This is a genomic window from Sulfitobacter aestuarii, from assembly GCF_042685005.1.
Taxonomy (GTDB): Bacteria; Pseudomonadota; Alphaproteobacteria; order Rhodobacterales; family Rhodobacteraceae; genus Sulfitobacter; species Sulfitobacter aestuarii.
Genome location: NZ_JBHUMP010000013.1, coordinates 1 through 109104, shown reverse-complemented (window position 1 = coordinate 109104; position 109104 = coordinate 1). Strand labels below are relative to the sequence as shown.

At 59.8% G+C, this 109104-nt stretch carries 115 protein-coding genes, 4 pseudogenes and 1 other annotated feature; of the genes and pseudogenes, 59 read left to right on the top strand and 60 right to left on the bottom strand.

Annotated elements, in window-relative coordinates; translation table 11 throughout:
• A partial coding sequence (locus ACFSUD_RS14575) for a recombinase family protein (protein ID WP_386375233.1) occupies nucleotides 1–780 on the bottom strand: 780 nt, incomplete at its 3' end.
• A 228-nt stretch (nucleotides 781–1008) separates the two neighbouring features.
• Between ACFSUD_RS14575 and ACFSUD_RS14570 the strand changes: the two are divergent.
• The 5 genes and pseudogenes from ACFSUD_RS14570 to ACFSUD_RS14550 all read left to right on the top strand — a co-directional run.
• A pseudogene (locus tag ACFSUD_RS14570) lies at nucleotides 1009–2008 on the top strand (hypothetical protein).
• A gap of 197 nt (nucleotides 2009–2205) precedes the next feature.
• Nucleotides 2206–2814 carry a L,D-transpeptidase gene (locus tag ACFSUD_RS14565; RefSeq protein ID WP_235602562.1) on the top strand — a complete coding sequence of 203 codons (609 nt, stop codon included), beginning with the start codon at nucleotides 2206–2208 and terminating at the stop codon, nucleotides 2812–2814.
• 83 nt (nucleotides 2815–2897) lie between these two features.
• Nucleotides 2898–3476, top strand: a complete 579-nt coding sequence (locus ACFSUD_RS14560; protein ID WP_037941826.1) for a L,D-transpeptidase — start codon at nucleotides 2898–2900, stop codon at nucleotides 3474–3476.
• 12 nt (nucleotides 3477–3488) lie between these two features.
• Complete coding sequence (locus ACFSUD_RS14555) at nucleotides 3489–4223, top strand: DsbA family protein (RefSeq protein WP_235183692.1); 735 nt, start codon at nucleotides 3489–3491, stop codon at nucleotides 4221–4223.
• A 442-nt stretch (nucleotides 4224–4665) separates the two neighbouring features.
• Nucleotides 4666–4944, top strand: a pseudogene (locus ACFSUD_RS14550) (hypothetical protein); the annotation flags it as partial.
• A gap of 337 nt (nucleotides 4945–5281) precedes the next feature.
• Here the strand turns inward: ACFSUD_RS14550 and ACFSUD_RS14545 are convergent.
• Entirely contained in the window at nucleotides 5282–6463 is a 1182-nt protein-coding gene (locus ACFSUD_RS14545) for a ZIP family metal transporter (protein WP_037941822.1), read from the bottom strand.
• Entirely contained in the window at nucleotides 6460–7668 is a 1209-nt protein-coding gene (locus tag ACFSUD_RS14540) for a multicopper oxidase domain-containing protein (protein WP_235183691.1), read from the bottom strand. The genes ACFSUD_RS14545 and ACFSUD_RS14540 overlap by 4 nt, the downstream gene beginning before the upstream one ends.
• A 116-nt stretch (nucleotides 7669–7784) precedes the next feature.
• Here ACFSUD_RS14540 and mntR point away from each other — a divergent pair, with 116 nt between their 5' ends.
• Nucleotides 7785–8237 carry a manganese-binding transcriptional regulator MntR gene (gene mntR, locus ACFSUD_RS14535; RefSeq protein WP_037941817.1) on the top strand — a complete coding sequence of 151 codons (453 nt, stop codon included), beginning with the start codon at nucleotides 7785–7787 and terminating at the stop codon, nucleotides 8235–8237.
• A 122-nt stretch (nucleotides 8238–8359) separates the two neighbouring features.
• On the opposite strand, the pseudogene ACFSUD_RS14530 reads toward mntR, so the two are convergent.
• Nucleotides 8360–8730: pseudogene (locus ACFSUD_RS14530) on the bottom strand (IS5/IS1182 family transposase); the annotation flags it as partial.
• Nucleotides 8731–8978: 248 nt separating this feature from the next.
• On the opposite strand from ACFSUD_RS14530, the gene ACFSUD_RS14525 reads away from it, so the two are divergent.
• Nucleotides 8979–9644 (top strand): L,D-transpeptidase, encoded by a 666-nt coding sequence (locus ACFSUD_RS14525; RefSeq protein WP_037941815.1) that lies wholly within the window; start codon nucleotides 8979–8981, stop codon nucleotides 9642–9644.
• Nucleotides 9645–9669: 25 nt separating this feature from the next.
• Here ACFSUD_RS14525 and ACFSUD_RS14520 read toward each other — a convergent pair whose 3' ends face one another.
• Nucleotides 9670–9954 carry a hypothetical protein gene (locus ACFSUD_RS14520; RefSeq protein ID WP_037941814.1) on the bottom strand — a complete coding sequence of 95 codons (285 nt, stop codon included), beginning with the start codon at nucleotides 9952–9954 and terminating at the stop codon, nucleotides 9670–9672.
• Between the two features lie 182 nt (nucleotides 9955–10136).
• Between ACFSUD_RS14520 and ACFSUD_RS14515 the strand changes: the two genes are divergently transcribed.
• The 3 genes from ACFSUD_RS14515 (at nucleotide 10137) to ACFSUD_RS14505 (ending at nucleotide 13507) form a co-directional block, all read left to right on the top strand.
• Entirely contained in the window at nucleotides 10137–12491 is a 2355-nt protein-coding gene (locus ACFSUD_RS14515) for a heavy metal translocating P-type ATPase (RefSeq protein ID WP_037941813.1), read from the top strand.
• 34 nt (nucleotides 12492–12525) lie between these two features.
• Nucleotides 12526–12813 carry a TFIIB-type zinc ribbon-containing protein gene (locus tag ACFSUD_RS14510; protein WP_037941812.1) on the top strand — a complete coding sequence of 96 codons (288 nt, stop codon included), beginning with the start codon at nucleotides 12526–12528 and terminating at the stop codon, nucleotides 12811–12813.
• A 181-nt stretch (nucleotides 12814–12994) separates the two neighbouring features.
• Complete coding sequence (locus tag ACFSUD_RS14505; protein WP_035367119.1) at nucleotides 12995–13507, top strand: L,D-transpeptidase family protein; 513 nt, start codon at nucleotides 12995–12997, stop codon at nucleotides 13505–13507.
• 219 nt (nucleotides 13508–13726) lie between these two features.
• On the opposite strand, the gene ACFSUD_RS14500 is transcribed toward ACFSUD_RS14505, so the two are convergent.
• The 13 genes from ACFSUD_RS14500 to ACFSUD_RS14440 are packed head-to-tail and all read right to left on the bottom strand — an operon-like array spanning nucleotide 13727 to nucleotide 24330.
• A complete protein-coding gene (locus ACFSUD_RS14500) occupies nucleotides 13727–14728 on the bottom strand; it encodes a cytochrome c oxidase assembly protein (RefSeq protein ID WP_037941772.1) in 1002 nt (333 codons plus the stop codon).
• A complete protein-coding gene (locus ACFSUD_RS14495) occupies nucleotides 14725–16662 on the bottom strand; it encodes a penicillin acylase family protein (RefSeq protein WP_386375232.1) in 1938 nt (645 codons plus the stop codon). Before ACFSUD_RS14495 ends, ACFSUD_RS14500 begins: the two co-directional genes overlap by 4 nt.
• Before the next feature lie 24 nt (nucleotides 16663–16686).
• Nucleotides 16687–16854, bottom strand: a complete 168-nt coding sequence (locus ACFSUD_RS14490; protein WP_037941770.1) for a hypothetical protein — start codon at nucleotides 16852–16854, stop codon at nucleotides 16687–16689.
• Complete coding sequence (lnt, locus tag ACFSUD_RS14485; RefSeq protein WP_037941768.1) at nucleotides 16845–18458, bottom strand: apolipoprotein N-acyltransferase; 1614 nt, start codon at nucleotides 18456–18458, stop codon at nucleotides 16845–16847. Before lnt ends, ACFSUD_RS14490 begins: the two co-directional genes overlap by 10 nt.
• On the bottom strand, nucleotides 18425–18883 hold the full coding sequence (gene lspA / locus ACFSUD_RS14480; RefSeq protein WP_037941767.1) for a signal peptidase II: 459 nt from the start codon (nucleotides 18881–18883) through the stop codon (nucleotides 18425–18427). The genes lnt and lspA overlap by 34 nt, the downstream gene beginning before the upstream one ends.
• Nucleotides 18884–18911: 28 nt before the next feature.
• Entirely contained in the window at nucleotides 18912–19694 is a 783-nt protein-coding gene (locus ACFSUD_RS14475) for a ZIP family metal transporter (protein ID WP_037941766.1), read from the bottom strand.
• 12 nt (nucleotides 19695–19706) lie between these two features.
• A complete protein-coding gene (locus tag ACFSUD_RS14470; RefSeq protein ID WP_037941765.1) occupies nucleotides 19707–20162 on the bottom strand; it encodes a DUF411 domain-containing protein in 456 nt (151 codons plus the stop codon).
• Nucleotides 20163–20165: 3 nt separating this feature from the next.
• Nucleotides 20166–21539 (bottom strand): M23 family metallopeptidase, encoded by a 1374-nt coding sequence (locus ACFSUD_RS14465; RefSeq protein WP_037941759.1) that lies wholly within the window; start codon nucleotides 21537–21539, stop codon nucleotides 20166–20168.
• A complete protein-coding gene (locus ACFSUD_RS14460) occupies nucleotides 21536–22153 on the bottom strand; it encodes an SCO family protein (protein ID WP_037941758.1) in 618 nt (205 codons plus the stop codon). The genes ACFSUD_RS14465 and ACFSUD_RS14460 overlap by 4 nt, the downstream gene beginning before the upstream one ends.
• A complete protein-coding gene (locus ACFSUD_RS14455) occupies nucleotides 22153–22620 on the bottom strand; it encodes a copper chaperone PCu(A)C (RefSeq protein ID WP_037941757.1) in 468 nt (155 codons plus the stop codon). Before ACFSUD_RS14455 ends, ACFSUD_RS14460 begins: the two co-directional genes overlap by 1 nt.
• Nucleotides 22621–22643: 23 nt before the next feature.
• Nucleotides 22644–23303 (bottom strand): DsbA family protein, encoded by a 660-nt coding sequence (locus tag ACFSUD_RS14450; RefSeq protein WP_037941756.1) that lies wholly within the window; start codon nucleotides 23301–23303, stop codon nucleotides 22644–22646.
• Nucleotides 23300–23722 carry a disulfide bond formation protein B gene (locus tag ACFSUD_RS14445; protein WP_037941754.1) on the bottom strand — a complete coding sequence of 141 codons (423 nt, stop codon included), beginning with the start codon at nucleotides 23720–23722 and terminating at the stop codon, nucleotides 23300–23302. The genes ACFSUD_RS14450 and ACFSUD_RS14445 overlap by 4 nt, the downstream gene beginning before the upstream one ends.
• Nucleotides 23723–23727: 5 nt before the next feature.
• A complete protein-coding gene (locus tag ACFSUD_RS14440) occupies nucleotides 23728–24330 on the bottom strand; it encodes an SCO family protein (protein WP_317938997.1) in 603 nt (200 codons plus the stop codon).
• Between the two features lie 171 nt (nucleotides 24331–24501).
• On the opposite strand from ACFSUD_RS14440, the gene ACFSUD_RS14435 reads away from it, so the two are divergent.
• From ACFSUD_RS14435 to ACFSUD_RS14355, 17 genes are all read left to right on the top strand, one after another.
• Complete coding sequence (locus tag ACFSUD_RS14435) at nucleotides 24502–24930, top strand: MerR family transcriptional regulator (RefSeq protein WP_037941862.1); 429 nt, start codon at nucleotides 24502–24504, stop codon at nucleotides 24928–24930.
• 103 nt (nucleotides 24931–25033) lie between these two features.
• Nucleotides 25034–25612 (top strand): cation transporter, encoded by a 579-nt coding sequence (locus tag ACFSUD_RS14430; RefSeq protein WP_037941752.1) that lies wholly within the window; start codon nucleotides 25034–25036, stop codon nucleotides 25610–25612.
• A 95-nt stretch (nucleotides 25613–25707) separates the two neighbouring features.
• Nucleotides 25708–26463, top strand: a complete 756-nt coding sequence (locus ACFSUD_RS14425; RefSeq protein ID WP_037941861.1) for a transglutaminase-like domain-containing protein — start codon at nucleotides 25708–25710, stop codon at nucleotides 26461–26463.
• Nucleotides 26453–27418 (top strand): cation diffusion facilitator family transporter, encoded by a 966-nt coding sequence (locus tag ACFSUD_RS14420; protein ID WP_037941750.1) that lies wholly within the window; start codon nucleotides 26453–26455, stop codon nucleotides 27416–27418. The genes ACFSUD_RS14425 and ACFSUD_RS14420 overlap by 11 nt, the downstream gene beginning before the upstream one ends.
• Nucleotides 27390–27752, top strand: a complete 363-nt coding sequence (locus ACFSUD_RS14415; RefSeq protein WP_037941747.1) for a SpoIIAA family protein — start codon at nucleotides 27390–27392, stop codon at nucleotides 27750–27752. The genes ACFSUD_RS14420 and ACFSUD_RS14415 overlap by 29 nt, the downstream gene beginning before the upstream one ends.
• Nucleotides 27753–27973: 221 nt before the next feature.
• Nucleotides 27974–28327: a hypothetical protein gene (locus ACFSUD_RS14410; protein ID WP_037941746.1), complete on the top strand. Its 354-nt coding sequence runs from the start codon at nucleotides 27974–27976 to the stop codon at nucleotides 28325–28327.
• 177 nt (nucleotides 28328–28504) lie between these two features.
• Nucleotides 28505–29857, top strand: coding sequence for a multicopper oxidase family protein (locus tag ACFSUD_RS14405; RefSeq protein WP_348110622.1), 1353 nt, complete (start codon nucleotides 28505–28507; stop codon nucleotides 29855–29857).
• 25 nt (nucleotides 29858–29882) lie between these two features.
• Nucleotides 29883–30350 (top strand): DUF411 domain-containing protein, encoded by a 468-nt coding sequence (locus ACFSUD_RS14400; protein WP_221227928.1) that lies wholly within the window; start codon nucleotides 29883–29885, stop codon nucleotides 30348–30350.
• Between the two features lie 66 nt (nucleotides 30351–30416).
• Entirely contained in the window at nucleotides 30417–30551 is a 135-nt protein-coding gene (locus ACFSUD_RS14395) for a hypothetical protein (protein WP_268874242.1), read from the top strand.
• 202 nt (nucleotides 30552–30753) lie between these two features.
• Nucleotides 30754–31131, top strand: coding sequence for a c-type cytochrome (locus tag ACFSUD_RS14390; RefSeq protein WP_240558221.1), 378 nt, complete (start codon nucleotides 30754–30756; stop codon nucleotides 31129–31131).
• The gene (locus ACFSUD_RS14385) at nucleotides 31128–31724 is read left to right on the top strand and encodes a DsbE family thiol:disulfide interchange protein (protein WP_037941739.1); all 597 of its coding nucleotides are present in this window, start codon (nucleotides 31128–31130) and stop codon (nucleotides 31722–31724) included. The genes ACFSUD_RS14390 and ACFSUD_RS14385 overlap by 4 nt, the downstream gene beginning before the upstream one ends.
• Nucleotides 31721–32233, top strand: a complete 513-nt coding sequence (locus tag ACFSUD_RS14380) for a TlpA family protein disulfide reductase (RefSeq protein ID WP_037941738.1) — start codon at nucleotides 31721–31723, stop codon at nucleotides 32231–32233. Before ACFSUD_RS14385 ends, ACFSUD_RS14380 begins: the two co-directional genes overlap by 4 nt.
• Before the next feature lie 82 nt (nucleotides 32234–32315).
• Nucleotides 32316–32597, top strand: a complete 282-nt coding sequence (locus ACFSUD_RS14375) for a hypothetical protein (RefSeq protein WP_037941737.1) — start codon at nucleotides 32316–32318, stop codon at nucleotides 32595–32597.
• Nucleotides 32598–32641: 44 nt separating this feature from the next.
• Nucleotides 32642–32887, top strand: a complete 246-nt coding sequence (locus tag ACFSUD_RS14370) for a hypothetical protein (RefSeq protein ID WP_235183689.1) — start codon at nucleotides 32642–32644, stop codon at nucleotides 32885–32887.
• An 87-nt stretch (nucleotides 32888–32974) separates the two neighbouring features.
• Nucleotides 32975–33670 (top strand): SCO family protein, encoded by a 696-nt coding sequence (locus ACFSUD_RS14365; RefSeq protein WP_235183688.1) that lies wholly within the window; start codon nucleotides 32975–32977, stop codon nucleotides 33668–33670.
• Nucleotides 33667–34158 carry a hypothetical protein gene (locus ACFSUD_RS14360; RefSeq protein ID WP_051843822.1) on the top strand — a complete coding sequence of 164 codons (492 nt, stop codon included), beginning with the start codon at nucleotides 33667–33669 and terminating at the stop codon, nucleotides 34156–34158. Before ACFSUD_RS14365 ends, ACFSUD_RS14360 begins: the two co-directional genes overlap by 4 nt.
• Complete coding sequence (locus ACFSUD_RS14355; RefSeq protein WP_037941734.1) at nucleotides 34155–34895, top strand: cytochrome c biogenesis CcdA family protein; 741 nt, start codon at nucleotides 34155–34157, stop codon at nucleotides 34893–34895. The genes ACFSUD_RS14360 and ACFSUD_RS14355 overlap by 4 nt, the downstream gene beginning before the upstream one ends.
• Nucleotides 34896–34998: 103 nt before the next feature.
• Here the strand turns inward: ACFSUD_RS14355 and ACFSUD_RS14350 are convergent, their stop codons facing one another.
• From ACFSUD_RS14350 to ACFSUD_RS14335, 4 genes are all read right to left on the bottom strand, one after another.
• Nucleotides 34999–35763 carry a MauE/DoxX family redox-associated membrane protein gene (locus tag ACFSUD_RS14350; protein WP_184583059.1) on the bottom strand — a complete coding sequence of 255 codons (765 nt, stop codon included), beginning with the start codon at nucleotides 35761–35763 and terminating at the stop codon, nucleotides 34999–35001.
• A 22-nt stretch (nucleotides 35764–35785) separates the two neighbouring features.
• Nucleotides 35786–36658 (bottom strand): DUF305 domain-containing protein, encoded by an 873-nt coding sequence (locus ACFSUD_RS14345; RefSeq protein ID WP_037941732.1) that lies wholly within the window; start codon nucleotides 36656–36658, stop codon nucleotides 35786–35788.
• Between the two features lie 132 nt (nucleotides 36659–36790).
• Complete coding sequence (gene cueR / locus ACFSUD_RS14340) at nucleotides 36791–37210, bottom strand: Cu(I)-responsive transcriptional regulator (RefSeq protein WP_037941731.1); 420 nt, start codon at nucleotides 37208–37210, stop codon at nucleotides 36791–36793.
• Between the two features lie 18 nt (nucleotides 37211–37228).
• A complete protein-coding gene (locus ACFSUD_RS14335; RefSeq protein WP_037941730.1) occupies nucleotides 37229–39736 on the bottom strand; it encodes a heavy metal translocating P-type ATPase in 2508 nt (835 codons plus the stop codon).
• Nucleotides 39737–39876: 140 nt separating this feature from the next.
• Between ACFSUD_RS14335 and ACFSUD_RS14330 the strand changes: the two genes are divergently transcribed.
• The 9 genes from ACFSUD_RS14330 to ACFSUD_RS14290 all read left to right on the top strand — a co-directional run bounded on the left by ACFSUD_RS14330 (nucleotide 39877) and on the right by ACFSUD_RS14290 (nucleotide 48312).
• On the top strand, nucleotides 39877–40077 hold the full coding sequence (locus tag ACFSUD_RS14330) for a heavy-metal-associated domain-containing protein (protein ID WP_037941729.1): 201 nt from the start codon (nucleotides 39877–39879) through the stop codon (nucleotides 40075–40077).
• Nucleotides 40078–40275: 198 nt separating this feature from the next.
• Entirely contained in the window at nucleotides 40276–40698 is a 423-nt protein-coding gene (locus ACFSUD_RS14325; RefSeq protein ID WP_081858737.1) for a hypothetical protein, read from the top strand.
• A 294-nt stretch (nucleotides 40699–40992) separates the two neighbouring features.
• Nucleotides 40993–42459, top strand: a complete 1467-nt coding sequence (locus ACFSUD_RS14320; RefSeq protein WP_037941726.1) for a TolC family protein — start codon at nucleotides 40993–40995, stop codon at nucleotides 42457–42459.
• Nucleotides 42460–42470: 11 nt separating this feature from the next.
• Nucleotides 42471–43829 carry a multicopper oxidase family protein gene (locus tag ACFSUD_RS14315; protein WP_132998290.1) on the top strand — a complete coding sequence of 453 codons (1359 nt, stop codon included), beginning with the start codon at nucleotides 42471–42473 and terminating at the stop codon, nucleotides 43827–43829.
• A 46-nt stretch (nucleotides 43830–43875) separates the two neighbouring features.
• Complete coding sequence (locus ACFSUD_RS14310) at nucleotides 43876–44592, top strand: copper-binding protein (RefSeq protein ID WP_037941725.1); 717 nt, start codon at nucleotides 43876–43878, stop codon at nucleotides 44590–44592.
• Between the two features lie 86 nt (nucleotides 44593–44678).
• The gene (locus ACFSUD_RS14305) at nucleotides 44679–45209 is read left to right on the top strand and encodes a cupredoxin domain-containing protein (RefSeq protein ID WP_221227930.1); all 531 of its coding nucleotides are present in this window, start codon (nucleotides 44679–44681) and stop codon (nucleotides 45207–45209) included.
• A gap of 8 nt (nucleotides 45210–45217) precedes the next feature.
• Nucleotides 45218–46531, top strand: a complete 1314-nt coding sequence (locus ACFSUD_RS14300) for an ABC transporter transmembrane domain-containing protein (protein ID WP_037941722.1) — start codon at nucleotides 45218–45220, stop codon at nucleotides 46529–46531.
• Nucleotides 46518–46976: a c-type cytochrome gene (locus tag ACFSUD_RS14295; protein ID WP_235183686.1), complete on the top strand. Its 459-nt coding sequence runs from the start codon at nucleotides 46518–46520 to the stop codon at nucleotides 46974–46976. Before ACFSUD_RS14300 ends, ACFSUD_RS14295 begins: the two co-directional genes overlap by 14 nt.
• A 28-nt stretch (nucleotides 46977–47004) precedes the next feature.
• Nucleotides 47005–48312: a sialidase family protein gene (locus tag ACFSUD_RS14290; RefSeq protein WP_235183685.1), complete on the top strand. Its 1308-nt coding sequence runs from the start codon at nucleotides 47005–47007 to the stop codon at nucleotides 48310–48312.
• A gap of 49 nt (nucleotides 48313–48361) precedes the next feature.
• Here ACFSUD_RS14290 and ACFSUD_RS14285 read toward each other — a convergent pair whose 3' ends face one another.
• From ACFSUD_RS14285 to ACFSUD_RS14265, 5 genes are all read right to left on the bottom strand, one after another.
• A complete protein-coding gene (locus ACFSUD_RS14285) occupies nucleotides 48362–51511 on the bottom strand; it encodes an efflux RND transporter permease subunit (protein ID WP_386375231.1) in 3150 nt (1049 codons plus the stop codon).
• On the bottom strand, nucleotides 51508–52944 hold the full coding sequence (locus ACFSUD_RS14280) for an efflux RND transporter periplasmic adaptor subunit (protein ID WP_037941717.1): 1437 nt from the start codon (nucleotides 52942–52944) through the stop codon (nucleotides 51508–51510). The genes ACFSUD_RS14285 and ACFSUD_RS14280 overlap by 4 nt, the downstream gene beginning before the upstream one ends.
• On the bottom strand, nucleotides 52941–53339 hold the full coding sequence (locus tag ACFSUD_RS14275) for a FixH family protein (RefSeq protein WP_037941715.1): 399 nt from the start codon (nucleotides 53337–53339) through the stop codon (nucleotides 52941–52943). Before ACFSUD_RS14275 ends, ACFSUD_RS14280 begins: the two co-directional genes overlap by 4 nt.
• A gap of 109 nt (nucleotides 53340–53448) precedes the next feature.
• Complete coding sequence (locus ACFSUD_RS14270) at nucleotides 53449–53859, bottom strand: hypothetical protein (protein WP_132998294.1); 411 nt, start codon at nucleotides 53857–53859, stop codon at nucleotides 53449–53451.
• Between the two features lie 12 nt (nucleotides 53860–53871).
• A complete protein-coding gene (locus ACFSUD_RS14265) occupies nucleotides 53872–56130 on the bottom strand; it encodes a heavy metal translocating P-type ATPase (RefSeq protein WP_240790907.1) in 2259 nt (752 codons plus the stop codon).
• A gap of 271 nt (nucleotides 56131–56401) precedes the next feature.
• On the opposite strand from ACFSUD_RS14265, the gene ACFSUD_RS14260 reads away from it, so the two are divergent.
• The gene (locus ACFSUD_RS14260; protein WP_235183684.1) at nucleotides 56402–57148 is read left to right on the top strand and encodes a hypothetical protein; all 747 of its coding nucleotides are present in this window, start codon (nucleotides 56402–56404) and stop codon (nucleotides 57146–57148) included.
• 119 nt (nucleotides 57149–57267) lie between these two features.
• On the opposite strand, the gene ACFSUD_RS14255 is transcribed toward ACFSUD_RS14260, so the two are convergent.
• The 3 genes from ACFSUD_RS14255 to ACFSUD_RS14245 form a co-directional block, all read right to left on the bottom strand.
• On the bottom strand, nucleotides 57268–57495 hold the full coding sequence (locus ACFSUD_RS14255; RefSeq protein ID WP_009503808.1) for a hypothetical protein: 228 nt from the start codon (nucleotides 57493–57495) through the stop codon (nucleotides 57268–57270).
• Between the two features lie 167 nt (nucleotides 57496–57662).
• On the bottom strand, nucleotides 57663–57920 hold the full coding sequence (locus tag ACFSUD_RS14250) for a helix-turn-helix domain-containing protein (protein WP_037941711.1): 258 nt from the start codon (nucleotides 57918–57920) through the stop codon (nucleotides 57663–57665).
• Between the two features lie 124 nt (nucleotides 57921–58044).
• Nucleotides 58045–58296, bottom strand: a complete 252-nt coding sequence (locus tag ACFSUD_RS14245; RefSeq protein WP_114865742.1) for a hypothetical protein — start codon at nucleotides 58294–58296, stop codon at nucleotides 58045–58047.
• Nucleotides 58297–58506: 210 nt separating this feature from the next.
• Between ACFSUD_RS14245 and ACFSUD_RS14240 the strand changes: the two genes are divergently transcribed.
• The 15 genes from ACFSUD_RS14240 to ACFSUD_RS14170 all read left to right on the top strand — a co-directional run bounded on the left by ACFSUD_RS14240 (nucleotide 58507) and on the right by ACFSUD_RS14170 (nucleotide 70091).
• Nucleotides 58507–58875 carry a hypothetical protein gene (locus tag ACFSUD_RS14240; RefSeq protein ID WP_386375230.1) on the top strand — a complete coding sequence of 123 codons (369 nt, stop codon included), beginning with the start codon at nucleotides 58507–58509 and terminating at the stop codon, nucleotides 58873–58875.
• Nucleotides 58876–58918: 43 nt separating this feature from the next.
• On the top strand, nucleotides 58919–59533 hold the full coding sequence (locus ACFSUD_RS14235; protein ID WP_037941841.1) for a lytic transglycosylase domain-containing protein: 615 nt from the start codon (nucleotides 58919–58921) through the stop codon (nucleotides 59531–59533).
• A 107-nt stretch (nucleotides 59534–59640) separates the two neighbouring features.
• Complete coding sequence (locus tag ACFSUD_RS14230; RefSeq protein ID WP_037941840.1) at nucleotides 59641–59925, top strand: TrbC/VirB2 family protein; 285 nt, start codon at nucleotides 59641–59643, stop codon at nucleotides 59923–59925.
• The gene (locus ACFSUD_RS14225) at nucleotides 59918–60196 is read left to right on the top strand and encodes a type IV secretion system protein VirB3 (RefSeq protein ID WP_008327373.1); all 279 of its coding nucleotides are present in this window, start codon (nucleotides 59918–59920) and stop codon (nucleotides 60194–60196) included. The genes ACFSUD_RS14230 and ACFSUD_RS14225 overlap by 8 nt, the downstream gene beginning before the upstream one ends.
• Nucleotides 60186–62549, top strand: a complete 2364-nt coding sequence (locus ACFSUD_RS14220; RefSeq protein WP_037941707.1) for a VirB4 family type IV secretion/conjugal transfer ATPase — start codon at nucleotides 60186–60188, stop codon at nucleotides 62547–62549. The genes ACFSUD_RS14225 and ACFSUD_RS14220 overlap by 11 nt, the downstream gene beginning before the upstream one ends.
• Nucleotides 62546–62713: a hypothetical protein gene (locus ACFSUD_RS14215; RefSeq protein ID WP_162840128.1), complete on the top strand. Its 168-nt coding sequence runs from the start codon at nucleotides 62546–62548 to the stop codon at nucleotides 62711–62713. The genes ACFSUD_RS14220 and ACFSUD_RS14215 overlap by 4 nt, the downstream gene beginning before the upstream one ends.
• Nucleotides 62703–63857: a lytic transglycosylase domain-containing protein gene (locus ACFSUD_RS14210; protein WP_184583065.1), complete on the top strand. Its 1155-nt coding sequence runs from the start codon at nucleotides 62703–62705 to the stop codon at nucleotides 63855–63857. The genes ACFSUD_RS14215 and ACFSUD_RS14210 overlap by 11 nt, the downstream gene beginning before the upstream one ends.
• Nucleotides 63857–64666, top strand: a complete 810-nt coding sequence (locus ACFSUD_RS14205) for a type IV secretion system protein (protein WP_037941838.1) — start codon at nucleotides 63857–63859, stop codon at nucleotides 64664–64666. Before ACFSUD_RS14210 ends, ACFSUD_RS14205 begins: the two co-directional genes overlap by 1 nt.
• A gap of 17 nt (nucleotides 64667–64683) precedes the next feature.
• Nucleotides 64684–65337: a virB8 family protein gene (locus ACFSUD_RS14200; RefSeq protein ID WP_243252210.1), complete on the top strand. Its 654-nt coding sequence runs from the start codon at nucleotides 64684–64686 to the stop codon at nucleotides 65335–65337.
• Nucleotide 65338: 1 nt separating this feature from the next.
• Complete coding sequence (locus ACFSUD_RS14195) at nucleotides 65339–66034, top strand: TrbG/VirB9 family P-type conjugative transfer protein (protein ID WP_132998441.1); 696 nt, start codon at nucleotides 65339–65341, stop codon at nucleotides 66032–66034.
• Nucleotides 66031–67410 carry a TrbI/VirB10 family protein gene (locus tag ACFSUD_RS14190; RefSeq protein WP_243252209.1) on the top strand — a complete coding sequence of 460 codons (1380 nt, stop codon included), beginning with the start codon at nucleotides 66031–66033 and terminating at the stop codon, nucleotides 67408–67410. Before ACFSUD_RS14195 ends, ACFSUD_RS14190 begins: the two co-directional genes overlap by 4 nt.
• Before the next feature lie 4 nt (nucleotides 67411–67414).
• Complete coding sequence (locus ACFSUD_RS14185) at nucleotides 67415–68401, top strand: ATPase, T2SS/T4P/T4SS family (protein WP_243252208.1); 987 nt, start codon at nucleotides 67415–67417, stop codon at nucleotides 68399–68401.
• Nucleotides 68398–68592, top strand: a complete 195-nt coding sequence (locus ACFSUD_RS14180; RefSeq protein ID WP_243252198.1) for a DUF4177 domain-containing protein — start codon at nucleotides 68398–68400, stop codon at nucleotides 68590–68592. The genes ACFSUD_RS14185 and ACFSUD_RS14180 overlap by 4 nt, the downstream gene beginning before the upstream one ends.
• Nucleotides 68589–69002, top strand: a complete 414-nt coding sequence (locus ACFSUD_RS14175) for a hypothetical protein (RefSeq protein WP_132998428.1) — start codon at nucleotides 68589–68591, stop codon at nucleotides 69000–69002. The genes ACFSUD_RS14180 and ACFSUD_RS14175 overlap by 4 nt, the downstream gene beginning before the upstream one ends.
• Nucleotides 69003–69014: 12 nt before the next feature.
• On the top strand, nucleotides 69015–70091 hold the full coding sequence (locus ACFSUD_RS14170) for a type IV secretion system protein (RefSeq protein ID WP_243252196.1): 1077 nt from the start codon (nucleotides 69015–69017) through the stop codon (nucleotides 70089–70091).
• 218 nt (nucleotides 70092–70309) lie between these two features.
• Here ACFSUD_RS14170 and ACFSUD_RS14165 read toward each other — a convergent pair whose 3' ends face one another.
• The 10 genes from ACFSUD_RS14165 to ACFSUD_RS14120 all read right to left on the bottom strand — a co-directional run bounded on the left by ACFSUD_RS14165 (nucleotide 70310) and on the right by ACFSUD_RS14120 (nucleotide 84469).
• The gene (locus ACFSUD_RS14165; protein ID WP_243252195.1) at nucleotides 70310–72955 is read right to left on the bottom strand and encodes a TrlF family AAA-like ATPase; all 2646 of its coding nucleotides are present in this window, start codon (nucleotides 72953–72955) and stop codon (nucleotides 70310–70312) included.
• A 777-nt stretch (nucleotides 72956–73732) separates the two neighbouring features.
• Nucleotides 73733–74815: a type II toxin-antitoxin system antitoxin DNA ADP-ribosyl glycohydrolase DarG gene (gene darG / locus ACFSUD_RS14160; protein ID WP_132998414.1), complete on the bottom strand. Its 1083-nt coding sequence runs from the start codon at nucleotides 74813–74815 to the stop codon at nucleotides 73733–73735.
• Nucleotides 74815–75444, bottom strand: a complete 630-nt coding sequence (gene darT, locus ACFSUD_RS14155; RefSeq protein ID WP_206054332.1) for a type II toxin-antitoxin system toxin DNA ADP-ribosyl transferase DarT — start codon at nucleotides 75442–75444, stop codon at nucleotides 74815–74817. Before darT ends, darG begins: the two co-directional genes overlap by 1 nt.
• Nucleotides 75445–75718: 274 nt before the next feature.
• Nucleotides 75719–77698, bottom strand: a complete 1980-nt coding sequence (locus tag ACFSUD_RS14150; protein WP_132998418.1) for a type IV secretory system conjugative DNA transfer family protein — start codon at nucleotides 77696–77698, stop codon at nucleotides 75719–75721.
• Between the two features lie 8 nt (nucleotides 77699–77706).
• Complete coding sequence (locus ACFSUD_RS14145) at nucleotides 77707–80040, bottom strand: relaxase/mobilization nuclease domain-containing protein (protein ID WP_132998416.1); 2334 nt, start codon at nucleotides 80038–80040, stop codon at nucleotides 77707–77709.
• A complete protein-coding gene (locus ACFSUD_RS14140) occupies nucleotides 80027–80620 on the bottom strand; it encodes a helix-turn-helix domain-containing protein (RefSeq protein ID WP_322343534.1) in 594 nt (197 codons plus the stop codon). Before ACFSUD_RS14140 ends, ACFSUD_RS14145 begins: the two co-directional genes overlap by 14 nt.
• A gap of 562 nt (nucleotides 80621–81182) precedes the next feature.
• Complete coding sequence (locus ACFSUD_RS14135; RefSeq protein WP_007120662.1) at nucleotides 81183–81389, bottom strand: hypothetical protein; 207 nt, start codon at nucleotides 81387–81389, stop codon at nucleotides 81183–81185.
• A gap of 536 nt (nucleotides 81390–81925) precedes the next feature.
• Complete coding sequence (locus ACFSUD_RS14130; RefSeq protein ID WP_322343533.1) at nucleotides 81926–82855, bottom strand: DUF2493 domain-containing protein; 930 nt, start codon at nucleotides 82853–82855, stop codon at nucleotides 81926–81928.
• A 726-nt stretch (nucleotides 82856–83581) separates the two neighbouring features.
• Complete coding sequence (locus ACFSUD_RS14125) at nucleotides 83582–84151, bottom strand: ImmA/IrrE family metallo-endopeptidase (protein WP_322343532.1); 570 nt, start codon at nucleotides 84149–84151, stop codon at nucleotides 83582–83584.
• Nucleotides 84152–84469: a helix-turn-helix domain-containing protein gene (locus tag ACFSUD_RS14120; protein ID WP_322343531.1), complete on the bottom strand. Its 318-nt coding sequence runs from the start codon at nucleotides 84467–84469 to the stop codon at nucleotides 84152–84154.
• Between the two features lie 161 nt (nucleotides 84470–84630).
• On the opposite strand from ACFSUD_RS14120, the gene ACFSUD_RS14115 reads away from it, so the two are divergent.
• The 5 genes from ACFSUD_RS14115 (at nucleotide 84631) to ACFSUD_RS14090 (ending at nucleotide 88166) form a co-directional block, all read left to right on the top strand.
• Nucleotides 84631–84852 carry a DUF2188 domain-containing protein gene (locus ACFSUD_RS14115; RefSeq protein ID WP_322343530.1) on the top strand — a complete coding sequence of 74 codons (222 nt, stop codon included), beginning with the start codon at nucleotides 84631–84633 and terminating at the stop codon, nucleotides 84850–84852.
• A 9-nt stretch (nucleotides 84853–84861) separates the two neighbouring features.
• A complete protein-coding gene (locus ACFSUD_RS14110; protein ID WP_322343529.1) occupies nucleotides 84862–85122 on the top strand; it encodes a multiubiquitin domain-containing protein in 261 nt (86 codons plus the stop codon).
• Complete coding sequence (locus tag ACFSUD_RS14105) at nucleotides 85097–86287, top strand: ThiF family adenylyltransferase (protein ID WP_322343528.1); 1191 nt, start codon at nucleotides 85097–85099, stop codon at nucleotides 86285–86287. The genes ACFSUD_RS14110 and ACFSUD_RS14105 overlap by 26 nt, the downstream gene beginning before the upstream one ends.
• 28 nt (nucleotides 86288–86315) lie before the next feature.
• Entirely contained in the window at nucleotides 86316–86684 is a 369-nt protein-coding gene (locus ACFSUD_RS14100; RefSeq protein ID WP_322343535.1) for a DUF6527 family protein, read from the top strand.
• A 253-nt stretch (nucleotides 86685–86937) separates the two neighbouring features.
• Nucleotides 86938–88166, top strand: a protein-coding gene (locus ACFSUD_RS14090; protein ID WP_152540655.1) for an IS3 family transposase whose coding sequence is annotated in 2 segments (ribosomal slippage) — nucleotides 86938–87232 and nucleotides 87232–88166 — 1230 coding nt in all. Because the reading frame shifts where the segments join, the coding sequence is not laid out codon by codon here.
• Nucleotides 87225–87341: a sequence feature (AL1L pseudoknot), on the top strand. (Overlaps the previous gene by 117 nt.)
• Nucleotides 88167–88591: 425 nt before the next feature.
• Here ACFSUD_RS14090 and ACFSUD_RS14085 read toward each other — a convergent pair.
• The 16 genes from ACFSUD_RS14085 to ACFSUD_RS14010 all read right to left on the bottom strand — a co-directional run bounded on the left by ACFSUD_RS14085 (nucleotide 88592) and on the right by ACFSUD_RS14010 (nucleotide 102183).
• A complete protein-coding gene (locus ACFSUD_RS14085; RefSeq protein WP_184583019.1) occupies nucleotides 88592–89320 on the bottom strand; it encodes a DUF736 family protein in 729 nt (242 codons plus the stop codon).
• Between the two features lie 124 nt (nucleotides 89321–89444).
• Nucleotides 89445–89747, bottom strand: coding sequence for a hypothetical protein (locus ACFSUD_RS14080; protein ID WP_184583021.1), 303 nt, complete (start codon nucleotides 89745–89747; stop codon nucleotides 89445–89447).
• A 100-nt stretch (nucleotides 89748–89847) separates the two neighbouring features.
• Complete coding sequence (locus ACFSUD_RS14075; RefSeq protein ID WP_184583023.1) at nucleotides 89848–90309, bottom strand: DUF6915 family protein; 462 nt, start codon at nucleotides 90307–90309, stop codon at nucleotides 89848–89850.
• A gap of 1 nt (nucleotide 90310) precedes the next feature.
• Nucleotides 90311–90697, bottom strand: coding sequence for a DUF6878 family protein (locus ACFSUD_RS14070; protein WP_184583025.1), 387 nt, complete (start codon nucleotides 90695–90697; stop codon nucleotides 90311–90313).
• Nucleotides 90698–90818: 121 nt separating this feature from the next.
• Nucleotides 90819–95081 carry a strawberry notch-like NTP hydrolase domain-containing protein gene (locus tag ACFSUD_RS14065; protein ID WP_184583027.1) on the bottom strand — a complete coding sequence of 1421 codons (4263 nt, stop codon included), beginning with the start codon at nucleotides 95079–95081 and terminating at the stop codon, nucleotides 90819–90821.
• A 103-nt stretch (nucleotides 95082–95184) separates the two neighbouring features.
• Nucleotides 95185–95337, bottom strand: coding sequence for an antitoxin PaaA2 family protein (locus ACFSUD_RS14060; protein ID WP_184583029.1), 153 nt, complete (start codon nucleotides 95335–95337; stop codon nucleotides 95185–95187).
• Nucleotides 95327–95491: a hypothetical protein gene (locus ACFSUD_RS14055; RefSeq protein WP_170850626.1), complete on the bottom strand. Its 165-nt coding sequence runs from the start codon at nucleotides 95489–95491 to the stop codon at nucleotides 95327–95329. The genes ACFSUD_RS14060 and ACFSUD_RS14055 overlap by 11 nt, the downstream gene beginning before the upstream one ends.
• Nucleotides 95492–95585: 94 nt before the next feature.
• Nucleotides 95586–96104, bottom strand: a complete 519-nt coding sequence (locus ACFSUD_RS14050; protein ID WP_184583032.1) for a type II toxin-antitoxin system YhaV family toxin — start codon at nucleotides 96102–96104, stop codon at nucleotides 95586–95588.
• Entirely contained in the window at nucleotides 96101–96427 is a 327-nt protein-coding gene (locus ACFSUD_RS14045; RefSeq protein ID WP_005668772.1) for a type II toxin-antitoxin system PrlF family antitoxin, read from the bottom strand. Before ACFSUD_RS14045 ends, ACFSUD_RS14050 begins: the two co-directional genes overlap by 4 nt.
• 124 nt (nucleotides 96428–96551) lie before the next feature.
• The gene (locus tag ACFSUD_RS14040; RefSeq protein WP_184583034.1) at nucleotides 96552–97205 is read right to left on the bottom strand and encodes a DUF6927 domain-containing protein; all 654 of its coding nucleotides are present in this window, start codon (nucleotides 97203–97205) and stop codon (nucleotides 96552–96554) included.
• Nucleotides 97205–97798 (bottom strand): regulator, encoded by a 594-nt coding sequence (locus ACFSUD_RS14035; RefSeq protein ID WP_184583036.1) that lies wholly within the window; start codon nucleotides 97796–97798, stop codon nucleotides 97205–97207. The genes ACFSUD_RS14040 and ACFSUD_RS14035 overlap by 1 nt, the downstream gene beginning before the upstream one ends.
• Nucleotides 97799–97870: 72 nt before the next feature.
• The gene (locus ACFSUD_RS14030) at nucleotides 97871–99853 is read right to left on the bottom strand and encodes a ParB N-terminal domain-containing protein (protein ID WP_184583038.1); all 1983 of its coding nucleotides are present in this window, start codon (nucleotides 99851–99853) and stop codon (nucleotides 97871–97873) included.
• Nucleotides 99854–100008: 155 nt separating this feature from the next.
• On the bottom strand, nucleotides 100009–100398 hold the full coding sequence (locus ACFSUD_RS14025; RefSeq protein WP_184583040.1) for a DUF3768 domain-containing protein: 390 nt from the start codon (nucleotides 100396–100398) through the stop codon (nucleotides 100009–100011).
• Between the two features lie 87 nt (nucleotides 100399–100485).
• Complete coding sequence (locus ACFSUD_RS14020; protein ID WP_184583041.1) at nucleotides 100486–100695, bottom strand: DUF6330 family protein; 210 nt, start codon at nucleotides 100693–100695, stop codon at nucleotides 100486–100488.
• A gap of 23 nt (nucleotides 100696–100718) precedes the next feature.
• The gene (locus ACFSUD_RS14015; RefSeq protein WP_163852018.1) at nucleotides 100719–101657 is read right to left on the bottom strand and encodes an ArdC family protein; all 939 of its coding nucleotides are present in this window, start codon (nucleotides 101655–101657) and stop codon (nucleotides 100719–100721) included.
• Nucleotides 101658–101697: 40 nt separating this feature from the next.
• Entirely contained in the window at nucleotides 101698–102183 is a 486-nt protein-coding gene (locus ACFSUD_RS14010) for a hypothetical protein (protein ID WP_449343065.1), read from the bottom strand.
• Nucleotides 102184–102582: 399 nt separating this feature from the next.
• Between ACFSUD_RS14010 and ACFSUD_RS14005 the strand changes: the two genes are divergently transcribed.
• Both ACFSUD_RS14005 and ACFSUD_RS14000 read left to right on the top strand, forming a co-directional pair.
• Nucleotides 102583–103682 (top strand): IS3 family transposase gene (locus tag ACFSUD_RS14005; RefSeq protein ID WP_184583045.1). Its coding sequence is split into 2 segments (ribosomal slippage): nucleotides 102583–102835 and nucleotides 102835–103682, totalling 1101 coding nucleotides; the frame shifts between segments, so codons are not numbered across the junction.
• Nucleotides 103683–103749: 67 nt separating this feature from the next.
• The gene (locus tag ACFSUD_RS14000) at nucleotides 103750–104883 is read left to right on the top strand and encodes a Fic family protein (protein ID WP_184583047.1); all 1134 of its coding nucleotides are present in this window, start codon (nucleotides 103750–103752) and stop codon (nucleotides 104881–104883) included.
• 212 nt (nucleotides 104884–105095) lie between these two features.
• On the opposite strand, the gene repC is transcribed toward ACFSUD_RS14000, so the two are convergent.
• The 4 genes and pseudogenes from repC to ACFSUD_RS13980 all read right to left on the bottom strand — a co-directional run.
• Nucleotides 105096–106151 carry a plasmid replication protein RepC gene (repC, locus tag ACFSUD_RS13995; RefSeq protein ID WP_184583049.1) on the bottom strand — a complete coding sequence of 352 codons (1056 nt, stop codon included), beginning with the start codon at nucleotides 106149–106151 and terminating at the stop codon, nucleotides 105096–105098.
• A gap of 238 nt (nucleotides 106152–106389) precedes the next feature.
• Nucleotides 106390–107358, bottom strand: a complete 969-nt coding sequence (gene repB / locus ACFSUD_RS13990) for a plasmid partitioning protein RepB (RefSeq protein WP_322343526.1) — start codon at nucleotides 107356–107358, stop codon at nucleotides 106390–106392.
• The gene (gene repA, locus ACFSUD_RS13985) at nucleotides 107358–108557 is read right to left on the bottom strand and encodes a plasmid partitioning protein RepA (protein WP_009807965.1); all 1200 of its coding nucleotides are present in this window, start codon (nucleotides 108555–108557) and stop codon (nucleotides 107358–107360) included. The genes repB and repA overlap by 1 nt, the downstream gene beginning before the upstream one ends.
• 341 nt (nucleotides 108558–108898) lie before the next feature.
• Nucleotides 108899–109104: pseudogene (locus ACFSUD_RS13980) on the bottom strand (recombinase family protein); the annotation flags it as partial.

The window sequence follows — 109104 nt, the reverse complement described above, 5'->3', positions numbered from 1 at the left end:
CCGGGTGCAGATCGCCTGAAGCGTGATGTCGGGGTCCGCGCCCTTGATGCCGGCGACGATGGCGGGCAGACGGTCGTCGGTTTCGCGGCGCCCGGCGCGGGCTAGCACCTCGGCCGGCAGGAAGCCGTCGCCGACATAGGCCTTCACAGCGCGCAAGAGACGGCTTTGGGTCCAGCGACGCGCCTCGGGCAAGGGGCCGTTGATGATGCGCACCACGTCTTCCCAGGCCAAGTCGGGTCGCAACCGGCGCACATGGGGAACCCAATCTTGTGCCGTCTCGTTCAGATGCTCCATGTAGCCGTCTTGTCGCGCCAGCCGTACTTTGCGAAGAGCAGCAGGGTCTTTGGCCCGCAGTCCAGGGTTCCCGCCGACCCGGCCCTTGGTACGGGCGCTCGCCAGCCCCGCCTTGGTACGTTCCCGGATCAGCGCCCGCTCGAACTCGGCCGCGGCGCCCAGAACCTGCAGCGTGAACTTGCCTTGCGGGGATCCGGTGTCGATCGGGTCCTGAATGGAACGAAAGAACGCCCCCTTGGCCTCCAACCGTTCGATCACCTCGAGAAGGTGCGACAGAGACCGTGCGAGCCGGTCGATCCGTACGACAACCAGCGTGTCGCCCTTGCTAATGCGCTCCAGCAAGCGGGCAAGCACCGGCCGGGCACGATTGCCGCCTGAGGCGTGCTCTTCGAAGATCTCGACGCATCCCGCAGTTTGCAGGGCCTCAGACTGGGGCAGGGGGGTCTGATCCTCTGTGGATACGCGCGCATAGCCTATCAGGGGCATGAAAATCGGCCGTTTGCAATTTCATATACCGTTACTAAACGACCATTTGTAAACGAATGCAATCAAGCGTTCTCTCGTCGGGCTGGGCCACAATCCCTTGGTTTCCTTGCGCTGTGCGCGAACTGAGAGGTTCCGCCGGCAGTCGAGTGCGCGTACTATATAAAGGGCGCAGGCAGCTGCCAAAAAAAACGCTTGGGTAATGTGCAAGAAATCAGTCTTTTTGTGCACATGAAGACGCAAGCCTCTACTTTTACCGATGATTACGACGAACCCCTTATCACCATCCAGGAGGATGAAGAGGCTCACGAAGACGATCTCTGGTTTCTGCGTAGGTTACTTGAAGAAGAACCGGATGATTTGCCTCCAGGGCCACGGGCGGAACCGCCCGACACTGCTGTCGTCGAAGTCTGGGCAAAAGCAGAAGGCGTTCACGCTGCGCGACTGGCAAGAGTGGCTGGACGCTTGGGAGCTCTGGATGACTGGCTGCTGCGTGGCCCGGAAGGCTGGCGGCATCGCCTCGCTCTTATTGAGGCAGCGGACCTCAGCTGGTTCGCAGGGGATCGGGTGAGTTCTGATCGTCTGGCGCTCTGGATATCGATGCGGCTGTCAGGTGCACAGGATGACCTAAATGCACTGGCAAGAGTTGCATGGGCTGTTCGGCGCCTAACAGGCGGTCCTGGGCCGAAAGCTGACTTGGCCGCCTTCCTGGACCGTCGCGATCCCGAGAACACTGGAGACAGCGCTGAGCGTTTCGAGGATCGCGCGGGTGGGTGGCTGGACCTCATGGCAGCCGCAAAGGGTCTCCACCCGATCACACGGGCGTGCATGGGGTATAACCTGTGGAGCTTGGCGGGCCTCGGACGCCACGGCGACCAGATCGAAGCTACCGTCACCGCGTCCAGGGTCGCGACCAGCGATGGAAGCGGTGCCATCTTCGCGCCGCTCGCTATGGCTGGGGCCGGGGGGGTGCGCGTTTCGGGCTTGCCACCCGAACGTTTGGCCCGCTGGTTGGATGGGATGAGCAGCGCAATTATCTGGCCGCACACCGGTTGCCTTGTGAAAGGTTTTCACGGAATGGCCCTTGGTCTCCGCCCCGATGGCTGAGGCCATGACCGGAGCCAGCCGCGCCGCCGTTCAGCGCAATCTCGCCTGGATGGAGGCAAGCGGTTTGATCCGCGAGGTGGCGGGGCACGGGAGATGTCGCATGTGGAAAGCTGACTTAGTATAGGTCATTTGTCGAGGCTGACACAGGCTTGACCTGCCACGCTTTAGCGCCGCCCCAGATGATCGTTTAAGCCACTTTCCGTTCGAATGCTACAGGGCTTTTCCAGCCCAAAGCGTTCGTTCGCTGTTCGTCTCACGTTTTTGTGACAATTGATCGCTTGAAGCTCCAGTGGGTGAAGGTTGTAAACAGACGAAAGAGGCATGACCGAAGGGTTGATCATGAAGCTAATTAAAGACTCATCTTTCTCACGTCGCGGAGCGCTGCTCGGTGCGGCCGCAAGTGGGGTGTTCCTAGGAGCAGGCGTTGCAACCGCGCAAACCACAGCACCACTTGGTACACCACCAGTGCGCCGCAATATTTCATCCTTCAGCACCTCAAACTGGCGGGATCACTTCGAAAATCTAAACCACGGTGCAATCCTGTGCGACATTGATTCCCGAGCGGTGCAATATTGGTCAGAGGATGAAAGTGTTTATAAGCTGTATCCGTCGAGCGTTCCGGAATCCGAAGAACTGACAAAACGCGGATACACTAGCGTTATCAAGAAAGTGGAAGGACCAAGCTGGCGCCCAACTCCTTCGATGAAGATCCGCAACCCGGATTGGCCAGACTATTTTCCACCCGGTCCTGACAACCCCTTGGGCACACACGCCCTCTACCTTTCATGGCAATATTACCGCGTCCACGGAACGGGGGACACGCGGAAAATTGGCCGCCAATCGTCGAACGGATGCATCGGCCTTTACAACGAACATATCAAAGAACTGTTCGCTTTGGCTGAGGTAGGAACACAAGTGAAATTATTTTGATCGCGCACTTAGCATGACTTGTTAAAGTCTTTTCTCGTGTACTGGCGTTCATTCAACGTTCACCTTTCGAAAGCCACAGCTTCATGAATCGAAGAAAATTCCTCCTTGCCGCCGGGGCTGCTGGCGCTTTGACCAGTCAGCCAGTTTCAGCCCATGTAGTGCTGCCAAAGTATGATTTACCGCCGGAGTATTTACCCCAAGTAGTGAGCATTCCAGAGGGCTCCGCTCCATACGAAATCCATGTTGTTCCAAGCCAGTTTGCCCTGTTCTGGACCCAACCCGATAATACTGCAATTCGCTACACCGTCGGGATCGGTCGTCCGGGTCTTTATGAGGCAGGTGAATTCTATGTGGGGGCAAAGAAAGAATGGCCCAGCTGGACACCGACCCCGGGCATGTTGCGTCGTGAACCGAAGAAATATGGACCGTTTCGGAATGGAATGCCTGGCGGTCTGAGCAACCCTCTAGGCGCGCGGGCCCTCTACCTCTTTCAACCGGGACGCGGGGATACCTTTTTGCGTGTGCATGGCACTAATGACCCAAGCACTATTGGCCGTGCCGTTTCAAACGGATGCGCCAGATTGGTGAACGATCAGATTGTCCAGTTTTATGATATGGTTCCGCTGGACACGCGTGTGATCCTGTACCCCGCAACTTTCTAGGAAGAATTTAAGATGTCACTAGCGCGACGCGACCTGTCAAAAATTATACTTGCAACAGTCTTCGCAGCATTTTCTTTCACTACTGTGGCCGCGCAAGAACTCAATGAGGCAGATATTAAGCGTCTGGCGCTTGAAGCGATCTTGGAAAAACCCGAAATTCTGATCGAAGCGCTTTCAATCCTACAAGAACGTGAAAATGCAGCACTTGTTGAAGCGCAGTCTACAGCTTTAACTGAATTGCGCGACGACTTCGAACAGAACGCTCCTATCTTCGGAAATCTGGATGGTAGCGTCACGCTAGTCGAATTTTTTGACTATAACTGTGGATATTGCCGCCGCGCAGCACCTGAAGTCAAAGCCGTGCTGGAGACAAGCAAGGATGTCCGCATTGTTTATCGTGAATTCCCGATCCTAGGGCCCGGTTCCGAAATTGCAGCGCGCGCGTCACTTGCCGCGAGAAACCAAGGTAAATATCAGCAGTTTCACGAGGCAATGATGGCATTGAACGGACAAGCCTTTGAAGCAAGCGTTATGGAAGTTGCAGGCGATGTGGGGCTCGATCTCGAAGTTTTGAAAACAGATATGCAATCAGACCTAGTGAACGATCACATTGCTGCCTCTCTGCGTCTGGCAGAAGCTTTGCGTATAACTGGAACGCCGACGTTCGTATTGGGTGATGAAATAATCCCCGGTGTGATCGAGCGCGGCACCCTTCTTGAAAAGATTGCAGCCCTCGTCCCCGAGTGAAACGGACGACGATTGTGAAATCGGACCTTAAATTCCTTGACCTTCCACCTGCTGGACCCTCTATCTCTGTAGTTGTCCGGAGCAAGAGGTCTCAATATCGAAAGCGAAAAGTCATTCACGTCCGGCATTCAAAAGATGAATTGTTCATCTTGTATTGGCCATGTGGAAAAGGCTTTGAGCTCGGTATTGGGTTTCTCTGAGACGCACGTAAATCTGGTGTCACGTAGCCCTTACTTGTGAGATGAGAAATTCAACGAGATCAACGGCTGTCCTTTGCCCCTACTAAATATGAGATTTTGCTTTTAGCTCCGATATTCTTGCCCTTAATCTAAAGATAGAGTTCACAGACTTGTGCGGCAGATATCGATGGAAAATGATGGCGTCGACTCCGTTGCCGATAGTGATGAAGAGGTGCGCTGGCGATTGACGTCGCAACGCCGATATGGAAATAGCATGCCTGACCGCGATGCGGCAACTCGACGACATCCAGGCATGGTCAGCGCGGGCGGAAACCATGATGGCCCCGCTTTCTGGCAAGACACCACCAGCATTGCGCGCGGTGCTGACCGAATGGCCCGTCGTCTCCGCTCCAATAGCCGAGACCCTGACCGGTGCCAGCCGCGGCACCGTCCAGCGCAACCTTGCTTGGATGGAAGCACAAGGTCTAATCTGCGAGGTGACCGGAACGGAGTGTTTCCGCATGTGGCGGGCCATGCCATGAAACACATCTAAAGAAGCACTCGTTTTGGTGTGTAGCATCTGTTGCTGGTTTAACGGAGGCCCAGAATTGTGACAGAACAAAAATATGAGACAGTACATTTCGACGTGCGGCTCAGCAATAGTGGTCAGATGGGTTTGCAGTGTTTTCACCTATCTGTGATATCCAGGTGGATCCTCTAGTCCCTCTAGCCTCAAATTCTTCATTTTGAAATCACGAAAGAATAAGTCTCTTGGGCGCACAAACTGAGGCACGAAAATAGCGATCTCCCCGTGGACAGACGGGGTCAGTTTATCGAGCTGGGCGACCGCCCCATGAGGCCGAAACAGCCGATCACCGCTCAGATTTTGATCAATGCTGCCGTCGCGTACATGAATGCGATGCCGCCCAGAAACCCGACCAGTACGACTGGTGACATCAGCGCTGCCTGCCTGTCGGCGTTTTGACGGACAAGGTAGGCGCTGACCTCGACCATGACTTGCAGGATCGCACCCGCTCCGACGGCGAGTGCCAGTGCCGACCATTGCGGCGCATAGGCAAGGCTGCCCGCCCACATTCCGAGGATGGCCGGGCCACCGGCGAGCAGGGTCAGGGCGGCAAACGTCCAAAGGTTCGGCCGGGCACGAAGCATCGGGGCGGCGATGCCGATGCCCTCGGTGACATTGTGTAAGGCAAAGCCTAGGACGAGGAAAGTTCCAAGCCCCGCCGATCCGGCGGCGAATGCGCCGCCGATTGCCAGCCCTTCGCCGAAGTTGTGAAGCCCGATCCCAAGGGCGATGTAGAACGCAAGCGCGATGCCTTCCGGATTGCCGCGCCATCGCCCGATAGCCATCAATAGAAGAAAGCTTGCAAGCGCCGACAGCCAGACCATGGCAGAACCTTGGAATATCGCGGCCGCTTCTGCCGATAGCTCCAGTGCCTCGGATATGGTGTCGATCAGCAGGAAGGCCAGCAACCCGACCGTCAGCGCCAGCAGAAAGTTCATTCCCCTTCGCCCGACGCCCTTCATGGCCGGATAGAACATCAGGCCAAGCGCTACCGGCAAAAGGCCGACGATCGCCCCGATCACCGCCTGGAGCCGAAGTTGCCCCCAGGTGGGACTTGGCGTCGAGACGGCGACCCCGATCTCATGCCCGAAGGTCGCGCCCGTGTTGGTCAGCAGGTTGACGTGATGGGCCTCGCCGAGAACCCACGGATAGGGAATTCGCAACCAGACCGCTTCGCCCCGGGCAATCGGCCCCGCGGGCTCCTGCGTGAAGGTCCAGTAGGCGTCGTCCACTGCGACTTGCGCGACCACCATTGCTTCCGATCCGCCGGCGCGCACCCTGAGCGAAATCCCCGACCCGTCAAGGATCGTCCGTTCGACGGTCAGCGCCTCAACCGGGGGCGCGCCGTTATTGAAGCCGCGAAGGGGATCGAGCGACGCAATCCAGACAAAGGCGCCCAGCATGGCAGCCAGTGGCGCTAGCACCAGAAGCAGGCGGGTCTTCGGCGGGCGGCTGTGTTGGGTCTGATCGGTCATGCTCCGGCCTCCCGCACGTCGAAAAAGCCCATCCAGCCAAGTTCGGTGAACTCGGCCTGGTGGGCATGGAACATGTACAACCCATCCTCGTGATCGGCGAAGCTGAACTCGAGGATGCCGCGCTGCGCCTGACACTGCATAATCACATCGACCGTGCGCAGGGTCGGCGTGAGCTGGGTGCCGGTGTCGTAATAGTCGAAGAAATTCCCATGCAGGTGGAACGAGTTGATCGGATCGAACTCGGTCGCATTCATGAGGTAGATACGTACCGGGCGCGACTTGTCGATCCGGATCGGCGCGTTCATGTAAGCTTGGCCGACCGTGTTTACCGCATAGACCTCGTTCTCACCATCGAAATTGGTGTCAAAGCCGTTCATCACCATCGCCAGTTCCTGCCATTCGGCGTTTTCCGGGCTGCCCAGCACACGCGACGCCGCAACGGCCGCAAATTCGGGGTGGCGCGCCGGATCTGGATCGACCACGAACAGGCCGTACATGCCCTTGTGCATGTGCCGTTTCAGCGGCAGCGCGTGGCAATGATAGAGATGACAGCCGAAGGGCTTGGCATCGAACTCATAGACGAACTCCTCGCCCGGATCGATCAGCCCGGCGCCTTGAACGCCGTCCATTCGCGCCGAGTGAATGCCGTGAAAATGCATGGAATGCGGGTGTGACCCGAGGTTGCGAAAGACGATCCTCAGTCGTTCGCCCTCCTTCGCTCGCAGGGCGGGGCCTGGCACGCGGCCGTTGAACGTCCAGGCGGGAAAGAAAACGCCGGGAGCGATCTCGATCTCCACGTCGATGGCGTCCACCTCGAACGTTCGCAACGTGCGCCCATCCGGCAGGACTTCGGTGCGACCGATCTCCCAGTCGGTCAGCATGGCCGTCGGGTCGAACCCGTTCCGGGCGTGGTCGACCTGGCCGACCATCGTCATGTTGCCATGCGCCATGCCACTGTCATGGGCCGAATACGGATCGACCGCCCCGCCGGGCATAGCATGCCCCGCCATCGGGTCGGGCGTTGCCTGGGATTGCGCGCGGCTCGCGGCCACGGCCGCTCCGCCGGCAGCCACCAGACCGCCGACCAACAACGCGCGTCGCGACGCCGATACTGGCTCCGTGACCATCGCAGGTGGCGCTGTGGGCCGAGATGTCTCCACGGCGGACGACACATCGCGCCCTCGCTTGCTGGTATCGACAGGCATGGACGTTGTCCCCTCAGATGACACGCAGGCCAAAGTCCCGGCGCAAAAAGTTAGCTTCGGCTAATAATCATCGCTTAGGCTTTACGAGTCAATCCCGATCGTGCGAGGGTGACGGCATGACGGATGATGAGAACCTTGATCCAACCGAGGCAGAGGCACGTGCGGTCGAATCCCGCGCCGAGGCCTTCATCGGTGTGCGCGAAGCGCGGCGCAGCGAAGTGGCGGAAGATTATGTCGAACTGATCGCCGAACTCATCCACGAGAACGGCGAGGCCCGGCCGGTCGATATCGCGACACGGATGGGCGTGACTGCGCCGACGGTCGCAAAAACACTTGGCCGTCTGGCGCGGGACGGCTTGATCACCCGTGCGAAGTATCGCTCGGTATTTCTGACCGAGGAAGGCCGGGCGCTCGCCAAGGAATGCAGGCACCGCCACGAGATCGTCTTGCGGTTTCTCCTGAGCCTCGGGCTCGACCCCGAGACGGCTGAACGCGATGCCGAAGGCATCGAGCACCATGTCAGCGAACGGACGCTTGCGCTGTTCGCGGCGTTTTCCCAGCGGTCATAGTCGGGTGGTTGCCGTTGAAGTAAGCGGGTTGACCTTAGACTTTAACTTACCAATCGAGGGGTCCTCGATGCAATGTTCTACAAATAGGCTGATAGGCGGTGTTAACCATTCTCCGGACGGACTTATTCCAAAGCTTCTGTGACGGGGATGCCAAGGGCGGTGTAGCTGTTGACGACTGCTAAGCGGAACTGAAGCTTCGCACCATGGCGGCCAAAGTCCGACGCGATGAGCGGCTGACCAAGCAGTTTCACACATTGCATCTTCGTCTCGGCGCGGCTTCGGCGGGGATAACCGCTCCATTGTCGCCAGAGCGCACAGCCCAGAGACTGCGATGCCCGTATGGCCTAATTACGAGCCGCCGCTACAGCTATGATCTCCATCCAAGCTTTGCGTTCTTACGGGGCGAAATAACGGAATGAGAGCCGGAGATGGCATCGTAGTATTTGCGAGTGGCGTAAGTTCCGTGTGCCGTGACGCTCCCGATCTCATGGTCGCGATATCGAAGCCGCTGTGCCTAAATTTCCAGACAATCTGCGATTTCACGAAGTGTCGCTGCGCAACTTCGGACCAGGTATCGTGCGAGCAGTTTTCTCCTCCCAAGCAAACTGGAAACTGCCAGGATCGCATGTTTGCTCACGAAAATTTGCCCTTGAACCTCTAGCCACTAGAAGTCCTATCTATTCAATGAGAACACATACCGTTCTTGCCATCAATCGCCGGCGGGAACCGAAAGGGTACAAAATGCTGACAAGACGACACTTCATTCAGACAACAACGGCGCTTTTTTCGGTGACCGGTCCCGGTATGGCTTTTGCCGACACTTGGCCCACCGAGGCTCAGAAGGCTGAATGGGACGCACAGGTGACGCCTCAGGATTATGTTGCCGAGACTTCCAACCCATGGGGATTGCACCCGCGGTTCCTACCGCAACGTGTGGTCGCGAAGGCCGGTCTCGTGCCGGGAGATATCCATGTCGACGCGGTCGCACGATATCTCTACCACATTGAAGAGGGTGGAACCGCGATGCGCTACGGCGTGGCGATCGCGCGGGGGAACCTCTACGAGCCGGGTGTCTATACAATCAAGCGCAAGGTCAGGTGGCCGCACTGGCAACCGACACAGAGCATGATCAATCGCGACCCCGAACTTTATGCTGACATTGCCGATGGCATGGAACCGGGACCGGAAAACGCGCTTGGATCAAGGGCGCTGTATCTTTACGTCGGGGATCGCGATACCCTTCTGCGCATCCATGGCACTCCGAGCCCACGGAGTATCGGTGGCCGCGCAAGTTCGGGCTGCGTACGGATGGTTATGGCCCATATCAATGACCTTTACCCGAACGTCGAGACCGGCTCTACGGCCTATCTTTACTCGGCGGAGGACAGCGTGACTGCCCGCAGCTAAGCCAAGCAGCGGTCGGCAAACGTAATTAAGTTTCGCGAGGGGTGCAGATACGATTGCCGTTCGCCGTGCGCAGCGGCAGCAAGGTTGTTTCTACGGGGCCGCTGTGTTCGTACCAGTAGCACCCGTCTTCCGGTACCAAGCGCGCAGTTGCAACATCCTGATCCGGAGCAGCCATTGCAATCACGGCTTCGGGAACGTTGCCCCCCCGTTTTGCCGCGTCGCCCGGTCCAGTCGGCTGGACTGCGCACCCGGCCGTGAGCGACAGCGCCACTGCGACCATCATTTTTTGCTTCAGAATCAAAACCCGCATCAAGCTTCCTTTCATGTCTGTTTTTCTTTGCAGCGGCTGTTCATGCCTCAAGGCGTGATGGAGCCGGTCACCGCATCCTCTAGCAATAAATCAAACTGAAATACCACCGTATTTTGCTCTTGAAGCTCTAGCTACTGTAGGGGCTATTTCATGGTAAAGCACCCGAATCCAGAGGTCCATTCATGCCGTCCGACACCCATCGTCACGACCACGATCACGCCGAAGATGCCCAGACAAGCGGCGGCAGCTGCTGCGGGAGCGCCAGAACGTGCGGCGACACCGTTCCGGCGACCCCCGCGCCAGCGGGCGGGCGCAGTTTTCAGGTGTCCGGCCTCGATTGCGCCGAGGAGGTAGCAATCCTGAACAAGGTGGTCGGCCCGAAGATCGGCGGGGCCGAACATCTTGCGTTCGACGTGATCAATGGACGGATGACTATTCTCGACAGCGCCAAGAGTGTATCGGACGGCGAAATTGCAGAACTGGTCGCAAGCACCGGCATGACCGCCAAGCCTTGGGATGCCGAAAACGCGTCGGTCGACCAGGCGGCCCATCTTGCACGCCAGCGGCTGTTTACGTCGCTCAGTGGCGGCTTCTGGGCCGCGGGATTTCTGTGGCACATCATCGAGACCGGCATGGGGGGGGCACTCGGCCTCTTCGCAGGGCACGGCGAAGCGCCGATGCCACTGGTCGAGGCAGGGTTATTCGCGGTTGCGATCCTGTTCGGTGTTTGGCTCGTGGCGCCCAAGGCATGGTCGTCCGCACGGCGGCTGTCGCCCGACATGAACCTGCTCATGGTCGTCGCAGTCGCGGGTGCAATTGGCCTCGGCGAATTTTTCGAGGCGGCGACGGTCGCGTTCTTCTTCTCGCTCTCGCTTTTCCTCGAAAGCTGGAGCGTCGGGCGTGCGAGGAATGCGGTTTCAGCTCTGCTGGACCTGGCGCCGCCGACGGCAAGAATTCTTTATGATGACGGTTCGGAAGCGGACGTACCGGCTTCCGCGGTTGCTATCAACGCACGTTTCGTCGTGCGCGGCGGAGACCGCATCCCATTGGATGGTGAGGTTGTCGATGGGGCAGGGGCCGTCGATCAGGCGCCAATCACCGGAGAGAGTGCGCTGGTCCCAAAGGAACGGGGCGACGAAGTCTATGCCGGTACGATCAACGGCGAAGGCACACTTACGGTGCGCGCCACGAAGGCCGCCTCGGACACCGTGTTGGCCAAGATTATCCGCATGGTCGGCGACGCCCATGCCCGCCGCGCGCCGGTGGAGCAGTGGGTGGCGAAATTCGCCCGCATCTATACGCCTATCGTCATGGCTCTCGCCATTGCAATTGCCCTGCTGCCGCCGCTCATTTTCGGTGGGGCCTGGGATTATTGGTTCTACAATGCACTCGTGCTGCTGGTGATCGCCTGCCCGTGTGCTCTGGTCATCTCGACACCGGTCTCCATCGTCGCCGCACTCACCGCCTCAGCGCGGGCCGGAGTGCTGATCAAGGGCGGTGCATATATCGAGGCACCGGGTAAGACCACTGCACTGGCCATGGACAAGACCGGCACGATCACCATGGGCGAGCCCGAGGTGGCGGCGGTGCATCCGCTGGGCAAAGCATCGGCGCAAGATCTGATGGCCCTCGCCGCTGGGCTGGAGGCACGTTCCTCGCATCCCTTGGCGCGCGCCATTCTCGCGCGGGCAGAAGCCGACGGCATCAAGGTATTCGCCGCGGAAGATACCCGAACCGTTCCGGGCAGGGGACTTGAAGGACGCACAGACGGCCGGTCGATCTGGCTGGGGTCGGACCGGTTTGCCGAGGAGAAGGGTTTCGGCGACGCCATTCCGAAGGATTTGCGCGACCGCATCGAAGGGGCTGGCAGCACCCTTGTTGCCGTGGGCGACGACACCGGCGTCACCGGCATCCTGGAATTGCGCGACCGTATCCGCCCCGATGCCAAGGGCATCGTGGCACAGCTCCACGCGCAGGGCGTGAAGACCATCGTCATGCTGACGGGCGACAACGAGCGGACAGCGCGCGCTGTTGCAGCCGAGGTCGGCATCGACGAGGTCCGTGCCGAGCTTCTGCCCGAAGACAAGGTGACAGCTATCGAAGAACTGGTCGAAACGCATGACATGGTGGCCATGATCGGCGACGGGGTCAACGACGCCCCGGCCATGGCGCGCGCGCATTACGCCATCGCAATGGGTGCCGTTGGTTCGGACGCGGCAATCGAGACGGCGGATATTGCCCTGATGACAGACGACCTCGGGAAGGTGCCTTGGCTGATCGGTCATTCGCGCCGGACAATGTCGATTATCCATCAGAACATCGGCATTTCCTTGGCGACCAAGGGCGTTTTCGTTGTCGCTACCGCGTTCGGACTGGCATCGATGTGGGGCGCTATTGCAGCCGACGTAGGAGTGTCATTGCTGGTGGTGGCCAACGCCCTGCGCCTGCTTAACAGCCAAGAGGCCAAGGCGCCGCCGTCCGGCGGTGAACAGGTTGGCGAAGGCTTGGCCAAAGGGGCGCTGGCACATGGTCATTGAACTGGGAGAACGCGGAAAGGAGCCGAGACGGGACATGAGCGTGAAGGGCAGGATGATGTGTCCGGTTTGCGAGGTGCCCTTGAGTATGACAGAACGCCAGGGGATCGAGATCGACTTTTGTCCCGATTGCCGGGGTGTCTGGCTCGACCGAGGCGAACTGGACAAGATCATCGAGCGTTCGGCACCTGATGTGGCGCCTCAGCGGGTGCCTGAGCCGCGCGGCTACAACGATGATCGCGGCTACCGGCGCGGAAAACACGGCGGCGGCGACGGCAAGCACGGCTATCGCCGCAAATCCTGGCTTCACGAGTTGTTCGATTAAGGCCTGCCGTGGCTCCCTGCCGGTCGCCCTCAAGGCGCTGCGGTAGGCCCGCAAGGCATTCAGCGGTGAGCAGGTTGGTCCAGCGATGGCAAAGGCCGCGCTTGCCCACGGACATTGATCACGCAGCATTTGCAAGGTAATGTAGTGTCCATATCAGCCCTCACGAAAGAGGCATCGAGCAGTGAAAACCATCCGATTTCCCCGCCGCGCCGTCCTGCTGGGCGGGTTGGCAGCGTTTTTGTCTGGCTGTGCCAGCAAGTTCCGCAGCTATGGCGGACCCGAGGTGACCCGTGTTCGGCTTTACAAGGGGCAGCGTTTGCTTGTTCTGGACGGAGCCGATCGCGTATTGCAAACCTATCCGGTCGGGCTGGGTTTCGCTCCTGAGGGTCACAAGCAATTCGAGGGAGACGGCCGGACCCCTGAGGGCGCTTACGTAGTCGATAAGCGCAACCCCGACAGTACGTATCATCTTTCGGTTGGCATCTCCTATCCGAATGAGGCCGACATCGCCTTTGCTGAAGCGCAGGGCCTTTCCCCCGGCGGCGACATCTTCATCCATGGTGGTCCACGCCCCGGCATCGACCCAACGGACGTCCGCGACTGGACAGCTGGCTGCATCGCGGTCACAGATCGGCAGATCGAGGACATCTATGCAATGGTGAAAGACGGAACACCGATCGACATCTACGCCTGATGGGAGGAGATGATCTTCCGTCAGATCAGGCAAATCGTCGGTACAGGGCCACGTTGATCGCTTCGATGGCGATCACGGCCAAAGTGACGCTCGCCGCCGTGGGGCAGCGCAAGCACCCGGTACGCGTAAGGACACTACAATATGTGTCCAGCCATGGCAGTGGCGCAACAGGCGGGCCCTAGCGGAGAAGAATACGTCTGGTCTCATGTCGAATTCAATCTATCCGAGGCCATAGACGATGGTCACGACGGTAATCATGCCAACCATGAACATGGAGAATGCGCCAAGTGCGAGCGTACGGCCCATGTCCCGGTTCGGCTTCTCTACTTTCAGACGCAGTTCCTCCGCGGTTTCCGGAAACTCGAGCGCCGCCGCATTCGATTGGCGCATCAGGTCGTAGCGGGACGTCCAGCGCCGTTCCTCCGCCGCGTTCCAGCCGTTCAGCACCAGAATGATTGCCACGATGAGAACCATCGATGACGGGACCCAGATTACGTAGCCACCGATTGTCTCGTCAGCCAGGGCGCGAAGTCGACCATCGCTCGCTGCGATGATTTCTGATCCATAGAGGGGCACATCCTTGAGCGTTGTCAGGGAGCCTAGAAAGATGTTGGAAACGATCACCACGAACCCTGACATCAGCCGAGCACCGCGCCGCGCTCCTTCAGGTGGATCGCGCAGATCGAACAGCAAAGCAAAGTACCAAAGCCCAGCCAGCACCATAGACAGATGTGCCAGCGCTTCCATCGCTGCAATACGTTGTGTAAGGGCGTAAATCATCGGGATTTGCCAGACGAAAAGCGCACCAATCAACAAGGAGGTGGCAGATGCAGGAAGCGCCAAGAATCGCGGGATGCGCGCACGCCCAATCGCGGCAAGGCGTCGGCGCCATTCCCTTTTCAACCCGGCTTGAAGGCCAAGCCAGGGCTGAGAAACCGCGATAAGAAGCGGTCCTACCAGTCGCAGAAGAAGATGCTCGACCTGATGTACGGAAAATAGACTGTGCCCCAATGGCGCGAGCGGCCCATTCGTCGCGACGAGGACGGCCGCGAGGCCGACAAAGAAGGCGGTTCGACGCCAACCAGAAACCCTTCCGAGACAGCGAGCGTGTATTTTGAGCCCACGCAAAAACAGCCATGCTGTAAGACCGACAACAATGAGCGACACCGGTGACAGCACATAGCCGAAAGGGTCGTAAAGGAAGAAGAAGTTCGTGATCATTCGCTCTGGCCCTCGCTCATCCGAGGGTTGTCGGAGGTAGCCGGTGTGAGCCGCGATATCCCGGAAGCGCCGCCACGGGCCAGTGACAGATCGGTCGACATGGTGAGGTATTCGCCTTGTATCCACGAGGGAAAGAGATTGTCGTAGAATCGAGATAGCGGATGTCCCGACTGTCCGGCGGGCGAGATGTAGTATGATCCCGCTGCTTCCGATATCGACATGACCGTCTGAAAATTGCTTCCGGCACTCACAAGGAATGGACGGTCTTCTTCAACACCAAATGACGTCAAGAATTGCGTAAAGGGATCGCCTGAGATCGGCGCTTGAAGGGACAGCAGGTCGGTCAGCAACCCACGTGAACTGATCGGCGACCACTGCATGTCCAATGTATGCTCCTCCCCCCAGGTCCAGGTCGAAAGATCGCGCCCATATCGATCGACCAGCCAGCCAAGGGCATCATCCAAGGCCACTCGAACCTGCTTCTCACATGTCTCTCGAGGTGACGATGGACGGATGTCGCACCAGATCGCGCTGCCGCGACGATCGCTGAGTACCGCATAAAGAAAGTCCGGGTTCGGACGGGTCCAGAGTTGCTTCGCTATCGGAAACTCGTCTTTCAAAATGCGCTGCTGCAGAGCCCAGACCCAGGTCCAAAACAGCAGAGGTTCCGGCGAATATCGATCCATTTCGCCATTCCACGACGCAAGCCTGTCCAGTAGCTCACGACGAAGGTCGTCTGTATCGGTGCCTTCGATGCTGTCTCTGGACTGCACGAACCAAAGCTCTTTCGCCATCAGGGGCAGGAGGGTTCGCGCCACGGAACTTACGGTGTCCCTTTGAACACCCATGACGCCTTCTGTCGAGAAGATCGATTGCCGCGTTTCAAGCTCCGCCAGTCGAATGTCGCGAAATGACGACGCCCGTACGGCTTCCTCTTTTGGCCAACGGTCAACGGTCTCTCGATCAATTACCAATGCCTCCATGCCCTTCGGCAACATGTCTGCGGCAACTCTAGTGGCATCGTTCGCGTCGGCTGAACGCGCAAACAGCTCCAGCATCGTCAGGAAACCTGCCGTCTGCATGGATGATGGCCCCCCTGGCGCCTCCTCGTCTGGCACGGGAAGTGACCGGAAGGCCCAGGCGACGCGCGCGTTGCGGCCAACAATAGCGAAAGGTACGCCCGGCATTGTGGCCCCTATGGCCGGCCCCGTCGAAAATTGAAGATCGGCGAGATACCATTTCGAGGGAAGCGACAGGGAACCGCTGATTTCGGCGGCGAGAATTGGCGTCCCGGTAGCGGTTCGGTCACCGTCCATCGCCCACGCATTGAGTCGCTGCTGCGGATCAGTCGCAAGTAGTTCGGGCACTCTCGGGCGATCCGTCGGTATAATGGCACCTGATATACTCGGCATTCCTTCCCGTGCGCTTCCCGGTCGCAGGCCATTCAGGAAAGACCGGGCAATCCTCAGGCTATCGCCGGGTGTCCAGGCCGCGATCGACCGTTCGTCTGCGATCAGCAGCTCCGGAGAGCCTCTGCCACGCCCGCCTTCCGACACAAGCTCGAGCCACGCATTGACGCCCGCGGCATAGGACGCGAGCGCGTCTGAGACCGCTGGCGCAACGGACAATGTCTCATCGGATGGCCACGAAGCTTCCGCTTTTCGCCTTGCCCTTAACAGTTGACCGAGCCTGTCTTGGGCGTGAACGAAGCCGATCGCGAAGTAGACATCTGCAGCGGAAGTTGCGGAGATGTGCGGGACTGCCGAAGAATCTCGCAGAATGTCGACCGGTCCGCCTAAGCCTGCGACCGCGAAGTCCTCGTCGTAGTCGGGAACGGATGCGCTCAGCAGAAAATAGACCAACCCGGAACCAACCGATACCGTGATGCAGATTGCCAGAAACCCGTACAGCAATATGTTGAAAAGCCGTCTCATGTCGGTGCTGTTTCGAAACCCTTCTTAAAAAAAGATGCGCAAGAGGACCACCGATATGAAATAGGTGAGAAGACCGAAGGCGATCGCCGAACTCGCCGCATACTGGAGGATATCCAGCCGGTTTCCTTTTCGGCGTCGCGCCAGATATCCACCCCAGATCGCACCCGCGACAATGCCCGCGATTAACAGCATGACTTTTTCTCCGTTCTTGTTCTCTTGTTGCACCGGTGTGTGCCAATCAGACCTGCAGCCAGTCCCACGGTCCAAGTAGTGAAGATGAGAGCCAGCAGCGCCCAGTCGCCGAAGCGCGCATAGAGCGTTGGCGGATGAGCAGAGGGCAGAGCCGCATCTATGACACCGGTTTCTCCATTGCCGAGCCGCGCGACGAGGTCACCGTTTGCGTCGATGATCGCGGAGATCCCTGTGTTTGCGGCCCGGACGATGGGAAGCCCTTCCTCGACAGCGCGCATGCGTGCTGAGGCGAGGTGCTGCTCCGGTCCAATGCTGGTTCCGAACCAAGCATCATTGGTCGCATTGAAAATCCAGTCCGGCCGGAACAGGTCGTCGACCACATGGCCTGGGAAGATGATCTCATAGCAGATCGCCACGGCGACCAGCGGCACACCCGGAAGCGCAAGCGTTCTCGGGCCCGGTCCGGGCGTAAAATCGCCCAGACCCGCCGTGAGCCGCTCGATGGGCAACCAGCTGCGGAATGGCACATATTCGCCGAAGGGTACGAGATGGTGTTTCGCGTATCCGGTCAGGATCTCGCCGGTCTCGTCAAATGCCTGAACCGTGTTGAAATATTGGATCCCATCCTCACTCCGTACACGGTCCGGCACCCCGGTGAGCAGCACGCTGCCTTCCGGTAGCGCAGCGGCAATGCGGGCCTGCGCCTCCGTATCCTCATCGAGGAAACCCGGAAAGGCGGTTTCCGGCCAGAGAAGAACGTCGAAATCGCCGCGCCGGGTTGAAAGCTCAAGATAGCGCGCGAAGGTCGCCTCGCGGTTCTCGGGCGCCCATTTCTCCTCTTGTGGAATGTTGCCCTGGACGATGCGCAAATCGACACCGGGTGGCTGTTGTGCATCCGACTGGAGGCGAAGCGTGCCGACAGCCCACATCGTCGCTATGCCGGCCAGCGCCATGAGCGAAATGGTCAATCGTTGCCGCCCGGACGCCATGGCAGCCGCGCCGGGGAGTACCGCAACGAACACGGTGAGAAAGCTTAACCCATAGCTTCCGACCCAGGCGGTGGGCTGGCGAAAAGCGGCGTAATCGACCAGAGCGTAGCTGGCGAGGTTCCACGGAAGTCCTGTCAAAACGTGACCTCGCAACCACTCGGCAGCGGTCCAGGAGGTCGCGAACAGGAGGCAGGCCAAGAGACTGCCCATGGCTCCGCGCCGCGCGATTTCGGCAAAAAGCGCGGCGGCAATGGCTGGGAAAATCGCGAGACCTGCGGACAATCCCGCGACCGCCGGGATCGCCATCGTCCCAAACCGCTCGGCCTCGACGTAGAAACTTTCCGCGATCCACGAAATCCCGAAACCGAACTGGCCAAGACCAAACGCCCAGCCGACGAGGAAAGCGCGCCCGAAGGAGAGATCGCGAAGACCGACAAACAACGCGGAATAGGCAATGGGAACAAGCAAGAGAAGCGAGAAAGGCGGGAAAGTCAGAACGGTCAGCGCCCCGGCGACGAAACCAAGCGTCATCCGCGAAAGAAAACGGTGGCGCAGAGCGATGCGGTTCAGAATTTCCGGCTTCACGACTTGATCGAACGCCGCGCGCTGATCCATGCCGCGGCGAGCAAGAGCCCCACGCCACTGACGACAAATACATCGGCCAAGTTGAAGGCAGGCCAATGTGTTGTGCCAATGTAGAAATCGAGAAAGTCTGTTACAGCCCGATACCGCACACGATCGATGACATTGCCCAGGGCTCCGCCAATGATCGCGCCATAGGCAAGTGTTTCGACCGCATTTTCGGCGCGAAACAGCATAACCCCTAGCCAAACACAGATGGCAAGAGCGAGAGCGATGAGGCTCCACCACGGAGCGCCGCCCAGCATCCCGAAAGTCACGCCGTCATTACGATAAAAGACGAGGTTGAATCCCGGAAACACGGAAATCCCGGCGCTTAAAGTGGCGGCATTCGCAACAACAATGGCTTTGGTGATCTGATCAATCGCGAACGCAGCAAGTGCTGCGAAGACGCCGATCATCGGAGATACCTTGTTTAGTGACATTGCCTCATCCCAACCAGACATCAAGGAACAGCATCAGAACGAGCCCGACTGCGAGACCGAGCGTCGCCCTGTTCTGATGGCCGCTGCGATGGGTTTCGGGGATGATTTCGTGGCTGATGACGTAGAGCATCGCTCCCGCGGCAAAGGCCAGTCCCCATGGAAGCAGCGGTTCCGACAGTGTGATGATCCCGGCCCCGAACAGGCCGCCAATCGGCTCGACCATGCCCGTTAGCGCCGCGATGCTCCAGGCGCGCAGCTTCGGATATCCCTCGCCCAGCAGAGATACAGCAACGGCCAATCCTTCGGGCGCATTCTGAAGCCCGATGCCGACAGCAAGCGGCAGACCGCCCTCTATACCTCCGGATCCGAAGCCGACCCCGACCGCGAGGCCTTCGGGGAAGTTGTGGATCGTGATCGCGATGATGAACAGCCAGACCCGCCGCAGAGACGCCGCTTCGGGTCCTTCGCGTCCTGTCTTGAAGTGCTCGTGCGGCAGCTTTTCGTTCATCAGCGCGACAGCCCCCATGCCCAGAAGGATCGAGACGCATACGATGGCCGCAGGCATCGCGCCGTTTTCGAATATTGGCTCTGCCGCATCCAATGCCGGGATGATCAGCGAAAAGAACGAGGCTGACAGCATGACACCGGCGGCGAAGCCGAGCGACAGATCGCGCGTGGCCCGAGACGGGATGCGCCCGAACAGCACGGGAGCTGCTCCGACTGCTGTGAGCGAACCGGCGGCGAGACTTCCGAGAAAGCCGAGCGTTATCGGAGACAGATTTTCCATGGGCGGGCCAGATTATCCTTCGGCGTAGCTCGAAAAGACTTCCGTCGACCCGTCCTTGCGGATGAGGAAGACATCATAGGCCTCGCGGTCGTCTTCTGGCCCCATGCCGGGCGAGCCGTAGGGCATCCCCGGAACGGCGAGGCCGACGGCGTCCGGGCGCTCCTCGCGAAGGCGGCGGATGTCAGCGGCTGGGACATGGCCTTCGATCACGTAGCCATCAATGAGCGCGGTGTGGCAGGAGACCATGCGCTGCGGCACGCCGTTGTCGAGCTTGAAGCGAACCAGCGCCCCACCGAACATGTTCTCGCCCTTCGGCGCAAACCCGTTTTCTTCGAGATGGTTCATCCACGAGAGGCAGCAGCCGCAACCGTTCGTCTTGCGGACGTCGATCGCCGTTGCCTCTGCGAGGGCCTGTGCCGCCGGGAACAGGGCGAGCGTGATGGCAAGAGCTTGGGTCATACGTTTCATGGGTCAGAGCCTTTCGGTTGTCGTTTTGGCAATCTCGCTGCCGAGGTTTTCATTCAGAAGCGCGCGCGCCTCGGCCAGGCGGTAGAGCGCGGCGGTATCATCCGCTTCGCTCTCTGCTGCTTCGGCGAGCCGGTTGTCAGAGAGGGGGTCAGTCGGGCGCCCATCCACGAGAACTTCGTAGTGCAGGTTCGGACCTGTCGCCGTGCCAGTCGCGCCGACGCGGCCGATCACATCTCCCGCCGCAACGCGTTGGCCTTGTGCCAGGTCTTCCGGCACGGCGCTCAGATGCGCGTAGCGCGTCATGGTGTCGGAGCCGTGCAAGATTTCAACCACGCGACCATATCCGCCGCGCCAGCCGATGAAATTGACCCGCCCCGGTGCCGTCGCTTGAACCGGTGTCCCACGTGCCGCTGCGAAATCGACGCCGGTGTGCATCCGGACGTTGCCAAAGACCGGATGCGTTCGGCGCCCGAACACCGAGCTGAGGCGCGCACCCTCGACCGGCTGTGCGAAGACGCGCAGCACCTCGCCATCGACGTAGATCGTCGCCTGACCGCTTCCGTCGTCAGGCCATACGATCTCATAGAGCGAACCGCCGATCTCCAATGCCGCGAAGGCAAGATCGGGTTGTCCGATCCTGTCCTCGCCGACCCGCGCCTCGCGCCAGAGAAGCCTTAGTGTCTCGCCACCGGCCATCTCGCGGCGGAAATCCACGGTCCCACCCAGCATCTGCGCAAGGTCCACCGAAAAACGGGCGGGTATGCCGGCTTCGTCGAGTGCCGCGAAGATCGAGCTGTCGATCACGGCTTCGCCGGCAAGGGTTAAGATCTCCGGATCCGGAGCCACGACCTGCGTGGACAACTGCTCGCCGAAAACCACCTCGATCCGCACTCCGTCCTCGACGGCGAGTGAGACGATGCGGGGGCTGCCGTCCACGGTCGAAGCGACAGTGACCGAGTGCCCAGGCCGCAGCCGTCGCAGATCGTATTCCGCGCCAAGCGCGAGGGCAACTTCGGCTCTGTCAGGTGCCGCAAGTCCAGCTTCGGACAGCAAGAAATCGAGCGTCTCGCCAGGTGCAATGTCGCGCGACCACGTCGACAACGGTGGCTCGATCGCCCTTACCGGCCTGTCGGCAAACGCGACCTGCAGAAGGGGTAGGGGGCCGAGGTCGGGTGCATCCTCTGCCCATGCCGTCGCGGGCGGCGTCACGAGGATGTCAACGTTTCTAAAGGCTTCAGGACCTTGGGGCATCCAGCCACCTGCCTGAGCAAGTTCCGGTGGCGCGGGTTCTTTCGACATGAAATCAGAGATGGCGATAGCCGCTCCCGAAACCGTCCCCGCAATTGCGACACAAGCCGCCAAAGTTCTGAGCCTCATGTCGCCCCCTCCATTTCTTCTGCCAGCGCGCGGCGAATTTTCGGCACCGCGAATTCTCTGGGTTCGTGATAGTCGATCATGGTGACGAACCGCCCAGAGGCTGCGAATAGGAAGACGCTCGCGGTGTGGTTCATCGTGTAATCGCCGCTTTCCATCGGCACCCGCACGTAGGTGGCGCGGAAGCCGTCCGCGACGCGCGCGATCTGCTCTTCCGGTCCCGTCCAGCCACGTATCCCAGGATGGAAGTAGCCGACATATTCGGCCATCGTTTCGACAGTGTCGCGCTCGGGATCGACCGTGATGAAAACCACGTTCATCTCGTCGGCCTCGCCTCCCAGATCGTCGAGCCATCCCGAAATGTCCGAGAGCGTGGTCGGGCAGACATCGGGACAGTAGGTGAAGCCGAAGAACGCCATCGTCGGGCGACCGATCAGGGTTTCTGGCCCGACCGCGTTGCCCTCATGATCCGTCAGACGGAAATCCATCTCGGTCAGGGCGACAGGCCGCTGCCCGACAGGTTCCGGTCCATCGACCTGCCACCAACCGACGAAGAGCATCAGGGCGACCGCCCCGACACCAGCCGCGCCGTACCCCAAGATCGCCCGTCGCCGCATCAGTCCTCTGGCCCCCGCGCGGCTATTCCGAGGATCGGCACCTCGACCGTCACTTCGCCTCCGTCGTCGAAAAGCAGGGTCAGCGGAAAGGTGTCCCCTTCCGTCATCGGTTCTTGTAGCCGCATCAGCATTGCGTGCAGGCCCCCCGGTTCGAGCGCGACGCTCTCGCCCGGGGCGATCGCGATCTCCCCCGCCGGGCTCATGGAACTTACACCTTCGGCATTTGTCTTCGTCTCGTGGATTTCGGGCATCATCGCGAGCGGTGTGGCAAGGCCGGTCAGCGTCACTGGCTCGTCGCCAGTGTTGCGGATCGTCATGTAAGCGGCCCCGGGACGGTTCATCCCGATGGACGCGCGGGACCACGCGTTCTCGACGACCACATCCTCGGGTCCGGCCAGCGCGGGCACCGAGAGCCCTCCAAGGGTCAAAAGCGCCGCCAGTGTGCTGGTCAAAATATACTTTTTCATCGTTCTGATCCTGCCCGTTGTATTCAGCTTTGCGCGGCAGCGACTTCGGCGGCCACCAGACGACGCAATTCTGCCTCCCCGAATGGATCGAGCGGCTTGCCGTTCACGAAGAATGTGGGCGTCTGGCGAATTCCCACGGTCTCGACGTCAGCACGATCCTGGTTCAGGATCGCCACGACATCGGGTGCCAGCATTTGCGTGCGCGCGGCCTCGGCATCGAGTCCGGCCGTGGCGGCGATCTGAAGGATCAAGCCAGGCGCCGGGGCACCGTGCGACGCCCATCTCGGCTGTTCCCGCAGAACGGCCTCAAGCACCGGCACGTAAACGTCCTGCATGCGCGCCGCCTCGAGCACGCGGATCGCTTCCTCGGATGCCGCGCCGTGGAAGGGCGTGTAGCGGATCACGACGCGGACAGCATCCCCATGCTCGGCCATGATGTCCTTCACGATGGGATGAAAGGCGCGACAGGCCTCGCAGGCCGGATCGAAGAATTCGACGATCGTGACGGGCGCCTCCGCAGGTCCGAGGATGGGCGAGTAGGGGCGGATCATCGCCTCAGCAAGTTCCGGAGCAACAGGCTCCGCTTCGGCCACCGGGCCGGGGCGGGTTGCAAACCAGGTGGCTCCGCCGAAACCGGCGACGCCGAGGGCGAGAACGGACAGGATCAGGCCGCGTCGGTTCATGTTCGTGTGTCCTTCAATGAAAGGGCCGACAGCGCCCCGATCAGCGCGAAGGCGACGAGCGCCATCAGCGGGATAGGGACGCCGAAGACCAGTTGGTTGTCATCGGTGCAAGAGGGGCCGGTGGCCGTGCAGGGCTGGATGCGTTCGGGAACAAGACCGACGTACAGCCCCATGTGCCACAGGGCGACTGCGCCGCCGCCAAGCGCCAATGCGATGCCGTAGCGCCCCACACGGCCGTCCCGCCACCACAGGCCCAGCCCGAGGATAATGGCCAAGGGGAACATGAAGGCGCGCTGGAACCAGCACAGCACACAGGGCGTCTGCCCCAGCACCTCGCCGATAAAAAGCACGGCAAGCGAGGCGACGAGCGCGATGATCCACGCCAGCCCGAGGGCTGTTTCTCCGGATATGCGGTTCATTTCGGTCAAATCCTCTCTTCCAGATCGGCGAGGATCTCTTTGGCGGAGGTGCCGTAGGGCCACGAGTCGGCGAAGCCTGCCTCGGGGTCGAAGAGGAACAGATGCGACGTGTGGCCCATGGTGTACCCATCCGGCGCTGCGGCCTCTTCGACGCGCTCAAAGAAGATTGGAAACGTCTCGGACGTGGCGGCGATCTGTTCCGGCGTGCCCGTCAGCCCAATGATGCCCGCATCGAACAGCGGGACGTATTTGGCGAGTGCTGGGGGCGTGTCTCGTTCAGGGTCGATTGTTATGAAAATCGGCTGGACCTCGGCGGCATCGTCGCCCAGACCGTCCATCACCGCCGCGACCTCAGATAGGGTCGTCGGGCAGACATCGGGGCAGTTGGTAAAGCCGAAAAACACCAGCATCCAGCGCCCCGCAAAGTCCTCCTCGGTTTGAACCATACCCCGGTGATCTGTCAGTTCGAATTCAGCGAAAAAAAGCGGCTCGGCGTCAGTTCGGGCGCTGTCGACACGATAGTCAGACCAGAGCAAAAGCCATACGAAGGCAAGCGCTGCCACGCCTGCCAAAACCCAAAGAAATTTCTGTGCCGATGTAAGGGACAATCCTGTGCGCCTGTTTGTGATTCTTATTGCATGTGCGGATACATCCTCTAGCCGCTAGAGGTTCAAGCACGAAATCATGGTATAGCTTGAACTCACGCGTCTGTGAATCCGGCACTTGTTTATTCCGACGGCAAAACCTACACAAACTATATCTTTTTCATGGAGGCGAAAATGCTCACGATCGGTACGCTGTCAAAGAAGACCGGCACAAAGGTGCAGACCATCCGGTACTACGAACAGATTGGGCTCATGCCCGAACCTGGCAGGACCGAAGGCGGACAGAGGCGCTACGACAATGCACAGCTCGACCGACTATCCTTCATCCGCCATTCGCGACAACTCGGTTTCTCGCTCGATGCGATCCGCGAGCTGCTCGACCTCAGCGACCATCCCAACCGACCCTGTGACGAAGCCGATGCGATCGCGCGCCGGCAGCTCAAACAGGTGGAGCAGCGCATGGCCCGCCTGAAGGCGCTGCGCACGGAACTGAAACGCATGGTTCACGAATGCAGCGGCGGGCGGATGGGAGATTGCAAGGTGCTTGAGGTGTTGCGGGACCATTCGGAATGCCTGACCGAGCACGAGGAAATCGGGGCCTGAAGGAATTCAGCCAACATTCCGGCTGGAACGCAGATCAGCCGCAGAAGTTAATGTGTCGTACAACACAAGCTGGAACCACAAAATGGCCGCTAGACAAGATTCAATGGAGAGACGGACGCTTTGGATCGTTCTGGCGCTCAATATCGGTTTGGCCGTGGCCTTTTTCGCAACAGGCGCCTTCGGCGACTCAAGTGCCCTGATCGCCAACGGGCTCGATAACCTCTCCGACAGCTTCGTCTACGCGATCAGCCTTTTCGCTTTGTCCCGATCCGACAAATGGAAACGCGGGGCGGCGAATGTTTCCGGTGGGCTGCTGATCCTGTTCGCTGCAGGCATCCTCTACGATGCGTGGCGCCGCTACATCGGCGGGTCAGATCCGCTCGGGACGATCATGATCGCCATGGCCCTGATTGCTGCGGCCATCAACGCAGTCTGCGTCTGGCTGCTCGCTAAGCTCAAGGATCCGGACGTCAACATCCGCGCGGCCAACACCTTCAGTTACAACGATTTCGCCGCGAACCTCGGAATCGTCGTGGCTGGCGGCCTCGTCGCCTGGCTAGGAACCAACTGGCCGGACCTCGTCGTCGGCGTGATTGTCGCCGGGATCGCGGCCTGGGGAGGTATCGACATTCTGCGCGACGCACACGGCGAACACCACAAAGCAGTTCATACGGGAAAGTAAATGCGGGAGATTCTTTCTGAAAGAAAGGATTGAAGCTACAGTGACTATAGCAATTAGTCTTATTCCAAGACGATTCGAGGAGCGACCCGTTGCAGATGACCGACCCCCTACTTGTACCCACTAAACTACTGAATTTTGATGCCGCGCCTCTTGCGCATCTAATTGAGAACCGCAGCTGGCGCGGCTTATCCGAATACGATCAGATCGGAGCTGCCTATGATTTCGTTCGGAATGAAATCGCGTTCGGATACAATCGAGCTGACGACATCCCCGCATCCGAAGTGCTTTCCGACGGCTACGGGCAGTGCAATACCAAAGGCACGCTCTTGATGGCGCTGCTGCGTGGTGTCGGCATTCGTTGCCGGTTGCATGGGTTTAAGATCCACAAAGGCTTGCAGCGCGGTGTTGTCCCTGAGCTGGTGTATCCGCTTGCTCCGCAGGAAATTCTCCACTCATGGGTAGAGATCGAATATCAAGGTGCCTGGATCAACCTTGAAGGCTTCATCTTGGATGACGCTTTCCTCAATGTCCTGCAAACGTCATTCTCGGACACAGAAAGTCTCTGCGGTTATGGCGCGGGCACGGATTGCCTTGGCGCGCCTCCCGTTGCCTGGAACGGAGAAGATACCTACATTCAGAAAACCGGCATCCTGCAAGATTTCGGCGTGTTTGATACGCCGGACGCCTTCTATTTGTCCCATGAGCAATCCTTTGGATGGCTGCGTGGTGCCCTTTACCGTCATATCATACGCCACTGGATGAATGCGCGCGTACGTGGTTTCCGCAGCGGCCGCCTCAAGACTGACCGACGCGCGACACACGCGCATGAGGAGCCTGCCAATGCCGCATGACCATGGGCACGCGCATATCGATCCGGATTCTGGCGATCGGCGGGTTGCCATCGCCATCTGGGCAAACGGGCTACTTACCATTGCGCAAGTCGTTGGGGGCATATTCTCGGGCAGTCTGGCACTGATCGCCGATGCGCTGCACAACTTTTCCGATATGGCCTCGCTTGTTATTGCCTTCGCCGCACGCAAGATCGCGCGCCGCCCAGCCGATGAGCGCATGACCTTCGGCTATGGCCGGGTCGAAATCGTCGCGGCCCTAATCAACTACACCACCCTCATCGTGATCGGCTTCTATCTGATCTACGAAGGCGGCATGCGCATGATTGATCCACCCGAAGTCATGGGTTGGACCGTCGTCATTCTCGGTGGAATTGCGCTTGTGGTCGACACGCTGACCGCAATGCTGACCTATTCGATGCAGAAGGGCAGCGTGAACATCCGCGCGCTTTTTCTGCATAACCTGTCGGACGCGCTTGCTTCGGTCGCGGTTATCGTCGGTGGATCACTGATCATCCTTTACGACATGCGTTGGGTTGATCCTGCCATCACCATCGGCATCGCGCTCTACATCCTGTATCTGTCTTTCACTGAAATAGGCGGCCCAATCCGAACCCTGATGCTCGGGAGCCCGCCGGACATCGACAACGAGGCCGTCGTCGAAGCGGTGCGAAAAGTCGAAGGCGTCGCCGACGTCCACCACGTCCATCTCTGGCAAATGCAAGAGCACGAGGCTGCGCTCGATTGTCATGTCGTCGTGGCAGCCGAGGGGTGGTCGAAGATCGAAGAGATCAAGAGCGCGATCAAGAAGCGGCTGAAGGAAGAGTTCGGCATCAGCCATTCCAGTCTCGAATTTGAGCACGAGGATCGCGCTCATCAGAACGCCGATCTCTACGGTCACGGCAACGCAAGTGAAAAGGAGAAGACCAATGTTCAAGGAAACGCTGACCGAGCATGATGATGTCATCGGGCTCGTCTGCGAAGGCAAGTTGACAGAGGCAGACTTCAAGAAAATGCACGCGCTGCTTCATGAACGTCTTGGAACAACCGATAATCCGGGTCTGGTTCTCGACCTTACAAGTTTCGAGGGCTACGAAGAGCCTTCGGCGATCTTGGAAGATCTGAAGATCGACACCGCCCACGTGAACGATTTCCGTCGCATAGCGGTTTTCGGAGAACGTAGATGGATGGAATGGGGCGCACGGGTGGTCAACCTACTGACGGGCTCCGAGATGCAGTGGTTCGAATCCAGCGATACCGAGTCCGCACTTGCGTGGGCGCGTGACGGGTAGCCAACGATTCTGCAAGAAAAGGACTAACTGAATTGGATATGGAATAATGCTTCTGGCGGATCCGGACCTACTACGTAGCGACTTTAACCGGGTACTGTGTGCCAATGTGCGATTCGAGTGAAATGAGATCCGCCTCAAGATCGTGAGGCTACAGGGGCATCACGTCTAAGTTACAGAATATCGCTTGACCTCCCCTTACTGGAAGGTGGCATAAGCGCCACATGATCCGCGTTTTTCGCCTTGTTTTGATTCTCATGCTGACTTTCGGCGCCGTGACTGCGCCGGATGCGTCGTCGGCAAGTATGTCGGACACGGCGATGGCGCAGATGGAAACTGCCGAAAGCGCCGATGGCCTCTGCAATGGTTGCGATCCCGCTGGATTTGCTGACGGTACTGCCTGTGAAGGTGGGTGTCCTGTTCCTTGCGGCTCCAGCGGTACTTCTGACCTCCTTGCCAAGATGCCGTCAGAGCGGCTCGCGATGCCCTTTGGTACTGCCATCCGGGGTGCCGAACCTTTGATCCCAGTCGGCGCAAATCCGTCGCTTGATCCGTTCCCTCCCAAACTGCCTGTTTGAACCTGATACCGGCCTCGCCTGCTGCGAGGCCTGATTGTTGCCTTGGCCGAAGCTGGCTGAGTGCGGCCCTTTCAGATCAAGGCAAATGCGATGATCCTCCACAGACCGATTTCACGAAGGCACGTGCTTCGCACAGGTGCCGCATTAACAGCCCTATCCGCTCTGTCACCTGCACGAATGGCGATGGCCGATCCAACTGGGGACCCATTCGTCCTACGCGCGGCATCCGGACAGGCCGCCCTGCGACCGTTGCCATACGGCCCGACTAATGTCTGGAGCTATAGCGGATCCGTCCCCGGTCCTGAAATCAGGGTCCGGCAAGGCGACCGTATCCGGGTTCTGGCTCAGAATGGGTTGGATGAAGGGACCACAATCCACTGGCATGGCATCCGCACGCCCAATGCGATGGACGGGGTGCCGTTCCTCACGCAGGACCCGATCCCCGTCGCGGGCGAATTCCTTTACGAATTCGATGCGCTGGATGCGGGCACGTTCTGGTACCATCCGCACCAGCGCAGTTCCGAACAGGTCGGACGCGGCCTTTACGGGCCGCTGATTGTCGAGGAAGCGGACCCGATCCGCGTGGATCGGGACCTGACCTGGATGCTGGACGACTGGCGCATGACCCGCGACGGACAGATTGCGGGTGACTTCGGCAGCCGCCACGACGCCATGCATGGCGGTCGTATCGGGAATTCCGTGACGATCAACGGTCAGATGCCGGAGCGCATTGCGGTGCGGTCCGGCGAACGTATCCGGCTGCGATTGATCAACACAGCGAACGCGCGGATTTTTGGGCTGGATTTCGGGGCTCTTGAGCCTGTCGTAGTCGCTTTGGACGGTCAGCCCGTGACGCCTCATGTCCCTGATAGCAACATCGTTGTGATCGGCCCGGCCATGCGTGTCGATCTGGTGATCGACATGACCGGCAAGCCTGGAGACGCCGTGACCGTCATCGATACCTTCTACGAGGGGCTCGAATACCGGCTGGTCGATCTTGCCTACGGACCGGACAGGTTGCGGGACGCGGTACCGGACTGGTCGATGGACCTGCCGCCCAACCCGCTGGTCGAACCGGACATGGCGTCGGCCGCGCGGCACCAGATCGTCTTCAACGGCGGAATGATGGGGCAGATGATGATGGGCAGCGGTATGGGGTCGATGATGGACCAGATGCGCGAGGGCAACATGTGGTTCATCAACGGAGAAGCCGCGACGGGTCATATGATGGACCCCTTGCTGGTCCTGCCGCAGGGCACGTCGCACGTGTTCGAGATGGATAATCGCACCGCCTGGCACCATCCGATCCATTTTCACGGGCATTCGTTCCGTGTGATCGCCCGCAACGGACAACCGACTCGGTATCGCGAATGGCAGGACACCGTCCTGATGGCACCCGAAGAACGGGTCGAGATCGCGTTCGCCGCGGACAATCCCGGTGACTGGATGTTCCATTGCCACATTCTGGAACACCAGGCGGCGGGCATGATGGGCGTCATCCGTGTCGAACCTGGCACGACCAAAACCTGAAACTCACACACTTAGGACCATGAAAATGAATGAACCGATAAAGAAGATACTTGGATTTGCCAGCCTCGGCACGGCAGGTGCCGTCGCCGTCCTTGCGATGAGCCTGAATGCCGCGCCTGCCGCGGCGCAGGAGGTCACGCTCTACAAGAACCCACAATGCGGATGTTGCGAGAGTTACGCGGACTATCTGCGCGAGAACGGTTTCACGGTGGAGGTGAAGCCGACCCACGATCTGGCGCAGATCAGCCGCGATGCGGGCATCCCGGATGACTTCCAAGGCTGCCATACAGGCTTTTTGGACGATTACGTCATCAGCGGCCACGTGCCGATTGATGTCGTCAACAGGCTGCTGGAAGAGCGCCCGGAAATTGCCGGTGTGACTCTTCCCGGCATGCCATTGGGGTCGCCGGGTATGGGCGGCGCGAAACAGGAGCCCTTCAAGATTTACACCGTCGAGGAAGGTCTGAGCCCGACCGTATATTCGGTCGAATGATCAATCGCGCGGTCTGGTGCGAATCCGTGCCAGACCGGTTTCAAGGGAAAACAAAGGATGGAATGCATGATGATGGACGGTGGAATGATGGGCGGCGGCATGATGATTGCGATGGGCGTCGTCTGGTTGCTGATCGTGGGTGTGCTGGTGCTCGCGGCGATCGCCTTGGTCAAATACATCCGTTCGGACAGCGGAAAATAGAAATGTGCCAGAATGCGGATTGAGGGTGCCAGCAGCGGCGACAGCCTGTTGTCGATGGGGTTGGTCTGGGCGCTTTGCGTCCTGCTTGTCCTGTCGTCGCTCGCGGCACTCATCGTCCTCTGTAGGTGGCTCGTAACAAGAAGGCGGAAACTTAGTGAAAAACACGATTAGGCTCTCGGCTGTCCTGCTCGCCACAACGGTTTTGCCGGTTGCGGCGCAGAGCGACGTGCGCATGGGTGAGCGCCTCTATCAAGAGAATTGCGCCAGTTGCCATGGGGCGAACCTAGAGGGGCAGCTAGATTGGCGCTCCAGATTGCCGAACGGAAGGTTGCCTGCCCCACCGCACGACGCCTCCGGCCATACCTGGCATCACCCCGACCGCGTATTGTTCGACATCGTGAAACGCGGACCGGCGGCGATTGTCGGGAACGGGTACGAAAGCGACATGCCCGGATATGAGGATGTGCTGACAGACGATGAGATCACGGCGATCATCGACTACATCAAGAGCACATGGCCCAACCGGATCCGCGCGTCGCAGGAAAGCCGATCCCTTGCCGATGAGCAGGCGCAGCCATGACGGAAGAGGTCGAGAGAAATGCCGACCCTGTGTCGCGACGCAGAATCTCCGGGTTCGTGCTGGTGCCGCTGATAGCTTTTGCCCTCATGGTCCTGTTCAGTTGGGGGCTTTTTTGGGGTGGCGACGACTTGCCGTCGGCACTTCTCGGTAAACCCGTGCCCGACTTCGCGCTGCCCCCGGTGCTCGGCCGCGAAGAAGGTCTTTCGACGCAGGACCTGATCGGCCATGTCTCGCTGGTGAACGTCTTTGCCTCGTGGTGTGTGCCCTGCCGTGCCGAACATCCGCTGTTCATGGAGTTGAGCGCAACCGGTGAGGTGCCGCTCTACGGAATCAACTACAAGGACCCGCCCGATCAGGCGCGCGCCTGGCTCGACGAGTTGGGTGATCCCTACGCGCGCATCGGGGCCGACATCAACGGACGCGCCGGTATCGAATGGGGCGTCTATGGCGTGCCCGAAACCTACGTCATCGCGCCTGACGGCACCATAGCCTACCGCCATGTTGGTCCGATCACACGAGCAATCCTGCAGGAAACGCTGCTGCCGATCGTCCGTGACCACAAAACCCAATCCGCCAAGGAGAAAACGCCATGAAAAATCTGAAACCGGCGCTGATCGCCTGGGCACTGTCCGTCGGCGCGGCTTTCGCGACACCGCAAGGGTTTGCACTTCACGACACCCCGCAGCCTGTCGCCAATGTGCGCTACGATAAAGATGACGGCAGCCGCGGAGACATGGAAGATTTTCGCGGCAAGGTGATCCTCGTGAATGTCTGGGCAACCTGGTGCGTCCCCTGCCGCGAAGAGATGCCGACGCTCGATGCGCTTCAGGCGGAACTTGGCGGCGACGACTTCGAAGTGGTTGCCCTTTCCATCGACCGGGCCGGATCACAAATCGTTCGGCGTTTCTACGACGAGATCGGTGTCACCAATCTCAATATGTATGTCGACCAGACCATGCTTTCGATGACCGCGCTGCGCACCGTTGGCCTGCCGACGACGATCCTGATCGACGCGCAGGGGCGGGAGCTCGGGCGACTGGTCGGCCCGGCCGAATGGGATGATCCCGAGATGGTGTCCTTTTTGCGAAGCTTTATTGAATGAATTCCAGCAAAAGTCCACTGCTCACCCTTGACCTTCCAGTTACTGGAATGACTAGCTTTTAATCATCGAAAGGACTTTCCGGATGACCGAAATATCACCTTCCAACATTGCGGGTGCCGCCAACATCGAAAGCGCAGGAAATTGGCCCCGGTGGTTGACGCGCAGACGATTGCTGTTCGTCGGTGCGGCAACTGTGATGGGGGGCGGCATGGCCTTGAACTGGGGATGGCTCACCGCGATCGGGCTCGCGCCTGTTCTGGTCTCGCTGGCCCCCTGTGCCGCGATGTGCGGCTTGGGTCTGTGCATGAAGGGCGGGTCTGGAAAGGGCTGCTCCAAATCGCCGGAGGGGGCGTCTCCCGACTGAGCTCTTTCAATAACCACACGACCAACCAACCCAAGGAGAAAACCATGAGAAAAGCATTTAAAACCTTCGTCGTCGCAACAGCCCTTACCGCAAGTGCATTTGCCGTCAGCGCCCAAGAACAGACCACGTCGGAAACGGGCGAAATGATGCAGAATGAGGGGGCCATGCAAGGCGGCATGATGGACGGCGACATGATGGACATGATGAAGATGATGACCGAAATGAAACCCATGATGGAAGCCTGCACCGAGATGATGGCGTCCATGACCGAGAATATGGAGGCGGCATGATGCCTTCGCCAAATTCTGACGGCTAAATTGCCGAAAGTGCCTGTCGGTCTACGGATCGGCAGGCAAAAGTTTTGAAGGATTCAAGAATTGACAGCACTAACACGACGCGCCGCTTTGGCGATACTTGTGACCACGATTTCGTCTCCGGCCTTCGCCGATCATCCGGGTGAAAACCTGGATGCGCGCATGTTCGAGATGGAGCCCTACTTCCAAGCCATCGATGCAGCGCAGGCTCCGGGTTTCGAGCTGCAGGATTCCGAGGGGAATCCCGTGCGCTTGTCGGATTTTAGCGACAAGGTGGTCATCCTGCACTTCATCTACGCCAACTGCCCGGATGTCTGCCCGCTCCACTCCCAAAAGATCGCGGCCATACAGGCCTCGATCAACGACGGGCCGATGAAGGATTTAGTGCAGTTCATCTCGATCACGACCGATCCGGTGAACGACACGCCGGACGTGCTGCGCGATTACGCGGATCGGCATGGGTTCGATCAAAGCAACTGGGTCATTTTGACCAAGCAGCCCGATCAGGCTGAAGACACCACGCGCCTTCTGGCGCGGGACTTTGGGCTTGAGTTCACGATGACCGCCGACAGCGACATGATGATGCACGGGGCAGTCACTCATGTCTTGGATATCGGTGGGCGGTTCGCCGCAAAATTCCATGGCATGGAGTTCAAGAACGTGAACCTGATCCTCTATGTCAGCGAGTTGATCAACAATGCCCAGCATCGACGCCGGGAGCTCAGCTGGTGGGACCGGCTGACAGGTGTGTTTCAATGAGTGTCGTCGCGACTGGCGTCAGGCTGTCCTTAACAGACGGAATTTCCCTGACAGCTCTGCGTCGGTATTTTGCGGTGATCATCCCGGCCAACTTGTTCTGGGAGTTCGCGCATATGCCGCTCTACACGATCTGGAACGAGGGCACTTGGGGTGAGATCGTTTTCGCAGCCGTCCATTGCACGGGTGGTGATATCCTGATCGCCATGAGCGCGCTGATGCTTGCCCTTATGCTGACGGGCCAGGGCTGGCCTCTGGTCGCCTCCACGCGGCGGTCTGTGACCGTCCTGACGGTGGTGTTCGGGCTGGGATACACGCTGTTCAGTGAATGGCTCAACATCGTGATCCGTGAGGCATGGGCCTATTCGGACCTGATGCCGATCATTCCGATCCTCGATGCGGGCCTGTCACCTGTTTTGCAATGGATGGTGGTCCCGCTGGTCGCGTTCTGGTGGGCCGTGTGGCCCTTCAGCACCGAGCGTGATGTATGATGGATATTTCCGGCATCGGCATTTTCGCGGCATTCCTGGCGGGAGCCATCTCTTTCCTATCACCCTGCGTCCTGCCGCTGGTGCCGGGCTACGTATCCTATATCGCGGGTCAGCCGGATTTGCGCACGACGCGGTCGGTCGGCTTGCGGGCGCGCGCCGGGGCGCTCGGGTTGAGTGCCTGCTTTGTCCTGGGCTTTTCGACGGTCTTCGTCGCCCTCGGGGCCGGGGCCAGCGCGCTCGGATCCCTGCTGCTGACATGGCGCTCCGAGCTCAACTTTCTCGGCGGCGCGATCATCATTCTGTTCGGACTGGTCATGCTGGGTGTCTTTCGTCTGGAGACGTTCTCGCGCGATACCCGTTTCAATCTCGACATTCCCGGCGGTCGCCCGTTTGGGGCCTACGTGCTGGGACTGGCCTTCGCCTTTGGCTGGACACCCTGTATAGGACCGATCCTCGGCGCGATCCTGACACTCAGTTCGACGTCCGGCGGCATGTCGGACGGCATCTGGCTGCTGTCGATCTATTCCGCGGGGCTGGGGGTGCCGTTCCTGTTGGCGGCGCTGTTCACCGACGCCATCGCCGCGCGGGTCAGGCAGATCGGCAAGGCCGGTCGCTGGCTCTACAAGGGCGCGGGTGTTGCCATGATCATCATGGGCATTGCCATCATGACCGGGCAATTGTCACGGTTTGCCTATTGGTTGCTGGGGACGTTTCCCTTTCTCGCGACGATCGGCTGACGAACCTCGAACCAGCTCTTGGCGCGATGGCTGGTAGGTGAGGATCATCTCCACCACTCAGCAAGGTCGTACACGCCGCGCCTCTGTAGAGGTCGCGGGGCCGTCAGCCGATCAGGTAGACCCGGATCGGCATCCAGATACCCATGACCATCATCATCAGGTTCTCGGTGAGCGAGACGAACCCTAGTGGCACGTTGCTGTCGCCCCCGACGCAGGCGCATTTCAACTCGCGCTTGTCGATGTACACGGCCTTGAAGACCGAAACCGCGCCGACGGTGCCGATGAACAAGGCCACGGGTGCCGACAGCCAGGTGAGCGCCCCGGCGACCATGAGGATACCGGCGAAGGCCTCTCCGAAGGGATAGAGATAGCCGTAGCGCACCCAGCGGCGCGCCAGCAGGTCGTAATTCAGGAACATGGTCGAAAAGCTCTCGACATCCTGAAGCTTCTGCACTGCAAGCAAGCACATCGAGATCGAGACGAACCATTCCAGCGCGCGCAGGCTGAGGATGGTTCCAAAGCTGTACCATGACAGGCCGAGCGCCATCAGAAACGCGACGGCAAAGATCGCGATCACCGGCCGATAGGAGGTGTCCGAGCGCTCGCTTTCCGGCGCGTCGAGGCCGAAATGGACCCGCAGATCGTCGTAGCCGCCAATCCGCTTGTCGCCGATCCAGGTCTGCGGCGTGGTCTCGACCCCGTGCTTTTCCATGAAGGCATCGGTTTCCTCGCGTGTCGTCAGGTGATGATCCTCAACCTCGTACCCTTCGCGTTCGAGCAGGTCCTTGGACTTCAGGCCATAGGGGCAAAGATGATCCGGCATGACCATCCGGTAGAGTTGGGCTGATTTCGATGCGTCATTCGGCATAGTGTTTCCTCCAGTTTCTGGTTCAGGCACCGCAACCGTAATATCCGCGATACCCTGCACGCAGACCGGACCCAAGTTCGAGAACGAGATCGGCGTCCTGCATTTCGCCACTATTTGCGTCCAATGTGCCGGTTCCGCTCGGCGCGCTCAACGCCACTGTCATGCCTTCCGTGCCCCAAGTGCTTCCGGCGTCGCCAGCCTCCAGCCGCACCAGATCGCCGCTGATCTTGGCGAGAGCTACACTCCCACCGTCGATGCGGCCCACCGCCAGCGCAGGCCTGCTTGTGGTGGTGTAGGTGAACGTGCACGCCGCGCCGCCGGGAAACATCTGCGCAATGTCCTCCGTAGTAAGAAATTCGAGGTCGAGAATGGCGATTTCCGGGGTTGATAGCGCCTCGTCAAGGCTCATGATCTGCGTCGGTCCGCTTTCTGACTGTGCCAGACTGTCACCGTTGGCGTCGATATCGTTCACCAGATAACGCATCTCGGCGATTTCCTTGTCCTGCGCATAGATGATCTCATCCGCCAGCTTGCGCACGCGCGGGTCCGAGATATCGGCGCGGCTGGAGGTCATGATCGCGATCGAGTGGTGCGGAATCATTGCCCGCATGTAGCTGGTGTCGCCCACCGTCACCTGGCTGCGGACCAGCCAAAGCGAGGCGGCAAAGACCACGGCGGCACCGATGAAGAAGGCGGCGTTAGCCATCTTGCTGGAATACATCGACAGCATGAAGCCCAGCATGATGATCGCCATGGTGGCACCCATCAGGAGAGCCATGTAGGCCCGCGTTTCCGACCAGAACACATGCGTCCAGAGGTAGGTATTGAGATACATCAGACCGAACATGACGACGGTAGATGTGGCGATCATCGCGAAAAAGCGGCCATATGACATGAAGTTGTCCTCTCTCGAAATCGTGAAGTCTAGAGGTGGAACAACTTTCCCGCGCTGGAATGTTCCGAAATAGCTGCAGCCAGTCGCACCTTGTGGGTGGCGCTGCCCGCTGCGGGACGTATCTAAGCCCGCTTAATCCGCTGCCCTGGCGGTCCGGGTCTTATCCTCTTCCATAGCCAGATCTGCGAGAATCGGACAATTAGGCCTGTGATCGCCAGCGCAGGCATCGACAAGGTGCGACAACGTCGCGCGCATCTCGGTCAGTTCTGCGATTTTCCGGTCGATCCGGTCGAGGTGTTCCTCGGCGATCTGCTTGACCTCCGCGCTGGCGCGGTCGGTATCGGCATAGAGTTTCAGCAGGCTCCGGCAGTCCTCGATTGTGAAGCCAAGCGCACGCGCTCGCCCGAGAAACGCCAGCTTGTGGACGTCGCTCTGCCGAAAGCTGCGATAACCGTTCGCGCTGCGCAGCGGCTCGACCAGCCCGATGTCCTCGTAGTAGCGGATGGTCTTCGCAGGAAGGCCGGACAGGTCGGCCACGTCTCCGATATTCATGATCGTTTTCTCCTTGTTTCATTCTGCCGGGAGGGGGGACATGCGGGGGGCAGTCGCGGCCTTCGCCGCGTCGTCCATCGCCGGGCGGACACGGCGCAGGCGCAGCGCGTTCGTCAGTACGAAGACCGAGCTGAGCGCCATTGCCCCAGCCGCCAGCACCGGCGACAGCAGCAGGCCCGACACCGGGTAGAGCAGCCCCGCCGCCACCGGAATGAGGGCCACGTTATAGCCGAAGGCCCAGAACAGGTTCTGGCGGATGTTGCGCATCGTACGCCGCGACACTTCCAGCGCGTTGACCACGCCGCGCAAATCGCCCGACATCAGCACCACATCGGCGGATTCGATGGCGACGTCGGTGCCGGTGCCGATGGCGATGCCCACGTCCGCATGGGCAAGCGCGGGCGCATCGTTGATGCCGTCGCCGACAAAGGCGATGTGCTGGCCCGTGCCGCGCAGATCGTCCAATGCCGCGACCTTGCCATCCGGCAGCACACCCGCGATCACATGGTCGATGCCGGTCTCGCGCGCGATGGCTTCTGCCGTCTCGCGCTTGTCGCCGGTGATCATGGCAACCTTCAGGCCCAGATCGTGCAGCGCCCGGATGGCTGCCGCGCTGGACCGCTTCACCGGATCGGCCACGGCGATGACGGCGGCAACGCGTCCGTCGATGGCGGCGTAAAGCGCGGTGCGGCCCCGTTCGGCCAGGCGGCGCTCTTCGTCGGCCAACGCACCGATGTCCAGCCCTTCGTGCGTCATCAAACGGTCGGCCCCCACCAGCACGTCATGGCCCGAAACCTCTGCCCGGACACCGTAGCCGGTGATGGAGGTGAATTTCTGCGCGTCGTGACGGGCAACGCCCTCGGCCTCCGCCGCCCGCAGGATGGCCTCGGCGATGGGATGTTCCGACTGCGCCTCGACCGCCGCGATCAGCGCCAGCACCTCGGCGCGGTCAAAGCCGTCGGCCAGCACCAGATCGGTCAGCTCGGGGCGGCCTTCGGTCACCGTGCCGGTCTTGTCCAGCGCCACCACATCCACTGTCGAAAGCTGTTGCAGCGCATCGCCCTTGCGGAACAGCACGCCCATTTCGGCGGCGCGCCCTGTGCCCACCATGATCGAGGTCGGTGTAGCGAGCCCCATCGCGCAGGGGCAGGCGATGATCAGGACCGAAACACCGGCGACCATCGCAAAGGACAGGGCGGGTGACGGCCCGGCCAGCAGCCAGACCAAGACGGTCAGGGCGGCAAAAGCCATGACCGCGGGCACAAACCACAGAGTGATCCGGTCGACCAGCCCCTGGATCGGCAACTTCGCCCCCTGCGCCTCTTCGACCATGCGGATGATCCGGGCCAGCGTCGTATCCGCCCCCACGCGCGTCGCGCGGAACCGAAAGGCACCGGAGCCGTTGACCGTCCCGCCTGTGACGGGGTCGCCCACCGACTTGGCAACCGGCACCGGTTCGCCGGTGATCATGCTCTCATCGACACGCGCGCTGCCTTCGGTCACCTCGCCGTCCACCGCGATCCGCTCTCCGGGACGCACCAACAGGATGTCGCCCGCAGTGATACGTTCGATAGCCACGTCCTGCGGCTCTCCGCCCACCACCACTCGTGCGGTCTTGGCCTGAAGGCCTAGCAGCTTATGGATCGCGGCCCCGGCCCGGCCCTTTGCGCGGGCTTCCAGCCAGCGGCCCAGCAGGATCAGCACGACAATGACCGCCGCCGCCTCGAAATAGACCGCGCGCGACCCTTCGGGCAGCAGCGCGGGCGCGAAGAGCGCCACGAGGGAATAGAGATAGGCCGCCGAGGTGCCGACAGCGACAAGGCTGTTCATGTCCGGTGCGCCCTTGAGCAGCGCGGGAAACCCGAGCGTGTAGAAGCTGCGCCCCGGCCAGAACAGGACCACGGTGGTCAGACCGAACTGGATCAGCCAGCTGGCCCGGTGGCCAATGGTTTCGCCGATCAGGCCATGCATCCCGGGGATCAGGTGCGCGCCCATTTCCAGCAGGAACACCGGCAGGGCGAGGGCCGCCGCCATAGCGGTCCTGCGGGCCAGCCTGCGCGCCTCTTCATCCTTGCGGGCACTCGTGTCTTCCCGCGCGCTGTCCTGCGGCAGGGTCGCGGGATAGCCTGCGTCAACCGCCGCCTTGAGCAGGTCGGCGACCACGACCGCGCCTTCGAGATAAGTCACCGTGGCGGTTTCCGAGGCCAGATTGACGTTCACGTCCAGCACGCCCGGCATCGCCGCCAGCGCCTTGTCCACCCGCCCGACGCAGGACGCGCAGGACATGGAGGCCACGTTCAGACGAACGCTCTGAGTCCGGACGGGATAGCCGATCTCTTCCAACTTCTCGACGATGTCCGAGATGCGCTCCGGCCCGTCGATCTGCGCCTGGGCCGTCTCGCTGGCGAGGTTGACGCGAACGTCGCTGACACCCGGCAGGCCGGAAAGCCCACGCTCCACCCGCCCAACGCAAGAGGCGCAGGACATGTTTTGAAGGGAAATTCGGACGTTGTGTGGACCGGACATGGAAATCTCCTGATTCTGATCCTCCGAGAGATAAGGGTTCCATTCGCTGGAAGGTCAACAGGTGCATCGAGAAATTTTTTCGGGCATTGACCTTCCCATAGGGGAACGCCCTAGGTAGCAGCAGCAAGAAGGAGATCGTGATGATCAGGTTCAGCGTGCCGGACATGAACTGCGGACATTGCACCGCGTCGATAAAGAAGGCCATTGTGACGATAGACCCACACGCGACTGTCACCTGTGACCTGACTGCGCGTTCCGTCGAGGTAGATAGCGCATTGGATGAAAGCGCTCTGAAGGCAGCGATTCACGATGCGGGCTACGGATCGGAAAGACTGACTTAGTCCCGTCAATTCCAGTCATTAAAGACATACTCCCTGCCATTTTCGCTTCTTCTGTCTGAATGGTGAACGTTGCTATGTACCTATTGCGCAACAGTTTTGAGCGCTTGCAGCGAGAATTCGCCTGCCTCGCTAGAATGTGCCAAACCTTCCCGCGCTGTAAGCGTTGACTAATTTGTCAAAACGTCCAAGTTTCCGTTCATGAGAATGCGTGTCGCCACTTCGGTATGGGTGAAATTCCTCACTTGCTTCGCTTTTGCGTTGGCTCTGGTTCTTTCTCCACCTTCTGCGGCACACGCGGCCTCGGGAATGCATGATGGTCAGCATTCTGGATCGATCAGCGCCCTTCTCAGCGAACCGACTGTTGGTCAGGGAACTGATATCCACGCCGACCACATGAAACACCCGGCGACAGTTGACGTGGATGACATATCCTCCGACATTGGTGAAACAGAGCATCAATCAACTCAGTGTTGTAACGGAATATGCATTTCTGTCGTCATTCCAGACGCAGACTTGGTATTCCCGGATCCTATTGCTGCGAAAGAATATATGATCCTGAGCGGTCAGACGCATTCCGTCGAAACATCAGGGTTTCTGCGGCCCCCTCGATTCCTGATCTGAAACGGCGCCCAATCCGGGTGTGAGCCTTGCGCAGACTCTGCGTGAGACATCGTTCATCAATCAGGATACCTTCATGAAAATTCATCTACTTATGGGGGCTTCGGCCCTCGGGCTTGGCGCATGCGCCTATGAGCCTACCCCTTTGCCCTCCGTTGCGACACAACAGGCTGTCGTCAACGCGACCGTTTCGTCTCCGATCAGCTATCAAGATCCATTGGCTGGCTACACCTATCGTGGTCCGACCGGCCCCCGTGATTGGCGGTCTGTCAATCAAGAGCAGACGGAGGGCAACTGATGCGGGTATCTAAGATTCCGCTGGTTCTTGGCTTGCCACTTTTCTTGGGTGCCTGCGCAACCGCAGTACCGGGAAGCTACACCGAACCGAAGGCCGGTTTTGCCAATGTGGCCAGCCAGATCACGCCAGCGATCGGCAAACGGACCGTGTTTGCGGAAACGCAGGCCGAAAACGAAGCTCTCAAGAAACAGGTGCACAGCATGGTGCATCAGAAGACGATCTCGGCCGATACGGCGGTTCAGGTTGCGTTGCTGAACAATAAGGGTCTGCAAGCGTCTTACGTCAATGTTGGCCTCTCGGCCGCTGAGGCTTGGCAGCAATCGACGCCGGAAAACCCGATCGTCTCAATTGGCGTCCTGGGAATCGGTGCGCCTGAGCTCGGTGCCTACAGGGCGATCGAAGGGCTGATCCGGTCGAACGTCCTCGATGCCACCACGCGCAAACAGCGCATGGCCATTGCTGATGCAAGCTTCCGGCAGGCTCAGCTCAATGCCGTGAACGACACACTTGCACTGGCCAATCAGACGCGAAAGGCATGGGTCGATGCAGTCGCCGCCTTCGAGGCAGTGAGCTATCTGCGGCGCGCGAAAGCGACCTCTGACGCCGGCTCTGAACTGGCGATGAGGTTGGGCGAGACCGGCGCACTTAACAAAGCTGGGCAGGCCCGCGAACAGGCATTCAATGCCGAACTGGCGGGGCAACTTGCACAGGCACGATTGAACGCCACTCGGTCCAAGGAGGCTTTGACCAGGTTGATGGGCCTCTGGGGCACCGGAGTCGATTACTATGTGCCAGATGCCCTTCCTTCACTGCCGCGTTCTGTCGGCCGTGTGACCGACATCGAGGCCAAGGCGCTAAGAAATCGGGTGGATCTGCGTGTTGCCAAAGTTGGCCTGGAAGCGCAGGCCAAGGCGTTTGGTCTGACCGACCAGACCCGCATTGTCAGCGATCTGGAGATCGTTGCGGGAGCCGAATTTGAGCGTGAAGTTGAAGGCAGTGGCGACATTGAAACCAAGACTTTGCCTCAGGTGGAAGTGGAGTTCGCGATCCCGATCTACGACACCGGCAAGGCCCGGATGCGCAAGGCGGAATTGTCTTATCTTCAAGCGGCCAACGTGCTCGCAGAGAAGGCCGTGAACGTCCGGTCTGAAGCGCGCGGTGCTGAAGCCTCTTATCATGCCGCATACAAAATCGCTCGCCACTACCGCGACGTTCTGGTGCCGCTACGCACGACCGTCGAAGAAGAGGGTTTGCTGTCCTACAACGGCATGATCACCAACACTTTCGAGCTGCTGACTGATGTGCGCGAGAAACTTGCCGCATCCCTGGAAGCGGCAAATGCAAAACGCGAATTCTATATGGCACAGGCCGATCTGACCGCCGCGATCTATGGCGGCGGCGAAGGCGGTGCTGGTGCTGGTGGAGAAGGCGCATCACTTGCCGCCGGTGGCGGCGCAGGACACTGAAAGGAACTGACATGTTGAACAGACGTCAATTACTCGGAGCCGGCGCCGCAGGTGCAACGCTGGTCTCTTCAAAAGCCTGGGGTCAAACCCTGAACATGGGCCTCCCCGAAGCCGCGCAGATGGACAGTGCGGCAACGGCGATTACGGCGCGTCCGTCGTCAGGGCCGGACTACACACCAGTGGTCACGCTGAACGGGTGGACCCTGCCGCACCGGATGAACAACGGGGTCAAGGAATTTCACCTCGTCGCCGAACCGGTAGAGCGCGAACTTGCAGACGGCATGATTGCGCATTTGTGGGGTTACAACGGCCAGTCCACCGGTCCAACGATCGAAGCAGTCGAAGGCGACCGGGTCCGCATCTACGTCACCAACAAGCTGCCGGAAGGCACCACGGTGCATTGGCACGGGCTCATCCTGCCCTCGGGCATGGATGGGGTCTCCGGGTTGAGTCATCCCAGCATCCCGCCAGGAAAAACGTTTGTCTACGAATTCGACTTGGTGAAGTCCGGCACGTTCATGTACCACCCCCATGGCGACGAAATGACCCAGATGGCGATGGGGATGATGGGCATGTTCGTGGTCCATCCCAAGGATCCCACCTTCATGCCGGTGGATCGCGATTTTCTGATCATGCTGAATGCCTTTGACATCGATCCCGGCACATACGTGCCCCGCATCATGACGATGACGGACTTCAACCTGTGGACATGGAACAGTCGGATCTTCCCCGACATCGATCCGCTGGTCGTGAACAAGGGCGACAAGGTGCGAGTACGCGTCGGCAACCTCACGATGACAAACCACCCGATCCACATGCACGGCTATGATTTCAAGGTCACCTGCACGGATGGTGGCTGGGTACCGCCAGAAGCGCAATGGCCGGAGGTCAGCATCGACATCCCCGTGGGCGCGATGCGCGCCTATGAGTTCGTCGCAGAGCATCTGGGTGACTGGGCGATTCACTGCCACAAGTCGCACCACACGATGAATGCCATGGGTCACGATGTGCCGACGTTCATCGGGGTCAACAAGAAGCCGCTGACCCAGAAGATCCGTCAGTTCCAGCCGGAATACATGCCCATGGGGATGTCCGGCATGGGGGACATGGCGAAAATGGAAATGCCGCTGCCTGACAACACGATCCCGATGATGACGGGTTGGGGGCCCTACGGCCCCATCGAGATGGGCGGCATGTTTTCGGTCGTAAAGGTGCGGGACGGCATCGACGCGGACGATTACTCCGATCCCGGCTGGTACGAAAATCCTCCGGGCGAGATGGCCTACGAATGGACCGGCGAATTGCCCGAGTTCGCCTCGAACAACAGTCCCAAGACCATTCTCACACCAAAACCAAACTCGAAGGGCTGAACGGCCCTTCGTCAACTCCAACCAAACCAACCTACAGGACAATGAAATGAGAAATCTTCTTTTGACGACAAGCTTCGCGTTGGTGCTTTCGGCACCAGCATTTGCCGCAGGCACACATGATGGCGGGCACGGTGAGACCAAGCCGGCCGCAATGATGATCGGTATGCCGGGTGAAGCCGCCAATGTGGACCGCACAATTGATGTCACTCTGCTCGAAAACGACGAAGGCGAAATGCTGATCGAGAGCGAAGAGATGACCATCAAGGAGGGTGAAACCATCCGCTTCAACATCACGAACAAGGGTGAGCTGGAGCATGAATTCGTCCTTGATACAGTCGAGCGTAACGCCGAGCACAAGATCGAAATGGCCAAGATGGATATGGAACACGACGACCCGAACCGAATCCGTCTCGATGCAGGCGCTTCGGGTGAGGTCGTCTGGACGTTCGCGAATGCTGGTACGTTCGAAGCGGCGTGCCTGATTCCGGGTCACTACGAATCCGGAATGCACCGTGCGGTCTCAGTGGGGGACCAGATGGCTCAGGCTGACGTGGAATATACGAGCGGGACCATCAAGAAGATCGACGCCAAGGCCGGCAAGGTCACAATCATCCACGGCCCTCTGGTCAACCTCGATATGCCCGCGATGACGATGGTGTTCCGCGCGGACGAAGCGATGATGGCCAAGATGGCGGAAGGTCAGGACATCGAGTTCGTTGCCGACCGGGTCAAGGGCAAGCTTACTGTCACGCAGATGAAGTGAAGATAGACAATGGGGCCGAGGCGAACACGCCCGGCCCCAACGTTTTGAGGCAATAAAATCAAGCGCTACGGAAATAGCCGAGCATTATGAATTTCCTGATAATCTGCACCACCGCCCTTGTGCTCGTCTTTCCGGCTTTCTCAGTGAACGCTTCTAGTGGCAAAGGCCAGCAACCTCATGCGCGGGCCTTTGAATTGCCTGGCCATGATGCGATCGGGAAGCCCGGTGTCGGTTCCTCATTCGACCGGACGATCGAAATATCCATCAGGGAGACAGAAAGCGGATACATGCTTTTCGAGCCGGACGCGATCCAGATTGAAAAGGGATCGGTCGTTCGGTTTTTGATCGGCAATACGGGCGCTCTGGATCACGAGTTCTTTCTCGGCTCCTTTGACGAAATTGCGAAACATCAGCAATGGATGCGCGAACACCCCGATATGCAACATGATCGCGCCAACTCGGTTTTGATCCCAAGTGGACAAAATGCCGACCTGATCTGGGAGTTCTCCGATATGACAAACCTGGAGTTCGTGTGCTTGATACCCGGCCACCGGGAAGCGGGCATGTGGGGCGTCATCATGGTGCACGATCACCTTGCGCCGAAATCAAAGGGTTAGAATTTTTGATGTCACTCCTGGACAGGTATCACGTGCTTGTACACAACGTATCTGCCGCGTTTGGGTACGACTACAGCGATGCGACGCCAGACTGGGTTCACCCGTTCATTCATCTGATACTGGTCTTGGCGCCCGCGCTGCTGATCACTGTCGGCTCACATCTTGCTATTCGCGGCATTCTCAAGCTTTGGAAGCGCCGTCACACCCCTACGTTCCACCCCGAACCCATACGGGGGCTTGAAGGCAGTCTTTTCAGCACGGTCCTGCGCTACTCCAGAAGGCAGCAGGCATTGATGATTGTCGTCAGCCTCATCGCGATGCCTATTCTATATTTGACCCTCGAACTGCCAAAGCAGATCGTCAACAACGCTTTGGATTCTGATCGTTTCCCCGTTGCCGTTTTGGGGCGAGACGTCGATCAGGTCGTTTTCCTAATGCTTCTCTGTGGTCTCTACCTTTTGGCGATCATCCTGAATGGGCTAAACAAATATGGCCTTAACGTGTTCAAGGGATATGTAGCTGAGCGTTTTCTGCGGCGCTTCCGGCTGCTGGTCTATCGGCAATGGCGCAGCGATCCCGACTCCCGAAACCAGAGCGAAATCGTCCCTATTCTCGCACAGGAAGTTGAGCCCATAGGTGGCTTCGCGGCAGATGTCCTCACGCTGCCAATCCTACAAGGTGGTACACTGTTGACGATCCTGTTTTTCATGTTCGTTCAGGACCCTGTGTTGGGTGCCGCCGCACTGACGGTGCTGCCAATCCAGCTCGTGCTGCTACCCAAGCTACAGCGGCGTGTCAACGCCCTTTCACGTACAAGAATCAAGGAAGTCCGACAGCTCGGCAGACAGCTTAGCGAACAGTTGCATGAACGGCAGGTCAATCCGACCGGACTGCTACCGGCCGGAGCGAGTTTTAGAGAGCTTGAGCACGTCCGCAGGAAGATTTTCCGCCTGAAGTTCTTCATCAAGGCCCTCAACAATTTTCTAACCGCGCTGACCCCATTCCTGTTCTACTCATTGGGAGGATATTTCGTCATCGAAGGGCGTATCACATTCGGTGCCCTGGTGGCCGTCCTAGCCGCACACAAAGACTTCTCGGCACCGCTGAAAGAACTCTTCAATTACTATCAGACGCTGGAAGACACGCGGATCCGGTACCACGAAATCACGACCTTTTTCAACAAATCGATCCAGCAATCCGCAATTGTTCAAGCAGACAACACCATGCCGCAGGACGTCAGTCAATTCGAGCAAGCCCAACTGAGATACCCGGCTTCGTCTCTAAAAAGGCAGGGGCCATCGCAACATCATGAAAGAGTTTGATAGTATGAAATGGGCAGCGATATTTTTCGCTCTGGTCGCCGTCGTTGCAGCAGTATGGTTCATTGTGCAACCGAGCCACTCTCGGACGGGCGTCCAGAGGGAGGAGGGCATCGCGCTTTCCGCGGGTGCTCTCGCTACTGTCAAGCTACCAAACAGTTTCACAGAGCAGGAGCAAATCGGCGCAAGCGCTTATGATGCGGTCTGTTCCGCTTGCCACGGTCGAAACGCGCAGGGCCAAGATGGCGTCGCTCCTCCGCTTGTTCACAAGATTTATGAACCCAGCCACCACGGCGACATGGCGTTTGTCCTTGCAGCGCAGAATGGAGTTCGGGCGCACCACTGGGAATTTGGCAACATGCCAGCGGTTGAAGGCGTGACGCGCTCAGACATCCTTGCTATCGTGGCGTACATTCGAGCTTTGCAGCGGGCCAACGGAATTGACTAGGCACTTTCGTCGGTCAAAAGAAGGGGAGTTGGCGCACGGTCAATCAGCATTTGGTTTGCCACAGAAAAACAATAACGGTGGGAAAATTCTGTTCATGAGTAAATGTTCTGCTGCATCGACTCTGATCCTTGGTGCATTGCTCGCTTCGTCCACCGCATCATACGCGGAGGAAACCGGATTATTCAGATTGACCGACCGCGGATCACCGGTTGGCATCAATGCGCGCGAACCATCACTCGCACCCTTGTCGGATGGCAGGGTTTTACTGAGCTGGACCGAAGAAAGCGGAACCGAAGCGGAAGTTCGCATGGCCATCCTCAACGGCAGTGAGTGGTCGGACGTCCGCACAATTAATGTATCGTCAAAGATTTACATCAACTGGGCCGACTTCCCTTCGGTAGTGGCGCTTGCTGGTGGCGGTTTGGCGGCACAATGGTTAGAGCTGAATGGACCGGGCGATTACCAATACGACGTCAAAATCGCTTTTTCCAAAGATGAAGGCAGAAGCTGGACTGACTCGATTGTCCCTCACGATGACAGGTCTCAACGTGAGCATGGTTTTGTTTCGTTGGTACCCGACCAATTTGGTGGATTGACGGCGCTGTGGCTGGATGGCCGGGAGTATGGCAGTCAGACAGAAGGCGACAGCTTCGAAAATACGATGCAGTTGCGCGCGCGGCAGATCAACTTTGACGGAACGATGCAGCCAGAAAGCCTGTTGGATGTGCGCACCTGTACCTGTTGCCAGACTTCTGCAACGCGGACTGCATCAGGCGACATCGTGGCGGTCTATCGTGACAGAACCGCCGATGAAATTCGCGATATATCGGCTGTCCGGCAGGCCGACGGGGAGTGGACGGAGCCCGCCACGATCCATAACGACGGATGGGAAATCGCCGGATGCCCCGTCAATGGCCCGGCCATTGATACCATGGGCGACAGGATTTCCGTTATCTGGTTCACGGCAGCCGAGAACGAGCCGAAGGTTCGTATCGCCTTTTCGGACGATGGCGGTGCGCAGTTCGACGAACCGCTCCGCATTGACCTCGGCGCAGCCGCAGGTCGGGTGGACGTCCTGCAATTTGCAGATGGCAGCGCATTGGCGCTCTGGATCGAATATGTGGGAGGCGGTGAAGCGATCGTCATGTGCCACGTAACGCCAGATGCCGGATGTGTCGCGCCTCAGGCGCTCCACATCAATCGAGGCGGCGGTTCGGTCGGTTTTCCGAGGATGGCGCTTGGCGGAACCGGGGCGTTTGTGGCCTGGACGCAACCAATCAGCGGCGCGGACGGCAGTACCACCATTCGCGTCGTTGAAGTCGCTCTGACGCCATAGGTTTCAAGCATTCATCTCGATTCCCAATGCCTCCTTAATGCTGTTGCCCTTATTCTGCGGCCTGCCCGAGGGCCAAATCAGGCGCTGTACCGGCCTTCTTGAAGCTCCAGCCTTTGATGATGGCATAAACCGCCGGAATGACGATCAGGGTTAGCAAGGTTGACGACACCATACCTCCGATCATCGGCACTGCGATGCGCTGCATGATCTCGGACCCGGTTCCATGCGCCCAGAGGATCGGCATTAGGCCGGCCATGATTGCGACAACTGTCATCATCTTGGGGCGAACGCGATCTACTGCACCCACCATGATCGCGGCGTAGAGTTCGTCGCGGGTCAGGTCGCGGCCGCCCGCGCGGTCACGCGCTTCATTCAACGCCTGATCGAAATAGATCAACATGATCACACCGGTTTCAGCCGCCACCCCGGCCAGCGCGATAAACCCGACGGCCACCGCAACCGACATGTTGAAGCCCATGAACCACATGAGCCAAATGCCGCCCACCAGCGCGAAGGGCAGCGACAGCATCACGATCAGCGTTTCCGTCAGACGGCGGAAGTTCAGGTAAAGCAGCAGAAAGATCAGCGCCAGCGTTAACGGCACAACTGTGGCCAGCCGCTGTTTCGCACGTTCAAGGTACTCGAACTGCCCGCTCCAGCCCAATGAAAAGCCGGGTGGCAGGGTGACGGAAGCCGCGACCGCCGCCTGCGCTTCGGCCACGTAGCCACCAAGATCGCGTCCGACGATATCGACGAAGATATAGACGGCAAGCTGTCCGTTTTCGGTGCGGATCGACGTGGCTCCGCGAGTGCGTTCGATGGTGGCTACGTCCCCGAGTGGAATTGTGCCACCGCCCGGCAGCGCCACTTGAACCTCGCGTCCGATGGCCTCCGGATCGGACCTCAGTGTCGCCGGATAGCGCACTGCGACGTCGTAGCGCTCGCGGCCCTCGACGGTCTGCGTGATGGCCTTGGCCCCCAATGCCATGCCGATCACCTCCTGCACATCCTGCACCGACAGACCGTAGCGGCCAAGGGCAGCGCGGTCGGGCGTGATGTCCAGATAATAGCCGCCAATCACCCGTTCGGCATAGGCGCTGGTCGTTCCTGGCACCGTGCGCACGACGGCTTCGACCTCACGGGCTACCTTTTCCATCTCGGTCAGGCTGGTACCGAAGACCTTGATCCCCACTGGTGTGCGGATGCCGGTGGACAACATGTCGATTCGCGCCCGGATCGGCATCGTCCAGGCGTTCGACACGCCGGGAAATTGCAGCGCGGCATCCATTTCCTGCCGCAGGCTTTCGATGGTGACACCGGGACGCCATTCGTCTTCCGGGCGGAGCTGGATGATCGTCTCGAACATCTCCGTCGGTGCTGGATCGGTCGCAGTCAGCGCGCGGCCTGCCTTGCCGAAAACCGACAACACTTCGGGGAAGGTCTTGATGATGCGGTCCTGGGTCTGCATCAGCTCGGCGGCCTTGGTGACCGAAAGCCCGGGCAGCGTGGTCGGCATGTACATAAGCGTGCCCTCGTTCAGGACAGGCATGAATTCAGACCCCAGCTGGCGCGCGGGCCAGATGGTGATTACCAGTGCCGCAATGGCCACGATGATCGTAAGGCTCTTGGCCTTCAACACGGCGCTGATAATCGGGCGGTAGACCGCGATTAGCACGCGGTTTACCGGATTCCTGTGTTCAGGGATGATCCGACCCCGCACGAAAACCACCATCAACGCAGGCACCAGCGTCACCGACAGGAACGCTGCTGCCGCCATCGAGAAGGTTTTGGTGTAGGCGAGCGGGCCGAACATGCGTCCCTCCTGTCCTTCAAGCGAAAAGATTGGCAGAAACGAGACAGTGATGATCAGCAAGCTGAAGAACAGCGCGGGGCCGACCTCGCTTGCCGCTTCGATCAGCACCTGGATGCGTGGCTTGTCAGGGGCGGCCCGTTCGAGGTGTTTGTGCGCATTTTCGATCATCACGATGGCCGCGTCGATCATCGCGCCGATCGCGATGGCAATGCCGCCGAGGCTCATGATATTGGCCCCGATCCCGAGAAATTTCATTGCCGTGAAGGCCATGAGCAATCCGACAGGCAGCATGATGATCGCCACGAGGGCGGAGCGGACGTGCAACAGAAAAATGATCGTTACCCCCGCCACGACAAGGCTTTCTTCGAGCAGCGTTGTTTTCAACGTCTCGATTGCCGACAGGATCAGGTCGGACCTGTCATAGACCGGCACGATGTCGACTCCTTCCGGCAGGCTTTGGGCCACCACGTCCAGTTCTGCCTTGGCGTTTTCAATCACATCCAGCGCATTGGCACCCACCCGCTGAAGCACGATACCACTGGCGACCTCGCCCTCACCGTTCAACTCGGCGATGCCGCGGCGTTCGCTGGGGACGATTTCGATCCGTGCGACGTCTTTCAGGTTGATCGGCACCCCGCCAATGCTGCGCAGGGTGATGTTGCCGATATCCTCGGTCCCCGCCAGATAGCCGCGTCCGCGCACCATGAATTCGAACTCGGACAGCTCCACCGTGCGCCCGCCGGTGTCCATGTTGCTCTCGGAGATGGCCTTGCCGATATCAGACAGCGTGATCCCCTGCGCGCGCATCCGGACCGGGTCAACTGTGACCGAGTATTGCTTAACGAAGCCACCGACACTGGCCACTTCGGACACGCCCTCTGCACGGCTGGCCCCGAAACGCACTACCCAATCCTGCAACGACCGCAATTCAGCAAGGCTCAGGTTCTCGCCGGTGATCGCATATTGGTAGACCCAGCCCACCCCCGTCGCATCCGGACCAAGGGCTGGTGTCACCCCGTCCGGCAGGCGAGCCGCTGCGGCGTTGAGGTATTCCAGCACGCGCGACCGCGCCCAGTACGGGTCAACGCCGTCCTCGAAGATGATGTAGACAAAGGAAATGCCGAAGAACGAAAACCCGCGCACGACGCGGGATCGCGGCACCGTCAGCATGGCCGAGGTCAGCGGATAAGTGACCTGGTCCTCCACCACCTGAGGGGCCTGGCCCGGGTAGTCGGTCAGCACGATCACCTGCACGTCCGACAGATCGGGAATAGCGTCGATCGGCAAGTTGCGCAGTGACCAGACCCCGGCGGCGATGATCAGGGCCGTGGCAAAGAACACCAGAACAAGGTTCCGGGCGGACCATTCGATGACACGCGCGATCATTCGCTTGCCTCCGGGGAGGCCAGCGCAGCCAGGGCGGCGTTCAGGTTGCTTTCCGCGTCGATCAGAAAGGTCGAGGTGGTGACGACCCGGTCGCCCTCGGCAATACCTTCGCGGATTTCCACCATTCCGGAGGCCTGTCGCCCCACGACCACATCCTGCGGCGCGAATTTACCCTCTCCCATGTCCCGGATCACCACCTGGCGATCGCCGGTGTCGATCACTGACGTTTCCGGCACTTGCACCACGGGCGCGCCGTCGCCCGTCGCCAAAGCCACATCAGCAAACATGTTGACCAGCAGGCGTCCCTCAGTATTGGGCAGATCGATGCGGACGCGTGCAGTTCGGGTCTGCATATCGACCTCAGGGTATATCTTGTCGATCAAGCCGCTGAAGGTTTCGCCCGGCAGGCCGGGAAAGGTGATCGTGGCCGCGTTTCCGTCCGCAAGGCCGATCAGAGCGGATTCCGGCACGTCCGCAAAGACCCAGACAACCGAGGTATCGGCAATACGAAACAGCGTTTCGCCAGCCTCGGACATCATGCCTTCGACGGCCATTCGTTCCAGAACCACGCCCGACCGCGGTGCCATCAGGCTGATTTGCACCGGCGCACGCCTGTCCGCCGCGATCTTGTCGATCACTGACACGGGAACTCCCAGGTTTGCCAGCCTTTGACGGCTGCCTTCCACGCGCCCTTCACCACTTCGCAGGTCCGAAACATACTGTGCGGCCGCCGAGACGATATCCGGAGAATAGAGCATCGCCAGCGGTTCGCCCGCTTCAACGATTGATCCGGTCGTTACATCCTCAACTTCTTCGATGAAAGCATCTGCACGCAATGAAATGACGCTTACCCGACGCTCATCCAGCGCGACGATCCCCGGCGCTCGCACCGTCATTGCCATGGGCTTGAGCACCGCAACTGACGTACGTACGCCGGTGCGCTGTAGTTTGCCGGGCGATACCGTCACCGATCCGGCATCTTTTGCCTCATCGGCAAAAACGGGAAGGTAGTCCATGCCCATGGAATCCTGCTTAGGCACCGGCGACGTATCGGGCAGGCCCATCGGATGCCGGTAGTAGAGAACGGTTCGTTCGCCAATTTTCGCCTCTAGGGGGTTGGGCGCCTCTGGGTCAAACGACACATCTTCGCTTGCCAGCACCGGCAGAAACGCCTTGCCATCGACGGTGTCGGTCGGCACCGCGGACCACTCGGCAAGACCGTCAGGGTGTCGATAGTAGATAATCGGGCCCATCGCCGATCGGATTTCGGCCGGCATCGCATCAGCTCTACGTCCCAAAAGTGCTGTGAGCTGCGTCTGCGCCACATCCGTCAGCATCGCAGGCGTCCAGCCTTTGCCGCCCGCCGCAAGGCCAACCCATCCAGCCGCGCTGCCAACGACGGCGATCAGCACCAGTTTGCCAAAGGCGCTCATGGCTGTACCTCGATCACGATCTGTGCCTGAACGGTTTCCATCTCGCCCTGCACCTTGGCCGCAACGGAAAAGCGCCAGTTTCCGTCCATCGTCAGATCGGCAGAGAAGCGATAGAGACCCGGCTCTTCGCCGGGTAACGCCAAGACCGGTGAAGTCATCGTCTCCATCCCGTCCGGCGCCATATCCAACCTTGTGGCAAAGATGACGGCGCCCTCCACGGGCGCATTGGTGCGGGTATCAATCAGACGAACTTCTAGAACCGCATCGTCTCCGAAGGCATAAGTCGTCTCGACAAGAACGAGAATGTAATCAGATGCAGCGGCCTGTGCCACCGGCACGGAAAGCTGGGCTGCGACCACGAGGGCAGCAAGGGCGCTGTGAATATAACGGGGCATGATACGCCTGTATTGACGGGCAACGGGAACGCCGACCATCGTATCGACCTGGAACTGGTCTAAACGTTACATCGGCGCGCGGCTTTTGGTGCGACAAGCACCAGAACCGCTATGCCTTGGGCGGTCTTTGCAATCCGCCGTCCGCGTGTTGCAGGATCGCCGTCGCCTCGGTCCGCAAGAACCCGGCACGTCCGGAGCGAGGCAGGTTCGCCAGGATCACCCGTTCGAGCCCGGCCACGATCGGGACCACACGACATTGCGTCGTGGAAATGCAGGCAGCATCGCATTCCGGCATATCCGGACAATCACTCGGGCAGCAATCGCTCTGCATGGCCATTTCAGGCGCTGGGTCCACGCTTGAAATGGACGCAAGATTGATTTGCACCAGAACAGCGCCAACCAACAGAGCAACCAGAAAAAGGCGCGTTTTGAATAACATGCAACATACTATGCTGAAGTTCTCATAGATCAGCAATACACGTTTTGCTGAAATAGAAGTGTCGTCCAGCTTCACGCTCAATACGCGGATCGTCTAAAGCCTCAATCGCCGTAGTCTGAGCGCGTTCGCGATGACCGAGACCGACGAGAGGCTCATTGCGGCGGCGGCGAACATGGGCGACATCAACAGCCCGAATACCGGGTAGAGCACGCCCGCAGCTAAGGGCACACCGAGCGTGTTGTAGGCAAAGGCCCAGAACAGGTTCTGGCGTATGTTACGGATCGTCGCCACGGCCAGCGTCCGTGCCTTGACGATACCGTTCAAATCGCCGCGCAAGAGAGTGATGCCCGCGCTTTCAACCGCCACGTCCGCACCCGTACCCATTGCAAGGCCGACATCCGCTGCAGCGAGGGCAGGCGCGTCGTTGACACCATCGCCGGCCATGGCGACCTTTTTGCCATTCGCGTGGAGCTCGTCCACCAGTGCCTTTTTGTCTTCCGGGAGAACGCCGGCTCGTACTTCGTCGATGCCAAGACGCTGCGCCACGGCCCTTGCTGTGCGTTCGTTATCACCCGTAGCCATGATTATCCGCAGGCCCGCCTCGTGCAATTGCTTGATGGCCTCGGCCGTCGTTTCCTTGATCGGGTCGGCGACGGCGACGATGCCGGACAGTTTTCCTTCTATGGCCACGAACATGGCCGTCTTGCCTTCGCTTCGCAGAACATCTGCTGCCTCCTCTGCTGCGGAGGTGTCGAGGGACATGTCGCGCATCATCGCGGTGTTACCAAGCGCGACGGCGCGGCCCGAGACGGTTCCGCTCACACCCTTGCCGGTCACGGCTTCGAAGTTCTCGGCATTGCCGACTTTGATACCTCTCTCTTTCGCACCTTCGACGATGGCCTCCGCCAGCGGGTGCTCGGAGCCTTTTTCCAAGGCAGCCGCGAGGGTCAGAATGGTTTCTTCGGACTCGTCGTCCAAAGCGTTCACATCGGTTAGCGTCGGCTTGCCTTCGGTCAGGGTGCCGGTCTTATCGACGATCAGCGTATCGACCTTGGCCATGCGTTCCAGCGCTTCGGCGTCCTTGATCAGGACACCCGCCTGCGCACCGCGACCTGCGGCCGTCGTGATCGAAATCGGGGTCGCCAGACCCAGAGCACAGGGGCAGGCGATGATCAGCACTGACACCGCCGAGGCGATAGCAAAGACGAGTGCCGGTTCGGGCCCGAAGCCGAGCCAAGCGGCGAAGGAAAGGATGGCGACCACGACAACGGTCGGCACGAAATAGGAAGAAACCTGGTCCGCGAGCCCCTGGATCGGTGCACGGGATCGCCGCGCGTTCGAGACCATCTCGACGATCTGGCTCAGCATCGTGTCGGCACCTACACGGGCGGCTTCTATGACAAGGGAGCCGATCTTATTGATTGTGCCGCCGGTGACCGTATCGCCCGGACCTTTTTCGACCGGCAACGGCTCGCCGGTTATCATGCTCTCGTCGATGGATGACGTTCCGTCAACAACCTTGGCGTCAACGGGGACCGCATCACCTGGGCGAACCCTCAGGCGATCTCCCTCAACGATGTTTTCCAGCGGTGCGTCGTATTCCGTACCGTCGGGCAGAATGCGTCGCGCGGTTTTCGGGGCCAGATCGAGCAGCGCCCGGATGGCATCGCCGGTCCGTTCCCGCGCCCGCAATTCCAGTACTTGCCCGACGAAAATCAGAGTGATGATGACGACGGCAGCTTCAAAATAGGTGCCGACACCCGCGCCCATTCGGTACTCGTCCGGAAACACACCAGGAAGGAACGTGGCGACCAGCGAATAGAGATATGCCGCGCCGACACCAATCGCGATCAGCGTCCACATGTTGGGTGAGCGGTTCACGATCGACGCACAACCCCGCACGAAAAACGGCTTCGCCGCCCACAGCACGATCGGCGTCGCCAACAGGAACTCGAGGTATGTCGCCAGTTGATGCCCGATCCAGTCCCGGACCGGCAGACCGACCAGCTCTCCCATAGTCAAGATAACCAGAGGAACGGCCGCGGCGGCACTGATCCACATTCGGCGGGTAAAGTCGGTCAGTTCTTCGCTGGGTTCATCCGACGGCACCATCGGTTCAAGCGCCATGCCGCAGATCGGACAGGCGCCGGGCTCGTCACGAACTATCTCGGGGTGCATTGGGCAGGTGTACTGAGTCCCGGCTTTCGGGGTCATGCTGTGATCCGATGCCGTACCTGAGGCATAGTAGATCGGATCGGCCTCGAACCTGGTCTGGCACTTATCGGAGCAGAAGTAGAAGGTTTCACCGTCATAATTTGCCTGACGGGCCTCCGGAGACATAGTGACGGACATGCCGCAAACTGGATCCTTGGCCTGATCGGATGACCGCTCTTGCGGGTGCGGTTCTGTTACCTGTATCATGCTCTAGCCCTCCAAAATGATGCCAACTCCTAAGATGGGGCTTCCAGCAACGGGAAGGTCAAGCTTGGATTGCTGATTAGCGAAGGAAAGCTGATTGATACTGCCAATATATTACATAATAACTCTTACCGGTCCAAAATCTTAGTGTTGCGATAGTATATTATCGTAGATATGCTGAGCCTAGTCACAGAGGGCCCTCAGCATGCGTCATCTATTTAAGAAGCTCCTCCCGTCGGTCGCAGTCGCTTTGACTGTGACAAGTTCTTTGCTGCCGATGCCCGCTCGCGCGCAGACATACCCGATCGATTGCGCGATCCTCTTGTGCTTGTCTGGCGGCTGGCCTGCTTCCGTTCCTTGCGCCCGAGCACGCGCCGAATTCATCCGACGAATTACGCCTTGGCCGGTGGAACCTCCGCTTCAAATCTGGCGCTGCCCTATGGGCGCTTCCTTTGAGACCGCTCCAGCACCAAACAGTTCAGACCGCATCTTTGAAGCGTTCTTCCAGTACAACAGCACTGGTCTGCGACAATCCTATCCAGCGCGCGATACCGCTGACCCAATTGCGGCCGCTTGGCGCACCTCAGAAGCCCCGGACTACCTTGTTCCCGCCGAGCAGGCCCTCCGGCTCGTTCAAGATCGCGCGGACATCGATATCAGCGGACCTGAGTTCAACTTCGTGCAGTCCATTCGCGTCTTTGATGTCCGGTATGCGCGACAGCACGAATCCGGACGCGACGGCGATTGCAACCGTAGTGCCACCGTGGTCCTCGGCACATATGGAACGCAAGGTGACTTCGCCTGGCAGAGGTCCTCCATAACCGCCCTACCAGCCGCCCATGCCGGTCTCGAACGATGGGGCCAGAATTGCCCCAGTATCTATCATCAATCCGTTTTCGTCGACTGGCGTGACTACGAGGGCAACTACGGCTTTGAACAGGTGAACTACTGAACTTACGCGAAATGGCTCGGACTGTAAGATTGGTTTCGCGGACATGTGCAATGCCACCTCGCGCGTTAGTCGTCGCAGTACGGTTCGGCATTTCGGCAAACGCCGCAGGGTAGCCCTCCTCACCCGCCCTCGTCTCTTCCGATCCGCATGAGCGCCTCGAAGTCGATTTCTTGCTTCTGTTCGTCACTTATATCCGGCCGGATTTTTGATACCGGCTGGGGTCCATGGACGTCCCACATCACCGCGTGCGCGCCTGTAGTCCAGCTATAAACCCAACCAACAACGCTGCGCCCGTCGGTCCCGATCAGATTGGCAATCGCGACGCCTTCACCATTATCATCGTCCACTGTTTACTGACTTCCTGCACTTTGGCGCTGCAATCGCGGCATCGTGTTCTCAGGCTTCGCCTGCACAGCATGACGCAATTGGTGGATGTTGGCTAACTGCTCTTCCTTGAGGTAGCGGATTTCACGAAGGGACATCCAAAGCGGTACGCCCCAAATTTGCATTGCTCTCAAATCCTATGGTCGGGCTCCGTGGCGGCTTCAACGATCCCGAGAACCTCATAGGGGTCAAAGCCGATGGCGCGGGCGAGGACAACCAGCTCGACGACGTCGACCCGGCGCTGGCCGCTTTCAAGGCGGGCAATGAGGGATTGGTGGCATCTGAGCTTAGTCGCCAATTCAGCCTGTCCAAGGCCTGCCTTGATTCGGGCGTCGACCAACGCTTGGCAGAGTGCCACCTGTCCCGTGCTTCTGATTGTCTTTGCCACGCGTCACATACCTTTTGTAACGTCGCTAGCGGATGAAATCTGTTATCTAAAAAGTAGATATATGAGGGCGTTATCGGCGTCTGGTTTCCATGGGCTGCAAGTCTGATGCTCCCGAGGTCGCCCATCAATCCCCTACCAATTGCAGAAATCGGCCATAGTCCTCGCTGACTTCGCGCGCTTCCTCGAAGGCACGGGCCCGTTCACCGTCGAGGCAACGGAAGTAGTTCTGGATATCCTGGATGTAATCTTCGAAATCGCCACGGATGATGTCCGCATATTCCCGCGCCGCCAGCGAATCGCTTGGTAGAAAAGGGCGGGTTGGGGCGAAGCAGGATTCCGCCAAAACCAGCCCGGGAACGCAGATCAGAGGGACCACAGATTGCAATGGCAGCAGTCCAGTCAACCTTGGGTTTGTCAAACCTGTTATCTCCTTGATCGCGGACACTAGCCGTGACTAGTGTCCGCGTGACTAAACTACAGCTGATGCATGATATTACATCTTGCGGTTGAAAGTATACTATCGTAACTCTGGGCTTCAAGTGAAAATGCCTAGGGTCGCGCCATTGAAGAAAGCGTGAGCCGGGCCATGAACTGGGACATCGAAGCACCAAATGTGGTTACGGAAGCCAGGTTCCGCGAACTCGTGGAAAGCGGCTATTGTGCAGAAATCCTGTGCCAGGAGACGGCACATAAGAAAGGCCCCAGCTATTACGGGGTCTGGATTATGCGTGTTGTCTCTGATGACGGGGTGGAAAAGCTCCTCGTCACCGCCCGCACGCGGACGACCTACAACGATATCAAGATCCGCGAGTTCAAGACGGTCTCCGGCGTGGTGTCTTTCTTCATTGGCCTTGGTTTTGCGCATGTCGACCTGCCGCTTGAGGCGGGAACAACCCGCACGCATAAACTCGCCCCGCCAGACAAAGCCCCATCAGACAAGGGCGCTGACAACTAACCTCGTCTGCCTCTGGCTGGTCGCCATGCCAGCCTCCGCGCAAATAGTCCTGGTCATGGATAGCGACGGCTCTCTTACCCCGTCGCGCTCCCAAAGCAGCTTTGCTCGAAACTACAATGACGGGATTGGTCAGGGTTCGGCCTCCGATGGGATCGCGATCCTCGGCGAGGTAGAGTCCGAGCAAGAGGGCGTCCAAGTTGCGGCCTTTGCCCGCCTGACTCCCCTGCCCCGCGCCGATGTTCTCTCTGGGATTCAGACCACGGCCTTGCGCTATGCCGGCCATCCCGGCCTGCGTCGCGCGGGGCTTTCCGTGACGGATTGGCTGGCTCTCTATCGAGCCAATATCGAGGTTGAGAGCGCCTATCGGCAGAATGCGATTTCAAGTGCAGGTGCCATTGGCCTTGGCCAGTTAATGCCCGCCACGGCCAGTGATCTGGGCGTCGACCCGCGTGATCCGCTGCAGAACCTCGACGGCTCCGCCCGCTACCTCGCGATGATGCTGGGGGCCTTCGGCGATCCGCGTCTCGCCCTCGCAGCCTACAACGCCGGACCCGATGCGGTCCGCCAGTATGACGGCATTCCCCCTTACCGAGAAACCCAGAACCACGTGGCCCGCGTCATGGCCGTCGTAGCCCGATTGGAAGGATCAAATTCATGATGTCCCAGCCTTTTTGGAAATCATTCCTAAAAACACTTATCGGCAATGTCACGAGAGCGCGCAGCGCGGCAGTGCATTGGCGATACCGCTTTTTCCAAACAAGTTGGATTTCACACCTCTTTGTCGCCTCGCTGGCGCTCTTTCTGGTATTCGCTGAGCCTGCGCTTGCGCAAAGCATTGATCTTTCCCCGATTCAGAGCCTGTTGCAGGGCATCGTTGATGCGCTGACCGGCCCGCTCGGCGTCGTGATCGCCACACTCGCCGTTCTGGGCGTGTTCCTCAGCTGGTTCTTCAATATCATCGATCTGCGACAGGCCCTCTGGGTTCTCGTCGGCATTGCCGGTGTTGCCGCCGCTCCCACTATCGTTGCCGCAGTTTTCGCCGGTGGCTGAGCGCTCGCCTCTCTTTCTCGGCCTCGTGCGCCCGCCCAAGCTTCTGGGCCTGCCCATCATGTACGCGATGGTCTGGCTTTTCGGCTCGGTGCTCTTGTTCGTCTGGGTCCAGCACATCGCGGTGCTGGGTGTGGCGGCCCTGCTCTACCCGGTGCTCTGGAAGGCTGCGGATTGGGACCCACGCTTCATCGACGTGATGATGACGGCGCTGCAAGAGACGCCGCCCACGCGGAACCGCTCCATCCACGGCGGGGACAGCTATGCCCCGTGAAGCCGCGCTTGATCTCCGCACGATGACGCCGGACTGGTACGCGCACGAGACCCGCCTCGCGCACATGCTGCCCTATGTGAGCCTCGTCGATGACCAGACCGTGCGGACCCGGGTCAACGAGCTTTTCCAGTGCATCCGGCTCGACGGGGTCAATAGCTACACGACCGATGACGCCTATCTCGACAAGGTGACCGCGCTCTTTGCCCGGATCATTGCGCAATTGGGGCCGGAGTTCAGCTATTACGTCCATAAGGTCTCGAAGGCGATCACGCCGGACCTCGAGCCGCTGCGCGAGGACAGTTTCGCGGGAGAAGTCGACCGGCTCTGGCGCAAGAAGCTAGAGACCAGCGGGCTGCGCGACAAGACGCTCACCCTTACGATCATCCATCGCCCGCCTCCAAAAAGCGTCCTGCCATTCCTGAACCGCAGCGCGCCGGATCGCCTCAAGGAAGCGACCGAGAAGCGCCTTCGCCGATTGGGCGAGGCCGTGAACGTGTTCCTGTCTGGCCTGACGGAGCTGAATCCACGTGTGCTTTCGGCCAAGTCCGGCGAGTTGATCGGCTTTCTGGGGGCCCTCAACACTGGCCAGGAACTGCCGCTCTATCCGGCGAACACCTATGGCTTCCTGTCCTTCAACGTCGCCAACACGCGAGTGACGTTTCAAGGCGATCACTTCGAGCTCTCCGAAGGCGTCGTGGGACACCGCTACGGCAAGAGTTTCACCATCGGGGAATACTCGGAAGGCACCTCCTGCACCGTTTTCGACATGCTGAACCTGCCGGTCGACATGATCGTCACCCATTCCTTCACGCCGATCAATTCGAACCTCATGGCAGGCCGCATCAAGCGGCAAAAGCGCCAGATGCAGGCCTCCCAGGACGCGGCCCTGTCGCTGATGGAAGCGCTCGACATCGCCGCCGATGATCTGGAGGCCAAACGCCAGAGCTTCGGCGAGCACCACATGGTGGTGACGATCTTCTGCGATACGCTGGACGAGTTGCAAACGCTCAGCGCCGAGATCGTCAACGCCGCTGCCGCCGAAGGCGTGAAGATGATCGGCGAGCGGGTCGCGGCCAAAGCCCACTACCTCAGTCAGCATCCCGGCAACCAGCCGAAACGCGTGCGTGCCAGTGCGATCACCAACCGTAATTTCGCCGACTTCGCGGCGTTTCATCGGACGCAGCTCGGCAAACCTGCTCAGAAAACCCCTTGGGGGAAGGTCATCACCTATCTGCCCACGCCCGAACAGAGCGCTTACCGGTTTTCTTATCACGAGCAAGGCAGCCCCAAGAAAGAACCCACCAGCGGGCATACCTTGATCATGGGACGGCCCGGATCGGGCAAGTCGGTGCTTTCCGCTTTTCTCATGACGCAAGCCCGTCGAGCAGGGGCGCGGATCTTCGTCTTCGATTACCGTCTCGGTATGGAGATGGCGGTCCGCGCCAATGGCGGGCGCTACGCCTCCCTGAAAGCAGGCCAGCCCACCGGTCTCAATCCACTTTGGACCGAGACCGATGCGCGGGGCACCGCGTGGCTCTCGGACTGGCTCACCACACTGCTCTACCGCGCCGACAAGCCTCTGACCCCTGCGCAGACCAACCGCATCCAGGAAGTCGTGCGCCAGAACGCGCAGGCCACAAACCCGGCCCTACGGAACTGGCGGGATTTCGCATCGCTCTTTGTCTCCACCGACGATGGCGGCGATCTGCACCAGCGTTTGCTCGAGTGGACCGAAGAGGGCCGCTATGGCTGGATCTTCGGGCAGACGCTGGAAGACACGTTCTCGCTCGAAGGCGATGTCGTCGGGTTCGATCTCACCGGCATTCTCGACAGCGAGGCCGAGAAAGAACGGATGGCCGTCCTCTCCTATCTCTTCCGCCGGGTCGAGCGCGAGATCGAGGACCGCCGCCCCACCATCATCGTGATCGACGAGGCCTGGAAGGCGCTTGACAATGCGTATTTCGCCGAACGGCTCTCGAACTGGCTGGTGACCGCGCGCAAGCAGAACACCGTCGCGGTGATGATGACGCAATACGCGAGCCAATTGGAGCGCACGCGCACGGGCAAGACCATCATCGAGGCCGTGCCGACGCAGATCCTGCTCCCAAACATCCGCGCCCATGCCGCCGATTACGCGATGCTCAATCTCTATGAGAAGGAACTCGATGTGCTTCTCAACACCGGGAGCGACAGCCGCCTTGCGCTGATCCGTGATGACCAGGGCTCCATCGTCGTCGATGCAGGTCTTAGCGCCCTCGGGCCCAATCTCACCATCCTCGGCGGCATGGAGAAAGGCGAGGCGCTCGTCGGATCCGATTACCGCAACCGCCCGGACTTCTGGAGACTTTCATGATCCGTATTCTTATCGCTTTGGCTGCGCTCGGCGCGCTGGCCTCCTGCACCCAGTACCGGGAGCCGCAGGCGAACTGCTTCACATTCCTTGCGTCCACGGCACCCGTCGCGCCGGATTGCAGCTTCACGCCCCTCGGCGCACCGGAGGGTGACGTTGACGTCTAGGCTGCCCCATATCCTGGCGCTTTGCCTGTTGCCCGGTCTCGCCCTGTCCCAAGGCGTGCCAACCAATGACAGCGGGCTGACTGCACGCGATATCGTAGAAACGGGTGATCGCGAGGCAGACTTGGCTGTTCAGGCCGACAAGCTTGCCGTGCGCGAACTCATCGCCGAGATCGAACGGGAGCAGCTGGAAACCCTCCGACGCATCCTCGATGCCCAGACCAGCTTCGGCGGTCAGGGCCTGCCCGCCATGGTCTCGGGGCTGGAAAGCGGCAGCGGCGATCCCCACCGCGCCGTGGAAGCCGTCTATGGCACGGGAGAAATCGATCCCAATCCCGGCGGTGCGCAGATGTTCGGGGATGCGTCTGAGAACATCGAGCAGCTCATCATCCGGGTCGCCCAAGAGACCAGCGGCTTTGCGGGAGTTGGCCGCGCAGGGCTCTCGCCCGTCCAGTGGCGCGCGTTGCTGCAAGCCCTCATCTGGCAGGAAAGCCGGTTTACGATTGGGGCACGGTCTCCCGTCGGCGCCTATGGTCTCACCCAGATCATGCCCGGCACCGCCAGCGATCTTGGTATCAACCCGGAATATTATGACAGCCCCTACCTGCAGGTGCATGGTGGCGCGCGGTATCTGGCGGCCCAGCTCAACACCTTTGACGGCAATATCATCAACGCCCTCGCGGCCTACAACGCCGGCCCCGGTCGCGTGTTCGAATATGGGGGCGTGCCACCCTTCCGCGAGACTAGAGCCTACGTTCAGGTCATCCCCGAACGCTATAACCTCTATTTGACCCGTATCGGGGGGATCGAAGCGCTTGGCACGATCGACCCCGCGTTACTGGCAAATGCCAACCTCTCGATCACCGGGCATGGCGCGGCGTTCTATGGCAACAATTCGCCCACCGCGATCCGACAGGGCGCCCTGCGCATCGCGGACATCGTCGAGCGGATCTCTGAAACCGAGGATGTGCAGGAAAGCATCGCGCTCAACACCTATGCGCGCGCCGAACTCGTGCGCCTTGTCGCCGCACGCATCCGGCTACAGGCGGCGCGAACCCGCGTGCTGTCTGCCGAAGAGCTGGCACAGGCCAGCGCCCGCATGGCCGAGGGCGCGTTCATGGATTTCACGATCAGGGAGATTGAATGATGGGACATCTGCTCTTGAGGACAGCTTTGGCCACAACACTTGGGGTTGGCTTGCAGTTCGGCGCCATACCCCCTGCCGCAGCACAAGGTGTACCGGTCGTCGACACCCAGAACATCGCGCAAAACATCCAGCAGCTCCGGCAGATGATCGAAGACGAGATCCTGCAGAATGAGCAGCTGACGCAGCTCCGCGAACAGCTTGCCACACTCACGGAACAACTTGCGGAGCTGCAACGAACATATGAAGCCCTGACCCGCCTGGCCGAATTGCCGGAAATCATCCGCACGGAAATGGAAGACGAGTTGAACGGTCTGCTCGACCAGGAGTTCGGGGACATCCTCGCCACGATTGAGGCGATCAAGACCGGAGACTTCTCTGGCCTCTCCGGCTCCGGCGCAGGCGAGATCGAAACCCAGATGGACCGGGTGCTGGCCGATCTCGGCTTCGATGAAGACACGCTCTCGGAAATGGCCACGAGCGGCAATTCCGGGGCCAACCGCGTGGCGACGCAGGCAACAACCGGCGCGCTCGTCTCAGCCGCCGCCCAGAACAGCTATGAAGATGCCGGCCAATCGCTCGAGCGGGTCGACCGTCTTGTGGGGCTTATCGACGACATGGACGAACTCAAGGAAAGCATCGATCTCAACACGCGCGTGACCGCTGAATTGGCCATCGCCCTCGTGGCGATGTGGCAACTGGAAGCGATTCAAACCGTGGGTGACGGCACCGGCGGCGTGATCGACGCCGCCACCATCGCCGAGGAACAGCGCTTCATGGATTTCACGCTACCGGACCTCCAGGCAGACTGATCGTGGGGGCATGACGGGTGGCGACTGAACAAGAAATCATCGAGGAAGAACTGGTCTACGGTGCCTTGCGCCGCGAACGACTCTGGCAACGCCTTGGTCTGACAGGTCTTGTCTTCGGCATCATCGGCTGTCTGAGCGCAGCAGCAGTCTCGATCCTCGATGTCGACCCACCCCCCGTCGTTGTCCCGTATGATCCCGCCACTGGTTTTGCCCTGCCCGAGGCGTCCGTTGGGGCCACATCCGTCACCGCCAACCAAGCGATCATCGAGGCGGAGGTCTTCCGCTATGTGACCGACCGGGAGGTCTATAACCAGCTCGACAACGATCTGCGCATCCGAAGCGTCTTGCGCCGATCGGATCGGGCGGCCGAGAGTGGCTTACGCCAGATCTGGAACAGCGCCAACGAGAACTACCCGCCGACAGTCTACGGCCCGAATGCCCGGCTCGATGTGGAGATCCTCAGCATCAATCGCATCGGCACCAACCGCGCCACGGTCCGCCTGCGCAAACGTCTGACATCCATCAATGGCGTCCAGACCGGGCTCTTCACCGCCACGCTTCTCTTCGAGTTCCGCCCCGAGACCCGCCGCTCCATCGACGAGGTCTGGACCAACCCTTTCGGCTTCACGGTCCTCGAATATTCCATCCGTTCCGACAGATTGGAGAATTAGTTTGATCAATAAGTTATTTGGTGCTGCCATATTTGTTTTGCTGCCTGCCCTTGCCTTTGCCGAAGCGATCCCGCGCGGTGGTCCAAATGACAGCCGCGTGCGGCTGGCAACATATCAAGAAGGTCAGGTCTACCGTCTCAGCGTCTCGCTTACCCATGTCACCACGGTCGAATTCGGCGAGGGTGAAAGCATCCGCTCGATCATCGCGGGCGACACCGAGGGCTTCGAGATCGATGGCGTGCCCGGAGGCCAGGCATTTGCAATCAAGCCCGTCGCGCGCGGGGTCCATACCAATGTGACCGTCTACACGAACAGGCGCAGCTACTATCTCAACGTCGAGGAGGTTCGCAGCCCGACCTTCTATGTGGTGCAGTTCCGCTATCCTGATGACGCTGGGCGCCCGACTCGAGCCATCGCCGCCCAAGCGCCAAACTACAATTACGGTGCCAGCGCGCGGACCGAGTTTACGCCAACCCGCATCTGGGATGACGGGACGTTCACGTATTTCGCGTTTCCAAGAAACGCGCCTGTGCCCGCAATCTTCCGCTACGCGGGCGGCCGCGAGCGCACGGTCAACACGCAAACTCCTGAAGACGGCGTGATCCGCGTCAGCGGCGTGAACCGCCAATGGGTCCTGCGACTTGGCGAAGAGGTGGTCTGCATCGAGGCGATCCCGCCCGCGGAGGCCACCTCATGAGCGATACCGGGAACACCGAGCTGGAAAAACGCCTCGCCGCCCTTGAGAAAGGCAGTGCCCGCGCCCCCACGGCGTCGCAGCGCCGGTCGCCCCTTCTCGCGCTGATCGTGGTCCTCGTCATCGGCGCAGGTGGTGCCCTGCTCTATCTCCTCTCACAGCCCGACGAAGAGGAAGCCTTGCCGACGGCCACCCCGGACGTCTTCCAAAACGAGGGGGACGGCTTTGGCGCTATCGAGACCTTGCCCCCGCCCGAGCCCGAGGTTGTGTTTGTCGGACCGGATCCAGTCGAGCCCAACGCGGAGCTTCTGGCGCAGATCAGCGCCCTGCAGGCTCAGATCGAGGAGTTGCGCAACGCCCCTGAACCAGTTGTCGAGGAAGACACCGCCGCCGCAGAGGCTATTGACGCGCTGACCGCTCAGATTGCGGCGCTACAAGCCGCCTCGGAAGCCGCACAGCAACGATTTCAGGACGAACTGACGGCGCGGGATCGCAGCCTTGAGCAACTCCGCATGGATCTGGAACTGGCCCAACTCGAGGCCAGCCGACCGCAACCCGCGCCAGTGGGCCCCACGGAAGATGAGCTGCGCGCACGCGAGCAAGAGCGACTGCGCCGCGAGGAAGAAGCCCGGCGCATGGCCGAGCTGGAGCGCCGCGCCGCGGAGGAACGCGCCTTCCAGGAGCGGCGCATCACCTCGCCCACCATCGCGTTTGGCGGTGCCTCCGGAGCGAATGAAACGGCTCTGACAGAACGCACTTTTGGCGAGGTGACGGATTTCGTGCTGAACGGGGCGCTGCCCTCGACGGTGACGCAGGCCGAGGTGATCGCCAATCCCTCCAACACGATTCTACAGGGCACCATGATCCAAGCCGTCATGGAAACCGCCCTCGACAGCTCTCTGCCCGGCCAGACCCGGGCCCTTGTTTCCGAAGACGTGTTCAGTTTCGATGGCTCACGCCTCCTCATTCCGCGCGGGTCCCGCCTGATCGGGCGCTATCGCTCTGGCGTCGATATCGCGCAGCGCCGGGTCACCATCGCCTGGGATCGGATCATCCTGCCCGACAACCAGACGATCCAGATCAGCTCCTTCGGGGGCGATGAACTGGGTCGCTCAGGTGTGACCGGCTTTGTCGATACCCGCTTCGATGAACGCTTCGGCTCTGCGGCGTTGATTTCTCTGATCTCAGCGGCCCCAAGCGCCGCCGCTGCAAACGTGCAGGATGAGACCGCCGCGGACGTGCTCGAAGACGTGGGCGATGATCTCGCCGATGCCACGGACATTGTGATTGGCGACTACCTCTCCATCGGCCCCATTATCTATGTCGATCAGGGCGCGCGCGTCACGGTGATGGTCGACCGCGATCTGGAGATATTCTGAGCCCATGTCGCTGAGCTATCTCGAAACCTCGCTCGACCGGATCGATGCCGCCGCACGCGACGATGTCATCGAGATCTGCATCAACCCTGACGGTAGCTGTTGGGGAGAATTCCGGGGCGATCACTTCATGCGGAGGCTGGACCAGGCGTTGACCACGACGGAAGTCAAAGACCTCGGCAACCAGATCGCCTCCTCGGCCAATACCACAATGAGCAAGGACCGCCCCATCGTCTCGGTCTCGATCACCTACAAGGGCCGCCCTATCCGCGCACAGGTCATCACCCCGCCCGCCGTGCTCTCCGCCATGTCGATCAGCCTACGGTTCTTCTCGAGCCTGCCGCTCGAAGGGATCGCGCTCGATTTCCTCTACGGCAAAGAACGCAAGCTTGAAGAACTCCGCATTGAGAAAACCCGGGAACTGCGCGAGGTGGTCGCTGCAGGCGTCATCGACGATGCTCTGACCTTCTGCGTCGAGAACAAGCTGAACATGATCGTCTCCGGTGGCACCTCCACCGGAAAGACCGTAGCCGCGCGCAAGATCCTCTCTCACGTACCGGCCGAGGAACGCATCGTGACCATCGAAGAAGCCGCCGAGCTTCTGCCGACCCAGCCAAATGCCGTGACCCTCATCGCCAATCGCGACGCAGAATTCCAGACCGCCGATGTGCTTCTCACCGCCACGCTGCGCATGCGCCCCGACCGGATCATCCTGGGCGAGGTGCGCGGCAAGGAGGCCATGACCTTTCTGGAAGCCATCAACACCGGCCATGGCGGCTCGATGACCACGCTGCATGCCGAAACTCCCCAACTTGCCGTGCAGCGCCTCGCGATCGCAGCACTAAAGACCGAGATCCCGATGACCTATGCCGACATGATCCAGTACATCGAGAATTCCATCGACGTGATCATCCAGGCCGGTCGCCATGACGGCAAACGCGGCATCACCGAATTCTACCTCCCCGGCGCAACTGAGATTGGAATTTCCCCATGAAGACCTTTGAATACGATATCCTGTCCTTTCCCATGGCCCGAAAAACCAGCCTTGCCGACATGCAGGCCAGCCTGAATGCCAAAGGTGCGGAAGGCTGGGAGGTGGTGTCGATCAGCTCCTCGGAATTCGCCAATGTGGGACACACGGTCTTCCTGAAGCGTGAGACCACACCCGCCGGAGCCACGGCATGAGGCAGGCGGGCTGCACCCTCGTATTGACTGCGCTGGTCTTGGGCCTGACGTTGGCACCCGCCTTCGCTGAGCGCGATCTCGTGCCGACCCTCGATCGCAGCTTTGACGTCTGTCCGGACCGGCCCGCTGAACCCTTGTGGATGCAGGAGATCCCCCTGCGCCAAGCCTATCAGCGGGTTCTGGTTCAGGACATCTATCGCGCCCAGAATCTCGAGCGGGTCGTCGAGATCGGCAACTGCGACTGCGCGACCCGGTTCCCCTCTTGGGACGCAGCCGAGGCCGTGTTTCATGAGAGCTACGCGAGCGACGAACGATGGGAAATGCTGCAAGCCTCGGACGCCTACAACCGCCACGCCAACGCCGCCCGTCCCGAAGCCCAGGCCATCTGCGACGTCGCGGGCAATTGGTAAGGAAGCCCCGCGATGAGCGTCGTCACCTATTTCGTTGAAACCTCCCAAGCCTATCTCGACACCGCCGCTGAGACCCAGTTTGGTGCGGTTGCGGCAACGGTCGGCACGCTCCTGGTTTTGGGGACAACGCTGGTGGTGATCCTCGTCGGAATCAACATGATCTATCAATACCGGGCCATGGATGGGCACACAGCCTTCTGGCTCGCGGTCAAGATTGGGCTCATCGGGATATTCGCGACCAATTGGATGCAGTTCAACGCGTTCTCGTCTGCTATTCTCTATGGGATCGACAGTATCGCGGGCGCGCTCGTGGCCTCCGTCGGCGGCGGCAGCCCGGGGCCTTCTGGAACTTTCGCTGAAGAATTCGACCGGCTGATCGCCGAGCTCGGCGATTACCTGAATGCCGCCGGGTCCGAGCTGAATTGGATGGCTGGCGCCATGCTCGACATCGTCGGAGTGCTTCTGCTCTCGATCCTCGGCGGACTGGCCGCCTTCATCCTCGTGGCCTCCCGATTGATGATCGCGCTTCTGATCGGGATCGCCCCGGTGATGATTTTCCTGACCCTCTTCGAGGTCACCAAGGATTATTTCGCGCGCTGGTTATCCGCGCTTATCTCATTCGCGATCTACCCTATCGTGATCGCAGGGGTCTTCGCGACCATTACAGGGGTGGCCTCAGCTCTCATCGGCGAGTTGGGTGATCCGGAAGGGGCTTCCAACATTGGTGCCCTTCTCCCCTTCTTCATGATGGTCCTCATGGCCAAGGGCTTCATCATCGCAACACCCTTCATTGTCCGCGCGATCTCCGGCAACATCATGATGCCTGCCCTCTCCGGAGGCCTCGGTGGCGGATACAGCTTCGCTCGCGCAGCGATGGGCAGCCAGCAGGCCTACAATCGCTACCTCATCGGCGGGGCCAGTGGCGCAGAATACACAGCCCTCAGGGCGCGGCAGTTCTTGGGCGTGCAGCAAATGCCAGTGCGGCAAGGGATGGGGCAGACGGGTTCCGGAGGCGGCACAGGATCCGCAGACTCGGGATCAAAAATGCTGGCGCAGCTTGCGAGACTGGGACGGCTTGGACGACGGTGACGGCCCAGTCCGGCCGTTCACCGGGTTCACTTTCGCTGTGCTGCGGCTACACCGAACCGATCATCTATGGCGGTGTGCAGCGTAGTCGGGAAAGCCAAGTGTGCCAGCGCTGCATTCGGGCCTCCGAAGTGGCCGCTCACAGCCGAGTGCAGCAAAAACCGGAGGCGAATGTAGCCGAGAGTAGAGTGGTGAAGCGTTTCGTGTTCTTTTAGATATGGTCAGACGGCACGGGCTTTCCAGATTTGATAGATTGTCTTGCGGCGCTCAAATGCCTCCGGGCCGCCCTCCATGATGGAAATGACGTTGGACTGACAGGACTTATCGTCGATATTGCCAACCGATATGGCGATGTCATCATCGCTGGCGCTGCATGTGGTGATGGTCTCGGCATCGCCAAGCACCGGAAAATTCGCGTTATGTGTCGCGAAGATGAATTGCTGGTTTGGCTTGATCTGCCGAAGCAGCTTGACCACCTCCTCGTAGACGGTCTGGCTATCAAGATCATCTTCCGGCTGGTCGATGAGCAGAAGATCATTCCCCTTCTGGCTAAGCAGGAAGAGCATCATCGCGGAGGCGCGCTGACCAAGAGAATGCGACAGAAGTGCTTTGCCGTGATACGTCACCGCATAGCTGTTGGGCACCTGATAAGAGATGAGTGCGTAGAGATTTGCTATGAAGTGCTTTTTGAAGTCCTCGCTTTTTCCCTTCGCGTGAGCACAAGCCTTTTCGAGGTCTTTGAAAATCTCGCCAAAATCGGAGTAAGCCTCTGCAAGTGCATTATAATATTCCCTGCGAAGATTATTGCCTCGAAGTAACCCGTCGATATGGGTCGTGAAGGCGTTGCGATCTCCCTTGAACGCTACATTTACTCTCAATGATCCTTGCGATTCGTTGATGATTTTCAGCGCCGCCGCGATTAACTTGAATTCATCGTGCCAGGCATCATTCAGCGATGTCATGGCGATCAGGACGGCTTCGAGCCTTGTTTTTTCCTTTCCCGTCCGCTTGGCCAGCTCGGCGATTTCAGCTTCAAGCTCCTGCTTGCGCTGCGTAAGCTTGATATAGGCATCCGGCTGGATCGAGGTAACGCCCTGTTCGTCCAACGCTTTGACCAGTTCCCGCTCGGTCTCGGCAAATTCTTCCTTTAGGCCGTCGCGCACGCCTTCAAGCTCTTGGCGCAGTTCATCCAGATCGCAGGACTTGGTCTTGATGGTGGCAGCAAGAGCCTTGGCTGTCGCCACCGTGCCTTTTAGCTCTTCCACCTTGGCTGCGTAGCGCGTGAAGAAATCAGCATTTTGATCGGAGGCATGAACTTCTATCAGCTTGAAATCTTCTTCGGCCTGGGTTGCAGCATCATCAATCGTCTTGCGCCAGGCCGCAGCCGTCTCGTCAATACCCTGACAGTAGGTCAGGTCCTCGCTATAGGCCAATTGCTTTTCAAGCTTGTCCTTGATGCCATGCTTGTCGAATTGCTCCAGGTTGAATTCAACATCCTTCAGTTCATCTTCCAGCGCTTGCTTGTCCTCCGCATCGCCGCGGACAGAATTGAAGCTCTCTATAGCCGACTTTAGTTCGCCCGCGCGTTCCTCGATCTTTTGCCGCACACCCTTTAGGCTATCGCCCATGAGCTTTTCGACAAGATCGTGCCCGAAGCCCTTTCCAGCAGCGGAGAGGTCCTTCTGCCCGAAGTAAAGCGGCTTGGCGATGATCGTCTCCTTAATGGAGACACCGGGGCGCAGCACGTCATCGACATAAACATCCGGCAAATGCCCCCAGATGCGCCTTACCTCATAGCGACCGCCATGCCGATCGGTCGCTTCGACAATTACCTTGCCGCCGCTTTTCAGAACATGGGGCAGGAGCTTATCCTTATATTCCTTGTCCTGTGCCTTTTCGCCAAAGGGGATATCAAGCGCGTAGCGCACGCTTTCCAGGATAGAAGATTTTCCGCTGCCCTGAATGCCAATCAGACAATTCAGATGCGGAGAGAAGGTAACACGCCTACCATCCAGCAATCCGCCTTCAAAGCGAACGGCGTTGATGTGGGAATGGCCTATGGACGGTATATCCGGCGCAACGCGGAAAGCATGATCCGTCAGGGCAAATTTCACCGCATCGAAACCAACATCGCCAAGCTTCAGATAAACCTTCTTACCTTTGCCGATTTCAGAAATTTCTTTTGCATCAGAGCCTTCCACTTCGGCTGGATAGTGATCGCCCCACCAGCCCTTGACCTTCGTGCGGCAAACGCCATCCTGCTTGTCATGGGTGCGGACCTTCTGGAAGCCAAGGGCATATTTTTGAATGAGCGGCTCAGCGGCAAGTTCGCCCATTCGCCCGCCGCTTAACTCCTTCCACAGGCCACTATTAGCCTCGACATGCGCGAAGATAATGAAAAAGTCGCGGTTGTAGGATTCCAGTTTTCTGAGCGTCTCGATCAGGTCATCATTGCTACGTCCGTTTTCCTGCTCGTATTGCGCGGGAACCTTCCCAGCAAACGCTACGCCAAGAAATTGGTTGATGTAATCCTGACCATCGGCCAACCAAGCTTCGGAAAATACCACGAGTGTGTGAACGCCGTTTGCGCCGTCCTTGACGGATAGTTCCACGCCGGGGAGCACACCGATACCGAATTTGCGCGCCCTCTTGCGCAGAGCCTTGAATTCTTCCAAGTCAAATTTGTTGTGGTTGGTGATGACGGCAAGGCGTGTTCCGTTAGCTTCAAGGGCCTCGACATAGCTGGCGACGAAACGGTCAGCGTCGCCGTCATAACGAAATTCCTTATCCGCTCGAGTGTGCAGGTGGAAATCTGCCCTTACCCACTTCGTGCCATGCTCGAAGAGTTTCTGAAGCGCCTCACTCATTCGCTACGTCCCTGTGATCAATTAGTTTTTCTTCCCAATGAGACCACGCAATGCGGGTCTCTGTAAAGTTAGGCGCTGACTGGCCCGCGGTTGGCCAGAACGGCGCGCGGGCGGCGGCAGTGTGACTTGCCGTAGGGTGCAAGCGCGACTACGTCCGAGCGGTCGCTGCAATTGTGTTGCAGGCCCTTAGGGGAAGTCGACGTTATACCCGTTAGGTGGTCATGAATCCCTTGCCAGCGGCCATCAATCTGAATGGCTGGTCTCACAGTTAGGCTGCGGCTGCAATGCCGCGACGCCATGAGGCCGCTTTCCGCCCTGCGTTTCAGAGTTTGGCGCGATACTGCGCCAGACGCGCGGGACTGCTCTCAGCGCTTTGCGGTCTTATGCCCAAACGGCTGCGACCGTTAAGGTTCAGACTTAGTCAGAATTAACCGGCCTCTCCGTCCCGAGACCCGCCATCCTACGTGGAAGTGATCGGCCTGCGAGGTTAGAAGGGCGAATTAACGAGAACCCTCTTTCATTTTTTTGCGGGGGGCTTGCTAGATTTGCTAGGTTTCAGGGACGGTGTGTTCCCTGGTGTGGTTTTGTTGTCACGGCGTCGCTGATCCGGTTTCCCGGTTGATTTTGCTATCGGCTTCGGTCCTGGTTTAAGTGCCATGAATGCTCTCCGTTATTGGTTTGTTGATTTGATGCTCCCACGAATGTCCGCGTTGTAACGATGCTGCGGAAGCAACGCGGCATCGCCGCATGTGTGCTTCCCGCCCACGAAATCAAAGATTAACAGGCAGGCAGCCTGTTCGATATCTGAAGTTGGCCCAAAGCGATGGCGACCAACCGGCGATCGAAGATTTTCAATTTGCGCTGTCCAGCGACTTCCCCGCCAGCCCAGTCCTTAAGACCTTCCATCACTCCCTCAACAGTCGGTTCGATATCGTCGTGCTGCATCATCCAGTCGACAGTCGCCAGAAGTTCCATGCCGAGAGGCGACTCAAAGCCATCGATAGTGGCCGAAGCCCATTCCAGTACGCTTGAGAACTGCTTCCCTTCACCCGAGTTCAGATAGGCTTGCACTCGATCATACTTTGCGTCGTTGAACCAAATGAGATCCAAGGGATCGGCATCTGCAAGGCGCTTGTCGCACCGGAGATAACTTCCATCGAGACTGTCGAGCAGCTTCGTCAGGTTATGCGAATAAGGTCCGTACTTGTTTGCTTGGAACCTGAACTTGAGTGCGTCCGAACCCCCGAACCGTTTCACGCCGCGCTCGAGAAACCATCCCAATTTCTGCACCTCAAGAATCGAGCATTCAATCCCAAGGAGTGAGTACCGACGTACCATCTCAGCCACCAGTGCGCGTGCCGGGGTGAGCTTCTCAACACCAGTGCGCTTGGCGACATTCTGATACTTGGAAGTCGGCTCGTAGACAATGGCATTGACCCCTTCAAGTTCCGCCAATGCCGACTCGATAAGAGGACGCACATCGCGCCAGTCAAGGCCACCATTACCACAGCCAAGTGGAGGGATCGCAATTGAATTAATTCCCTTCTCACGAATTACTCGGACAAGGTCCTTCAATCCATCCTCGACCCATTCAATCTTAGTTTTCACTCGCCAATGGGTCTTTGTCGGGAAATTGATGATCCAGCGCGGCCCAAAGAGCTCCTTGTTCTCGGTAACAAACATTTTGCCAGTACGCACTTCGCCTTCATCGCAGGCGCGCGCATAAGCTTCGAAGTTTCGTGGGAATTGCTCCTTGAACATGAGGGCAATTCCTTTGCCCATGATTCCGACCGTGTTCACGGTGTTCACCACCGCGTCAACGTCAGCTTCCAGAAGATTGCCTTGCGTGTAAGTTACCATCAGAAATACCAGCCTGGTCGCGCCACGATCTTGAGATCGAGCCCAACCTCCTCCCGTTGCTGTTCAAGTGTTCCTTTTTCGTTCTCGCTTAGGCAGACTATGCCTGCAAGGTGCTCCACTGGCAAGTGCCTGTGCACGAGCGCCTCGGCCTGGTAGCGATCCGTCTTTTCGGGATCATCGACGTCGCGTTTGAAGTCTCTACGCTGCAGGATGCCCCAGTCGACCTTGTCGAGGTCGTCGAGCGAGGTGAAGAATTGCGCAGTCTGGAGGTATGCGTGGCGATCTGAAAACACCGTTGCTACGCCTCGATCCTCGAGCCCCCGAAGTGAGGACGCCATGATCACAATCTCCGTGTTCGGGAACTGGCGAATTCCTCCGTAGCCAGTCTTGATGTTGTACATCATCATCGAAAATGGCGTGAAATAGAACGGAATGTAATCTGATAGCGATCCGCCCGGTGCAACAGGTACATTCCGTGCAGTCCGACGCTGAATTAATTCGAGGTTCCCAATTCGCACGAAATTGGGGTCTTGCACTCCGGAATTCTTGCAATGAAGCCCATGCCTGAGGATCCACGGCACATTGTTGATGTGCGTAATCCTGAAGATCAGAGCTTTTTCGGCGGTCAAGTTGTTTGCCATGTCTCGATATGGATACAGTTTGGGCCAACTTCCCTCAAGATGTTATATGGTGGCCAGCGCCGTCGAGCACATAGCCGATTGACTGGTTCGCAAAACACTTGCCATTCGGTCTTCGCACGAACGCCAACCCTTGGCGACGGCCAGCCCCGAATGTCTGCGCCTGCTTATGGCGTTGAACCTTTTCGCACCCTTTGCAAATGTCCGGAATCCGTCTTCCCCGACAAGCAGGCGATGTCCGCCACCCTATCGAGCAACCAGCTTTTTACTCCCACCCCTCCCGCAACATCGCTTCCATATCATCCAATCCATCGACAGCAGAGCGCATCTGCGCCTCATCATCCACGCCCACTGACTCGGCAACCGCAATCTGGCTCCCAAAATCCATCTCCATCTGACGCTGTTCCTCGGTGATGACGGCTTGAACGACAGGCGCGGTCTTCTTTGGAGCGGCGTCGGCTTGGCCTGACGGTTGACCATCGCCAGCCTGGCTTGCCCTCTCCACATCGGCTTCTGTTCCCCCTGGCCCATCCAACGGCGTCATCGGCATGGCGCGCACACTCAGCGGCAGCGTGCCCTGCGGTCCCCTGTCCCCCGGCTTCGGAAACGGCAACTCGCCTGATTGCGCCGCGTGGATCGCCTTGAACAGCCGATCGTCAAAGTATTGGATCCGCTTCGCGCGGACCGGCATCTGGGCATCGATGACCATGACGATCTCGTCGAGCGGTAGCCGGCGCGCCTCATCCTCGGGCAGGAGAGAACTTTCTTCGGTCCGGGTGGACTGGCTACGGCCTTCGAAGGGGTTCTTGCCGATGGACTGGGATCGCGTGATGACGGTCTTCGTGGTCTTGCCGACAGCCTTGCTGAGCTCCTCGACGGTTTTTTCATCGGACGGCGTCAGGTAGAGCTTCACGCCCGCATTCCCCTGCAAGGCGCGGCGGGTGTTTTCGCCATAGATTTCATCGAGGGCGGGGATGGTTTGGGTGACCACGGCCAAATGGCCGCGATAGGTCCGCAGGGTCTCGATGCTCTCGACCACGATGGGCATCTTGCCGAGGCGATTGAACTCGTCGAGCATGATCATCACGGGCCAGGGTTCATCTGGCCCGGGATCCTTCTCCTGCATGGCGGAGAGCAGGTCGGAGAAAAACAGCCGGATCAGCGGCGCGAGCGGCTTCACCATCAGCGGCTGGACCACGAGATAGACCGAAAAGGGTTTCTTGCGGATCGTGCGGAAATCAAAATCCGACACCGCTGTCGCCTCATCGATGGCCGGGTTCTGCCATTGATCGAGCCCCGATGTCATCAGGAGCGAGACGTAAGAGGTCAGCGTATCGTTGTTGGTCGAGGCCAGCCGCGTGAAGATCAGCTTGGCGGCCCTGTTGTCCACCTCGTGGCCCCGCGCGAAATATTCCTTCTGCTTGTTCCCGCCCGAGGCGGCGATGCGGTAGATCTCGCCCAAGGTCGGACGCTTGCGCTGGAAGGCCAGGAGCCCTGCTGCCACAAAGAGATCGATCCCGCCCTTGAGCAGCCCCTGCACCCGGTCATTGTCGCTTTGCAGGAAGAGCGTCGCCAGGAGCTGCAATTCCATCTGCTGGCGCGCGGGATCTTTCAACTCATAGATGCGCAGGAGCGGGTTGTAGCGGTGCGTGCGCTTGCCCTCCCAATCGGTGGGGGCAAAGCGATAGATCTTGTCGCCTTGGGCGGCGCGGTGCCGGGCCGTGGCCTCAAAGCACTCGCCCTTCACATCGAGCGTCACGGCGGAGCCTTGCCAGGTCAGCAGGTTCGGAATGACGAAGCCCGTGGTCTTGCCGCGGCCCGTGGGCGCCACGATCAGCGCATGCGGGAAAACCTTGGAGCAGATGTAGTTGGCGCGGGAGCCCGGCGGCCCCAGCTTGCCGAGGATGAACCCGGTGCCGGGCGCCCCGAAGAACCCATTGGCCTTCATCTCGCGCGCGGTCTGCCAATGGGTCTGGCCAAAGCGTGTGAGGGCGGACCCCGAGAGGGCGAGGCTCAGCATCAAGCCGGCAGCGGCGAAGCTGCCGATGATCAGGTGAATAAGTTGCGCGTCTTCCGGGCGGCGATCGAGGATCGCCAGATAGTTCTGCGCGATATAGGCAAAGTCGATCTCGGCTCCGAAGCCGAGATCCTGATAGGTCAGCACCGCCGAGGCGATGGTGTAGCCTATGGCTGCGGTCACCAGCGTTACCACCAGGACGCCCGTGGCGATCCGCGCTTTTCCCATGGAGGCGCTCAATGGACCTGTCCCCGCTCGGTCTCGCCATCTACATCGCCAGTCCGGTGTTTTTCGTATTCGGTGTCGGCAAGATCATCGACCACCTGGCGCAAGGCCTCCGTGTTGGCCGTCGCGGCATCGGATTGCAGATAGACCTTGGCGACATAGAGCCGGTCAAGACGGTCCTCGAGAACCTTCTCCAGCGCATCGGCATCGCCAGATGTGAGCCGGTCGCGTTGGCGAACGTCCAGCACCCGCGCGATCTCGTCGCGGAATGCGTCCCGCTCCGCCTCGGTCTCGAAGGGCGCGGACAACTCCCCCGCCCGCTCATGCTTCAGAACACGCGTAATCCCGTCTGCGAGGCGATCGGTGTTGTCAGACTGCAGCGCAGTTTCATCGCGGGTCGCGAGGATGTCGTCGCGCGTGCCAGACCCAAGCCCGTCGCGCATCTCGGCTTCGCGGCGGACCTGATTGATGGCTTCCGTATCGCGTATCTCGACGACGGCCGCATAGGTCGCGCCGAGCCCACGGGCGAGATGGGACGGCATGTCCGGATAGCGCGCTCGTAAGTCATCCGTGACAGCATCTGCAACGGGCGTGCGGAGGTCGCGTCCCTCCATGATGCGGCCGACCTCGCGGGTGATCTCGCTGGCGCGGGCCGCATCGGTGATAGTCTCCCTGTAGGGCTCAGACCGGTCGATCACATCGCCGGGGCGTGCGAGCAGGTCCGGGTGTGCCTCGAGATACGCACGCTGCTCCGTCTCGATGCGGCGCTCCGCCCGTGAGACAACCTCCCAGTCCCGGTCCTCGATCTGCTGCGCTGTCAGGCCGTCTGCGCGCATCTCCTGACGGATTGTCCCTTCCATCGCCCGGACTGCGTCCTGATGATAATGGAACCGCTCGCTGACCGGTTCCGCTTCCATGACCCCATCCCGGCGCAGCACGTTTTCCCGTTCCAGAAGCGTGCCAAGCGCGACATGCACATCGTTGAGAATGTCGCGCGCCTGTTCCAAATCGGCGCGGCGTTCGAGATTCAGATCGCGCGCCTCGGCCACCATGGCGAGATCATTGGCGATCCATTGATGCTCGAGCGCTGCATTTGAGGCCCCGGTCTCGATCCGGGCCACCACTTCGGATGTGCTGATCCCCGTGCCCCGTAGTGCCGCGTCAATGCGCGATCTCAGATCGGGCTCGGCCAGTCGCTCGCGCTGGTTGGTGTCGATATTGGCTTCGGAATAGATCCCGCCCTCCGAGGGGGCCTCTGACAGCGTGGATGATCGCAAACCGAGAGGCTGCATGTGCTGGACCTGCGTCTGGATCTCGATGAGGCGTTTTTCCAGCACGGGACGTTCCGCGTCAGGCTTCTCGGCGATCATGCCCTGCACCCGCGCGAGCTTTTCTGCATAGAGGCTTCTCAGATCCTCGAAGCTTTGGTCCTCGGCCATATACACATCTCCTGTTCGGTCCAGCTGCCCGCCATGCGCAAGCACCTCGCCCGCGCGGAAGAGTGCCGCGGCGATGTCTTCCCGGGCCTCGCGCGAAGCCTCCGCGGCAAGCGAATGGTAGACGGTTCTGGTGTTGGCGATCTCCGCCAGCGTCCGGGTCAGGTCCTGCCCCACGCGTTCGCGCTCGCGGGGCGCGCGGCCCTCGTCCTTCGCGGCATAGACCTCGCTGGTTCGGGCCGGGTAATGCACGACGCCGCGATCCACCCGGCGCGTGGCCTCCAGGCGCACGCCGTACTTCTCCGCCTCCTCGACCATGGCGAGGCGGAAATCGTCGTAGTTGAAGCGGTGGTTGCGCCCCAGAAAGAAGAACTCGCCTTCCTGCGAGCGACGGTTCAGCACCAGATGCGCATGCGGGTGATCGCGGTCCTCATGCACCGCGATGATGTAATCGAAATGCCCCGCGTCGGTCTGGAAGAACCGCTCGGCCACATCCGTCGCGATGTCGCGCACATCCTCCCCGCGCGTGCCTATGGGGAAGGACATGAGCATGTGGGTGGTCTGGCCCAGCTTGGGTTTGAAGCCCGCATCCCACCGCTTGGCAAAGCGCTCGGTCAGATCCTTGATGTCATTCGCCTCGAGCTTCGCCTTGCCATCCAGAAACCCGCTACTGTCGACGATATGGGTGGACTTGGTTGTGAGGTAATCGAGCTGGTTCATCAGCTGCGACTTGTTATGGGTCCCCCCTCCCCGGATCGCCTTGAAGACCGCTGGCCGATGCCCCGCTGCCGCGCGTACAAGCTGGCTCTGCTTGGCGACATGCAGCCCCTGCATCGAGCCCCGGACGCGGCTCCAGCCATCCCGGAAGACCTCGCCCGTGACGGCATGGACGGCATCATTCAGCCGCATGGGCAAACTCCCTCAGCGCGGCCGTGGCCTCCAGCTGCATCGCGTCCCGACGGCGGCGCAGGAGCAGGTCGATCTCGTCAGCAGAATCCAGAATGAACCGCGCCAGCCCGCGCATCTGCGCGAGGCGCAATTCGGTGAACTCGGCACGCGTGCCCCCCACGGCCCCCTGCCCCATCCGGTTGGCCCGCGTCATCTGCTTGGCGATCTGCGCGACCCCATTACCGACCTCGTGCAGAGAGGCGCGGTAACGCGCCATCTCTGCTGCCATCTGCGCGTCCGGAACGAACACTCCGCCCGCCGCCTGAATGAGCCGCCGCAGCCCCTCGGCCCGGCTCTCGATTCCGGCTGTCGCCAGCACCTCGTCGAGCGCCGCAAGCTCCGCAGCCGTAACCTTCACACTGACCGCTAAGACCGGAATTGCGGCATCCGTCTGGCGCTCGGCATCAGCTTTGAGCGTGTACTGAATCGCCCGCACCGACACGCCAAACCGCTCAGCAAGCACCGAAGTGGAAACGCCTTCCGCAGCCTCGCGAACGATCTCCATGCGGTCCGCATCGGTGAGACGTTTTGAACGAGACATGCGAAGAAAGACCCCCTATTTCCTGCCACCTTCCAACAAGGCTGCTTCCACCTTACGATAATATACCAAGTTGTCAATTGTATACTTACGTTGCCTTCAGTCTCAGGCAGCCTTGGTGTCCGCTTCCCCCGCGGCCCGCAGGGACGCGGCTCTGCCGCCCTCACCACCGGGCGACCCACCTGTCCAATGGGTCCCCTTCCCCAAAACCGCCCGAAGGTCTGGCCGAACACGCATGTGTTCGGACGGAACCGCGGGCGGGCGCAAACCCCACCGACAGGGCGGACAGGCAGGGTCAAGGAGGGCCAGATTTGGCTTGCCAAATCTCTGCCGCAAAAACCGGGAGGCCCTGGCCGATAGGTTTTTGTGGATGGCCCCCTTGAGGCTGACTGGCCGATCTGTCGCGGCCTGATCATTCCGGGCGGCGATAGTCCTTTGAGCGCGAGGATACCGACACCAAGAGGAAGTCGCTGTGGGCGTTCACACGCGCCGGTGACGGCATCCCTGGAACAGGGATCGGGCCACCCCAAGATCGTCCTGGGGCGGCCCATCCTCTTGAGAGGATTCAGTCCTGGGGATCCTTTGCGCTCGGCGGGAACATCACCAGCTCCGAGACCGCGACCGGGAAGTCGAGCTTGAGGCTGAAGAACTCCGAGCCATCCCCGTTGCGGGTGTTGCGGAACATCGCACCCACGCGCTGAAAACGGGTGCGCTCCTGGCCATCGGTATCGGTGAACTTGACGGGGACGGTGGCGACGTAGTGGTTGGTCATTTGGGTTACTCCTTGTTGCGATGGGGATCTGCCAGCACGGGGGCAAGAGGCCCGGTCGCAAGCGCAAATGCGGAGGGTCCGCGGCTAGCCGTGGAAGCCGTATTTGTGCTTGCCGAAGCATGAGCTGAGGGCACGGACGGGCCGACCCCGTGCGATCCACATCTATGAGCAAGAAGGAGAGACCCGGATGACCCTTGCTATCACGCAGCCGCCACCATCCGCGTCAAGTTCACCGAGCCTGGCCGGGGTGCTGACGGAGCCCGCCCGCGTGGATGCGATGTTCCGAAATACCACCCGAGGGACGCGCAGGGCTTCAGCCTCAAGTGCGACGTTTCGAGCCTTCGTGTCTTGCGATGCTGACGATGTGCGTGAGGTGCGCACCATCCCCAACCGGTGCCGATGCGGATGGGCCGCATTCTGACGGACCGGGTAGAGGGATAACGGTGATGGCCGCCGCAGGCTGCCGATCGCGCATGACCGATCGCACGCGCCATGAGACATGACGAAAGGGCCGCGCCAAGCGCGACCCCCTCTCTTCAATCCTGCGCAGTCTTCTTCGCCGGGTCAGCAACCCGCATGACCGTCAGGCCTTTCGCTTCCGCCTTCTGCCCGAGGTTCAGCGCGACCCCGTTGCCGCCGAAGAGTACAACCCCCGTCGCCGCGAACTTGTCGTCCAGCATTTCGTCGTTGCACTTGAACGGTGCCGCCCGCCCATGCGCGGACCACCGAGGATCAAAGCGCGCCTGTGCTATCCCGCGTGCCCGGGCCCACCGAGCCGCAATCATCTCCGCCCCATGCTTGCCACCCTTGTGGCAGAGGAAGATCTCCTGATTGCGGTTCTGCTTGATCCGTTCGCGAACCTTGTCGAGCGTGTTGAAGATCACATCGACATCGGTCCAGTCGGTGGCGCCCGAGACGATCAGGGGCACCCCCTCGACTTTCGACTTCTCGGCAGTCTCGCGGTCGTGCTGCTCCAGCAGCTGCCGCGCCTCGAAGACCGCCCCGGTCTCTTGCGCCCGGACGCTTGCGCGCGACCCGGCTGCCGGGATGAAGGCGTGGCCCGTCTCGATCTCGTAGCATTCCGCCGCCGCCTCGCTCATCACCTCGATGGCGCTGACAATCTCGCGCAGCTGCACAAAGCGCGCCTGCGCCTCTTCGAGCGCGGTCTCGGCGATCTCCGATCCGTCGTGAGATTTTGCCAGCGCACCGATCTTGTCGGCGGTGCGGTCGACCTCCTTGCCAAGTGCCACCTTGCGGCGCTGCAGGATCGTCGCGAGCCCATGGGCCAGCGGTTCGATTTCGGCTTCAAGCCCGGTCCCGCGCAGCTGCCCGAGCAAAGCCTCGAAGCTCTCGCGGATGATGCGGTCGGTCAGGACGTGATCCTCCGGGATCGGCAGCTGCGCGTCCTTCTCGGTCAGTCCGAAAAGCTCGATGGTCTCGTAGGTGTTTGCAGTGTTGTAAGCCATGTCTGGTCTCCAGTGTTCGTTTCCAAGGCCACCACGTGAGTGTGGGGGCATGGCCGAATGCCTGGTTTCCGAATCTGCCCGGGTCAGGGACGGCGCAGCCGCCGGCTTGCCGGGCGCAAAAGTTTTCCGCGCGCGGCACCCGACACAGGCCCGCGCTCACGCACGGGACCGCCCCGCGCCACAGGCCCCGCCCTCGCCGAAAAGTTTTGCGATCCTTGACGCGGGCTGATTTGGGGGCCATCCGGAGGATATGCTTCCACGCTCATGTGTGTGTGTTTTGACGGTAGGTTTGCCCGACCCGAGCAGGCAAACGGCCCGACCGGACGCGGGAGACGGATGAAGCGGCGGGATCGTTTTGGCCTCGGGCCAAAACAGACCAGAGCGCAATCCGGCGGAGCGGCCAGGGAGAGACGTGCTCGCGAGGCGGGCAAACCGGGATGCCGGGTACGACGCCGCGGTGAGGCCGCATGGCCGAATGCGCGACGGACCGAAGGGCCGTTCTCCCCTGCGACACGCGCAGCCGAGCTGGGGAGGCCGCAAGGCTCTGGCCAAGGTTGATGTGCGGGCGACGCCGCTGCCGACTATAGGTATTGCTTGTCCGGGCATTCGACGTGATCGGCGGGCCGTTGCCACCTGTATGATCAAAATGTCCAGAGAATTCCTTCTCGGCCATCCTCCATGCCGCAACGGTCATATTCTGTCTGTGAAAATTGTCTCAACTGGGGCCTAAGCGCGTCGCCGCGATAGCTGGTAGTCAACCCCCGTCATCCGAAACCGCCACTTCAGCATCTCCGAACTGACGAGATGTTCCTCGCAAGCGTTGCGATCTGAGAGGCGACGGCGACGAATGGACAGAAGTGCTGGCCGGGGCAGCAGCAAGGCTCCGGCCAACCAGTCGGCTTCGTCTTCTTGGTCTTGATCGAAGTTGCCCGGAACAAGCGAGCCATCCTCTAGGATGCAGGCCTTTGCAAGTTCGTGACCTAGAATGATATGCGCCAACTCATGCATCACCACATTGTTTCGCCGCCCCTTAGAGGAGACCGGTTTGTAAACGACAAGGTGTGCTGTGCCCAATCTCATCGTGAGGGCCGACCAAGATTGATCAGACTCGTCGCTCAGAACCGATCTGGCTTTTTCTGATATCCCGCCAACTTCATCGGTAGACCAAACGGTGACTCGAAGCTCCTCCGCCAAACGGTCGGCAGGCAGCGCGTCGTGATCCGACAGGCCGAACTGCTTTCGAAACTCAACCGACCGCCGCTCACATTGAGATTTGAACCCTCGTCTAAATGCCACTTAATGTCCTCGTGCTTCGACTTCTTCTTCGAACTGTCGCGAGGCTTGGGTGATGAGTTCTGCCAGCGCGAGAGCAGTCGATTGTGGGACCGCTTTCTTGTTCTTGAACGCGATTTGAAGGTCTCCGACGCCGGTGAACTTGGAAGGTTCCTCCCCCAACCACTCGCTGAGTTTGTTGAGCGTGCCGACGTCGGGGACATGTCCTTTCTCAATCCTAGTGAGTGTGGTCGGGCTGATTCCGATCTCTTTCGCGGCAGCCCTAACCCCCATGTTTCCCCGTCTCCTTAAAACAAGTGGGGCGAGTTCGTTGATATTCATGTGCCCTCCTTAGTGTTTCGTAGACTGGTATTAGTGGTGCGATGACTGTTTACTTGGTGAGGCATCTGGCCTATACCAGTCTGTGAAACACTTGAATCATGCTGAAGGGCCGGGGTCAACAGTTTCGAATCGAGGCTAGCTAGGAAAATAAGGAGAATTCGATGTCAAAGCGTATTCATGTGGTCCCCCACGGTGATGGTTGGGCTGCACGTCGCGAGGGAGCTACAAGAGTCGTATCCACGCACGCGACTCAGGCAGCGGCGACGGCTGCGGCACGCACCACGGCGATCCGTGATCGAGGCGAGGTGATCATTCATCGCCCTAACGGGCAAATTCGGGACGCCAATTCCTACGGGAATGATCCGTACCCCCCAAAAGGCTAGGAGCAGAAAATGAATACCATGAAAGACCACAAGAACGTCACCATCGTTGTTGAAGGCACTCCTCATGAGTGGCCGAAGAACAGTGAAATCACTTACATTCAGCTCGTTGCTCTGGAGTTTCCCGATTTCGAGCAACACCCTGAAACAACCTATTCGATCAAGTATACCAAGGGGCAAGGGAACAAACCGGAGGGCATCCTGATCGCTGGCGGCTCGGTGAAAGTCAAAGAAGGGATGATCTTCAATGTCTCGTCAACTGGCCAGTCATAATGACGATATCCGACGCCTAATCGAGAAGGGGTTCGCGGTCAGCGAGGACAGCAACTATCTTGTCGTCCGCGATATCCCCTACCTTGACACAAATCTTGCGCTTGCGACCGGTTCATTCGTTGCAACGCTGGTCGCCATTGACGAACACAGGGTTCAGCAGGATGACCACCAAGTCTGGTTTGCGGGCGGGGTTCCTCACGGACTTGATGGCAGACCGATACCAAACCTCGGTGGTGGTCCCTGTTCTCTCCATCTCAGCCCTGCGGCTTCCGATGTTGTCGTAGAGCGCCGATTCTCCAACAAGCCATTGGTAGCCCAGCGGTTTGACGATTTCTTCGAAAAGATCGAGAGTTACACCAATATCATCGCGGGACCCGCGATGGAGCGGTACGACGCATCGCCCTACACTTTTCGAATACCAGACGAAGCTGCCAAGGATCCGATCTTCAAGTTTCGCGATACTTTGACAAGCCGGGGGGAAATTACCGACCTGACCACCTGCTTCCACGGTGAAGTTGTTGCTGTGATCGGCCTAGGTGGAACAGGCAGCTACGTCCTGGACTTCATGGTGAAGACACCCGTTGCTGAAGTTCGTGCGTTCGATGCTGATCGATTCCATGTTCACAATGCCTTTCGATCACCAGGATATGTCGACCCTTCGGAGTTCGACAAGACGAAGGCCGAAGTCTACCTCGCCCGATACGACAACTTCCGCCACGGGCTCTCGGCCAAAGCGACCTACATAGACGGTTCATCGGAAGATGAATTAAGCGGTGTCACCTTCGCATTCGTTTGCGTGGACAAGGGCGCATCACGTGCGGATATTTTCCAGGCACTGGTAGAACGAAAAATTCCGTTCATTGACGTCGGAATGGGACTGAAGAGGAAGGATCAAGGTTTGGGCGGAATGGTCCGCGTCACCTATTTTCCATCCGAACACAGCGAAGAAGTAATACGCAAGTCCCACGCGCCGCAGCAAGATGATCCGGAAGACCTGTACCGTGCGAAAGTTCAGATTGGCGAATTAAACGCCTTGAATGCTGCTCTTGCCGTGACGCGCTACAAGCAGCTACGCGGGTTCTATAAGGACGTGTCCGATTGGGAGAATCTTCTGTTCGACACGACCGACTTGAAGAGCGTAGGAGTATCGACACGTGAAGACTGAACACTTTGCGCTGCAATCTGTCCGGTACATGCCAAAACTGCTGGAACCAGGCATTCTTTATGTGTCCGAGGAGTTCCATGCTGCTGCCCATCTTTGCGCCTGTGGGTGCTGGCAGAAGGTCCGAACACCCCTTGGCCCAACTGAGTGGACCGTCAGAGCAGCCTCGCGTGGGCCGACACTTCGCCCTTCTGTTGGAAACTGGCAACTGCCCTGCAAGTCCCATTATTTGATCACGAATGGAAGTGTCCAATGGTCCAATCAGTGGACCGACAAGCAAATCCATTCAGGGCGACAGAGGGAACATGCGAGGCGCTCTGCCTACTATGAAGGGAGTAAGCCAAACGCCTCTTGGTGGCGCCTGCTGCTAGACTTTGTGCGGAAAAGCCTGGGTCTTTGATTGAACGGGGCTTATGCCCCGTTCCAAACGCAATTTCAGGGATGACCATCTTGCGGGTCTTTTCGGCCAGGTTGTCCTGGATGCCGATGCAAGAAAAGACAAAGACGCCAATCAGCTGCAGTCGAGCATCTGGTCGTTACGCTTGAAGGGCGCGGCCTTGGCGTGTTTGCTCCAGTCCGGCTTGAAGGCGACTTGGGGAGCCTTGTGAACCGCCCCTTGTTTGCCGGAGACCCAGAAGTAAGGATACTGGGTTATGGAAAAGAACAAATGTGGAAACAGATATTCACCTGAAGTGCGCGAACGTGCTGTGCGGATGGTGTTCGAACATCAGGGTGAATTTGACAGCCAGTCTGCAGCGATCAAATCGATTGCGCCTAAGATTGGTTGTGGGCCGGATACGCTGCGTGCGTGGGTTAGGCGAGCCGAAACGGACAGCGGTCGACGCGATGGTATGACGACTTCCGAACGGGATCGGATCAGAGCACTTGAGCGCGAAAACCGTCAGCTCCGGCAGGCCAACGAGATCCTGAAGAAAGCATCTGCGTATTTTGCGCAGGCGGAGCTCGACCGCCCGTTTCGGAAATGATTGCGTTTATCAAAGAGCACCGGGAAGTGTGTGGGGTCGAGCCGATCTGCCGTGTTTTGCAGATTGCCCCCTCGACGTTCTACGCGCATCTGGCCGTGGAGAATGACCCTGACAAAGCGTCAGATCGGGCCAAACGGGACGCTGAACTCCGCCCAGAAATGAAGCGTGTCTGGGAGGAAAACCTTGAGGTGTATGGCGCACGTAAGCTGTGGCGCGCGATGAAGCGAAAGAAGTTTGATGTCGCCCGCTGCACCGTTGAACGTCTAATGCGCGACATCGGTATTAAAGGTGTTCGACGCGGCAAGAAGGTCAAAACGACTTGGCCGGACAAAGCTCTGGCCAGCCCTCTGGATCGAGTGAACAGGCAGTTCCGTGCAACGATGCCCAACCAACTTTGGGTATCAGACTTCACCTATGTCTCAACCTGGCAGGGGTTTGTCTACGTCGCCTTTGTGATCGACACCTTCGCCAACAAGATCGTTGGCTGGCGAGCATCCAAGTCACAACAAACGGAGTTTGTCTTAGATGCTTTAGAGCAGGCGCTCTACGAACGGAAACCTGCCGACAGCCTTATCCATCACAGCGACCGCGGGAGCCAATACCTGTCGATCAAATACACCGAACGGTTAGCGGATGCCGGATTGGAACCCAGCGTTGGCACTGTCGGCTGTTCGTATGACAACGCGCTTGCCGAGACGATGATTGGCCTATTCAAAGCAGAAGTGATCCACAGATTGGGACCATGGAAGTCAGCCGATGCCGTTGAATGGGAAACCCTTAAATGGGTCGACTGGTTCAACAACCGCCGTCTGCTCGAACCAATCGGATACATCACACCAACCGAAGCTGAGGAGGCATTCTATGCAAACATGAACATACTCGATAAAGTCGCTTGAGAAGAACTAAACGGTCTCCGGTAAAGCCGGGGCGGTTCAGTCAGATACGCACGCCGCGATATGGACACCGGCTTTCCCGCCGCCTTGGCCTCTAGATATGCCTGCCGGTTCTTATCGAGCTTCGCCGTCGCATGGGACATGATGACGGCGCGCTGTTGGGCGGGTAGCGCAAATCCGGTGCAGCGCTCGATATGAGTGAGGAGATCTTCAACCTCTACCTCAACATCAAAGCTCTCGAACCATGGAACCGTCCCTGATCTAACCGCCACGCGCCCGCCCTCAATATTACGTTAATATATTATTGTATCACATTTGCACCTGATCGCAAGCGGGTGGCGTCCTTCACGCAAACGGACATGGAAAAAGGGGAACCGTGATCCCACGGCTCCCCTTTCGGTTCAGATCGTCTCCCCCCCGCGCGCCGATTAGGCGACTAAGGAGAGCCCCGCGCCTGCGTCGTGCGGCTGCTCACCGCTGTCGATGAACGGGATGATCGAGAAGGTCTGCCCGCCGCGCTGTTCTTCGTTCTGCACGGCGTTGACGCGCAGATCGCCATCGGGCGTGTTGATCAGCAGCGACAGGTAGTCATTGCCCGTGCGGCTGCTTTTCGCCATCCACGCCGAGCCGACGCGGATCGGCGTGCCCCGGGGCGAGCTGACCTCGATCCGGTAATCGGCGTGGGTCTCCTCGGATTTGTAGCTGTTCTCAATCAGCATGAACTCCAGATCGAACATCATGTTGGCGATGTAGCCAGTGAAGGCGTTGTCAGCGTCCATGGCGGTGAGCTCGCCCGAGAGCGAGCCGGATTTCATCAGGCCGTTCGAGACCAGCGGGATGATCTCGAACGCGCCACTTTGGGCCGCGCGCGCCTCTTTCGTCTGCACCGCGTTGACCCGGAACGGGCCGAGGCCGACATCGATCTGCATCGAGATGTAGGGGTTGCCGCTGGTATTGCCGGTCTCGTTCCAGGCCGTGCCGATACGCACCTTGCGGCCTGATTTGTTGACTGCCGTCACGTCAAAATCCGGGCTGCGTTCGGACATCTTGGCCCGCGCTTCCAACTGGATGGCGATGTCAAAGCGCGTCGAGTGGATCATGCCGGTGTACTGAGCGGCTGCGGTCTCGACATTGCGGGTGAGGGTTCCTGCGAACATGGGATGGTTCCTTTTGGATTGGCCGGTGTCTGACGTCCTTGCCAGCGCATCCGGGATTGCTTTCTCGACCCCTTGAGGGATCACAAATCAGAAAGCCTGCTTTCCTTTCAGCCCCGCCCACGGGTCAGAGCTGCCGTCCGAGTGGGAAGGCCCCCGCGCCTCCGGGTGCTACACCCCTCCCCTGCCCGTCTGGTCTTGATTGGCTGTCCGGATTTTCTGCGCCGATCCTCCAATCACGCGATGAAGAACTCCGCCCTTTTCCGTTCAACCCGTGCCCGCCCCGGTCGGTCAGACCGATGCAGCTACCATTCGGCACATAGGTGATGAGGTACTGACCGAGCCGGTCCTTGTGGACAACGTAGCCGGCATTGGCCCAATGCACGGTCTGGCAGGCATCGACGGCGGCCTTGATTTCATCGAGTGTCATGCGAACCTCCTTACGAAGAATGGTGGGTAAACGACGCAAGAAGCCCGATCTTCCGACCGGGCTTCCATGCAGCATTCGTTTGGCAAACGACCGAGAGCTGTCAAGCACCTTGCATGGCTTGCGTCGCGCGCGCCGCCATCCAATCCTTCAGGCCGAGAAGCGTTCTTCCGGCGGCGACCTCGGAGGCCCAGGCAACCCTTGGGTCGCCGCAGGGCTCATCGCCGGAATGCCGGTCGATGTGGCCATTGGCCATCCATGGCTCGGGCTGAATCCGTCGCAGCCAGTCCGCCATGCTCGGGATCCGGCCCTGGCAGTCTTCGCGGACATGCTGCTCGCCGATCCAGCGCACGGGAATGTCCCGACCTGCGCTATTGGTCAGGGTCAGGCCGAAGACACGTTCGGCCTCGAACAAACCTTGAGCGTGGTGGCGCATGGCTCGGTGCGTGAAGAGTGCGAGATGCTCTTTCGAGGCGTCAAACCAGTCGTGGACGGCTTGATAGTCGGACGGCACCCCGCCGAATTTCCGGGCAGAGCTTTCAGCATGATGAAGCGGACGGGCCATCTCAAAGACCCTCGACATAGCTGTGCGAGCATTCAACGTAGCGGTCCGCGTGATCGAGGATAATGCTGTCTAGTGCTATGTCCCAGGTCAGCGTGCCGTAGCCGCCCTCGTTGTTTTCGAACCCCGGGTGATGGTGATAGGCGAGCGACCAGGCGAAGTCGCCAACCTCTGTGGCAAGCGCCTCCGGCAGTTGGACCTCTGCGGGCTGCACCGTCACATCCTCGACATTGCCGGAGTCGCCATAGCCTTCGTATTCGGCAGTGACCTCGCTGATGCCAAGCGCACGTAGTTGCGCGAGCAGCTCCGTTCGGGATGCCTTCAATGTGGTTTCGCGCTCTGCACGCCACTGAGCCGCCATTGCGGCATAGTCGATCTGGGGATTGGTCATGGGTCTGTCCTCTTGTCTGAATTTGGGGGGCCGGGCGTGGCATTGGTCTGCCCGCGCCCGGAAAGCGCAGCCCGGGCAAACCCCGATCCGCGACGCCCGACCGAAAGCCCGCTTTGACTTTTCAGGCGGCTTGTTCTGACGTCATGGTGGCTTCCTGCCCCACGATCCGGGCCAGAATGCTTCCCGTGTCGATCCCGTCCCCATGCGGCAGGAACACCCGCAGCTGGAAGGCGATGATCTCGGTGAAGCAGCCGAGCTCCTTGAGGCCGTCGATCATGCCCTTGTCCGCGCCGCCCAGCTCGAGGCGCATCTCGCCTGCGACACGACGACGGGTCAGAGTCAGACCCCGGCCCAGATCGACCGGCGCGGTGGTGCCGAGGGCGGCGGTCAGCATCTCCTGCGGTGTTTGTGGATTGGAGACGAGGAAGCGGGCGCGCAGCGCGGCCGCCCCTTCCTCGCTCAGCGTGCGCCCGATCATCGGCGTCGCCCCGTCCGGCGTGACACGGTAGATGCGCTCATTGGTGGTCGGGATGTCCTTCCAGATCGGCAGCAGCAGCCCGGTCAACAGGTAGAGCTTGGTCGTGGTGGTTTTTGGCAGGGATGCGGCCTCGGCATCCCAAAGCCTTGCAAACTCGGGCCTTCCGATGTCTTCCCAGGCCGAGGACTCGAACCGTGCCTCTTCGAGATAGTTCGACCCGTTTGGACGCACCGCCTTGCGCATCAGCGTGACGATGTCCTCGTCATACATCTGCATAGGGCGCGCCGAGATGAGCGCCGCGCGGCCGGAGGCGCGATTCACCATCGGTAGCTTGTCGGGGTTGCGCGATATGGCCTCTTCGGCCCCAAGGACGTGGACCGGGTCGGTGACCTCCAGCCCGATGATCCGCGTCACGGCGCCGGATTTCGGGCAGGTCCAGAGATCTTCCGTGGAGACCTGTTCTATCTTGTCGCCGCGTAGGGTTTCCACGCCGAGATCGAGCGTGCCCGCCGCGCGCGCACGTTCCGTCTGATCAGCAATCCGGCGCATGAACTCGGCAAAGAGTGCGTTCTGCATGTGGATGGGCAGGGCAAGCACCCGGTTGAGAAACCGCTGGATCGGGGGAAGCTCCTCAAGGAGCACCCCATCCTTGTCGATCAGCCGCAGGGCTGTCCAGTCGGTGAAGCTCTCGTAGCTCATCGCTTCAGCGCGCCCGGCGGCAAGATCGGCGAAATACCCGCGCAGGGCGGCCCGTGCGATCGGGCTTTCGAGATTGTCCTCCTCGCGGAACATGCCCTGCGAGCCGGTCTCACGCTGACCCTTGGTCAAGGCCCCCAGCTGGTCGAGGCGTTTGGCAATCGTCGAGGTGAAACGCTTTTCGCCATGCACATCCGAGGTGCAGACCCGGAAGAAGGGCGCGCTGACCTGAGCCGAGCGATGCGTGCGGCCGAGCCCCTGGATGGCCGCATCCGCGCGCCAGCCGGGCTCCAGAAGATAGTGCCGCCGCCGTTTCTGGTTCTTCGCCGTTTGCGCCGCATGGTAGGATCGGCCCGTCCCGCCCGCATCGGAGAAGATCAGGATATCCTTCTCACCATCCATAAAGGCTTGGGTCTCGGAGGAATTGCTGCTGGGGCTGCGCTTTTCGATGAAGAGATGACCATCCGCGGCCTTGAGGGGCCGGTTGGACCGCCCCGTGACCTCGGCGACAGCCTCGTAGCCAAAAGCCCAGAGGATCTGATCGAGCGCCGAGGGGATCGGGGCGAGCGTCATCAACTCCATCATGGCCGCATCGCGCAGGGCGAGCGCCTCGCGCGAGACAACGAGCGCGCCGGTCTCATCCCGCAAGGGTTCCGCCACCATGTTGCCGTCAATCTCCACGAGCTTTTGCGCATGAATCGGGAAGGCCTGTTCGAGGTATCCCAGGACGTAGTCGCGCGGCGTTAGCGCGCCCTCGACCAGCTCGTCCTCCGGGTTCATCGTCTCAAGCCGACGTTTCAGCAGGCTTTCGCCTGTAGAGACCACCTGAATGACGCAAGCCTTGCCCGCCGCCAGATCGTCCGCGATGGCGCGGATGATGGTCGGGGCCTTCATGCCCATCAGGAGATGGTTGAAGAAGCGCTGCTTCGTGCTCTCGAAGCGGGACTTGGCCGAGGCGCGTGCGGCCGACGCATTAGTTTCCCCCGAGGCGTCGTTGACGCCGGTCGCAGTCAGCGCCGCTTCGAGATTGTGGTGGATCGTCCGAAACGCACCCGCATAGGCGTCGTAGATTTCGATCTGGGCCGGGGTGAGCGCGTGTTCGAGCACGTCATACTCCACGCCGTCGAAGCTGAGGGCGCGGGCCGTATAGAGCCCAAGCGTCTTGAGATCACGGGCAACCACCTCCATGGCCGCGACACCGCCGGCTTCCATCGCAGAAACGAAGCTCTCACGGCTTGGGAAGGGGTATTCGGGGCCCTGCCCCCAGAGCCCCAGCCGCGCGGCATAGGCCAGGTTGTGCACGCTCGTGGCACCCGTGGCCGAGATGTAGAAGACGCGAGCGCGGGGTGCTGCCAGTTGCAGCCGCAGGCCAGCAAGGCCCTGCTGCGAGGGTTTGACCCCCCTGCCCTGCTCGGACCCTGCCGCGTTCTGCATGGCATGGGCCTCATCAAAGGCCAGTACGCCTTCAAAGTCTTCGCCCATCCAGTCGAGGATCTGGCTCAGTCGCGTGGTGCCGCATTTGCCCGCGGACCGCAGCGTGGCGTAGGTGACGAAGAGGATACCGTCACCCATAGGGACGGGCTGGTCCGGTTTCCATTTGGAGAGCGGCTGAATGTCGGCAGGCGAGCCGCCGAGATCGGTCCAGTCGCGGATGGCGTCCTCGATGAGCGTGGCGGATTTGGAGACCCAGATCGCCTTTCTGCGCCCGGCCAGCCAGTTCACGAGAATGAGCCCCGCGCATTCGCGCCCCTTGCCGCAACCGGTGCCGTCGCCGAGGAAATAGCCAAGGCGATAGGCACGTGCATCCGGGTCATCATCGGCGCGCGTCAGCTTGGTCTGGTCGTCATCGATCGCGAACCGACCCGGCAGGTCGCGCCCATGGGCGTCATGCGCCATGATGATGGTTTCCAGCTGCGCCTCGGAGAGATGCCCCTCCTCGATCAGCTTGGCAGGCAGGCGCAATTCCGCACTGGCCGCGCCTGAGGGCACCGGCGGCGCGACAGAGGCCATGGCGATGCTCTCGACCAGCGGCGTGGGATGTTCCTGCGCACCCGCGATCTCGATCCGTTGCGGGCGGTAGCGCGCATAGATGTCCGAGACAGGCGTGTTGTCGCGCGGGACATCGAAGCTTGTGAAGCTGAGTGGGATGGCAGCATTGGCGCGGGGTTTGGAGGGGACGACAGGCGCACCGGTGGTCTTGCGTGGGGCAGCTACTGGACGAACCGGCCGCCCGTGATGGATCGCTTCTGCCCGTTGAGCGGGGCGCATCTCGGGCCGGATTGCGGCCACGGCAACGACATATGCCAAGGCTTCATTCAGATCCCGCACAGGGACGCGGATCATTTCGCCGTCCTCCTGCACCTTGTCGAAGACCATCAGCTGGGTTTCGACAGAGGTACCGAGCTTGCGGTAGACCTGCCCCGGCATCGTCAACGCCAAGCGCGGCGTCAGGAGACCGCAGGCGCGTGACCAATGCGCGGCATCGCGTTCGGGCGTGAATCCCGGCGGCATGATCGCCACAAGCCGCCCGCCGGGTGCCAGACGCTTTGCAGCCGCGATGAGATGCTTGGCGGCGATGTGCTTGTCTCGGGAGCGATCGACCGAGGAGGCGAAGGGCGGGTTCATCACCACGACGTCGGGTAGAACCGGCGTCTGCAGCAGGTCATCGATATGCTCGCCGTCATGGCCTGTGACCTCGCCGCCGAAAACCGCGCGCAGGAGGCGCTGGCGAAAGGGGTCGATCTCGTTGAGCAAAAGCATGGCACCGGCCCGGGCGGCGAAAGCGGCCAGTGCACCGGTGCCCGCCGACGGCTCCAGCACGGTCTCGCTCTTGCGGATCGCCGCGGCCCGCACCGCCATGGTCGCGAATGCCAGCGGTGTGGAAAACTGCTGCAGCCGGATCTGCTGCTCTGACCGGCGCGTTTCCGTCAGAAGCCGTGAGGCAAGCAGCTTTGCGGCGGCGATGTCACCTTCGGCGCCGTCCCCACGCAGCAGCACCTGGATAGCCGCAGCCTGCATCATGTCATAGGCTATGTGCCAGTCCCAGGCACCGCCGGCATCGCTGCCATGAAACGTCTCGCGCATGATGCGCGCCAGCGCTGAGCTGCGCAGCGGATGGAGGTCGATCTCCGTGCCGATCTGCTCGAGGGCAGAGGCGAGGTCAGGGTGGGAGATCGAGAGAGCCGGATTTGCCGGTTTGGGCTTGGTCATGGGGATTTTCCTTTGGATCAGGGTCTGAGTTCCAAAGGACAAAAAGCCCCCTTTCGCTTTTCAGGGTGACGGGGGTCAGACCGCGCTGACCTCCAAGGCTTGGTCAGGACTTGGGTTCGACCTGCCGCTTCGCATCAATCAATGCCTGTGCGGCCTGCATAACCTGAACCTGAGATGTTCCCGAGCGTGCATCCTCCAGCGCGGCCTGTACCTGCGCGCAAAACCAGGCGTCATACGAATTGACATCAGCCGCCACGGAAATGCTCCTCGAGCCCGATATCCAGCAGCTTGCCGAGGTCATCGGGCATGTCTGCAACGTGCACAGCAATTGGGAAACGGTGCCCCGTCAGGTCAGGCGCGCATTGCTCCTCTAGCCCGAGGTGCTGCCTATCCTTTTCCGCCTCAATCATTGTGCTTTCTCCGACCGTATTATCAGCCGATGCTACATCTTCCAGCGGGGCGTCGTAAACGATAATGCCAAAGGGTCACAGCAAGCTGGCCCACTTACCGATCGGGCACCGCTTCAAGGGAAGTTTCGAACCGCTTGCCCGCCGCTGCAGCTTCTTTCAAGAGCGCGTCGAAATTGTCAGGTGGATTGCCATCTTCCAACATCCCTTTGAACGTCGCATAGGCATCCGTCTTGCTGCCGTAGGCGCGCAGGGTCTTGTCGTCGTTCACCCAAGCCACCACGATGACCTTCGCATCGCTGTTGAACCGATAGAACAGCCGATACTGCTGGAAGAATTTCGCCCGGAACCAGTGCTTGCGGTGATCGCCGAGTGTGCCGCCTTGCCGGAAGGCGGCGGCACCCGGATCTGTCGGTATGGCCTCGGTAACCAGCTTGAAGATGGCGGCCAGCCGTTTCGTCGGGTTTTTCTTGCGCCAGGTCTTGGGATCGCGAGCCTTACGCGCCTCGACCTCCTCGACCAGCCCTTCGAGCTGGTCCAGAAAGAGTGGGTGCGCATAAATCGACCATCCATTCACGACAAGGGGCGCTTGGGCGGGCACGCTATCGCCGCTCATTCATCCTCGAGCGATAGCGGCGCATCGAGATCGACATCAACGTCTCCGACCAGTGCTGCAAGACGGTCATGCAAAGCCCCATCGAACGCCCGAATGCGGTCCGGATGCGCCTTGATATCGGCCTCGACAAAATCGAGAAAGGCTCCGAGCACGGGATCTTCCTCGTCGCTGCGCACGGGCTCGATATAGACCCTGCCACTCGGCTCGGTGCAGTAACGAATCTGGTCGCCCTTGCCCAGCTTGAGCTGTTTGCGCACACCCGCCGGCACGGTCGTCTGATACCGATCCGTGAGTTTCGAGACATCTTGTGCGAGGGCTGTCATGGCAGTCTCCTGAAGAAAAGGGTCTTTGCTGCCCGCGATAGGTAATGCATTTGCATTGCCTTGTCAAGACAAGCCGCAGCATCTGCTGTCGCCGGGCAGGTCGATGAACCGTCCGGCGCAGGACCTAATTTCGCCCCGCCAGGAACTCCGCCAGCACCGGGCTAGCCGCACCTTTCGCGGAGCTGAGCAGCTCCGAGCCCGCAAGCGAGGCCTTCGACAGGCGTACGAGCCCACCAGTTTTCTCGATGCGGTAGCAGCGGCGCTTTTGCCGCCCGCGCCTGTAGTGGGTCGCGGTGACAATCTGGCAGGTACTGCCATCGGTGAGCGTCACAGGTGCTGCGAGCTTGATCTTGTCGCCTTCCTCGTAGTCCGGGATCGCAGCCCAGTCCTGGCAGCGCTGGCGCCAGGCATGAGCATAGCTGTCTGGGTCTTTCAGCTCGGACAGCAGGGCCAATAGGCTCAGTGGCGCGCGGGATTCGACCGGTCCCGCGCTTTCCTCCATGTCCTTGTAGCCCCAGCAGCCGTCATCATATCGGGTAAGGAATACGGCGGCGAAAGTGATGGAGCCATCCGCATCGGTGACATAGGTCGTGTCTTCGACAGGGGTGCCGTCGATATTTGTGACCTTTGCCGCCGCGTACCAGGTTGAGCCCACCTTGCAGGCCTTGACCAGTTCAGTTTTGCGCGTGTCGCCATGAGAGGTGCAGAGCCGGGCGATTTCCGCTTTCTCATCCGCGTAGGTTTTAACGCGGCCGTCGGTGTAGAAAAGCCATCCCATTATGCCGCCCTCTGGTCATCGATTTCCATCAGCGCATCGAGCGGCACGCGGTAGGGCTGCATGGCGTCGAAATCCTCGCAATTGCCGCAGTTCTGCACGATCGCGAAGGTGTCGCAGGCATCCTTGAGGATGACCCGGAAGGTGCCGCCGAGGCCCGAGGGCACCTCGTAGGTCCCGCCGATGAGATAGTCCGAGGCCCGGCGCACGAAGACGCGGATACTGTGGCCATCGGTGGCGAGCCGGATCGCCCCCCGCCCCCGGTCGATGAGCACCTGCACGTCATCCAGGATGTCGGTGTAGAACTGGCCGGTCAGATCGCGAAACGCCATGCGGCGCTGCGCCATCCAGTCGGTATCACGAAACGGGTTCATGCCGTCGGCAAAAGCGAAGGAGGGATCGGCCTGCTCGGTGGTGACGATACGGGTGGTCGTGCCATCAATGCCGTTCGAGCGCAGATGCACGCCATTGCCGACGATGAGGATGAGGGCGGGCCGGTCCACGGGTCCGTTCCAGTTGGGCAGGAAGGTCTTGCAGGCGCGCGCATGGGCGATCTGCGCCGCGACAGCGGACGCAGAGAACTTGAGAATAGCCATGAGGATGTCTTTCGGTTGGGTGTGGGAGGGTCGACCCGCGCGGGGAATGCCTCGCGCGGGTCGCGTAAGGACTCAGGCCGCTTGCGCGATCTCGCTGTCAGGCTCGGGAGTTTCCGCAGCGGGCTCCGCCTCATCACAGGCGACACCGGCGGTCTGCATCATGGGCGGGCACCAGGCGGCCACGGCAGCGCGCTGCGCGTCCGTGAGCGTGGCGAAGGGCTCGGCGAAGAGCTTGTCACAAAAGGCGACGATCTCCTTCTTGCTCGACGAGGCCAGCGTCACCGCCTCCTGGGCGAGACCCAGATCCTCGCCGAGGATCTTCAGGAGCCAAGCCTTCTTGAAGCGGTTGAAGAGCGCCGCATTCGGTATCCAGTGGGCGCGGATATCGGGCATGATCTCGATCTCGAACGCATGCATCAGGCTGTCGCGCGATCGGTCCCGCGCGAAGCAGGACTGCGTGGTGCTGGCGGTGGCATAGGCGACGAGCTTGGCCTTCTCGCCGGCCTTCAGCGCGCGAAACGCCGCAAACTGATCGGCGGGCGCGCGGCTGTCATCGAGCCAGGACAGATCAAGCGCATCATGCGCCGCCGCCACCTGCTCAAGCGAGGTCTCGTCGATCTCGTCCATCTTGGCATGGCTGCGGTATTCCTTGCGGGCATCGATCTTGATCGCCTGCGTGACACTCATGCCGCTGGCCAGAACGTCGCTCACCAGCTTGAAGAGCGTCAGATCGAGCGTGGCTTCCGGATGCAGCGCCATCGCGGCCCCAAGCGCCATGGCTCGCTCGGTCTTGAGGTCCTCAGCCAGTGAGGCCGGGTAGGTGATTTCGCCGGCGTCCGGTGCCTCCTCCCCCGTCGGGTTACTTGAGGAGCCGCGTGCGCCCTCCTCTTTGACGGTGTCCTCGGGGCGGACGAGGCCAACATGGAGCGTGATCTGCCCACCCTGCCACGACGCGATCACCCCGGACCGCGCGAGGTCCTCGGCGCTGTAGGCCTCCTGCAGGTCGCGGGCTTCCTCTTCCAGAGCGTCGACGCGGTCGTAAAGGGCATTGTAGGCACCGTCCTCGAGCCCCTCATTCTCCATCTCGAGCTGCAGTTTCTCAAGCTCGGCGGTGATCTCATCGATGCGCTTCTGGCTCGCCTCATCCGGCTCGATCGGGCCGGGATAGACGCGGCCGTAGTCGGCCATGGTCGCGTAATCATAGCGCACCATCGCATCGGCCCAGGCAAATCCCAGCCTCATACGGGCCTCTTCGGCAGCAGCACCGAGCTTCTCGAGCAGGATGGTCTCGACCAGCGCCGCATCCTCGAGCACGGAATGCTCTTCCAGAAGGTCAGCAGCGACGGCACCGCCGCGCGCTTCATAGTCCGCGCGCACGAAAGCTCCGATATCATCGCTGACCTGCACACCGCGGGATTTGAGCGCCTGACGGACCGTGTAGGCCTGTAGATAGCCGCCGTCTTTTGTGAGCGCCTCGAAGACCTCGCGCTGCGCCTCCTGGCTCGGGTGCTCGGCGAAGGCTTTCATCGTGTCGAGCGTGATCACCTTGCCCCGGGCCGCGGCGCGGATGTCGGGGTGGATAAGGCCATAGCGCAACCGGCCTTTCACGGCCGCCACCGTGGCGCCGAAGGTCTTTGCGATCGTCTCGGGCGTCTGGCCGTCGACCTCCATCATCCGGGCGAAGGCCTCGAACTCGTCGATGGCATTCATCGGTGCCTGGGTGATGTTCTCGGCGAGCGACAGTGCCGTGGTGACGTCGCACTCCTCAGGGACAAGGCGGCAGTCCACCTTGGTTTTCGCCGTGAATCCCTTGCTGGCCTTGTCAGCGATCAGCTCCTTCAGGGCTGCATGGCGCCGGCCACCGGCGAGGACAGCATATTTGCCGTCAAGCTTCTGAACCAGAAGCGGCTGAAGCAGGCCCAGCACAGCGATACTGGCCTTCAGATGGGCGATGTTTTCGGGGTCATAGGTTTCCGGCGCATTGCTGCGCACATTGGCGGGATGCGGGACGAGATCGCCGATAGCGACGGTAAGGGGAGCAAAGCTTTTGGTCATGGGATATCCTTCCAGGAGGGTGAGGTGTGGCCCGCGCGCTCACGCGCGTGACCAATCCCCGGCTTCAGGGATCACCACGACAAAAGGCCCACTTTCCCTTTGAGGGGTCAGCGGGCCTTCATCGTCTCAGATGTCAGGGTGAGGAGTCCCCTGCCCTACCAGTCGCGCGCCAGCATGATGGTCAGCACGCGCATGGTGGTGGCAGGATTGTCCGGGGTCTCAGCCCCATAGCGGAAATCCGAGTCTGCTTCATAGAGATCGATCTTCCAGAACACGGTCTCTCCCCGGATATCGACCGCCCCGAAATCGTGCCATCCCTCGGGATCATTCTCAGGCTCGAATGTTGCAAATTCACCGGTGGCCTTCACCGCCTCGGCCATGAAGCCGTCGCTGGCCTCCATAAGCGAGCGGGTGACATGCATCCGGCCCTGGATGGGCTGGGCGGGCGGCACTCCAAGGCACGCGAGCTTGCGAAACGCGTCGTTCTGCGCCGCGATCACACTCGGATCCGGACGGTCTGGCTGGGGTTGAACATTCATGGACATGGGGATCTCCTTTGAGAAGTTGAAACACCCTTCCCAAAGCCAGCTTTTTCTTTTCTGCTTGGCGGAAGTACCGAAGCAGAAGGTGCCCTACCCGAACAGCCCCTTGGGTCTGTAATTCGGGTTGGGGATAGTTTCGATCCAGCCGCCTTGTTCTTTGATGCTCTCGAGCGCTGCCGAGAACGGATAAGCGCCCTCGGACTGGCTCCACCAGTAGGCACCGCGTTTGAAGGTGATGATCTTGCGGCGGCCGTCTTCGAACCAGGCCACCCGCAGCGTCTTGGGTTCCTTGCGTGACATGCGAGTCTCCGTTCTCCGTGTGGTCAGGCGGCCTCTGCACTGCGCCCTGCCCTACCCGCCTCAGATTGTGCGATGAGATAGTCACAGGCACGATGCGCATCTGCGGCGTGCTTGAAGATCGCGCCCTTGTCCGACCGAAGAACGCGCAACCAGTTGTGGAGGTAGGCGGCATTCATCTCGAGCGTATGCGCCGTGAAGCCGAGCGTCTGACCCAGGAACACCGAGGTCAATTCCGCGACGATCTCCTCGCGCGCATAGGACGTGTTGCCAAACTTCGAGAACCCGAAATCACGGTTCAGTCGATGGGGGGCTTTCGTGGCATGGGCCAGCTCATGAGCCCAGACCCCGTAGAAATTGCGCGGGTCCTGAAACCGCGTGATGGACGGCATGTAGACCTTGTCCACGGGGGGCAAATAGTACGCCTCCGTCCCCGTGAAGACGGTCGTGATGTCGATGGCATCGAAAAACGCCTGCATGTGCGGGATGGGCTCGGACGGCGGATGCTGGGGTAAGGGCTCAGGGTCCGGATAGAAGCTGTCCGGCAAGCCCTCGATCTGGCAGGCATTGAACACGCGGTAGGATTTCTGGAAGCGGAAGATGCGGGCTTCCTCGGAGCGATCATCGCCATCGCTGCGGTCGTCCTCGCCGCCCGCGTCTTTCCGGCTTTGCCCGTAATAGACGACGACAGAGGATTTCTCGCCCTTGCGGACCTTTGCGTCCAAGGCATTGGCCTGCGGCAACGTCATCCAGAAGGGAGAGCTGTGGCCCGCCATCACGGTCCGCATCGTCAGCAGAAAGTTGTTCACTCCCTGGTAGGGTTCGCCGCCCACGCGCAAGGGTCGAGAGCTGCCGCCTGCGGTCCAGGGCTTGCGCCAGGGCAGGACGCCGCGCTCGATGATGCGGATGATTTCGTTTGTGATGGCCTCGGAGGCATCGAATTTGGGCGTGCGGGATCGGGCCATGGCTGGCCTCCTTTCGAGTTTTGGTGAGAGGAAATGGTGATCAGGCTGACTGATGGGACCGCGGATCGTTGAGGATCCTCGCGCCGAGCCCTTCGACCATGTCGATGTAGGTGGTCAGCGAGACGGACTTGCCGGAACCCGAAGGTCCAGGGTCGCCCGATCCGTCCCGCGCCACCTGCGGCAAGTTCGCGAAGGCAATCACATCGGTGACGGGTCGGATATCGATGAACGGGGTCCCTCGTGCGACCGCAAGAGTGGCCAATGGAAAGCGCTCGATCGGCGCGAGAGTCGAAACGGTAGTCCAACCAAGATGGATGAATGTCCCGCCCTCTCCGCAGATCACATGGGCATTCGGCAGCGTCGCCGCCTGCGTGAGATAGCCTAGATCACGCAGGACGGTCTGGCGTTCGAGCCGCTGTGCCAGCAATGTCTGGCCAGTTCGGCGCAGATCTCTATGCTGCCACCACGAGGCAGCGGTTGCGCGGAGCACGCGCAAGACACCTGTTTGCATGGGAGCGCCCTTCATCAGGAACGGCAGACCGGAATCCGGCCCGGACCCATCTGAGGGACCCCAAAGGCCCTCATCCGTCAGTCACAAAACCCGAAGAACACTTTCTCTTTTTCCGGCCCCTTTGGGCACACAACAAAACCGAAAAGCCCGGCACATCTGCCGAAGCCATTGATTTCATGCAGCAATTCTAGATCGGCAACCAAGATCGGCAACGCATATCGGCAAAACCTTGCTTGAAAGTACGAAATGTGTATATTTTTCAATTACTTTGCAAACATGGAAGATCGGCAAAATGCTGGAAACACCGGCCAGAATCGAACCCTGCTTCTTCGAGGAGCATATTCCTACTGACCTGAGCCCCGTTTCCTCCTCCAGTTTGAGGTAGAGTCCGTCCCAACGAAGGAGACGGACAGAATGAAGAGATCACGGTTCAGCGAAGAGCAGATCATTGCGATCCTGAAGCAGCAGGAGAGCGGCGTGGCGACGGCAGATGTGTGCCGCGAGCACGGGATCAGCTCGGCGACATTCTACAAGTGGAAGGCGAAGTTCGGGGGGCTCGAAGTGTCGGATGCCCGCAGGCTGAAGGCGCTCGAGGATGAGAACACAAAGCTGAAGAAGCTGTTGGCTGAGCAGATGCTGGACAACGCGATGCTGCGAGACGTTGCATCAAAAAAATGGTGACGCCCGCGGCCAGGCGGGAAGCCGTGGCGCATCTGTGCGAAGCGCACCAGGTGAGCCAGCGGCGGGCGTGTTCAGTTGTCGGGGCGGATCGGTCGAGCGTGCGCTATCAAAGCGTGCGCCCGGACGATGCCGATCTACGCAAGGCGATGAAGGCTGTGGCGGCCGAGCGCCGTCGGTTCGGCTATCGGCGGGTGCATGTGATGCTGGCACGACAAGGCTGGCAGGTGAACCTGAAGAAGCTGAGGCGGCTTTACCACGAGGAGAAGCTGCAGGTGAGGAAGCGCGGCGGTCGCAAACGGGCGCTTGGGACACGCAGGCCGATGCGGGTTCCGGAACGGCCCAATGAGCGCTGGAGCCTGGATTTCATCTCGGACGCCTTTACAGATGGACGCAGGTTCCGGGTTCTGGCCATCGTGGACGACTTCAGTCGCGAATGTCTGGCATTGGTTGCGGACACTTCGCTTTCGGGGCTGCGGGTCACACGAGAGCTGTCAGCGATCATGGCCAGACGCGGACGACCCAGAACGATTGTCAGCGACAACGGCACGGAACTGACCAGTATGGCGGTGCTCAGATGGTGCCAGGAAACGCGGATCGGCTGGCACTACATCGCGCCGGGAAAGCCGATGCAGAACGGCTTTATCGAGTCGTTCAACGGCAGCTTCCGGGACGAGCTCTTGAACGAGACCCTGTTCTCAACGCTGGCCGAAGCCCGTGAAAAGATCGGCGCATGGAAAGAGGACTACAACCGACACAGACCCCACTCATCCCTGGGCAATCTCACGCCGCAGGAGTTTGCAATGAAATCGAGACTGGAAACGAAGGCCGCATGAGGCCAGAAATCAACCGACGGATTCTCCCGAAAGCTGGAGGGAAGTCGGGTCTCAGGTCACTACAGAATTGGCAGACCTTTCGGTCGACATTCAGAGGGAAGCCCCCGGGCTGGGACAAGGGCTGCATCCTGACAGCGCAGCCGAACTTGCCGATCTCGTCCGTGTGATGAACTGCTACTACTCCAACCTGATCGAAGGACACAACACGCGCCCTCGCGACATCGAAAGGGCGCTGGCTGGTGCCGAGCTTGAGGAAGAAACCCGCCCTCTCGCCCTTGAGGCCCGGGCGCACGTCATCGTTCAACGGGCCATCGATGAGATGCATCGCAAGGGCACCCTGCCCCGCCCCACATCCGTCGAATTCCTGACTTGGGTCCATAAGAGCTTCTACGACGAGATGCCGGATGAGTTTCGGGTCATCGAACATCCCGACGGCACACAAGAGCCCATCGTTCCGGGACGCATGCGCCAGGATGACGATCGGGAAGTTGCGGTCGGGCGCCACCTACCTCCTTCATCGTCGCGGGTCGCGGCATTCATTGACCATTTCGACAAACGATTTCAGATTGCGGCGCGGTCTTCGAGCGGACGGATCATCGCGATCGCCTCTGCACATCACCGGCTCAACTACATCCACCCTTTCCCAGATGGTAACGGCCGTGTCAGCAGACTGATGTCTCATGCCATGGCCCTCACAGCGGGGATTGGTGGCCAAGGGCTCTGGTCCGTATCACGTGGGCTGGCCCGCGGGCTAACCGGTCGGGGCGAGTACAAACGGATGATGGATCTGGCCGACAGTCCACGCCGCGGAGACCGCGACAACCTGTCAGAAGCGGCACTGAAGACGTTCAGTGAATGGTTCCTAAAGGTGACGCTCGACCAGATCACCTTCTCAGCAAGATTGTTCGATCTTGGCGGACTGGACGAACGGTATCGTCGTCTTGTTGCAGATACCATCGATGACAAGCGCGCACCGGAACTGATCTCGGCGGTTCTTCGGCATGGGGCACTGGAACGAGGCGATGCGCAGATTGTCCTCAAGACATTCAAGCGTACTGCTCGCAACACGCTGAGTAAACTGACCGCCGCCGGATACTTGACTTCCGCCTCGCCGAAGACGCCAGTTCGGTTGGCGTTTCCGTTGGATTATCGAGAGCGGCTCTTTCCAAACCTCTTTGGAGACGGTGACCTCCCACAATAACTTTAGGCATTTAGGGTGTAATGCCTGGCCGCCGATTTCTTCCATGGGCGGCCAGATTTTCATCAAGGCTTGCTCGTGTGTCACTTGTCCACCGCGGTGGACATCTGCTGGTCTGAGATAAACTGAAGAACCACCACGCGCCGCTAGGTGCGTTTGGACAGTTTTGGTTGCCACAAGCGCCGCTTCTCGTTCGAAGTCCACCGCGGTGGACATTAGACAGTTCGCTCATTGTTTTCGGACAGTCGCTTGATCAAAGCTAATGGATCAAATTGGTTTTGCCTTTGACCCAGGGTGATACTGTGAAAATACGCTCCAAAATCCCTGATGCGTTTTCCAAGCTGTAGCATGATGAAGATCGCGCATGACGCTTTCGGAGCTCCTACAGCATTCTTGGCTTTCTCGAAAGTCTCTGGGTGAATGCCCATCATGGGTGCAAGTGTTCGAGCATGGTTTTCAATGTCCAACCAGTTTCTAAGTCTCTTTGTGGAGAACGATGTCGCCTGATCGCAGACTGAGGTCAGCAAGTCTGGTTTCAGGGCCTCAAGGCCTATGTTGCTATCTAAATCTTTTTTTTCTTCTTCAGACTTAGATTGATGCCGGACAGTTTGTCCGTCATTGGCGGGCAATTCCATAGTTTCAGGCGGGTCATCCGGGGTAGTCAAACTCTGGTATTCTGCATCTGTATTGGCGAGCAGAGCGTGGTATTCGGGGAGGCTCAGCTTCCTGCGTAGAGCTTTCCGTGCGTGGTTGATGAATGCGTTGCTAGGATCGTGCTCTTCCAAATGGGCGAGCTTTGTAAGGATCTGTTTGCGGACAAATATCCGATCTCGCCGGTTATTCTCCATCTCTTGCGCGATGGCTATAAGCTCGCTCGCACGTTGGAGCAGGGGGGTGAGAGACAATCCATAACTGATGCACTCTCCGCCGGATGAGCGAACGCGGTAGCGCTTTCGGTTCGAGCTGTCATTGCGCTTGATGAATCCGAGTTCAACGAAGCGGTTGATGTGCCTCCGGAGTGTCCGTTCGTCGATTCCGCCAACGCGCTGGCAAAGTGAATTGTTAGACGCAAAAACCGTTTCGCCATGGCCAGGTTTCAGAAAACTGAGCATTGCTTGAAGTGTCTGTATGTGGCCAGGACGTAGACCAAACACGCTGCGTGCATCTCTCAAGGCCCTGAAGATGGTCCAGACGTCGGTTTCAGATGGGGGAAATGAGCCGCGGGTTGCATCAGCACCTGCGGCTTCGATCGAGAGTTTTGTAAATGCCATGGCTTGTTCACGACGACCGTTCGGCCCACAACTTCCCCGTCTCTTTCCTCGAATTTTCGCGGAAAAAGGCAAAAAATATCAGTCCACCGAATCGGTGACTCTTGACCGGTATGCTGGAGGTTGCTACATCAAAGATGCTAATCAGATGATGAGGGCTCTCCAGGGGAAACTTTGGGGGGCTCTTTTCTATCGGGTCTTCGCTTTTCTCCTCTGCTCGTGTTGCTCTGTGTGGCCTGGGTTAGGACCCAGAGCCTCTCTCATTCCGCCACTGTACGAAGAGTTGCAAAAGCGTAGCTTCCGCGTGCTCTTCGAGCCATCGGCCGAATTCTGGATTGTCCTTCTTGGTGACCTTGAGCGCGATCGCCTTCTCATCGATTGTCAGCGTGCCCAATGAACTGCCGTTCTCATCATTGATGACCGAAGTCAGCCCACGATTGGGCGGCTTCTTGTCGCTACGTGCTTTGCTCGAGCAAGCCGAATAGACCGCTTGGAACTTTTCGGAACTAGGAGTGTCGTCGGGCAGGGCGGCGAGCGCCTCTTTGGCGATGTCCACCAAATCTACCTTCACCGACAAGGCAGCTAGATCACCCCACTGCCGTCGTCCGATCCCATGTGCTGGCCCGATGAGTTGAACAAAACCGTCTGGCAGTTGATCCATGACGACCCTGTGGTTGGATACGCCTTGCCGGGTCAGACCTAGAGCATCTTGAATGACACCGGGTTTGTATCCGGATTCTTGCATCTCTTTGATAAAAAGAGACTTTTCTATAAAAGACGGATCAAGCCTGAGGTTGTTCTCCTGGCCTTGAGCGATCAGAGATGCGTCATCGTCCAAGGTTCGAACAATTGCCTTGACCGTTCCACCGACCTTACGGATCGCCGCAAGCCTGCGGCGGCCGTAGATGATGCGGTATCTGTCCGGTTGGGCTGATGGACGGACCATGATGGGCACTTGTTGGCCATGCTTGCGAATGCTCTCGGCCAACTCATCGATACTGGAATCTTCCAGCACCAACCGATCGCGCAGCCCATCCATGTCAATCTGATCGGGTTCGATATCGCGAATCGAGTTTGCTGTGATCTCGCGCAAAGAGTCGCGCAATCCTCCAACAGATCCCGGCAGCTTTGCCGCTTTTGGCGGGGTAGGGGAGGGGGCTCCGCTCTCCGTCTCATTCCTTGGAGGCTGGTTGAAGATGTTTCGGGCCATCAGCGACGCCCCCATGCCATTTGGATCGTCTGCTCTAGCTCATCGCCAACGCCATTCACGCTGGTCAGGGCGCGATCAATTGTCTTTCTGATGAATTGGCTTGGATCGACTTCGTAGACGGTCTGCTGGGTCATCCCCGCGTCGGAGATCGCCGTAGACTTCAGCATCGGCTCTGTCATGACCTGACCTGCCAGAATTGATCTCAGGTAGCCTGCCATTTGGGTCTGCGGACCGTCCGACGGTTCATATCTGGTAATCAGGAACTTGACAAAATCCCATGTGACACGCCGACCGATGGCTTCCTCCACGGCCTTGACCGTTTCTGAAGCAAGCTTCAGGAATTGGCTCATGGATGCGATGTCAAGCATGCCAGGTACCACGGTAACCAAAAGCCCCGTCGAGGCTGCCAGCGCAGTCAGGGTTAGAAACCCAAGCTGAGGCGGGCAGTCGATCAGGACGATGTCGTAGTTTGCCTCAACCTCTTCAAGCGCCAAGGCGAGGCGCTCTGCAAAGATGGGCTGTACGCGACGGGCGAGAGCGTTTGCGGTCTCGGTTTCATACTCCGAGAGCATCAAACCGGCGGGCACCATGTCGAGCTTATGGAAGTAGGTCTTTTGGATGACGTTCGAGAGAGGAACTTGGTCCTCATATCTCAAAGCATCATAGATTGTGCCGCCATCGGCGAACTCAAGCTCGGGCCGAAAGCCGAAAAACGTGGTCAAACTTGCTTGCGGATCGAGGTCTAGGACCAGCACGCGGTAACCGCGCAAGGCATACCTTTGCGCAAGATGAATCGTTGCAGTAGTCTTTGATGAACCGCCTTTGAAGTTGACGACGGATATCACCTGGAGACGATCGCCATCACGTCGACCTGGGCGGTAGCTTTCTGCGTTCTTTCCAGTGCGTCCAAGAACATCGCGCAACTCATCAATCTCTTGGGCTGTGTAGAACCGGTGTCCGCGGTTGTCTGTATGCACTTCCGGGAAGCTGCCGTCCTTGTGCCGGTTGCGCAGGTTGGATGTGCTTACGCGCAGGAGGCCGGCGACTTCGGTGGAACTGAAGCGGCGTAGGGACTTTCGTTCTTCGGGTTCGAAAGCGATCTTCATCTGGCGATCCAAAGACTCAGCCAGATTGTCGGCAAATGCTCCGATATCGGAAGAGCCTATGCCTTGCGTGTATCCAATGTTACGATCATCCATGTCCTGCCGCCCACTCTCGGCCACTGTTGAGGCTCTTAGTCATTCTGACGGTGTACAGCGTGTCTGACGCGTTTTGCCGTCAGAATGGGAATGCCACGATCCAGTGAGTCCGGCAAGAAGAATCTAAATGTAGTGCGAAAGTTATCCACAGCACCTATAGGTGTTGTCGTGTAAAAAACTCAGCAAGTCATTGATATAGATATATTAAATGCAGATCTAACCAAATCGAACCGCTACTCAGTTGAGTTGGCACATTAGCAGCTAACCCCAAGCAACTAATGGCACTTTCTGCCTCCTGCGGAGTTTTCTCCCGGTGAAATTTTTTGGATTCGGGTCAGAAGCTACATCTGATTTTGGCTCGATTCGTACGGCATGAGGCCAAGTCGTTCCGCCCGCTCCAACAGCATTTTCACAGAAGACGGCTGCCATCTTGTTCGGCCACGAGGCGTGCGTTCGCGCATCGCTTCCAGCCGGGTGCAGATCGCCTGAAGCGTGATGTCGGGGTCCGCGCCCTTGATGCCGGCGACGATGGCGGGCAGACGGTCGT

Coding starts and splice junctions, on each gene's coding strand:
- ACFSUD_RS14565 (WP_235602562.1), top strand. CDS start 2,206: ATGACCGAAGGGTTGATCATGAAGCTAATTAAAGACTCATCTTTCTCA.
- ACFSUD_RS14560 (WP_037941826.1), top strand. CDS start 2,898: ATGAATCGAAGAAAATTCCTCCTTGCCGCCGGGGCTGCTGGCGCTTTG.
- ACFSUD_RS14555 (WP_235183692.1), top strand. CDS start 3,489: ATGTCACTAGCGCGACGCGACCTGTCAAAAATTATACTTGCAACAGTC.
- ACFSUD_RS14545 (WP_037941822.1), bottom strand. CDS start 6,463: ATGACCGATCAGACCCAACACAGCCGCCCGCCGAAGACCCGCCTGCTT.
- ACFSUD_RS14540 (WP_235183691.1), bottom strand. CDS start 7,668: ATGCCTGTCGATACCAGCAAGCGAGGGCGCGATGTGTCGTCCGCCGTG.
- mntR (WP_037941817.1), top strand. CDS start 7,785: ATGACGGATGATGAGAACCTTGATCCAACCGAGGCAGAGGCACGTGCG.
- ACFSUD_RS14525 (WP_037941815.1), top strand. CDS start 8,979: ATGCTGACAAGACGACACTTCATTCAGACAACAACGGCGCTTTTTTCG.
- ACFSUD_RS14520 (WP_037941814.1), bottom strand. CDS start 9,954: ATGCGGGTTTTGATTCTGAAGCAAAAAATGATGGTCGCAGTGGCGCTG.
- ACFSUD_RS14515 (WP_037941813.1), top strand. CDS start 10,137: ATGCCGTCCGACACCCATCGTCACGACCACGATCACGCCGAAGATGCC.
- ACFSUD_RS14510 (WP_037941812.1), top strand. CDS start 12,526: ATGAGCGTGAAGGGCAGGATGATGTGTCCGGTTTGCGAGGTGCCCTTG.
- ACFSUD_RS14500 (WP_037941772.1), bottom strand. CDS start 14,728: ATGATCACGAACTTCTTCTTCCTTTACGACCCTTTCGGCTATGTGCTG.
- ACFSUD_RS14495 (WP_386375232.1), bottom strand. CDS start 16,662: ATGAGACGGCTTTTCAACATATTGCTGTACGGGTTTCTGGCAATCTGC.
- ACFSUD_RS14490 (WP_037941770.1), bottom strand. CDS start 16,854: ATGCTGTTAATCGCGGGCATTGTCGCGGGTGCGATCTGGGGTGGATAT.
- lnt (WP_037941768.1), bottom strand. CDS start 18,458: ATGGATCAGCGCGCGGCGTTCGATCAAGTCGTGAAGCCGGAAATTCTG.
- lspA (WP_037941767.1), bottom strand. CDS start 18,883: ATGATCGGCGTCTTCGCAGCACTTGCTGCGTTCGCGATTGATCAGATC.
- ACFSUD_RS14475 (WP_037941766.1), bottom strand. CDS start 19,694: ATGGAAAATCTGTCTCCGATAACGCTCGGCTTTCTCGGAAGTCTCGCC.
- ACFSUD_RS14470 (WP_037941765.1), bottom strand. CDS start 20,162: ATGAAACGTATGACCCAAGCTCTTGCCATCACGCTCGCCCTGTTCCCG.
- ACFSUD_RS14465 (WP_037941759.1), bottom strand. CDS start 21,539: ATGAGGCTCAGAACTTTGGCGGCTTGTGTCGCAATTGCGGGGACGGTT.
- ACFSUD_RS14460 (WP_037941758.1), bottom strand. CDS start 22,153: ATGCGGCGACGGGCGATCTTGGGGTACGGCGCGGCTGGTGTCGGGGCG.
- ACFSUD_RS14455 (WP_037941757.1), bottom strand. CDS start 22,620: ATGAAAAAGTATATTTTGACCAGCACACTGGCGGCGCTTTTGACCCTT.
- ACFSUD_RS14450 (WP_037941756.1), bottom strand. CDS start 23,303: ATGAACCGACGCGGCCTGATCCTGTCCGTTCTCGCCCTCGGCGTCGCC.
- ACFSUD_RS14445 (WP_037941754.1), bottom strand. CDS start 23,722: ATGAACCGCATATCCGGAGAAACAGCCCTCGGGCTGGCGTGGATCATC.
- ACFSUD_RS14435 (WP_037941862.1), top strand. CDS start 24,502: ATGCTCACGATCGGTACGCTGTCAAAGAAGACCGGCACAAAGGTGCAG.
- ACFSUD_RS14430 (WP_037941752.1), top strand. CDS start 25,034: ATGGAGAGACGGACGCTTTGGATCGTTCTGGCGCTCAATATCGGTTTG.
- ACFSUD_RS14425 (WP_037941861.1), top strand. CDS start 25,708: ATGACCGACCCCCTACTTGTACCCACTAAACTACTGAATTTTGATGCC.
- ACFSUD_RS14420 (WP_037941750.1), top strand. CDS start 26,453: ATGCCGCATGACCATGGGCACGCGCATATCGATCCGGATTCTGGCGAT.
- ACFSUD_RS14415 (WP_037941747.1), top strand. CDS start 27,390: ATGTTCAAGGAAACGCTGACCGAGCATGATGATGTCATCGGGCTCGTC.
- ACFSUD_RS14410 (WP_037941746.1), top strand. CDS start 27,974: ATGATCCGCGTTTTTCGCCTTGTTTTGATTCTCATGCTGACTTTCGGC.
- ACFSUD_RS14405 (WP_348110622.1), top strand. CDS start 28,505: ATGGCGATGGCCGATCCAACTGGGGACCCATTCGTCCTACGCGCGGCA.
- ACFSUD_RS14400 (WP_221227928.1), top strand. CDS start 29,883: ATGAATGAACCGATAAAGAAGATACTTGGATTTGCCAGCCTCGGCACG.
- ACFSUD_RS14395 (WP_268874242.1), top strand. CDS start 30,417: ATGATGATGGACGGTGGAATGATGGGCGGCGGCATGATGATTGCGATG.
- ACFSUD_RS14385 (WP_037941739.1), top strand. CDS start 31,128: ATGACGGAAGAGGTCGAGAGAAATGCCGACCCTGTGTCGCGACGCAGA.
- ACFSUD_RS14380 (WP_037941738.1), top strand. CDS start 31,721: ATGAAAAATCTGAAACCGGCGCTGATCGCCTGGGCACTGTCCGTCGGC.
- ACFSUD_RS14375 (WP_037941737.1), top strand. CDS start 32,316: ATGACCGAAATATCACCTTCCAACATTGCGGGTGCCGCCAACATCGAA.
- ACFSUD_RS14370 (WP_235183689.1), top strand. CDS start 32,642: ATGAGAAAAGCATTTAAAACCTTCGTCGTCGCAACAGCCCTTACCGCA.
- ACFSUD_RS14360 (WP_051843822.1), top strand. CDS start 33,667: ATGAGTGTCGTCGCGACTGGCGTCAGGCTGTCCTTAACAGACGGAATT.
- ACFSUD_RS14355 (WP_037941734.1), top strand. CDS start 34,155: ATGATGGATATTTCCGGCATCGGCATTTTCGCGGCATTCCTGGCGGGA.
- ACFSUD_RS14350 (WP_184583059.1), bottom strand. CDS start 35,763: ATGCCGAATGACGCATCGAAATCAGCCCAACTCTACCGGATGGTCATG.
- ACFSUD_RS14345 (WP_037941732.1), bottom strand. CDS start 36,658: ATGTCATATGGCCGCTTTTTCGCGATGATCGCCACATCTACCGTCGTC.
- cueR (WP_037941731.1), bottom strand. CDS start 37,210: ATGAATATCGGAGACGTGGCCGACCTGTCCGGCCTTCCTGCGAAGACC.
- ACFSUD_RS14335 (WP_037941730.1), bottom strand. CDS start 39,736: ATGTCCGGTCCACACAACGTCCGAATTTCCCTTCAAAACATGTCCTGC.
- ACFSUD_RS14330 (WP_037941729.1), top strand. CDS start 39,877: ATGATCAGGTTCAGCGTGCCGGACATGAACTGCGGACATTGCACCGCG.
- ACFSUD_RS14325 (WP_081858737.1), top strand. CDS start 40,276: ATGAGAATGCGTGTCGCCACTTCGGTATGGGTGAAATTCCTCACTTGC.
- ACFSUD_RS14320 (WP_037941726.1), top strand. CDS start 40,993: ATGCGGGTATCTAAGATTCCGCTGGTTCTTGGCTTGCCACTTTTCTTG.
- ACFSUD_RS14315 (WP_132998290.1), top strand. CDS start 42,471: ATGTTGAACAGACGTCAATTACTCGGAGCCGGCGCCGCAGGTGCAACG.
- ACFSUD_RS14310 (WP_037941725.1), top strand. CDS start 43,876: ATGAGAAATCTTCTTTTGACGACAAGCTTCGCGTTGGTGCTTTCGGCA.
- ACFSUD_RS14305 (WP_221227930.1), top strand. CDS start 44,679: ATGAATTTCCTGATAATCTGCACCACCGCCCTTGTGCTCGTCTTTCCG.
- ACFSUD_RS14300 (WP_037941722.1), top strand. CDS start 45,218: ATGTCACTCCTGGACAGGTATCACGTGCTTGTACACAACGTATCTGCC.
- ACFSUD_RS14295 (WP_235183686.1), top strand. CDS start 46,518: ATGAAAGAGTTTGATAGTATGAAATGGGCAGCGATATTTTTCGCTCTG.
- ACFSUD_RS14285 (WP_386375231.1), bottom strand. CDS start 51,511: ATGATCGCGCGTGTCATCGAATGGTCCGCCCGGAACCTTGTTCTGGTG.
- ACFSUD_RS14280 (WP_037941717.1), bottom strand. CDS start 52,944: ATGAGCGCCTTTGGCAAACTGGTGCTGATCGCCGTCGTTGGCAGCGCG.
- ACFSUD_RS14275 (WP_037941715.1), bottom strand. CDS start 53,339: ATGCCCCGTTATATTCACAGCGCCCTTGCTGCCCTCGTGGTCGCAGCC.
- ACFSUD_RS14265 (WP_240790907.1), bottom strand. CDS start 56,130: ATGTCCGTCACTATGTCTCCGGAGGCCCGTCAGGCAAATTATGACGGT.
- ACFSUD_RS14260 (WP_235183684.1), top strand. CDS start 56,402: ATGCGTCATCTATTTAAGAAGCTCCTCCCGTCGGTCGCAGTCGCTTTG.
- ACFSUD_RS14240 (WP_386375230.1), top strand. CDS start 58,507: ATGAACTGGGACATCGAAGCACCAAATGTGGTTACGGAAGCCAGGTTC.
- ACFSUD_RS14220 (WP_037941707.1), top strand. CDS start 60,186: ATGCCCCGTGAAGCCGCGCTTGATCTCCGCACGATGACGCCGGACTGG.
- ACFSUD_RS14215 (WP_162840128.1), top strand. CDS start 62,546: ATGATCCGTATTCTTATCGCTTTGGCTGCGCTCGGCGCGCTGGCCTCC.
- ACFSUD_RS14205 (WP_037941838.1), top strand. CDS start 63,857: ATGGGACATCTGCTCTTGAGGACAGCTTTGGCCACAACACTTGGGGTT.
- ACFSUD_RS14190 (WP_243252209.1), top strand. CDS start 66,031: ATGAGCGATACCGGGAACACCGAGCTGGAAAAACGCCTCGCCGCCCTT.
- ACFSUD_RS14185 (WP_243252208.1), top strand. CDS start 67,415: ATGTCGCTGAGCTATCTCGAAACCTCGCTCGACCGGATCGATGCCGCC.
- ACFSUD_RS14180 (WP_243252198.1), top strand. CDS start 68,398: ATGAAGACCTTTGAATACGATATCCTGTCCTTTCCCATGGCCCGAAAA.
- ACFSUD_RS14175 (WP_132998428.1), top strand. CDS start 68,589: ATGAGGCAGGCGGGCTGCACCCTCGTATTGACTGCGCTGGTCTTGGGC.
- ACFSUD_RS14170 (WP_243252196.1), top strand. CDS start 69,015: ATGAGCGTCGTCACCTATTTCGTTGAAACCTCCCAAGCCTATCTCGAC.
- ACFSUD_RS14165 (WP_243252195.1), bottom strand. CDS start 72,955: ATGAGTGAGGCGCTTCAGAAACTCTTCGAGCATGGCACGAAGTGGGTA.
- darG (WP_132998414.1), bottom strand. CDS start 74,815: ATGGTAACTTACACGCAAGGCAATCTTCTGGAAGCTGACGTTGACGCG.
- ACFSUD_RS14150 (WP_132998418.1), bottom strand. CDS start 77,698: ATGGGAAAAGCGCGGATCGCCACGGGCGTCCTGGTGGTAACGCTGGTG.
- ACFSUD_RS14145 (WP_132998416.1), bottom strand. CDS start 80,040: ATGCGGCTGAATGATGCCGTCCATGCCGTCACGGGCGAGGTCTTCCGG.
- ACFSUD_RS14140 (WP_322343534.1), bottom strand. CDS start 80,620: ATGTCTCGTTCAAAACGTCTCACCGATGCGGACCGCATGGAGATCGTT.
- ACFSUD_RS14135 (WP_007120662.1), bottom strand. CDS start 81,389: ATGACCAACCACTACGTCGCCACCGTCCCCGTCAAGTTCACCGATACC.
- ACFSUD_RS14130 (WP_322343533.1), bottom strand. CDS start 82,855: ATGGCTTACAACACTGCAAACACCTACGAGACCATCGAGCTTTTCGGA.
- ACFSUD_RS14120 (WP_322343531.1), bottom strand. CDS start 84,469: ATGAATATCAACGAACTCGCCCCACTTGTTTTAAGGAGACGGGGAAAC.
- ACFSUD_RS14115 (WP_322343530.1), top strand. CDS start 84,631: ATGTCAAAGCGTATTCATGTGGTCCCCCACGGTGATGGTTGGGCTGCA.
- ACFSUD_RS14110 (WP_322343529.1), top strand. CDS start 84,862: ATGAATACCATGAAAGACCACAAGAACGTCACCATCGTTGTTGAAGGC.
- ACFSUD_RS14105 (WP_322343528.1), top strand. CDS start 85,097: ATGTCTCGTCAACTGGCCAGTCATAATGACGATATCCGACGCCTAATC.
- ACFSUD_RS14100 (WP_322343535.1), top strand. CDS start 86,316: ATGCCAAAACTGCTGGAACCAGGCATTCTTTATGTGTCCGAGGAGTTC.
- ACFSUD_RS14085 (WP_184583019.1), bottom strand. CDS start 89,320: ATGTTCGCAGGAACCCTCACCCGCAATGTCGAGACCGCAGCCGCTCAG.
- ACFSUD_RS14080 (WP_184583021.1), bottom strand. CDS start 89,747: ATGACACTCGATGAAATCAAGGCCGCCGTCGATGCCTGCCAGACCGTG.
- ACFSUD_RS14075 (WP_184583023.1), bottom strand. CDS start 90,309: ATGGCCCGTCCGCTTCATCATGCTGAAAGCTCTGCCCGGAAATTCGGC.
- ACFSUD_RS14070 (WP_184583025.1), bottom strand. CDS start 90,697: ATGACCAATCCCCAGATCGACTATGCCGCAATGGCGGCTCAGTGGCGT.
- ACFSUD_RS14065 (WP_184583027.1), bottom strand. CDS start 95,081: ATGACCAAGCCCAAACCGGCAAATCCGGCTCTCTCGATCTCCCACCCT.
- ACFSUD_RS14055 (WP_170850626.1), bottom strand. CDS start 95,491: ATGATTGAGGCGGAAAAGGATAGGCAGCACCTCGGGCTAGAGGAGCAA.
- ACFSUD_RS14050 (WP_184583032.1), bottom strand. CDS start 96,104: ATGAGCGGCGATAGCGTGCCCGCCCAAGCGCCCCTTGTCGTGAATGGA.
- ACFSUD_RS14045 (WP_005668772.1), bottom strand. CDS start 96,427: ATGACAGCCCTCGCACAAGATGTCTCGAAACTCACGGATCGGTATCAG.
- ACFSUD_RS14040 (WP_184583034.1), bottom strand. CDS start 97,205: ATGGGATGGCTTTTCTACACCGACGGCCGCGTTAAAACCTACGCGGAT.
- ACFSUD_RS14035 (WP_184583036.1), bottom strand. CDS start 97,798: ATGGCTATTCTCAAGTTCTCTGCGTCCGCTGTCGCGGCGCAGATCGCC.
- ACFSUD_RS14030 (WP_184583038.1), bottom strand. CDS start 99,853: ATGACCAAAAGCTTTGCTCCCCTTACCGTCGCTATCGGCGATCTCGTC.
- ACFSUD_RS14025 (WP_184583040.1), bottom strand. CDS start 100,398: ATGTCCATGAATGTTCAACCCCAGCCAGACCGTCCGGATCCGAGTGTG.
- ACFSUD_RS14020 (WP_184583041.1), bottom strand. CDS start 100,695: ATGTCACGCAAGGAACCCAAGACGCTGCGGGTGGCCTGGTTCGAAGAC.
- ACFSUD_RS14015 (WP_163852018.1), bottom strand. CDS start 101,657: ATGGCCCGATCCCGCACGCCCAAATTCGATGCCTCCGAGGCCATCACA.
- ACFSUD_RS14010 (WP_449343065.1), bottom strand. CDS start 102,183: ATGAAGGGCGCTCCCATGCAAACAGGTGTCTTGCGCGTGCTCCGCGCA.
- repC (WP_184583049.1), bottom strand. CDS start 106,151: ATGGCATTTACAAAACTCTCGATCGAAGCCGCAGGTGCTGATGCAACC.
- repB (WP_322343526.1), bottom strand. CDS start 107,358: ATGGCCCGAAACATCTTCAACCAGCCTCCAAGGAATGAGACGGAGAGC.
- repA (WP_009807965.1), bottom strand. CDS start 108,557: ATGGATGATCGTAACATTGGATACACGCAAGGCATAGGCTCTTCCGAT.